This is a genomic window from Pseudomonas sp. GXZC, assembly GCF_026967615.1.
GTDB lineage: Bacteria > Pseudomonadota > Gammaproteobacteria > Pseudomonadales > Pseudomonadaceae > Aquipseudomonas > Aquipseudomonas azotoformans_A.
In genome coordinates this window covers 1150310-1262210 of the sequence record NZ_CP114115.1, presented here as the reverse complement: position 1 = coordinate 1262210, position 111901 = coordinate 1150310, and the positions used below count along the sequence as shown (strand labels likewise).

General features: G+C 59.9%; 113 protein-coding genes, 1 pseudogene and 1 riboswitch (2 of these 115 cut by a window edge). Of the genes and pseudogenes, 50 read left to right on the top strand and 64 right to left on the bottom strand.

Annotation, left to right across the window (positions count from 1 at the left end):
• Window positions 1–659, bottom strand: partial view of a fatty acid--CoA ligase gene (locus tag OZ428_RS05940; RefSeq protein WP_269132872.1) — the beginning only. Its footprint begins 1024 nt before the window's first position; only the first 659 of its 1683 coding nucleotides appear in the window; the start codon lies at window positions 657–659; its stop codon lies off the left edge, out of view.
• Between the two features lie 131 nt (window positions 660–790).
• The gene (locus tag OZ428_RS05935; protein ID WP_016978297.1) at window positions 791–1423 is read right to left on the bottom strand and encodes a LysE family translocator; all 633 of its coding nucleotides are present in this window, start codon (window positions 1421–1423) and stop codon (window positions 791–793) included.
• Between the two features lie 85 nt (window positions 1424–1508).
• Between OZ428_RS05935 and OZ428_RS05930 the strand changes: the two genes are divergently transcribed.
• The 3 genes from OZ428_RS05930 to OZ428_RS05920 all read left to right on the top strand — a co-directional run bounded on the left by OZ428_RS05930 (window position 1509) and on the right by OZ428_RS05920 (window position 4348).
• A complete protein-coding gene (locus OZ428_RS05930; RefSeq protein WP_133074638.1) occupies window positions 1509–2474 on the top strand; it encodes a 2-hydroxyacid dehydrogenase in 966 nt (321 codons plus the stop codon).
• A gap of 30 nt (window positions 2475–2504) precedes the next feature.
• A complete protein-coding gene (locus OZ428_RS05925; RefSeq protein ID WP_133074639.1) occupies window positions 2505–3503 on the top strand; it encodes a class I SAM-dependent methyltransferase in 999 nt (332 codons plus the stop codon).
• 50 nt (window positions 3504–3553) lie between these two features.
• A riboswitch (yybP-ykoY riboswitch) is annotated at window positions 3554–3675 on the top strand.
• Between the two features lie 88 nt (window positions 3676–3763).
• The gene (locus OZ428_RS05920) at window positions 3764–4348 is read left to right on the top strand and encodes a TMEM165/GDT1 family protein (RefSeq protein WP_016978300.1); all 585 of its coding nucleotides are present in this window, start codon (window positions 3764–3766) and stop codon (window positions 4346–4348) included.
• A 121-nt stretch (window positions 4349–4469) separates the two neighbouring features.
• Here the strand turns inward: OZ428_RS05920 and OZ428_RS05915 are convergent, their stop codons facing one another.
• On the bottom strand, window positions 4470–5288 hold the full coding sequence (locus tag OZ428_RS05915; protein WP_038849881.1) for a M48 family metallopeptidase: 819 nt from the start codon (window positions 5286–5288) through the stop codon (window positions 4470–4472).
• A 178-nt stretch (window positions 5289–5466) separates the two neighbouring features.
• Between OZ428_RS05915 and OZ428_RS34600 the strand changes: the two are divergent.
• Window positions 5467–6810, top strand: a pseudogene (locus OZ428_RS34600) (HAMP domain-containing protein); the annotation flags it as partial.
• A 15-nt stretch (window positions 6811–6825) separates the two neighbouring features.
• Entirely contained in the window at window positions 6826–7668 is an 843-nt protein-coding gene (locus OZ428_RS34595; RefSeq protein ID WP_371317952.1) for a methyl-accepting chemotaxis protein, read from the top strand.
• On the opposite strand, the gene OZ428_RS05905 is transcribed toward OZ428_RS34595, so the two are convergent.
• From OZ428_RS05905 to OZ428_RS05895, 3 genes are read right to left on the bottom strand one after another with little or no spacing between them, the layout of a single operon-like run.
• Window positions 7665–8285 carry an SOS response-associated peptidase gene (locus tag OZ428_RS05905; protein ID WP_133074641.1) on the bottom strand — a complete coding sequence of 207 codons (621 nt, stop codon included), beginning with the start codon at window positions 8283–8285 and terminating at the stop codon, window positions 7665–7667. The two genes, OZ428_RS34595 and OZ428_RS05905, sit on opposite strands and share 4 nt — an antisense overlap.
• Window positions 8286–8321: 36 nt before the next feature.
• Window positions 8322–8582 carry a putative signal transducing protein gene (locus OZ428_RS05900; protein ID WP_003171843.1) on the bottom strand — a complete coding sequence of 87 codons (261 nt, stop codon included), beginning with the start codon at window positions 8580–8582 and terminating at the stop codon, window positions 8322–8324.
• Between the two features lie 11 nt (window positions 8583–8593).
• Window positions 8594–8776, bottom strand: a complete 183-nt coding sequence (locus tag OZ428_RS05895; RefSeq protein ID WP_177112875.1) for a CPXCG motif-containing cysteine-rich protein — start codon at window positions 8774–8776, stop codon at window positions 8594–8596.
• Between the two features lie 132 nt (window positions 8777–8908).
• Between OZ428_RS05895 and OZ428_RS05890 the strand changes: the two genes are divergently transcribed.
• Entirely contained in the window at window positions 8909–10072 is a 1164-nt protein-coding gene (locus OZ428_RS05890; RefSeq protein WP_269132870.1) for a 1-acyl-sn-glycerol-3-phosphate acyltransferase, read from the top strand.
• A 3-nt stretch (window positions 10073–10075) separates the two neighbouring features.
• Here OZ428_RS05890 and OZ428_RS05885 read toward each other — a convergent pair whose 3' ends face one another.
• Complete coding sequence (locus OZ428_RS05885; protein ID WP_061435340.1) at window positions 10076–10333, bottom strand: hypothetical protein; 258 nt, start codon at window positions 10331–10333, stop codon at window positions 10076–10078.
• 182 nt (window positions 10334–10515) lie between these two features.
• On the opposite strand from OZ428_RS05885, the gene OZ428_RS05880 reads away from it, so the two are divergent.
• Window positions 10516–10725, top strand: coding sequence for a hypothetical protein (locus OZ428_RS05880; RefSeq protein WP_033899405.1), 210 nt, complete (start codon window positions 10516–10518; stop codon window positions 10723–10725).
• Window positions 10726–10782: 57 nt separating this feature from the next.
• Here the strand turns inward: OZ428_RS05880 and OZ428_RS05875 are convergent, their stop codons facing one another.
• The gene (locus tag OZ428_RS05875; protein ID WP_038849873.1) at window positions 10783–11370 is read right to left on the bottom strand and encodes a YajG family lipoprotein; all 588 of its coding nucleotides are present in this window, start codon (window positions 11368–11370) and stop codon (window positions 10783–10785) included.
• A 194-nt stretch (window positions 11371–11564) separates the two neighbouring features.
• Here OZ428_RS05875 and OZ428_RS05870 point away from each other — a divergent pair, with 194 nt between their 5' ends.
• A complete protein-coding gene (locus OZ428_RS05870) occupies window positions 11565–11798 on the top strand; it encodes a hypothetical protein (protein ID WP_133074643.1) in 234 nt (77 codons plus the stop codon).
• 718 nt (window positions 11799–12516) lie between these two features.
• On the top strand, window positions 12517–14025 hold the full coding sequence (gene mqo / locus OZ428_RS05865) for a malate dehydrogenase (quinone) (RefSeq protein ID WP_133074644.1): 1509 nt from the start codon (window positions 12517–12519) through the stop codon (window positions 14023–14025).
• A 63-nt stretch (window positions 14026–14088) separates the two neighbouring features.
• Here mqo and OZ428_RS05860 read toward each other — a convergent pair whose 3' ends face one another.
• The 4 genes from OZ428_RS05860 to OZ428_RS05845 form a co-directional block, all read right to left on the bottom strand.
• Window positions 14089–14376 (bottom strand): PA4642 family protein, encoded by a 288-nt coding sequence (locus tag OZ428_RS05860; protein ID WP_016976601.1) that lies wholly within the window; start codon window positions 14374–14376, stop codon window positions 14089–14091.
• A 74-nt stretch (window positions 14377–14450) separates the two neighbouring features.
• Entirely contained in the window at window positions 14451–14936 is a 486-nt protein-coding gene (locus tag OZ428_RS05855; RefSeq protein WP_133074645.1) for a hypothetical protein, read from the bottom strand.
• 35 nt (window positions 14937–14971) lie between these two features.
• Window positions 14972–15439, bottom strand: coding sequence for a WbuC family cupin fold metalloprotein (locus OZ428_RS05850; RefSeq protein WP_016976599.1), 468 nt, complete (start codon window positions 15437–15439; stop codon window positions 14972–14974).
• Window positions 15440–15442: 3 nt separating this feature from the next.
• A complete protein-coding gene (locus OZ428_RS05845; RefSeq protein WP_038849867.1) occupies window positions 15443–16000 on the bottom strand; it encodes a hypoxanthine-guanine phosphoribosyltransferase in 558 nt (185 codons plus the stop codon).
• Between the two features lie 164 nt (window positions 16001–16164).
• On the opposite strand from OZ428_RS05845, the gene upp reads away from it, so the two are divergent.
• Both upp and OZ428_RS05835 read left to right on the top strand, forming a co-directional pair.
• The gene (gene upp / locus OZ428_RS05840; RefSeq protein ID WP_010213094.1) at window positions 16165–16803 is read left to right on the top strand and encodes a uracil phosphoribosyltransferase; all 639 of its coding nucleotides are present in this window, start codon (window positions 16165–16167) and stop codon (window positions 16801–16803) included.
• Window positions 16804–16805: 2 nt separating this feature from the next.
• Window positions 16806–18080 (top strand): uracil-xanthine permease family protein, encoded by a 1275-nt coding sequence (locus OZ428_RS05835; RefSeq protein ID WP_177112885.1) that lies wholly within the window; start codon window positions 16806–16808, stop codon window positions 18078–18080.
• 59 nt (window positions 18081–18139) lie between these two features.
• On the opposite strand, the gene hisC is transcribed toward OZ428_RS05835, so the two are convergent.
• The 10 genes from hisC to OZ428_RS05785 all read right to left on the bottom strand — a co-directional run bounded on the left by hisC (window position 18140) and on the right by OZ428_RS05785 (window position 26177).
• Window positions 18140–19192, bottom strand: a complete 1053-nt coding sequence (gene hisC, locus OZ428_RS05830; RefSeq protein ID WP_016976595.1) for a histidinol-phosphate transaminase — start codon at window positions 19190–19192, stop codon at window positions 18140–18142.
• 3 nt (window positions 19193–19195) lie between these two features.
• Window positions 19196–20518 carry a histidinol dehydrogenase gene (gene hisD, locus OZ428_RS05825; protein WP_033899389.1) on the bottom strand — a complete coding sequence of 441 codons (1323 nt, stop codon included), beginning with the start codon at window positions 20516–20518 and terminating at the stop codon, window positions 19196–19198.
• A gap of 128 nt (window positions 20519–20646) precedes the next feature.
• Window positions 20647–21282 (bottom strand): ATP phosphoribosyltransferase, encoded by a 636-nt coding sequence (gene hisG, locus OZ428_RS05820; RefSeq protein WP_003188599.1) that lies wholly within the window; start codon window positions 21280–21282, stop codon window positions 20647–20649.
• Between the two features lie 214 nt (window positions 21283–21496).
• Entirely contained in the window at window positions 21497–22762 is a 1266-nt protein-coding gene (murA, locus tag OZ428_RS05815; RefSeq protein WP_010213103.1) for a UDP-N-acetylglucosamine 1-carboxyvinyltransferase, read from the bottom strand.
• Between the two features lie 23 nt (window positions 22763–22785).
• Window positions 22786–23025: a BolA family protein gene (locus OZ428_RS05810; protein WP_003188597.1), complete on the bottom strand. Its 240-nt coding sequence runs from the start codon at window positions 23023–23025 to the stop codon at window positions 22786–22788.
• A gap of 114 nt (window positions 23026–23139) precedes the next feature.
• Window positions 23140–23445 (bottom strand): STAS domain-containing protein, encoded by a 306-nt coding sequence (locus tag OZ428_RS05805; protein WP_016976200.1) that lies wholly within the window; start codon window positions 23443–23445, stop codon window positions 23140–23142.
• On the bottom strand, window positions 23442–24092 hold the full coding sequence (locus tag OZ428_RS05800) for an MlaC/ttg2D family ABC transporter substrate-binding protein (RefSeq protein ID WP_033899382.1): 651 nt from the start codon (window positions 24090–24092) through the stop codon (window positions 23442–23444). Before OZ428_RS05800 ends, OZ428_RS05805 begins: the two co-directional genes overlap by 4 nt.
• A gap of 11 nt (window positions 24093–24103) precedes the next feature.
• Window positions 24104–24571: an outer membrane lipid asymmetry maintenance protein MlaD gene (mlaD, locus tag OZ428_RS05795; protein WP_003171814.1), complete on the bottom strand. Its 468-nt coding sequence runs from the start codon at window positions 24569–24571 to the stop codon at window positions 24104–24106.
• Complete coding sequence (gene mlaE / locus OZ428_RS05790) at window positions 24571–25368, bottom strand: lipid asymmetry maintenance ABC transporter permease subunit MlaE (protein ID WP_010213107.1); 798 nt, start codon at window positions 25366–25368, stop codon at window positions 24571–24573. Before mlaE ends, mlaD begins: the two co-directional genes overlap by 1 nt.
• On the bottom strand, window positions 25368–26177 hold the full coding sequence (locus OZ428_RS05785; protein WP_003171811.1) for an ATP-binding cassette domain-containing protein: 810 nt from the start codon (window positions 26175–26177) through the stop codon (window positions 25368–25370). The genes mlaE and OZ428_RS05785 overlap by 1 nt, the downstream gene beginning before the upstream one ends.
• 297 nt (window positions 26178–26474) lie before the next feature.
• Here OZ428_RS05785 and OZ428_RS05780 point away from each other — a divergent pair, with 297 nt between their 5' ends.
• From OZ428_RS05780 to OZ428_RS05735, 10 genes are all read left to right on the top strand, one after another.
• On the top strand, window positions 26475–27449 hold the full coding sequence (locus OZ428_RS05780) for a KpsF/GutQ family sugar-phosphate isomerase (protein ID WP_269132869.1): 975 nt from the start codon (window positions 26475–26477) through the stop codon (window positions 27447–27449).
• Window positions 27450–27974 carry a KdsC family phosphatase gene (locus OZ428_RS05775; RefSeq protein WP_010213109.1) on the top strand — a complete coding sequence of 175 codons (525 nt, stop codon included), beginning with the start codon at window positions 27450–27452 and terminating at the stop codon, window positions 27972–27974.
• Window positions 27975–27982: 8 nt separating this feature from the next.
• A complete protein-coding gene (lptC, locus tag OZ428_RS05770) occupies window positions 27983–28555 on the top strand; it encodes an LPS export ABC transporter periplasmic protein LptC (protein ID WP_133074646.1) in 573 nt (190 codons plus the stop codon).
• Entirely contained in the window at window positions 28542–29075 is a 534-nt protein-coding gene (gene lptA, locus OZ428_RS05765) for a lipopolysaccharide transport periplasmic protein LptA (protein ID WP_033899372.1), read from the top strand. Before lptC ends, lptA begins: the two co-directional genes overlap by 14 nt.
• Window positions 29075–29800, top strand: a complete 726-nt coding sequence (lptB, locus tag OZ428_RS05760; RefSeq protein ID WP_003171806.1) for an LPS export ABC transporter ATP-binding protein — start codon at window positions 29075–29077, stop codon at window positions 29798–29800. The genes lptA and lptB overlap by 1 nt, the downstream gene beginning before the upstream one ends.
• A 185-nt stretch (window positions 29801–29985) precedes the next feature.
• Window positions 29986–31479 carry an RNA polymerase factor sigma-54 gene (locus OZ428_RS05755; protein WP_016974289.1) on the top strand — a complete coding sequence of 498 codons (1494 nt, stop codon included), beginning with the start codon at window positions 29986–29988 and terminating at the stop codon, window positions 31477–31479.
• A gap of 75 nt (window positions 31480–31554) precedes the next feature.
• Window positions 31555–31860, top strand: coding sequence for a ribosome hibernation-promoting factor, HPF/YfiA family (hpf, locus tag OZ428_RS05750; protein ID WP_003171804.1), 306 nt, complete (start codon window positions 31555–31557; stop codon window positions 31858–31860).
• 10 nt (window positions 31861–31870) lie between these two features.
• Window positions 31871–32335 (top strand): PTS IIA-like nitrogen regulatory protein PtsN, encoded by a 465-nt coding sequence (gene ptsN / locus OZ428_RS05745; RefSeq protein WP_061435337.1) that lies wholly within the window; start codon window positions 31871–31873, stop codon window positions 32333–32335.
• A gap of 2 nt (window positions 32336–32337) precedes the next feature.
• Window positions 32338–33195, top strand: coding sequence for an RNase adapter RapZ (rapZ, locus tag OZ428_RS05740; RefSeq protein ID WP_028618857.1), 858 nt, complete (start codon window positions 32338–32340; stop codon window positions 33193–33195).
• 16 nt (window positions 33196–33211) lie between these two features.
• The gene (locus OZ428_RS05735) at window positions 33212–33484 is read left to right on the top strand and encodes an HPr family phosphocarrier protein (RefSeq protein WP_016974292.1); all 273 of its coding nucleotides are present in this window, start codon (window positions 33212–33214) and stop codon (window positions 33482–33484) included.
• Between the two features lie 37 nt (window positions 33485–33521).
• On the opposite strand, the gene OZ428_RS05730 is transcribed toward OZ428_RS05735, so the two are convergent.
• The 6 genes from OZ428_RS05730 to pmbA form a co-directional block, all read right to left on the bottom strand.
• Complete coding sequence (locus tag OZ428_RS05730; protein ID WP_016976208.1) at window positions 33522–34415, bottom strand: ZIP family metal transporter; 894 nt, start codon at window positions 34413–34415, stop codon at window positions 33522–33524.
• A gap of 33 nt (window positions 34416–34448) precedes the next feature.
• Window positions 34449–35060, bottom strand: a complete 612-nt coding sequence (locus OZ428_RS05725; protein WP_269132868.1) for a superoxide dismutase — start codon at window positions 35058–35060, stop codon at window positions 34449–34451.
• A 1-nt stretch (window position 35061) separates the two neighbouring features.
• Window positions 35062–35490 (bottom strand): hypothetical protein, encoded by a 429-nt coding sequence (locus OZ428_RS05720; RefSeq protein ID WP_133074648.1) that lies wholly within the window; start codon window positions 35488–35490, stop codon window positions 35062–35064.
• A 27-nt stretch (window positions 35491–35517) separates the two neighbouring features.
• Window positions 35518–36894: a class II fumarate hydratase gene (locus OZ428_RS05715; protein WP_269132867.1), complete on the bottom strand. Its 1377-nt coding sequence runs from the start codon at window positions 36892–36894 to the stop codon at window positions 35518–35520.
• Window positions 36887–37282, bottom strand: coding sequence for a hypothetical protein (locus OZ428_RS05710; protein WP_033899355.1), 396 nt, complete (start codon window positions 37280–37282; stop codon window positions 36887–36889). The genes OZ428_RS05715 and OZ428_RS05710 overlap by 8 nt, the downstream gene beginning before the upstream one ends.
• Window positions 37283–37432: 150 nt before the next feature.
• The gene (gene pmbA / locus OZ428_RS05705) at window positions 37433–38779 is read right to left on the bottom strand and encodes a metalloprotease PmbA (RefSeq protein ID WP_033899352.1); all 1347 of its coding nucleotides are present in this window, start codon (window positions 38777–38779) and stop codon (window positions 37433–37435) included.
• 108 nt (window positions 38780–38887) lie between these two features.
• On the opposite strand from pmbA, the gene yjgA reads away from it, so the two are divergent.
• The gene (gene yjgA / locus OZ428_RS05700; RefSeq protein WP_033899348.1) at window positions 38888–39409 is read left to right on the top strand and encodes a ribosome biogenesis factor YjgA; all 522 of its coding nucleotides are present in this window, start codon (window positions 38888–38890) and stop codon (window positions 39407–39409) included.
• 47 nt (window positions 39410–39456) lie between these two features.
• On the opposite strand, the gene tldD is transcribed toward yjgA, so the two are convergent.
• The 8 genes from tldD to mreB all read right to left on the bottom strand — a co-directional run bounded on the left by tldD (window position 39457) and on the right by mreB (window position 50647).
• A complete protein-coding gene (tldD, locus tag OZ428_RS05695) occupies window positions 39457–40899 on the bottom strand; it encodes a metalloprotease TldD (RefSeq protein WP_269132866.1) in 1443 nt (480 codons plus the stop codon).
• 16 nt (window positions 40900–40915) lie between these two features.
• A complete protein-coding gene (locus OZ428_RS05690) occupies window positions 40916–41764 on the bottom strand; it encodes a carbon-nitrogen hydrolase family protein (RefSeq protein ID WP_269132865.1) in 849 nt (282 codons plus the stop codon).
• Between the two features lie 48 nt (window positions 41765–41812).
• Window positions 41813–45628: a YhdP family protein gene (locus OZ428_RS05685; protein WP_269132864.1), complete on the bottom strand. Its 3816-nt coding sequence runs from the start codon at window positions 45626–45628 to the stop codon at window positions 41813–41815.
• Window positions 45629–45704: 76 nt separating this feature from the next.
• Window positions 45705–47162, bottom strand: coding sequence for a ribonuclease G (gene rng / locus OZ428_RS05680; protein ID WP_010213134.1), 1458 nt, complete (start codon window positions 47160–47162; stop codon window positions 45705–45707).
• A 70-nt stretch (window positions 47163–47232) separates the two neighbouring features.
• Window positions 47233–47829, bottom strand: a complete 597-nt coding sequence (locus OZ428_RS05675) for a Maf family protein (RefSeq protein WP_269132863.1) — start codon at window positions 47827–47829, stop codon at window positions 47233–47235.
• Between the two features lie 51 nt (window positions 47830–47880).
• Window positions 47881–48369 (bottom strand): rod shape-determining protein MreD, encoded by a 489-nt coding sequence (gene mreD, locus OZ428_RS05670; RefSeq protein WP_016976217.1) that lies wholly within the window; start codon window positions 48367–48369, stop codon window positions 47881–47883.
• A complete protein-coding gene (gene mreC, locus OZ428_RS05665) occupies window positions 48369–49469 on the bottom strand; it encodes a rod shape-determining protein MreC (RefSeq protein ID WP_095014712.1) in 1101 nt (366 codons plus the stop codon). The genes mreD and mreC overlap by 1 nt, the downstream gene beginning before the upstream one ends.
• Window positions 49470–49609: 140 nt before the next feature.
• A complete protein-coding gene (mreB, locus tag OZ428_RS05660) occupies window positions 49610–50647 on the bottom strand; it encodes a rod shape-determining protein MreB (protein ID WP_002555108.1) in 1038 nt (345 codons plus the stop codon).
• Window positions 50648–50857: 210 nt separating this feature from the next.
• On the opposite strand from mreB, the gene gatC reads away from it, so the two are divergent.
• Genes gatC through OZ428_RS05630 form a run of 6 tightly spaced genes read left to right on the top strand, consistent with a single transcriptional unit; the run spans window position 50858 to window position 55970 of the window.
• Window positions 50858–51145, top strand: a complete 288-nt coding sequence (gatC, locus tag OZ428_RS05655; RefSeq protein WP_010213142.1) for an Asp-tRNA(Asn)/Glu-tRNA(Gln) amidotransferase subunit GatC — start codon at window positions 50858–50860, stop codon at window positions 51143–51145.
• Between the two features lie 16 nt (window positions 51146–51161).
• Entirely contained in the window at window positions 51162–52613 is a 1452-nt protein-coding gene (gene gatA, locus OZ428_RS05650; RefSeq protein WP_061435326.1) for an Asp-tRNA(Asn)/Glu-tRNA(Gln) amidotransferase subunit GatA, read from the top strand.
• Between the two features lie 10 nt (window positions 52614–52623).
• On the top strand, window positions 52624–54069 hold the full coding sequence (gatB, locus tag OZ428_RS05645) for an Asp-tRNA(Asn)/Glu-tRNA(Gln) amidotransferase subunit GatB (protein ID WP_133074655.1): 1446 nt from the start codon (window positions 52624–52626) through the stop codon (window positions 54067–54069).
• A gap of 49 nt (window positions 54070–54118) precedes the next feature.
• Window positions 54119–54490 (top strand): septal ring lytic transglycosylase RlpA family protein, encoded by a 372-nt coding sequence (locus tag OZ428_RS05640; RefSeq protein WP_016976221.1) that lies wholly within the window; start codon window positions 54119–54121, stop codon window positions 54488–54490.
• Between the two features lie 47 nt (window positions 54491–54537).
• The gene (locus OZ428_RS05635) at window positions 54538–55593 is read left to right on the top strand and encodes a calcium/sodium antiporter (protein ID WP_269134161.1); all 1056 of its coding nucleotides are present in this window, start codon (window positions 54538–54540) and stop codon (window positions 55591–55593) included.
• A complete protein-coding gene (locus OZ428_RS05630) occupies window positions 55590–55970 on the top strand; it encodes a carboxymuconolactone decarboxylase family protein (protein ID WP_017530104.1) in 381 nt (126 codons plus the stop codon). Before OZ428_RS05635 ends, OZ428_RS05630 begins: the two co-directional genes overlap by 4 nt.
• Here OZ428_RS05630 and OZ428_RS05625 read toward each other — a convergent pair.
• The 5 genes from OZ428_RS05625 to kdgD form a co-directional block, all read right to left on the bottom strand.
• Window positions 55967–56908, bottom strand: coding sequence for an AEC family transporter (locus OZ428_RS05625; protein ID WP_033899317.1), 942 nt, complete (start codon window positions 56906–56908; stop codon window positions 55967–55969). The genes OZ428_RS05630 and OZ428_RS05625 overlap by 4 nt on opposite strands.
• Before the next feature lie 230 nt (window positions 56909–57138).
• On the bottom strand, window positions 57139–58692 hold the full coding sequence (gene garD, locus OZ428_RS05620; RefSeq protein ID WP_133074657.1) for a galactarate dehydratase: 1554 nt from the start codon (window positions 58690–58692) through the stop codon (window positions 57139–57141).
• A gap of 11 nt (window positions 58693–58703) precedes the next feature.
• Window positions 58704–60068: an MFS transporter gene (locus OZ428_RS05615; protein ID WP_033899310.1), complete on the bottom strand. Its 1365-nt coding sequence runs from the start codon at window positions 60066–60068 to the stop codon at window positions 58704–58706.
• A gap of 97 nt (window positions 60069–60165) precedes the next feature.
• On the bottom strand, window positions 60166–61611 hold the full coding sequence (locus tag OZ428_RS05610; protein WP_133074658.1) for an aldehyde dehydrogenase family protein: 1446 nt from the start codon (window positions 61609–61611) through the stop codon (window positions 60166–60168).
• Between the two features lie 54 nt (window positions 61612–61665).
• Window positions 61666–62577 carry a 5-dehydro-4-deoxyglucarate dehydratase gene (gene kdgD, locus OZ428_RS05605; protein WP_016976228.1) on the bottom strand — a complete coding sequence of 304 codons (912 nt, stop codon included), beginning with the start codon at window positions 62575–62577 and terminating at the stop codon, window positions 61666–61668.
• A gap of 234 nt (window positions 62578–62811) precedes the next feature.
• Between kdgD and OZ428_RS05600 the strand changes: the two genes are divergently transcribed.
• The gene (locus OZ428_RS05600) at window positions 62812–63969 is read left to right on the top strand and encodes a phospholipase (protein ID WP_269132862.1); all 1158 of its coding nucleotides are present in this window, start codon (window positions 62812–62814) and stop codon (window positions 63967–63969) included.
• 185 nt (window positions 63970–64154) lie between these two features.
• A complete protein-coding gene (locus tag OZ428_RS05595) occupies window positions 64155–64355 on the top strand; it encodes a hypothetical protein (RefSeq protein WP_269132861.1) in 201 nt (66 codons plus the stop codon).
• 22 nt (window positions 64356–64377) lie between these two features.
• Here the strand turns inward: OZ428_RS05595 and OZ428_RS05590 are convergent, their stop codons facing one another.
• The 8 genes from OZ428_RS05590 to rplM form a co-directional block, all read right to left on the bottom strand.
• Window positions 64378–65127, bottom strand: coding sequence for a FadR/GntR family transcriptional regulator (locus tag OZ428_RS05590; RefSeq protein WP_038844908.1), 750 nt, complete (start codon window positions 65125–65127; stop codon window positions 64378–64380).
• 158 nt (window positions 65128–65285) lie between these two features.
• Window positions 65286–65705 (bottom strand): ClpXP protease specificity-enhancing factor, encoded by a 420-nt coding sequence (locus tag OZ428_RS05585; RefSeq protein ID WP_033899300.1) that lies wholly within the window; start codon window positions 65703–65705, stop codon window positions 65286–65288.
• Window positions 65706–65722: 17 nt separating this feature from the next.
• Complete coding sequence (locus tag OZ428_RS05580) at window positions 65723–66340, bottom strand: glutathione S-transferase N-terminal domain-containing protein (RefSeq protein WP_033899297.1); 618 nt, start codon at window positions 66338–66340, stop codon at window positions 65723–65725.
• 149 nt (window positions 66341–66489) lie between these two features.
• On the bottom strand, window positions 66490–67269 hold the full coding sequence (locus OZ428_RS05575; protein WP_269132860.1) for a cytochrome c1: 780 nt from the start codon (window positions 67267–67269) through the stop codon (window positions 66490–66492).
• Window positions 67269–68480 (bottom strand): cytochrome b, encoded by a 1212-nt coding sequence (locus OZ428_RS05570; RefSeq protein ID WP_003188526.1) that lies wholly within the window; start codon window positions 68478–68480, stop codon window positions 67269–67271. The genes OZ428_RS05575 and OZ428_RS05570 overlap by 1 nt, the downstream gene beginning before the upstream one ends.
• Window positions 68480–69073, bottom strand: a complete 594-nt coding sequence (petA, locus tag OZ428_RS05565) for a ubiquinol-cytochrome c reductase iron-sulfur subunit (protein ID WP_016976232.1) — start codon at window positions 69071–69073, stop codon at window positions 68480–68482. The genes OZ428_RS05570 and petA overlap by 1 nt, the downstream gene beginning before the upstream one ends.
• Before the next feature lie 266 nt (window positions 69074–69339).
• Complete coding sequence (gene rpsI, locus OZ428_RS05560; RefSeq protein ID WP_002555064.1) at window positions 69340–69732, bottom strand: 30S ribosomal protein S9; 393 nt, start codon at window positions 69730–69732, stop codon at window positions 69340–69342.
• A 14-nt stretch (window positions 69733–69746) separates the two neighbouring features.
• Window positions 69747–70175, bottom strand: a complete 429-nt coding sequence (gene rplM / locus OZ428_RS05555) for a 50S ribosomal protein L13 (RefSeq protein ID WP_003188508.1) — start codon at window positions 70173–70175, stop codon at window positions 69747–69749.
• A gap of 248 nt (window positions 70176–70423) precedes the next feature.
• Between rplM and OZ428_RS05550 the strand changes: the two genes are divergently transcribed.
• Window positions 70424–71464 (top strand): NADP(H)-dependent aldo-keto reductase, encoded by a 1041-nt coding sequence (locus OZ428_RS05550; protein ID WP_133074661.1) that lies wholly within the window; start codon window positions 70424–70426, stop codon window positions 71462–71464.
• 57 nt (window positions 71465–71521) lie between these two features.
• Here the strand turns inward: OZ428_RS05550 and OZ428_RS05545 are convergent, their stop codons facing one another.
• On the bottom strand, window positions 71522–72658 hold the full coding sequence (locus tag OZ428_RS05545) for an acyl-CoA dehydrogenase family protein (protein WP_269132859.1): 1137 nt from the start codon (window positions 72656–72658) through the stop codon (window positions 71522–71524).
• Window positions 72659–72878: 220 nt separating this feature from the next.
• Here OZ428_RS05545 and OZ428_RS05540 point away from each other — a divergent pair, with 220 nt between their 5' ends.
• On the top strand, window positions 72879–73799 hold the full coding sequence (locus OZ428_RS05540; RefSeq protein WP_174890977.1) for a GlxA family transcriptional regulator: 921 nt from the start codon (window positions 72879–72881) through the stop codon (window positions 73797–73799).
• A 79-nt stretch (window positions 73800–73878) separates the two neighbouring features.
• On the opposite strand, the gene zapE is transcribed toward OZ428_RS05540, so the two are convergent.
• From zapE to OZ428_RS05525, 3 genes are all read right to left on the bottom strand, one after another.
• Complete coding sequence (gene zapE / locus OZ428_RS05535) at window positions 73879–74973, bottom strand: cell division protein ZapE (RefSeq protein WP_016976236.1); 1095 nt, start codon at window positions 74971–74973, stop codon at window positions 73879–73881.
• Between the two features lie 79 nt (window positions 74974–75052).
• Window positions 75053–76408: a tryptophan--tRNA ligase gene (locus OZ428_RS05530; protein ID WP_269132858.1), complete on the bottom strand. Its 1356-nt coding sequence runs from the start codon at window positions 76406–76408 to the stop codon at window positions 75053–75055.
• A gap of 24 nt (window positions 76409–76432) precedes the next feature.
• Window positions 76433–77062 carry an alpha/beta hydrolase gene (locus OZ428_RS05525; RefSeq protein ID WP_033899280.1) on the bottom strand — a complete coding sequence of 210 codons (630 nt, stop codon included), beginning with the start codon at window positions 77060–77062 and terminating at the stop codon, window positions 76433–76435.
• 147 nt (window positions 77063–77209) lie between these two features.
• Here OZ428_RS05525 and OZ428_RS05520 point away from each other — a divergent pair, with 147 nt between their 5' ends.
• The gene (locus tag OZ428_RS05520) at window positions 77210–77647 is read left to right on the top strand and encodes a YhcB family protein (protein WP_003171734.1); all 438 of its coding nucleotides are present in this window, start codon (window positions 77210–77212) and stop codon (window positions 77645–77647) included.
• A 66-nt stretch (window positions 77648–77713) separates the two neighbouring features.
• Here the strand turns inward: OZ428_RS05520 and OZ428_RS05515 are convergent, their stop codons facing one another.
• From OZ428_RS05515 to OZ428_RS05505, 3 genes are all read right to left on the bottom strand, one after another.
• Window positions 77714–79435 carry an ABC transporter ATP-binding protein/permease gene (locus OZ428_RS05515; RefSeq protein ID WP_269132857.1) on the bottom strand — a complete coding sequence of 574 codons (1722 nt, stop codon included), beginning with the start codon at window positions 79433–79435 and terminating at the stop codon, window positions 77714–77716.
• 111 nt (window positions 79436–79546) lie between these two features.
• Complete coding sequence (locus tag OZ428_RS05510) at window positions 79547–80107, bottom strand: response regulator transcription factor (protein ID WP_003171731.1); 561 nt, start codon at window positions 80105–80107, stop codon at window positions 79547–79549.
• Window positions 80100–81362 carry an ATP-binding protein gene (locus OZ428_RS05505; RefSeq protein WP_016976240.1) on the bottom strand — a complete coding sequence of 421 codons (1263 nt, stop codon included), beginning with the start codon at window positions 81360–81362 and terminating at the stop codon, window positions 80100–80102. The genes OZ428_RS05510 and OZ428_RS05505 overlap by 8 nt, the downstream gene beginning before the upstream one ends.
• A gap of 205 nt (window positions 81363–81567) precedes the next feature.
• Here OZ428_RS05505 and OZ428_RS05500 point away from each other — a divergent pair, with 205 nt between their 5' ends.
• From OZ428_RS05500 to OZ428_RS05455, 10 genes are all read left to right on the top strand, one after another.
• Window positions 81568–82281 (top strand): SIMPL domain-containing protein, encoded by a 714-nt coding sequence (locus tag OZ428_RS05500; RefSeq protein WP_033903376.1) that lies wholly within the window; start codon window positions 81568–81570, stop codon window positions 82279–82281.
• Between the two features lie 90 nt (window positions 82282–82371).
• Window positions 82372–83973 carry an ABC transporter substrate-binding protein gene (locus tag OZ428_RS05495; RefSeq protein WP_269132856.1) on the top strand — a complete coding sequence of 534 codons (1602 nt, stop codon included), beginning with the start codon at window positions 82372–82374 and terminating at the stop codon, window positions 83971–83973.
• A 258-nt stretch (window positions 83974–84231) separates the two neighbouring features.
• The gene (locus tag OZ428_RS05490) at window positions 84232–85860 is read left to right on the top strand and encodes an ABC transporter substrate-binding protein (RefSeq protein WP_269132855.1); all 1629 of its coding nucleotides are present in this window, start codon (window positions 84232–84234) and stop codon (window positions 85858–85860) included.
• 331 nt (window positions 85861–86191) lie between these two features.
• The gene (locus tag OZ428_RS05485; RefSeq protein ID WP_420492063.1) at window positions 86192–87769 is read left to right on the top strand and encodes an ABC transporter substrate-binding protein; all 1578 of its coding nucleotides are present in this window, start codon (window positions 86192–86194) and stop codon (window positions 87767–87769) included.
• Window positions 87770–87939: 170 nt separating this feature from the next.
• Window positions 87940–89334 (top strand): OprD family outer membrane porin, encoded by a 1395-nt coding sequence (locus tag OZ428_RS05480; RefSeq protein ID WP_133074668.1) that lies wholly within the window; start codon window positions 87940–87942, stop codon window positions 89332–89334.
• Between the two features lie 80 nt (window positions 89335–89414).
• On the top strand, window positions 89415–91013 hold the full coding sequence (locus tag OZ428_RS05475; RefSeq protein ID WP_038850886.1) for an ABC transporter substrate-binding protein: 1599 nt from the start codon (window positions 89415–89417) through the stop codon (window positions 91011–91013).
• Window positions 91014–91089: 76 nt separating this feature from the next.
• Complete coding sequence (locus tag OZ428_RS05470; protein WP_017739471.1) at window positions 91090–92100, top strand: ABC transporter permease subunit; 1011 nt, start codon at window positions 91090–91092, stop codon at window positions 92098–92100.
• 10 nt (window positions 92101–92110) lie between these two features.
• A complete protein-coding gene (locus tag OZ428_RS05465) occupies window positions 92111–93022 on the top strand; it encodes an ABC transporter permease subunit (RefSeq protein ID WP_269132854.1) in 912 nt (303 codons plus the stop codon).
• Window positions 93023–93032: 10 nt separating this feature from the next.
• The gene (locus tag OZ428_RS05460; protein ID WP_028618822.1) at window positions 93033–94001 is read left to right on the top strand and encodes an ABC transporter ATP-binding protein; all 969 of its coding nucleotides are present in this window, start codon (window positions 93033–93035) and stop codon (window positions 93999–94001) included.
• Entirely contained in the window at window positions 94001–94972 is a 972-nt protein-coding gene (locus OZ428_RS05455; protein ID WP_025856265.1) for a peptide ABC transporter ATP-binding protein, read from the top strand. Before OZ428_RS05460 ends, OZ428_RS05455 begins: the two co-directional genes overlap by 1 nt.
• Before the next feature lie 114 nt (window positions 94973–95086).
• Here the strand turns inward: OZ428_RS05455 and OZ428_RS05450 are convergent, their stop codons facing one another.
• From OZ428_RS05450 to OZ428_RS05425, 6 genes are all read right to left on the bottom strand, one after another.
• Entirely contained in the window at window positions 95087–95341 is a 255-nt protein-coding gene (locus OZ428_RS05450; RefSeq protein ID WP_269132853.1) for a hypothetical protein, read from the bottom strand.
• A gap of 96 nt (window positions 95342–95437) precedes the next feature.
• A complete protein-coding gene (locus OZ428_RS05445) occupies window positions 95438–95683 on the bottom strand; it encodes a hypothetical protein (protein WP_269132852.1) in 246 nt (81 codons plus the stop codon).
• Window positions 95684–95788: 105 nt separating this feature from the next.
• Window positions 95789–97036 (bottom strand): MFS transporter, encoded by a 1248-nt coding sequence (locus tag OZ428_RS05440; RefSeq protein ID WP_269132851.1) that lies wholly within the window; start codon window positions 97034–97036, stop codon window positions 95789–95791.
• Window positions 97029–98069, bottom strand: coding sequence for a hypothetical protein (locus OZ428_RS05435; RefSeq protein ID WP_269132850.1), 1041 nt, complete (start codon window positions 98067–98069; stop codon window positions 97029–97031). Before OZ428_RS05435 ends, OZ428_RS05440 begins: the two co-directional genes overlap by 8 nt.
• Before the next feature lie 18 nt (window positions 98070–98087).
• Window positions 98088–99467, bottom strand: coding sequence for a DUF6002 family protein (locus OZ428_RS05430; RefSeq protein WP_269132849.1), 1380 nt, complete (start codon window positions 99465–99467; stop codon window positions 98088–98090).
• A gap of 246 nt (window positions 99468–99713) precedes the next feature.
• On the bottom strand, window positions 99714–101297 hold the full coding sequence (locus tag OZ428_RS05425; RefSeq protein ID WP_033903366.1) for a peptide chain release factor 3: 1584 nt from the start codon (window positions 101295–101297) through the stop codon (window positions 99714–99716).
• Window positions 101298–101628: 331 nt separating this feature from the next.
• On the opposite strand from OZ428_RS05425, the gene OZ428_RS05420 reads away from it, so the two are divergent.
• From OZ428_RS05420 to OZ428_RS05400, 5 genes are all read left to right on the top strand, one after another.
• Window positions 101629–102345: an ABC transporter permease gene (locus OZ428_RS05420; protein WP_033903365.1), complete on the top strand. Its 717-nt coding sequence runs from the start codon at window positions 101629–101631 to the stop codon at window positions 102343–102345.
• 9 nt (window positions 102346–102354) lie between these two features.
• Window positions 102355–103251 (top strand): glycine betaine ABC transporter substrate-binding protein, encoded by an 897-nt coding sequence (locus tag OZ428_RS05415; RefSeq protein WP_269132848.1) that lies wholly within the window; start codon window positions 102355–102357, stop codon window positions 103249–103251.
• A gap of 11 nt (window positions 103252–103262) precedes the next feature.
• The gene (locus OZ428_RS05410; RefSeq protein ID WP_010213201.1) at window positions 103263–103916 is read left to right on the top strand and encodes an ABC transporter permease; all 654 of its coding nucleotides are present in this window, start codon (window positions 103263–103265) and stop codon (window positions 103914–103916) included.
• Complete coding sequence (locus OZ428_RS05405; RefSeq protein ID WP_003171711.1) at window positions 103913–105070, top strand: osmoprotectant ABC transporter ATP-binding protein OsmV; 1158 nt, start codon at window positions 103913–103915, stop codon at window positions 105068–105070. The genes OZ428_RS05410 and OZ428_RS05405 overlap by 4 nt, the downstream gene beginning before the upstream one ends.
• 447 nt (window positions 105071–105517) lie before the next feature.
• On the top strand, window positions 105518–106681 hold the full coding sequence (locus tag OZ428_RS05400; RefSeq protein WP_010213203.1) for a type III PLP-dependent enzyme: 1164 nt from the start codon (window positions 105518–105520) through the stop codon (window positions 106679–106681).
• A gap of 49 nt (window positions 106682–106730) precedes the next feature.
• Here OZ428_RS05400 and OZ428_RS05395 read toward each other — a convergent pair whose 3' ends face one another.
• Window positions 106731–107480 (bottom strand): tetratricopeptide repeat protein, encoded by a 750-nt coding sequence (locus OZ428_RS05395; RefSeq protein WP_269132847.1) that lies wholly within the window; start codon window positions 107478–107480, stop codon window positions 106731–106733.
• Between the two features lies 1 nt (window position 107481).
• Window positions 107482–108162, bottom strand: a complete 681-nt coding sequence (locus OZ428_RS05390; protein WP_016976258.1) for a Fe2+-dependent dioxygenase — start codon at window positions 108160–108162, stop codon at window positions 107482–107484.
• A 204-nt stretch (window positions 108163–108366) separates the two neighbouring features.
• On the opposite strand from OZ428_RS05390, the gene OZ428_RS05385 reads away from it, so the two are divergent.
• Entirely contained in the window at window positions 108367–110676 is a 2310-nt protein-coding gene (locus tag OZ428_RS05385) for a TonB-dependent receptor (protein WP_269132846.1), read from the top strand.
• 136 nt (window positions 110677–110812) lie between these two features.
• On the top strand, window positions 110813–111901 hold the beginning of the coding sequence (locus OZ428_RS05380) for a sulfite reductase flavoprotein subunit alpha (RefSeq protein ID WP_269132845.1). 1437 nt of this gene lie beyond the right edge of the window; only the first 1089 of its 2526 coding nucleotides appear in the window; the start codon lies at window positions 110813–110815; its stop codon lies beyond the right edge, outside the window.

Genomic DNA, 111901 nt, shown 5'->3' with positions numbered 1-111901 from the left:
ACACTGCCCATGATGGTCGCCACGCCCATGGTGTGCAGCACCAACTGGCGGTGGGTGAAATACACGCCCTTGGGGTTGCCGGTGGTGCCGGTGGTGTAGAAGGTGGTGGCGACGGAGTGTTCGTCGAAGTCCTGGAAGTCGTACTTCGGGCTGGCGGCGGCCAGCAGGGTTTCGTACTCGCCCACCAGGTTGGGCAGTTCGGCGGTCTTGGACTCGCCGTCGGTAAGCAGCAGGGTCTTGTCGACCGTGGTCAACTGCCCGGCAATGGCCTGGTAAAGCCCCACGAACTCACTGTTGACCAGCACAAAGCGGTCCTCGGCGTGGTTCATGGTGTAGAGGATCTGCTCCGGCGACAGGCGCACGTTGATGGTGTGGATTACCGCGCCAATCATCGGGATGGCGAACATGCATTCCAGGTAACGGTGGCTGTCCCAGTCCATCACGGCCACGGTATCACCGGCCTTCACGCCCGCGTCAGTCAGCACATTGGCCAGGCGCGCAACACGCTCGATCAAGGTGGGGTAGGTGTAGCGCAGTTTGTCGCGGTAGACGATTTCCCGGGTCTTTTCATAGCGGGTGCCGGACATCAACAGGCGTTTGATCAACAGCGGGTATTGGTACGCACCTTCGGCGGGCGGAATGACGCGGGTCTGCAACATACGAATCCCTTTTATGACTGCACGGTCTTGGCTGAAAGAACTGCACTGTAGAGCGCATATGTTTCAGCCAAATCAGCCAAAGGAATGATTTGTAGAAGCCAATGGATGCTAGCTTTGCGCCAGCATCCAGCCTATTTCATGCTGGTGAATGCCAGCTTCACGCCGATGGCAATCAACACCGCGCCCATGGTCCGATCAAACCAGTGCCCCATCCGCGCAAACCCGGCGCGCACGCGCTGTTGGCTGAACAGCATGGCCACCAGGCAGAACCACAGCGCCGTCGCCACCGCCAGGTACACGCCGTAACCGGCCTGGATCGCCAGCGGTGTGTGGGGGTTGATCACCACGGTGAACAATGACAGGAAAAACAGCGTGGCCTTGGGGTTCAAGCCATTGGTCACGAAACCGGCAGTAAACGCGCCACGCGGGGTGCGCTCGCCGGCTTCGCGGTGCAACTCGCCTTCAGCGACAGGCTTGGCCGGCTGCGCGCGCAGGGCCTTGAAGCCGATGTACAGCAGGTAGGCGGCGGCCGCCCATTTCAGGGCGTTGAACAGCACGATGGACTGGGACACGATCAAGCCGATACCGAGCAACGAATAACCCACGTGCAGGAAAATCGCCGAACCGACGCCCAGCGCAGTCCAAGTGCCAGCGCGACGGCCGTGGGTCACGCTTTCACGCACCACCACCGCGAAATCCGGGCCGGGGCTGGCCACCGCCAACAAGTGAATCAGGGCTACGGTCAAGAACTCGGCGGCGTACATGCTCACTCCAATTAAGTAACTGATTATTTCATCTGATAGGCTCGGGAGATTACGCCTTCGAACCCTGTCGCAAAAGGTACAGTTGATGACGAACAATCGCCGCGCCGTCTTCCTTGATCACCCGTCCCTGGACCTGGGGGACCTCGACCTCAGCGAGCTGCGAGACAGCTTCAGCGAGTTGCAGTTGTTTACCGGCACCACGCCGCAGAACGTGATTGAACGCGTGCAAGGCGCCCACGTGGTCATCAGCAATAAGATCGCGCTCAGTACCGAAACCCTGGCGGCTTGCCCGGAACTCAAGCTGATCCTGGTGTCGGCCACCGGCACCAATAACGTCGACCTCGACGCCGCACGTGCCCACGGCATCACCGTGAGCAACTGCCAGGGCTACGGCACGCCGTCGGTGGCGCAGCACACGATCATGCTGTTGCTCAACCTGGCGACGCGCTTGAAGGATTATCAACGGGACGTCAGCGCCGGCAAGTGGCAGGAAGCCAAGCAGTTCTGCCTGCTGGACCACCCGATTGTCGAGCTGGAAGGCAAGACCCTCGGCCTGCTCGGTCATGGCGAATTGGGCGGCGCCGTCGCGCGACTGGCTGAAGCGTTCGGCATGCGTGTTGTGCTCGGCGCTATTCCAGGCCGACCAGCCCGTGCGGACCGCGTGCCGCTGGATGAACTGCTGGCGCAGGTGGACGCACTCACCCTGCACTGCCCACTCAACGAACACACCCGCGACTTTATCGGCGCCCGTGAACTGGCGCTGCTCAAGCCTGGCGCGTTTGTGGTCAATACGGCGCGTGGTGGCTTGATCAACGAGCAGGCCCTGGCGGACGCCTTGCGCAGCGGCCATCTGGGCGGCGCGGCCACCGATGTGCTGAGCGTGGAGCCGCCGGCGAATGGCAACCCACTGTTGGCCGGTGATATCCCTCGGCTGATCGTCACCCCGCACAACGCCTGGGGCAGTCGCGAAGCGCGCCAGCGCATCGTCGGCCAACTGGCGGAAAACGCCCGGGGCTTTTTCAACGGGGCCCCGCTGCGCGTCGTCAGTTGATAAACTGCGCCCCTTTTCAAGGAGCAGACCATGGATCCGCGCAGTGAAGTACTGCTTCGTCAGGCCGAACTTTTTCAAGGCAACCTGCTGCTGGTGGGGTTGCCTGCCGACGACCTGCTGGGTCGCCTGCCCAATGCCCACGGCTGGTGCTGGCATGCCGGCGATCAGGCGGCACTCGACGCACGTTTCCCCGAGCGCAGCCAGTTTGGCGTGAACGTGCCGGAGCGGGCGTTTGATGTGGCGGTGATCTTCCTGCCCAAGTCCAAGGACCTCACCGACTACCTGCTCAACGCCGTGGCCTCGCGCTTGCCCGGCGCCGAGGTGTTTTTGGTCGGCGAGAAGAAAGCCGGAATCGAAAGCGCCGCCAAGCAGCTGATCCCCTTCGGCAAACCGCGCAAGCTCGACAGTGCGCGGCATTGCCAGCTGTGGCAGATCACCGTGGCCAACGCCCCGCAGGCGGTCGAGCTGGAGAGCCTCGCCCAGGTCTTCGACGTGCCGCTGGCCGAGGGCCCGCTCAAAGTGGTGAGCCTGCCAGGCGTGTTCAGCCACGGGCGCCTGGATCGTGGTACCGAGTTGTTGCTGGAGCATCTGGACAAACTGCCAAGCGGCCATTTGCTGGACTTCGGTTGTGGCGCGGGCGTGCTGGGGGCTGCGGTCAAACGTCGCTACCCGCACAACACGGTGACGATGCTCGACGTGGACGCCTTCGCCGCCGCCAGCAGTCGCTTGACCCTGGCCGCCAATGGTCTGGAAGCCGAGGTGTTGACCGGTGATGGCATCGACGCAGCACCGATGGGTTTGAACGCGATTTTGAGCAACCCGCCGTTCCATGTTGGCGTACACACCGATTATTTCGCCACTGAAAACCTGCTGCGAAAAGCGGCGAAACACCTGGCAAAAGGTGGCGAACTTCGCCTTGTCGCCAACAGCTTCCTTAAGTACCAGCCGCTGATCGAAGAGCACCTGGGCGTGTGCGCAATCAAGGCCGAGGGCAATGGTTTTCGCATCTACCGCGCCAAGCGCGGCTGACGGGCGTTTGAAAAAGAAGGCTTGCCGAATGGGTTTTGCCTAGGCAGAATCCGCTCCGTCCTAGGGGAGTAGTCTCCCACGAGCGCCACGCTCGTCCGGCATACGTCAACATACTTGGTCAGCAGACCATGGCGTATGCGACCCAGGAGTCCGCACAGACGGACCGGGGTTTGACAAGACCTATGACACGCACACCTTACCCGGGGCGGGAAGGCTGTACGTGTCATAGCCGTGTCGACCCGCCCCTGGAAACCTACCTGATGCTGGATTCACTACTCGTTCCTACCGCAATCGTTGCCTTGGCCGAAATCGGCGACAAGACGCAACTGCTCGCGCTCATCCTGGCCGCACGCTTTCGCAAACCCTGGCCGATCATCGCCGGCATCGTCGCCGCGACCCTGGCCAACCATGCGGCCGCCGGTGCCGTGGGGGCCTGGTTCGGCAGTTTCTTCTCGGATGCGGTGTTGCACTGGATCCTCGCGGCGAGCTTCTGCGCCACGGCCTTGTGGACCCTGGTGCCCGACAAACTCGACGATGACGAAGCCAGTACCACGCGCAAATTCGGTCCGTTCCTGACCACGCTGATCGCGTTCTTCCTCGCGGAAATCGGTGACAAGACGCAGATCGCCACGGTGATGCTGGCGGCGCAGTACCCGGAGTTGTGGCTGGTGATTATCGGGACGACCCTGGGCATGCTGATTGCCAACGTACCGGTGGTCCTGGCGGGAAATTTTGCGGCGGAGAAACTGCCGTTGACGCTGATTCGTCGACTGGCGGCGTCGGCGTTCTTCATCCTGGCGATTGTGGCGGTTTACAAGGCCATGCAGAGCAGCGGTTGGATCTAAATCTGTAAACCCGATCCCTGTGGGAGCTGGCTTGCCTGCGATGGCAGCAACCCGGTGCAACTGAAAGACCGAGCCGCCTGCATCGCGGGCAAGCCCGGCTCCCACATTGATCTGCGTTAACTCAGGACTTTTTGGCCTGCTGGTACAGCGGCATCACCTTCGGAATCGCCGCCTGCAACGAGGCGATTCGGCTGTCGGACGCTGGGTGAGTACTCATGAACTCCGGCGGCGCACCTTCCGAGGCTTTAGCCATTTTGTTCCACAAGGTGATGGCAGCGTTCGGGTTGTAACCGGCACGGGCCGACAGCTCCAGGCCGATCAGGTCCGCTTCGTTTTCATTGCTGCGGCTGTTGGGCAAGGTCATGCCGTAGTTGGCCACGGTATCGGCCAATGCCAGGCTGTCCTGGCCGAGGCCGAACAAGGCACCGGCGCCCTGCTTGGCCATCTCGATGCCGTAGGCCTTGGACATGGCTTCACGGCCGTGTTCACGCAAGGCGTGGGCGATTTCATGGCCCATCACAGCGGCCAGTTCGTCATCGGTGAGCTTGAGGTTGTCGATCAAGGCGCTGTACACGAAGATTTTGCCGCCAGGCCCGCAGTTGGCGTTCATCTCGTCGCTCTTGATCAGGTTCACTTCCCACTTCCACTGCGCAGCATCCGCTCGGAAGGTCGGCGCCTGGGCGATCAAGCGGTTGGCGATGGCCTGCACGCGCTTGGCGTTGGCACTGGTCTTGTCCACCTGGCCTTTGCTATTGGCTTCGCCCAACGTCTGCTGGTAGGACTGGGCATACATCTGGTCGACTTCCTGACTCGACAGCATGCTGAACATGTACTGCTTGCGCTCAACCCCAACGGCGCCGCCGCTGGTGGTGTTGACCGACTGACACCCGGCCAGCAGCATCGCTGCAACCAGGCCGCTAACTGCCAATGACTTCTTCATGAACCTCTCCCTGAAAACACGCCCTTAAAACATGGCGCGTATCGTAGGCGCTCGTTTGTATCGACGCCAGATACACCAGACGTGTAACCGCTGATTTTCGGATACATCCCACCGCCCCCACAACGGCGGCGGGCATTCCATTTGCGACGCTCCAAACATTTTTGTAGGACAAGCCCTAATGCCCTGCGCGCCCGTGGCCGATACAAAAAGGCGGATTCTCTCCCCTGTGCCCGGAGCCTTCATGAAATTCAAGTCGATCCAATTTTCTGTCGCGGCACTGGCCGGGGCGATTGTCCTGAGCGTGGTCGCGGTGCTGGTGCTGTACGCCTTGTTTGCCGGAGCGCGGACCCAAGAGATGGTGCAGGATCGCACCCAGGTGCAGTTTGAACAGATCATCGAGCAACGCCTGACCGCCCTGGCCCAGACCCAGGCCACCCTGATCCAGCGCGAACTCGAAGCACCGCTGGTGACCGCCAAGAGCCTGGCTACCGCCAACGCCCTGCTCGGCATGAAAGACGCCAAGGGCGAGCCGGCCCTGCAAGTCGGCCGAGAGCAATTGATCAACCTGCTGCATGAAACCGTGGTGCGCAACCCGAAGATCCTCGGCGCCTACATTGGCTGGGAGCCCAACGCGATCGATCGTAACGACGCGGCCTATGTGAACAGCCCCATTGTCGGCATGGCCGCCGACGGCCGCTTCCTGCCGTGGTGGTATCGCAACGCCGATGGCAGCCTGGGCCTGGACAAGCTTGCCGACGTCAACGACCAGAACATCCTCTCCACCGGCGTACGCGCCAGTGAGTACTACCTGTGCTCCAAGGAAAACAAAAAGGCCTGCGCCATCGACCCCGCCCCATATAAGGTGGGCAATGCGATGGTGATGCTGGCTTCGTTCATCGAGCCGATCATGATCGACGGCGCGTTCCAAGGCATCGTCGGTGCCGACCTGTCGGTGAACTTCATCCAGGACATGCTCACCAGCGCCGATCAAAAACTCTACAACGGCGCGGGTGAACTGGCGCTGATCTCCAGCAACGGCCGCCTGGTGGCCTACACCAAGGACGCCAGCAAGCTCGGCGAAAAGGCCACCGACCTGCTCGACAGCAACGAACTGGCGAACCTCGGCCAACTGAAAGTCGGCGAAGTGCGCTACGACATCGACAAGGAACACGGGCACATCGAGCTGTTCCTGCCGTTCAATATCGGCCAGGCCGACGCGCGCTGGACGCTGATGTTGCAACTACCACTCAGCGCCGTGATGGCTGATTCGCAGAAGCTGCAAAGCGACCTGGAAGCCCAGCGCAAGACCGACATTTTCGGCATGACCATCGCCGGTCTGCTGATCGCGGGTATTGGTTTGCTGGTGATCTGGCTGGTCGGCCACGGCATTGCCCGTCCGCTCAAGCAAATGGTGGCCATGCTCAATGATATCGCCCAGGGCGAAGGTGACCTGACGCGGCGCCTGACCAGTGACCGTGCCGATGAACTCGGTGCGATTGCCAGCGGTTTCAACACCTTCCTGATCAAGCTGCAGGGCATGATTACCCAGGTGGTGAGTTCGGTGCAGAAAGTCAGCGACTCCTCGGAACACACCGCCGACATCGCGATCCGTACCAATCAGGGCGTGCATAAGCAGATGGTGGAAATCGATCAGGTCGCCACCGCTGTGCATGAAATGACCGCCACTGCGCAAGATGTTGCGCGCAACGCCACCCAGGCCGCCCAAGCTGCCAGCCATGCCGACCAGGCCGCCAGCCAAGGCATGCGCATCGTGCGCGACACCTCCACCTCTATCGGCGCATTGGCCGAGGAAATCGGCAAAGCGGTGAGCGTGGTGCAAACCCTGGCCAAGGACAGCGAGAACATCAACGCCATCCTCACCGCGATTCGCGGGATTGCCGAACAGACCAACCTGCTGGCGCTCAACGCCGCCATCGAAGCAGCACGGGCCGGTGAGCAAGGTCGTGGATTTGCGGTGGTCGCCGACGAAGTGCGCAACCTGGCGCAGAAGACCCAAAAGGCCACTGAAGAAATCCAGACCATGATCCAGCAGTTGCAACAAGGCACGCGGGACGTGGTGCGGGTGATGGAGGACAGCCAGAACCGCACCGATGAAAGCGTGCAACACGCCGCCAAGGCGGCCGAAGCGCTGGAGACGATCACCCAGGCCGTCTCGGTGATCAACGACATGAACACCCAGATCGCCAGTGCCGCCGAGGAACAGAGCGCGGTGGCCGAGGACATTAACCGTAACGTGATCAATATCGGCCAGGTGGCCAATGAAGTGGCGGGCGGCGCGGATGAATCCAGCGCGGCCAGTGCAGACTTGACCAAGCTGGCGGAGCAGCAGCGCCGGCTGATCAATCAGTTCAAGGTCTAAGCCGGGGTCAGGCACTCCGGCCCATTGAGCTTGGGATCGTTGACCATGTTGGCCAGCACCCGTTCGCGCAACGCGACGGGTTCACTGGCCAGCAGGCCTTGCAATACATGCAACGGCGTCTCGGGATCGAGCCAGGCTGCCTGCCCGGCCTCATCCAGAATCAGCGGGCGACGCTGGGCCTGCGCGGCCTGGGTCACCACCGCCGTACTCAGCCACACCTGCTCCTGCACCGGATACGCTTCCCAGATCGCGGCGAAAAACAGCGTGGAGCCCTCCCCCGGCGTCAGCCAGTACGGGCGTTTGCGCTGGGTGCCGCGCCATTCGTAGAACCCATTGGCGGGCAGCAGGCAACGCCGCAGACGGAATGCTTCGCGGAACATCGGTTGTTCGGCCAGGGTTTCGGCGCGGGCATGGGCGGGCGTGCGGGAAAGATCGGTCAACCACGGCGGCGTGAGGCCCCAGCGGGCGCGGGCCAGGGTGCGCTGACCGTCGGTGACACGCTGGATCAGCACCGAATCATTCGGGGAAATATTCCACTGGGCCTGCTGGTCGGCCGGGAAGCCCGGCAAGGCAGCAAAGGCGGGGTTCCAGCGAAACAGGGCATAACGTCCACACATGGGGCAACACGACTCTTGGGTAAACCGACCGACAGCCTAACAGACCAGCACATCGGGGAAGCTGTCGGGTTCGTCACCGGGTAGCGGCTGTGCGCCGATATAGGCAGTAATCAGCTCACGGGCGTCCACGGCGCGGTCGTTGTCCACCTCCAGGCCCAGCAGGCCGAAAATAGGCAATTCGCCGGTGCCGCCGAGCAAATGACGGCCCACCAGATGCGCCTCGATGCCCTCGCTGGCGAGCATCTGTTGCAGCAACTCGCCTTCCATCAGGTTTTCCGGTTCGTAGATTCGCTGCATGGGTGTATCCGTTATTCGTTTTCGCTTCGGGTTTCGAGCATCCACTCTTCCCCATGTACCTGCAGATCGAAAATGATCGGCCGGCAACAGACCTGGCAGTCTTCGATATAGCGCTGGTCACCGCCAGATAAATCCACAGTTGTCTCGACCACTTCACCGCAATAAGGACAATCGTACGTCGCGTTTTCCAGCATCGCAGCCTCCAAGGTGACTTGTGCGTATAATCGCCGGTCTATTGACAGGGCTATTTTCGGCTGAGGCCATTCCTCAGTCCGCCCCCTGGTATTTCCTTTACTTACCCTAGCCGTTTCTAACAAGAGAGCATGATGGGCGAATTCGATACCATCCGACCTTACAACGACAGCGAAGTCCCGGCAGTGCTGGCACGTCTGTTCAGTGACAAGGCCTTTCTGGACATCCTGACCCACTTCCGCTTCCCGCGCTTTGCCGGCGCCCTGGGCTGGCTGCTCAAGCCGATGATCGCCCGCAAACTGCGCCGCGAGTTCGCTGGCGTCACCACCGTGGCCACGCTGCAGGACAAAGTCGAGTACTACGTCGACCACACCATTGATCGGGCGACCGACGGTGTAACCTACACGGGTGTCGAGCAGCTCAAGTCCGGCACGGCATACCTGTTCCTGGCCAACCACCGCGATATCGTGATGGACCCGGCCTTCGTCAACTACGCCGTGTACCACGCCGGCCTGCCGACACCGCGTATCGCTATCGGCGACAACCTGTTGCAAAAGCCGTTTGTCAGCGACCTGATGCGCCTGAACAAGAGCTTCATCGTGCACCGCTCGATCACCGGGCGCAAAGAGAAGATGGCGGCCTATCAGCTGCTGTCGGCGTACATCAACCATTCAATCCGCAACGACGGTGCGTCGATCTGGATCGCCCAGGCCGAAGGGCGCGCCAAGGATGGGGACGATCGCACCGAGTCGGCGATCCTCAAGATGTTCCACGTCAGCCGCAAGGATGAGCCGTTTGCCGAGGTGATCCAGTCGCTGAACCTGACGCCAGTGTCCATCAGCTACGAATACGACCCGTGCGATTCAGCCAAGGCCCGCGAACTGTACATCCGCGCCACCACCGGCACCTACAGCAAGGCGCCGGGCGAGGATGACGTGAGCATTGCCCTGGGCATCACCGGCTACAAAGGCCGCGTGCATGTGAACTTCGCGCCGCCGATCACTGAGCGCTTCGAAGACACCAAGCTGCTGGCCGCAGAGATGGACCGGCAGATTCTCGGCGGTTATCGCCTGTTCCCGGTGCATTACCTGGCCTACGCCCAGTGGAGCGATGCCGACCCGCAATTGCAGGTGCCGACCGCCGCCGAAGTGTTCCCGGCGGACGAACTGGCCAAGGCCAAGGCAGAGTGGGAGCGGCGCTTGAACGAATGCCCGGCCGAGCACCGCCCCTTCCTGGTGGTGCAATATGCAACGCCGGTGCGTAATCAGTATCGGGTCAAGGCCGGGATTGCCCTTTAAGGCTTAGAGGCGGGTGCTGAGCCAGGAGATGGCCAGCGCCAGCCCCAGGCAGGCGAACCCGATGCGGTAAGCCAGACGATGCGCCCGTTCGGTGCGCACATCCAGAAACAACATCGGTTGGTCGATCGCACGGTCTTCACCTTGCGCGGTCAGGTCGGCCAGTGCGCGCTGTTCGCGCAGGCGAGTAAGGAACAGCAGCGCAGCGCCCGGACAGGCCACTGCTAACGCAACAACATTGGTCAATAATGCGGGCAGCGCCATCGCAAACCTCGGTAAAACAGTGTTTTGGTATCGGTTCAGATACAAACCTGAACGATAGTGGCCTCCGGCGCCGTAAATGCTCCCTCCCCCATTGACGGGTAATGTATCCAGTAATTTACGCCGTCACCTGAACGTCACCTTAACAAGCCACTCTGTTGCCCTTCGACGCTTAGGAGCTTGTCATGCTGCACGCGCAAAACCAGGATCGGCTGTATCTGATCGCCCAAAGTGATGAGCAAGAAGCACTGGTCGGCGGCCTCGCCTTCAACGTCCAGGACCGCCACTGGCTGGTGTATTGCGCCCTCGGCGGACACCAGCATGCGGACTTGCCGGAGACCGATCTGCTGACAGGGGTGAGCCTGCTGGATTTCTGTATCGACAGCGCCGCATGAAACTGGAGACGAAAAAAAGCCGGGCTCATCAATGAGCCCGGCTTTTTGTGGGATCGCTTATTGCGAGCTGAGCAACGAACCGATGCTTGGATCCTTGAACAGGCGGGTCAAGGCATCACTGAGGACGTCGCTGACCAGCTTGGTGTTGGTTTCCTGGTTCGGCGACATGCCGAAGCGCTGGTTCAGGGACGCACCGTAGCGACCGCTGTAGCGACGGGTGCCGGCGCTGACGTCGGACTTGAAGGTCGCGCCGATGGACGCTTCGGTCACGTACAGGCCGTCTTTAGGCGACTGGTATTTCAGTTCAGCCAGGGTGATGGTCAGCTGCGGCGCACCCGGTGCGTTGGCGCTCGGGGTGAAACCCAGCAGGCGCACGGCGGCTTCAGCCTGGGCCTGCAGCTTGGGCAGCACGTCCTGGGCATTCACCGAGACCAGGGCGGTTTCCGGGTACAGGCCACCGCGCGAGCCGAGGGTCGGCGACGGACGGCCATCCACCACACGCACCGACACCGGCTGGCCGTGGCCCACTGGGGCCAGCTGCGTGGTGATTTTCGGCTCAGGGGTCAGTTGTTGCGGGCTGTTGGCGCAGCCAACCAGGGTCAAACTGGTCACAGTGATCAAACCGAACAACAGGCGTTGCAACATGCGCTTCTCTCCAGAAATCAGGATCCGACAGGCCGGCAGTATAGCGGGGCGCCACTGCGGGGAACTAGCATCAGTTACAACCTGAGACCGGTTGGCTGGGCGGCGGTTCGATGTCACCGATATGTCACACCCGTTACATGGGCTCGTCATCCCGGCCAGGCATGCTGGGTCCCAATCTCAGGAGGTTGATCGCCATGCATTTTCTCTGGTCATTGTTTACGCGCAAGCCCGCCCTTCGTCAGTTCGCCCTGCTCGATGTGCAAGGTCGTTGCCAGGCCTTCAAAGAGTGCAGCCAGCCGCCTGTTGGCGACGGTTGGGTAGAAATCGATGAAATCCGCCTGAGCTGGATGCACCACCCGCTGCCGGCCCGTGCCCGCGTCAACCCACGTCCTGCGCGGTCGCCCCGGCATCAGCCGTTGGCCGCCTGACCGAACGCCTAATAAAAGTCATAAAACACGCCCATTTCCCTGGCGTTCTTCGCTACAATCTCCCCCCGATTATAAGGACGTCTCCTGATCGGGCCTCGCAGCATCGTTAATGCCTCGGCACTAACCCCACAATCGCCCACAGAGAGCCGCCCACACAGATCGAGTGAAGCTGGCGCGCTTGCTGTTTTCTTTGCAAACCACCCGCCTTTACCGAATCTGCCAGAGCTGCCATTGCGCTCGGCCACTTGAGTTGTTTGCCCGTATTGCCGCGTGTCGGCTAGGGGCCAGGTGCCAGGCTGGGGCAGCCCTTTTTTGAGGTTCACGTCTTCAAAAGAGCGTGAAAAAACGGGTTTTCACAACTTCACAAGAGTGTGGCGAGCAAATGAATAGTTTGGCGTTTGTACAAGCACCATCAGCGTCTGGAACAGCCCAACCACACAGGACCGAGCACGCCTTAAAAACCGGAGCTTGAGCCTGTCCGCTACGGATTGGTTGCACGAATCGCACGCTTTGACCATAAGTCGAATTGCCACAGGCGCCCATGAATGCGTTCATAGGCAGATTAGCCCGGCAGGAAGCGTGCGCTGAACATGCAAAGAATTGCGAATCGGACATGGCGATCCTGGCCATGGGTAACCTGGGGCAACACGTGAACCGCCCCGTCACTCCTGGCAGCCATGCCGTCAATTTGGTGCTGCAGATTTTGGAGACGCGTTAAATGGCGCATAACGAAGCAGTCGACGTAGTACTGGTAGGGGCCGGCATCATGAGTGCCACCCTGGCCGTACTGCTCAAAGAGCTCGACCCCGGCCTCAAGCTGGAAGTCGTTGAGCTGATGGATTCGGGTGCCGCGGAAAGTTCCAACCCGTGGAACAACGCCGGGACCGGCCACGCCGGGCTGTGTGAGCTGAACTACACGCCGCAGGCCGCCGATGGCTCCATCGACATCAAGAAAGCCGTGCACATCAACACCCAGTTCGAGGTGTCGAAGCAGTTCTGGGCGTACCTGACCAAAAAGGGAACCTTTGGCTCGTCCAAGTCCTTTATCAGCCCGGTGCCGCACCTGAGCTTCGTGCAGGGCGAAAAAGGCGTGGACTTCCTCAAGAAGCGCTTTGAATCCCTCAGCCAGCACCACGCGTTTTCGGACATGCACTACACCGAAGACCGTAGCGAAATGGCCGAGTGGATGCCGCTGATGATGCCGGGCCGCCCGCTCGACGAAAAAATCGCGGCCACCCGCGTGATGAACGGCACCGACGTCAACTTCGGCGCGCTGACCAACCAACTGCTCAGCCACTTGACCAGCTCGCCCGACGCCCAGGTCAAGTACTGCAAGCGCGTCACCGGCCTCAAGCGCAACGGCGCGGGCTGGACCGTGAGCATCAAGGACGTCAACAGCGGCAACAGCCGTGAAGTGGACGCCAAGTTCGTGTTCCTCGGCGCCGGCGGCGCGGCCCTGCCGCTGCTGCAAGCCTCGGGCATCGAAGAAAGCAAAGGTTTTGGCGGCTTCCCGGTCAGCGGCCAGTGGCTGCGTTGCGACAACCCGGACGTGGTCAAGCACCACCAGGCCAAGGTCTACAGCCAGGCCGCCGTGGGTTCGCCGCCGATGTCCGTGCCGCACCTGGACACTCGCGTGGTGGATGGCAAGAAATCCCTGCTGTTCGGGCCATACGCCGGCTTCACCACCAAGTTCCTCAAGCACGGCTCGTTCCTCGACCTGCCGATGTCGATTCGCGCCGGCAACATCGGCCCGATGCTCGCCGTGGCCCGCGACAACATGGACCTGACCAAGTACCTGGTCAGCGAAGTACGCCAGTCCATGGAACAGCGCCTGGAATCCCTGCGTCGCTTCTACCCGGAGGCAAAAGCCGAAGACTGGCGCCTGGAAGTGGCCGGCCAACGGGTGCAGATCATCAAGAAAGACCCGAAAAAAGGCGGCGTGCTGCAATTCGGCACTGAGCTGGTCGCGGCCAAAGACGGCTCGCTGGCTGCGCTGCTGGGCGCGTCCCCAGGTGCTTCGGTGACCGTTTCGATCATGCTGGAATTGATCGAGAAGTGCTTCCCAGGCAAAGCGTCGGGTGAATGGGCCGCCAAGTTGCAGGAAATTTTCCCGGCACGGGAAAAGGTCCTGGAGACGGACGCCGAGCTGTATCGCAAGATCAACGCGCAGAACAACATCAGCCTGGAGCTGGTTGAACCTGCCGCCGAGACCGAAAGCTACGCTTGAGGCGCCATAAAAAACGCCCCGCTCTCAACCTGAGGACGGGGCGTTTTTTTATGTCTCGGATAATCAGCCGCGAGCGTTTTCGATCAGTTCGATGTACTCGTCCGCGTTGCGCTGGTCCTTGATCAGGTCGACGAAGGTCTGGCCATGCTCATCCTTGCCGTCGAGGTCCAGGCCTGCTTCCTTGAAAAAGCCCAGGAACCGCTCGAAATCGTCGATACGCAGGCCACGGTAGGCCTTGATCAGTTTGTGCAGGGACGGGGAAGTCGCGTCGACCGGCTCGAAGTCCAGGAACAACTTGATCTGATCGTCGCCGATCTCGTCACCAATCACCTGTTTCTTATCTTTACGCATTACCGACTCCAGCCTGCAGACATTTACACGGGGCTTGAAGTCTACCTGCGGGGCGCGGGCTTGTGTAGGCGGGGCTACCTGGCCTTTACAGCGCCGGTGTGCAGATCCGCCCAGATGTGGCCATTGGCGTAGCTGAGAAACTGCACATACACCGTGTCATTGCGCAGCAGGTCGACAATCACGCGGTATTGAGCCACCGGGTAGGACAGTGTCAGGGTTTTGCTCTTGTCATCGTAGGCCGGTTTTTTCAGGCTTTTGCTTTCGGCGTCGAAATTGAGTACCACTTGGGCGATAGACGCGCCTTTGTTCAGGGACTTGCCCTTGAGGCGGATTATCAGCGGCGAAGTCACCGGGATCGGCTGCTGGCTGGACTGGCGCTGGTTGCCGACCACCACCGTGTACTCGGTAACTTGCAGCAATTGCTGCTGGTCCGGCGCTTCGGCGCGCAGGTTCAGGTCGTCCGAGGGCAGGAATTGGCTGTGCATCGGTGCCGGCGCCGCGGCCAGCGGCAGGCTGAGGGTCAGCGCCAGGGCGGCGCAGGTGCGAATCAACAGGCTCATGGGCCGCTCCGGCAAGATGGGCCCAGCACTGTAGCTCAATCGAACTGGGCAAGCATCCAGCGTTGATACTCGGCTACGCCGGCATCGCCTTCGCGGGGGGCCCAGTCGGCCAGTTCGCCTTCGCCCACCGGGCGATACGGGCCAGCCTTGCACTCGAACATCACCGTGTCGGGCGCAAGCACCACCAGGCCGTGGAACACGCCAGGTGGAAGATCGACCCCAGCGCATTCACCACCAGCCTGCATCACGCGCTTGGTGAGCACTTCGCCGGACTCACTGAACACCAGCAAACCCAGGCTGCCCTGCAGCACAAGCAAGGTTTCCGCCTTGTCCGCACTCAGGTGACGATGCGGCGGCACATAAGTGCTGGGTTGCAGCCCTACGGCCAGACGGTGGCAAGGTTCTTCCATCTGGTGGAAGTTGTGATGGTGCCGGCCACGAGGGCTGGCGCCCGCTTTCTCGGCCAGTTCGGCAAACAGCGTCTGATCCAGAAAGCGGGCCATGGCTTACATCCCTTTGACGGCGTAGATACCGTTGGCGTTGCGCCAGTAGCCCTTGTAATCCATGCCGTAACCGAAGATGTAGCGGTCGATGCACGGCAGGCCGACGTAATCGGCCTTGAGGTCTGGGCGGGCCTTGCGGTCGTGGTCCTTGTCGATCAGCACGGCGGTGTGCACGTTGCGCGCGCCGGCGTGTTTGCAGAAGTCGATGATCGCGCCCAGGGTGTGGCCTTCATCGAGAATGTCGTCGATGATCAGCACGTCGCGGTCGATAAACGAAACTTCCGGCTTGGCTTTCCAGAACAGGTCGCCGCCGCTGGTTTCGTTGCGATAGCGAGTGGCGTGCAGGTAGGAGGCTTCCAGCGGGAATTGCAGGTGAGTCAGCAATTTGCCGGCGAAGATCAGGCCACCGTTCATCACGCAGAAGACCACCGGATTGGTGTCGGCCATTTCGCGGGTGATGTGCGCGCCGACCTTGGCGATCGCCTCTTCGACTTGCGCTTCGGTGTACAGGCAGTCAGCCTCGCGCATGATTTGACGGATATGCTCGAGATCAGCGGACATGGCGCTCTCCAAGGGGGTGCTGTGGCAAGAAAAGCGGGCGAAGGTACGCTTCTCGTGCGCTCCGAGCAAGCCTTAATGGACTAACGTACTAGATGTCTATAGGACAACACCCTCGGATAGATTAATCTAGGCCGGTTTTTTTGCCCGCCGCCGGAGCCTTTCCCATGCCCACTCGCGAGATCCGCCACCCGCTGATCCGACACAAGCTCGGCCTTATGCGCCGCGCCGACATTAGCACGAAGAACTTCCGTGAGCTTGCTCAGGAAGTCGGAGCGTTGCTCACTTACGAAGCCACCAAGGATTTGCCCCTGGAAACCTACGAGATCCCCGGTTGGGCCGGTCCCGTCCAGGTGGAGAAAATCGCTGGTAAGAAAATCACCGTGGTCCCGATCCTGCGCGCCGGTATCGGCATGCTCGAAGGCGTGCTCAGCCTGATCCCGGGCGCCAAGGTCAGCGCCGTGGGCGTAGCCCGCAATGAAGAGACGCTGGAGGCCCACACCTACCTGGAAAAACTCGTTCCGGAAATCAACGAGCGCCTGGCGATGATCATCGACCCGATGCTGGCCACCGGCAGTTCCATGGTTGCCACCATCGACCTGCTGAAAAAAGCCGGTTGCCGGGACATCCGCGCCATGGTTCTCGTCGCTGCGCCTGAAGGCATTGCGGCCGTCGAGAAGGCCCACCCGGACGTGCAGATCTACACCGCGTCCATCGACGAGCGCCTGAACGAACACGGCTACATCATCCCAGGCCTGGGCGATGCCGGTGACAAGATCTTCGGCACCAAGCAGAAGGACGCGTGAGCATGCAGGATGAATTCAACGACCCGCTTTGGCGCCAGATCCTGTCTGGCGCACAAATGCTCTTCGTGGCATTTGGCGCGCTGGTGTTGATGCCGCTGATCACAGGTCTTGATCCAAACGTCGCACTGTTCACCGCGGGCCTGGGCACGTTGCTGTTCCAGGTGGTGACAGGGCGGCAGGTGCCGGTATTCCTGGCGTCGAGCTTTGCGTTTATCACACCGATCATTCTCGCCAAGGGCCAATTCGGCCTCGCGGCGACCATGGGCGGCGTGATGGCGGCCGGTTTCGTTTATACCTTCCTGGGTCTGGCGGTGAAGGTCAAAGGCACCGGTTTTATCGACCGGCTGCTGCCGCCCGTGGTGATCGGGCCGGTGATTATTTCCATCGGCCTGGCCATGGCGCCAATCGCCGCCAATATGGCGATGGGTAAATCCGGCGACGGTGCCGAGCTGATCCATTACCAGACGGCGATGATGATCTCGATGCCAGCGCTGCTGACCACGTTGATCGTGGCGGTGTTCGGCAAGGGCATTTTCCGCCTGGTGCCGATCATCTCCGGCGTGCTGGTGGGTTTTGCCATGTCGTTCTACTTTGGCGTGGTCGACACGGCGAAGATCGCCGCCGCGCCATGGTTCGCCCTGCCCCACTTCACCGCGCCGGAATTCAACTGGCAGGCGATCCTGTTCATCGTCCCGGTGGCCCTGGCCCCGGCAATCGAGCATATCGGTGGTGTGATTGCGGTCGGCAGCGTGACCGGTCGCGACTACCTGAAGAAGCCCGGCCTGCATCGCACCCTGCTGGGCGACGGTATTGCCACCACGGCCGCCGGCCTGTTTGGTGGCCCGCCTAACACGACCTACGCGGAAGTGACTGGCGCGGTCATGCTGACCAAGAACTACAACCCGAAGATCATGACCTGGGCGGCAGTGTTTGCCATCAGCCTGGCATTCATCGGCAAGTTCGGCGCACTGCTGCAGAGCATCCCCGTGCCGGTGATGGGCGGGATCCTGTGCCTGCTGTTCGGTTCGATTGCGGCGGTGGGCATGAACACGCTGATCCGCCACAAGATCGACCTGGGCGAAGCGCGCAACCTGGTGATCGTGTCGGTGACATTGGTGTTCGGGATTGGCGGTGTGCTGGTCGGCACCGGCACCGGCCCGGATGATTTCGGCCTCAAGGGCATCGCCCTGTGTGCGGTGGTAGCGATTGGCTTGAACCTGCTGCTGCCGGGCAATGATGGTTGGAAGAACAAGAAGCCGGATGAGCCGTTGATCTGACGGTTGAGCCAATAAAAATGGGAGCCCACAGGCTCCCATTTTTGTTTCAAGCGTCGGTGTTACAGCTCACCAAGGCCATCGATCAACGCCTGGTTCTGCTCCGGCGTACCAATGCTGATCCGCAGGAACTGCGCAATCCGCGCCTGCTTGAAGTGCCGCACGATCACACCTTGCTCACGCAACTTGGCCGCCAGGCCGGCAGCGTCGTGCTTGGGGTGACGAGCAAAGATAAAGTTCGCTGCCGACGGCAACACTTCAAAGCCCTTCGCCTCCAACTGCCCGACCACCTTGTTGCGGCTGTCGATCACCAACTGACACGTCTTGTCGAAATACTCACGGTCCTCGAACGCCGCCGCCGCACCGACAATCGCCAGGCGATCCAGCGGATAGGAGTTGAAGCTGTTCTTGACCCGCTCCAGCGCCTCGATCAGGTCCGGATGGCCCACGGCCAGGCCCACGCGCAAACCGGCCAGTGAGCGCGATTTGGACAGGGTCTGGGTCACCAGCAGGTTCGGGTAACGGTCCACCAGGCTGATCGCGGTTTCGCCGCCGAAGTCGATATAGGCTTCATCAACCACCACCACCGAATCCGGGCTGGCCTTGAGGATCTGCTCCACCGCATCCAACGCCAGCACGGTGCCGGTCGGCGCGTTCGGGTTGGGGAAAATGATCCCACCGTTGGGCTTGGCGTAGTCCGCCACACGAATCTGGAACTGCTCGTCCAGCGGCACCGGGTCGGATTGAATGCCATAAAGGCCGCAATACACCGGGTAGAAGCTGTAGCTGATGTCCGGGAACAGCAGCGGCAGGTCGTGCTGGAACAGGCCGTGGAAGATGTGGGCCAGGACCTCGTCGGAGCCGTTGCCGAGGAACACCTTGCCGGCATCGATCCCGTAATACTTGGCGACTGCCTGCTTGAGCAGGTCGCTGTTGGGGTCCGGGTACAGGCGCAGGTTGTCGTTCAACTCGGCCTGCATCGCCGCCAACGCCTTGGGCGATGGGCCGTAGGGGTTTTCATTGGTGTTGAGCTTGACCAGTTTGGTCAGCTTGGGTTGCTCGCCGGGCACGTAAGGCACGAGGTCCTTGACGAAGGGGCTCCAGAATTTGCTCATGTCTCAGTTCCCCTTTTCTTCAAGGATGCGGTATTCGGCGCTACGGGCGTGGGCGCTCAAGGATTCACCACGGGCCAGCACCGAGGCGGTCTTGCCCAGCTCGGAGGCGCCCTGCGGCGAGCAGAAGATGATCGACGAACGCTTCTGGAAGTCATACACCCCCAGCGGCGACGAGAAACGCGCAGTGCCGGACGTCGGCAGCACGTGGTTCGGGCCCGCGCAGTAGTCGCCCAGGGCTTCGCTGGTGTGGCGGCCCATGAAGATCGCACCGGCATGGCGGATCGACGGCAGCCAGGCTTGTGGATCGGCGACGGACAGCTCCAAGTGCTCCGGCGCGATGCGGTTGGCCACTTCGATGGCCTGCTCCATGTCACGCACCAGGATCAACGCGCCACGGCCATTGATCGACTTCTCGATGATCTCGGCGCGGTCCATGGTCGGCAGCAACTTGTTGATGCTGGCGGCGACCTGGTCGAGGAACGCGGCGTCCGGGCTGACCAGGATCGCCTGGGCGTCTTCGTCGTGCTCGGCCTGGGAGAACAGGTCCATGGCGATCCAGTCCGGATCGGTCTGGCCGTCGCACACCACGAGGATTTCCGACGGGCCGGCGATCATGTCGATACCGACCTGGCCAAACACGTGACGCTTGGCGGTGGCGACGTAGATATTGCCAGGGCCGACCACCTTGTCGACCTTCGGCACGCTTTCGGTGCCATAAGCCAAGGCGGCGACGGCCTGGGCGCCACCGATGGTGAACACGCGGTCGACACCGGCGATGCAGGCAGCTGCCAGCACCAATTCGTTGATTTCACCGCGCGGAGTCGGCACCACCATGACCACTTCGGTCACGCCTGCCACTTTGGCCGGGATGGCGTTCATCAATACCGACGACGGGTAGGAAGCTTTACCGCCTGGCACGTACAAGCCGGCACGGTCCAGCGGCGTGACCTTCTGGCCCAGCACGGTGCCGTCGGCCTCGGTGTAGCTCCAGGAGTCTTGTTTCTGCTTTTCGTGGTAGCTGCGCACGCGCGCCGCCGCGACTTCCAAGGCTTCGCGCTGAGGTGCAGTAATGCGCGTCAGGGCCAGTTCCAGGCGTTCACGGGGCAGGATCAGGTCGGACATCGACGCGACGTCCAAGCCATCGAACTGGCGGGTGAAGTCCACCAGCGCCGCATCACCGCGCTCGCGCACGGCCTTGATGATGTCGAGCACTCGCCCGTTGACCGACTCGTCGGACACGCTTTCCCAGCTCAGCAGATGATCCAGATGATGGGCGAAATCCGGGTCGGCAGCGTTGAGTCGGGCAATTGCAGTGGACGTGGTCATAGCGAGGGCCTCAATAGAATTGGCAAAAACTCAGGCGCCCTAAACTAGCAGTCGTTTCCGCTTGGGCACCTGAGAATTCTGGCTATGAGGCGGATAGACGGGCGCAGCCTTCCGGCTACGCGGGTAAGTCAACCGCGGTGTCGCGACTCCACTGCCTTGCGCAGGGTGTCGATCAACGCTTGGATACGGGCGTGCTGCATCTTCATCGAGGCTTTGTTGACGATCAGGCGGGAGCTGATGTCGGCAATGAAGTCTTGCGGCTCGAGGCCGTTGGCACGCAGGGTGTTGCCGGTGTCGACCACGTCGATGATCTTGTCGGCCAGGCCGATCAGCGGCGCCAGCTCCATCGAACCGTAGAGTTTGATGATGTCGACCTGACGACCCTGTTCGGCGTAGTAACGCTTGGCAACGTTGACGAACTTGGTCGCGACGCGCAGGCGGCCTTTAGGCTCGACGTCGCCAACACGGCCGGCGGTCATCAGCTTGCACAGGGCGATACGCAGGTCCAACGGCTCGTACAGGCCCTGGCCGCCGTATTCCATCAGCACGTCCTTACCGGCGACACCGAGGTCGGCCGCGCCATGTTCAACGTAGGTCGGCACGTCGGTAGCCCGTACGATCAACAGGCGAACGTCGTCCTGGGTCGTGGGGATGATCAGCTTGCGGCTCTTGTCCGGATTCTCGGTCGGCACGATGCCCGCTTCAGCCAGAAGCGGCAAAGTGTCGTCAAGGATGCGGCCCTTGGACAGTGCGATGGTCAACATGGGAAACGTCAGTCCTTCATCAGGCTATTGCTGCCCGGTCGCAAACGGCGCCGGACACAGATCGAGGCCATTACAGCCTCGATTTTGAACAAATTCAGCATACTGCTTCTTTAATTTGTAGTGAGCGGGCTTGTCCCGCGCCGCAGTGTGTCAGGCGCCTTAACCATACCTGATACACCGCGGCGCGGGGCAAGCCCGCTCACTACAACGGCAACTAGCCCGGTACGCGGCGGATTTTTGCGCCGAGCATCTGCAGTTTTTCTTCGATGCACTCGTAGCCACGGTCTATGTGGTAGATGCGGTCGATCAAGGTGTCGCCTTCGGCGATCAGCGCCGAGATCACCAGGCTGGCCGAAGCCCGCAGGTCGGTGGCCATCACTGGCGCGCCCTTGAGTTTCTCGGTGCCGGTGACGATGGCGGTGTTGCCTTCGACCTGGATCTTCGCGCCCATGCGGTGCAGCTCGTACACGTGCATGAAGCGGTTTTCGAAGATGGTCTCGATCACGGCACCGGTGCCTTCGGCAATGGCGTTCAAGGAGATGAACTGCGCCTGCATGTCGGTCGGGAACGCCGGGTACGGAGCGGTTCGCACGTTGACGGCTTTAGGACGCTTGCCGTGCATGTTCAGCTCGATCCAGTCTTCGCCAGTAGTGATTTCGGCACCGGCTTCGCGCAGTTTTTCCAGGACTGCTTCCAGGATGGTCGGATCGGTGTCCTTGACCTTGACGCGACCACCGGTCACGGCGGCGGCAACCAGGTAGGTGCCGGTCTCGATACGGTCTGGCATCACCTTATAGGTAGCGGTGTGCAGGCGCTCTACACCATCGATGGTGATGGTGTCGGTGCCAGCACCGGAAACCTTGGCACCCATGGCGTTCAGGAAGTTGGCCAGGTCGACCACTTCCGGCTCGCGCGCAGCGTTCTGCAGCACGCTGCGGCCTTTGGCCAGGGCAGCGGCCATCATGATGTTCTCGGTACCGGTCACGCTGACGGTATCAAAGAAGAAGTTCGCGCCACGCAGGCCGCCTTCCGGCGCCTTGGCCTTGATGTAGCCGCCTTCGACGTCGATGACCGCGCCCATGGCTTCGAGGCCACGGATGTGCAGGTCCACCGGACGCGAGCCGATGGCGCAACCGCCAGGCAAAGCGACTTCGGCTTCACCGAAACGGGCAACCATAGGGCCCAGCACCAGGATCGACGCACGCATGGTTTTCACCAGTTCGTACGGGGCGATCAGGGTCTTGATGGTGCGCGGGTCGATTTCGACGGCCAACTTCTCGTCGATTACCGGCTCAATGCCCATGCGACCGAAGAGCTCGATCATGGTGGTGATGTCGTGCAGGTGCGGCAGGTTGGCCACGGTGACCGGGCCATCGCACAGCAGGGTCGCTGCCAGGATCGGCAAGGCGGAGTTTTTTGCACCGGAGATGCGAATCTCGCCATCAAGGCGGGCACCGCCGGTAATAATCAATTTATCCATAAGAATCTCGACGCCTTGGGGGCTCAGGTGCGCTCGGCCCAGGCCGCGCGGCTGAAAAATTTCATAGTGACCGCATGGATGCTGCCATCGGTGATCCACGGGTTCAAATGGGCATAGATCTGCTGTTGACGCTTGACCGGGCTCAATGCCGCCAGTTCATCGCTAATCACGTTCAGCTGGAAGTTGCAGCCTTCGCCTTCAACTTCAACGGTCGTTTCCGGCAGCTTTCCTTCAAGAAAGCTCTTAACTTCTAGGGCCTGCATGCTCAACCTCTATCGGCGCCCAGTGCGCGCGGGTCGCACATCATACAAAAAAGCCCCGCGCCTGCGAACCCCGCATAGCAGGACTCTGACGGGGGGCCTCTCTAATAATGTGTATTAAGGATGCGCCAGCAGCTCGGTCAAGCCGGAAACTTCGGCGATTTCACGCATGTCTTCGGGCATTGCACGAATGCTGACCGGCTTTTTGGCCGCCTCAGCATCGCGTAAGAAGCACAGCAGCAACGACAAACCCACGCTGCTGGACTTGGTCACCGCCGAACAATCCAGCACCAACGCGGGCGCGGAGCTGGTCTTGATCAGTGCCTGACCCTGCTTGCGCAGGTCAGGCCCCGTGCGGTAATCCAGCACGCCGCTGATGAACAGCTCGCCGGCATTGCCTAGACGAACAGCCGCCTCGGTCATTGCGCAGGCTTCCCGGCAGCTTGTTTGTCGGTTTCTTCCTTGGCCTTGGCGACTTCACCGGCCCAACCATTGATGGTCTTGTCCAGGTCGTTGCCATTGCGCTGCATGGCGTCGGCGAACTGATCACGGAACAGCTTGCCGATGTTGATACCGTTGATGATCACGTTACGCAGCTTCCACTCGCCGTTGACCTTCTCCAGGGTGTACTGCACCGGGTAGACGGCGCCGTTGTTGCCCTTGACGCTCATGTTGACGCTGGTGCGATCACCGGATTCATCACCGGCGGGAGCGACGGTAATGCCCTGGTTGTTGTACTCAAGCAGCGCATTGCCATAGAACTGGAACAGGCCACGCTTGAAGTTTTCCTGGAAGGTCTGCATCTGCGCCGGGGTCGCCTTGCGCGAATACTTGACGGTCATGATGCTGCGGGAAATGCCCTCGGCATCGACGACCGGGCCGACAATGGTGTTGAGCGCGTCGTAGAACTTACTCGGATCTTGCTTGTACTGCTCTTTATTGGCAGTCAGGTCAGCCAGCATTTTGCTGGTCGTGTCCTGCACCAGGTCGTGGGCAGAGCCTGCAGCGTTAGCCATCAGCGGCAGCGCTGCCAACAACACCAGCAGGCCACGTCGCAAGGTAGAGATCATGAACAGATTCCTCATTTGGCGTCTTTATTGACCGTATTAAGCAGGAATTTACCGATCAGGTCTTCAAGCACCAGCGACGACTGTGTGTCGTGGATTGTCGAGCCATCCTTGAGCAAGGCTGTTTCCCCACCCACGCTGACACCGATGTATTTTTCGCCCAGCAGACCCGCAGTGAGGATAGATGCAGTGGAGTCAGTCGGCAGATTATCTACCTTCTTGTCCAGTTGCATGGTCACTCGCCCGGTGAAGCTGTCGCGGTCCAGATCGATTGCCGTGACCTTGCCGATGGTCACACCGGCCATGGTCACTTTAGCTCTGACAGTCAAACCGGCGATATTGTCGAAGTAAGCGTAAAGTTTATAAGTATCGGCGGTGGGGCTCGCCGACAGGCCACTGACGCGCAGGGCCAACAACAATAAAGCCAGGATGCCAGCCAGCAAGAAAAGGCCGACACCGATTTCCACAGTGCGGTTTTGCATCAGAAATCTCCAAACATCAAGGCGGTCAAAATGAAGTCAAGGCCCAGTACCGCCAGCGAGGCGTACACAACGGTCTTGGTGGTGGCGCGACTGATCCCTTCTGAAGTGGGCTCACAGTCGTAGCCTTGGAATACGGCGATCCAGGTGACGACGAAGGCGAAGACGATGCTCTTTATGATGCCGTTGAGCACGTCACCGCTGAAGGTCACGCTGTTTTGCATGTTGGCCCAGTAGGAGCCGTCGTAGACGCCCAGCCAGTCCACCGCCACCCACGAACCGCCCCAGATACCCACCACACTGAAGATCATCGCCAGCAGTGGCAGGGAAATGAAGCCGGCCCACAGGCGTGGGGCAACAATGTACTTGAGCGGGTCCACGCCGATCATTTCCAGGCTGGACAACTGTTCAGTCGATTTCATGTTGCCGATTTCGGCAGTCAGCGCCGAACCCGCACGCCCGGCGAACAGCAAGGCGGTCACCACCGGCCCCAGTTCACGCAACAGCGTCAGGGCGACCATCTGCCCGACCGCTTGCTCCGAACCGTAGCTGGAAAGAATATTGAAGCCCTGCAACGCCAGCACCATGCCGATGAACACCCCGGAGACCACAATGATCACCAGGGACATCACGCCGACCGAATGCAGCTGCTTGATCAGCAGGCCAAAGCCGCCACCAATGCCGCCGCGACCGAGCAGGGCGTGGAACAGGAAAATCGTCGAACGGCCGAGCACTTCGACAATGTCGATACCCGAGCGACCGAAAAGGCGAACCTTCTCGATAAGAGATGTCTTGCGCATCAGCGCTTCCCCAGAAGATCTGAGCGGTAATCCGCTGCCGGAAAGTGAAAAGGCACCGGGCCATCGGGATCGCCGGTCATGAATTGGCGAATGCGCGGGTTGTCGGCGTTCATCAGCTCTTCAGGCGTGCCCTGCCCCAGCACCTGGCCATCGCCGACGACATAGAGGTAATCGGCAATGCTCGCGGTTTCTGCCAGGTCGTGGGAGACCACGATGCTGGTGATACCCAGCGCATCATTGAGCAGGCGGATCAAGCGCACCAGCACGCCCATGGCGATGGGGTCCTGGCCGACAAAGGGCTCGTCATACATCAGGATTTGCGGGTCGAGGGCGATGGCGCGCGCCAGGGCCACACGGCGCTTCATGCCGCCGGACAGTTCGTCAGGCATCAGGTCGATGGCACCGCGAAGCCCTACGGCCTGCAGTTTAAGCAACACAATGTCACGAATCATTTCATCGGACAGCTGGGTATGCACCCGCAGCGGAAAGGCCACGTTCTCGAACACGTCGAGGTCGGTAAACAGCGCACCGCTCTGGAACAGCACGCCCATATGCTTGCGCGCATCGAACAGATCGCTGCGCGACAGAGTCGGCAGGTTCTGGCCATTGACCCACACTTCGCCGGCACTGGGCCGCAATTGCATGCCCATCAGGCGCAACAGGGTGGTCTTGCCGCAACCGGAAGGCCCCATGATGCCCGTGACCTTGCCGCGCGGAATGCGGATATCGACGTTATTGAAGATGCTGCGCGTCCCGCGCTTGAAGGTCAGTCCCTTCAGCTCGACCGCGTAGGCGTTATCGGCACTCATCTAAACTCCTTGGGATGCAGCCTCTCACTCAGACACCACGCTTGCGACAAACGTTTGCAACCGTTGTGCAATAGTTGGCACGTGGGCTGGGCGGACCGAACTGGCGGCGAACTATATCACTGCTGGTACAAGGCGCCCAAGGCCGGAACAGCGCTTGTTCAGATTGGGGACAGGGAAAAATCGTTGCTTAGGATGAATCTCAGGCGCATTGCGAACAAACCCTGACGAACTAGCGTGAGGGAATTGATCATTACCGCTATAATCGCCGACTTTTCGTCAGGCTATACGATTTCAGACATGAGCCAATCCAGCGACCTTATTCAATCCGCACAACGCACCATCCGCCTCGAGCTTGAAGCCGTAGAAGGCTTGCTGGCGCATATCGACGCAGATTTCGTACGCGCCTGCGAGATGATTCTGGCCAGCAAAGGCCGCGTTGTCGTGGTCGGCATGGGCAAGTCGGGCCACGTCGGCAACAAGATCGCCGCCACCTTGGCCAGCACCGGAACCACCGCTTTTTTCGTGCACCCGGCCGAAGCCAGCCACGGCGACATGGGCATGATCACCAAGGATGACATCATCCTGGCGCTGTCCAACTCCGGCACCACCAACGAAATCGTGACCCTGCTGCCGCTGATCAAGCGCCTGGGCATCCAGATGATCAGCCTCACCGGCAATCCGGATTCGACGCTGGCCAAGGCCGCCGAAGTGAACCTGAATGTTCACGTGGCCCACGAAGCCTGCCCGCTGAACCTGGCACCCACCTCCTCCACCACTGCCGCACTGGTGATGGGCGACGCCCTGGCCGTGGCGCTGCTGGAAGCCCGCGGGTTTACCGCGGAAGACTTCGCGTTTTCCCATCCGGGTGGCGCCCTGGGCCGTCGCCTGCTGTTGAAAGTGGAAAACGTCATGCATTCCGGTGATGAATTGCCCCACGTCCAGCGCGGCACCTTGCTGAAGGACGCGCTGATGGAAATGACCCGCAAGGGCTTGGGCATGACCGTGATCCTGGAAGCCGACGGCCGCCTGGCCGGGGTCTTCACCGACGGCGACCTGCGCCGCACCCTAGATCGCACCATTGATATCCACACCGCCACCATCGACGCGGTGATGACCCCCCACGGCAAGACCGCCCGTCCCGAGATGCTGGCAGCCGAAGCCTTGAAAATCATGGAAGACCACAAGATTGGCGCACTGGTGGTGGTCGATGGCAGTGACCACCCGATCGGCGCCCTGAACATGCACGACTTGCTGCGTGCGGGAGTGATGTAAATGACCAGCGACCTGTTGCAACGCGGCAAGAACATCAAACTGGCGATTTTCGACGTTGATGGCGTGCTGACCGATGGCCGCCTGTACTTCCTCGAAGACGGCAGCGAATTCAAGACGTTCAACACCCTCGACGGCCAAGGCATCAAGATGCTGATGGCGTCGGGCGTGCAAACGGCGATTATCAGCGGCCGGAAAACCCCGGTTGTGGAACGCCGCGCACAAAACCTGGGGATTCCTCACCTGTATCAGGGCCGCGAGGATAAACTGGTGGTTCTGGACGAGCTTCTTGGCCAACTCAACCTAAGCTATGAGCAGGTCGCCTACTTGGGCGATGACCTGCCAGACCTGCCGGTGATCCGTCGAGTGGGCTTGGGCATGGCCGTCGCCAATGCGGCGGCGTTTGTTCGCGAGCACGCCCATGGCATCACCACCGCCCGTGGCGGCGAAGGTGCCGCCCGCGAGTTCTGCGAGCTGATCCTGCGTGCCCAGGGCAGCCTTGAAGCGGCCCACGCCGCCTACCTATAGAGCGTTTTATGCTGAGCAAAAAGATTCGCAACTTCCTGCTATTCGGGGTCATCGCCGCGCTGTTCCTGGCGGTGGGCTACTGGAATATCAGCCCGGAGCGCTTTCTCGACCAGCCTGCTGCGCAGGTTGACGAGGGGGCTATCGACTATTACGCCACCAATGCCAAGAGCGTGCAGTTCCTGCCCGACGGCAAGGTGCAGTACGAGATGACCTCGGACAAGGTCGAGCACGTCAAGGCCAGCGAAATCACCCTGCTGACCAACCCGGACATGAATATTTACCGCGGCACCGAATTTCCGTGGCACGTCACCAGCAAGCGTGGCGAGGTCAACCCGGACGGTACCGAGGTGGAACTGATCGACTCGGTGCGCGTTGCGCGCACTGACGATAAAAAACGTGAGACCGTGATTACCAGCAGTCGCATGACCGTATTCCCGCAGAAGCAATATGCGCAGACCGAGCAAGACGTTAGAATCGACGGCGCTGGCGGTGTATCGACTGGCAAGGGAATGAAAGCGTATTTGAAAGAAAGCAGGATACACCTGCTATCGAACGTAAGAGGACAGTATGAGGCTCGTTAAAACTCTCCCTATTTTGCTCGGCCTGGGCGCAGCACTGGGAAGCGTGAGCGCCTGGGCTCTGCCGAACGATAGCCAGCAGCCGATCCACATCTCGGCCGACGATGCGCAGCTGGATGACAAGCAAGGCGTTGCCACCTACACCGGCGGCGTGATCATCACCCAGGGTTCGATGAAAATCACCGGCAATACCGTGACGCTTACGCGCACCAAGACCGGCGATATCGATGTCGTGACCTCGGTAGGCAACCTGGCTTACTTCGAACAGAAGCAGTCGCCCACCGACACTGGCCCGATGAAAGGCTATGGCAAGACCATCCAGTACCACGCCCAGCAAAACCGCATCGTACTGATCGACCAGGCCAAGGTGCTCAGCCCCGATGGCAACTCCACGGAAGGTGAGAAAATTACCTATGACACCGTGAAACAGATCGCTAACGCCGGTCGTGCCAATGGCAACAAGGTCACCGCGCCTCGTCCACGCATCGACATGGTTATCCAGCCGAAGAAGAAGGCCGAGTAATGGCAACCCTGAAAGCCCAGCATCTGGCCAAGGCCTATAAAAGCCGTCAGGTCGTGCGCGACGTCAGCCTGTCGATCGACAGCGGCCAGATCGTCGGCTTGCTCGGCCCCAACGGCGCCGGCAAGACCACTTGCTTCTACATGATCGTCGGCCTGGTCCAGGCGGATCAGGGTCGCGTCCTGATCGACGACCTCGACGTGAGCCACCAGCCGATGCACGGCCGTGCGCGCGCCGGTATCGGCTATCTTCCGCAGGAGGCGTCGATCTTCCGCAAACTGTCGGTCGCCGATAACATCATGGCGATCCTCGAGACCCGCAAGGAGCTTGACCGTGATGGCCGTCGCAAGGAGCTGGAAAGCCTGCTGCAGGAATTCCACATCAACCACATCCGCGACAACCTCGGTATGAGCTTGTCTGGTGGTGAGCGTCGCCGTGTGGAAATCGCCCGCGCCCTGGCCACGGCACCCAAGTTCATCCTGCTGGACGAACCGTTTGCCGGCGTTGACCCGATCTCGGTCGGCGACATCAAGCAGATCATCCATCACCTCAAGGCCAAGGGCATTGGCGTGTTGATCACTGACCACAACGTCCGTGAGACCCTCGATATCTGCGAAACCGCGTATATCGTCAACGATGGTCAACTGATCGCCGAAGGTGATTCCGCCACCATCCTGGCCAACGAACTGGTCAAGGAAGTGTACCTGGGTCACGAGTTCCGCCTGTAAACACCGTGGTGTCACGGCCGTTTGCCGAGGTGCGCGGGAGTCAATAAAAACCTCCGGATTTTTATTGTTACCGCGCTCTAGGCAAAGCCCCCGACATCAGGCATATAATTTGCTTATGTTTGGCGCTCACGCGCCCTGTCGTGGATGGCGCATTGCGCCGGCGAATAAGGTGTTAAGCCCCTGCCATGAAACCATCGCTAGTCCTGAGAATGGGCCAGCAGCTGACGATGACACCGCAGCTGCAACAGGCCATCCGCCTGCTCCAATTGTCGACCCTGGACCTGCAACAGGAAATCCAGGAGGCCCTGGAGTCCAATCCGATGCTCGAACGCCAGGAAGAAGGCGACGACTTCGATAACGCAGACCCGCTGGCCGATAACATCGAGCAAAAACCCAATTCCGACGTGCAGGAACCCTCCTATCAGGAAACCGCCCCTACGGTGGATAACCTTGAGGAAGGCGAATGGAACGAACGCATCCCCAACGAGCTTCCCGTCGACACGGCCTGGGAAGACGTCTACCAGACCAGCGCCAGCAGCCTGCCCAGCAATGACGATGACGAGTGGGACTTCACCACCCGCACCTCCGCCGGCGAAAGCCTGCAGAGCCATCTGCTGTGGCAACTGAACCTGGCGCCGATGTCGGACACTGATCGCCTGATCGCCGTGACCCTGATCGATTGCATCAACAACCAGGGTTATCTAGACGAGACGCTTGAAGAGATTCTTGAAGCCTTCGACCCGGAACTGGATATCGAGCTGGACGAGATTGAAGCCGTCCTGCACCGCATCCAGCAGTTCGAGCCTGCTGGAATCGGCGCGCGTACCCTCAGCGAATGCCTGCTGCTGCAATTGCGCCAACTGCCAGCCAAGACACCTTGGCTCGCCGAGGCCCAGCGTCTGGTCACCGATTACATCGACCTGCTGGGCAGCCGCGACTACAGCCAGTTGATGCGCCGCATGAAGCTCAAGGAAGACGACCTGCGCCAGGTCATCGAGCTGGTACAGAGCCTCAACCCGCGCCCAGGCTCGCAAATCGAGTCCAGCGAAGCCGAGTACGTGGTGCCTGACGTGATCGTGCGCAAGGACAACGAGCGCTGGCTCGTGGAGCTGAACCAGGAGTCGGTGCCACGCCTGCGGGTCAACCCGCAATACGCCGGTTTCGTGCGTCGCGCCGACACCAGCGCCGACAACACCTTCATGCGCAACCAGTTGCAGGAAGCGCGCTGGTTCATCAAGAGCCTGCAAAGCCGCAACGAAACCCTGATGAAAGTGGCCACCCAGATCGTCGAGCACCAGCGCGGCTTCCTGGAGTACGGCGACGAAGCCATGAAACCGCTGGTGCTGCATGACATCGCCGAAGCGGTGGGCATGCATGAATCGACGATTTCCCGGGTCACCACGCAGAAATTCATGCATACCCCACGGGGTATTTATGAACTGAAATACTTTTTCTCAAGCCACGTCAGCACCTCCGAAGGCGGTGAATGCTCGTCCACGGCGATCCGCGCGATCATCAAAAAACTGGTTGCCGCGGAAAATCAGAAAAAGCCATTGAGTGACAGTAAGATCGCTGGTTTACTGGAGGCACAAGGCATTCAGGTCGCCCGTCGAACCGTCGCCAAGTACCGCGAGTCCCTCGGGATCGCGCCTTCCAGCGAGCGTAAGCGTTTGATGTGACGGGCGGGCCACAGCGTTCCAGTGGTGGGTATTCCTGCCCACCGCTTTATGCACTGGCAACGAAGGAGAAGCTGTATGCAAGTCAACATCAGTGGACACCAGCTGGAAGTCACCAAACCCCTGCGTGAATACACCGAAAGCAAGCTGAACAAGCTGGCGGGGCATTTTGACAAGATCACCAACGTGCAGGTCATCATGGAGGTCGATAAGCTCAAGCAGAAAATCGAGGCCACCCTGCACGTACCGAATGCAAAGCTGGTCGCCAATGCGGAGCATGAAGACATGTACGCGGCGATCGACTCGCTCTACGACAAGCTTGACCGCCAACTCATAAAGCATAAGGAAAAGAATCTGCACCTAATGCAAGGTACAGGTCGTTAACCCTCCCCCCATGATCCGACTTGAAACCATCCTGACCCCCGGCCGTTCCCTCGTGAACGTGCCGGGCGGCAGCAAGAAGAAAGCCCTCGAACAAATTGCCAACCTGATCGCGCGCGAAGTGCCGGATCTGGAGATGCAAGATGTCTTCGACGCGCTGATTGCCCGTGAAAAACTCGGTTCCACCGGTTTTGGCAACGGCATCGCCATTCCTCACTGCCGTCTCAAGGGCTGCGAAACCCCCGTCAGCGCCCTGCTGCACCTGGAAGCCCCCATCGATTTCGATGCGATCGACGGCGCCCCGGTTGACCTGCTGTTCGTTCTGCTGGTCCCGCAAGCCGCCACCGATGCGCACCTGGAACTGCTCCGGCAGATCGCCAGCATGCTCGACCGCAAGGAAGTACGTGACAAACTGCGCAGCGCCAGCAGCAACGAGGCGCTGTACCAGGTTGTCCTGGATGAACAGAACGGGCAGTAATCATGCGTTTGATCATCGTCAGCGGCCGCTCCGGCTCGGGTAAAAGTACCGCCCTCAATGTGCTTGAGGACAACGGTTTCTATTGCATCGACAACCTGCCCGCCGGCCTGCTGCCGGAACTGGCGGAACGCGCGTTGATTCACACCGAACTGGCGCAACCCCTGGTCGCCGTTTCGATTGATGCCCGCAACCTGCCCAGCCACCTTGAGCGGTTCCCGCAATTGCTCGAGGAAGTGCGGGCCAAGCACATTCATTGCGACGTGCTGTATCTGGACGCCGATGAAGAGACCCTGCTCAAGCGGTTCTCCGAAACCCGCCGGCGTCACCCCCTCAGCAGCCCTCACCGCTCCCTGGCGGAAGCCATTGAAGACGAAACCAAGCTGCTGGGGCCGATCATTGACCTCGCCGACCTCAAGATCAACACTACCAGCCTCAACCTGTACCAGTTGCGGGATGCCATCAAGCTGCGCCTGCTGAACCAGCCGGAGCCGGGTACCGCGTTTCTGGTGGAGTCGTTTGGGTTCAAGCGCGGTATGCCTGTGGACGCCGACCTTGTGTTCGACGTACGTTGCCTGCCCAACCCTTACTGGAAGCCGGAACTGCGTGAACAGTCCGGGCTGGACCAGCCCGTGGCCGATTACCTGGCCGCGCAACCGGATGTGGAGGAGATGTTCCAGGACATCTCCAGCTACCTGCTCAAATGGCTACCGCGTTTTGCCGCAAGCAATCGCGCCTATGTCACCATTGCCATCGGCTGCACCGGCGGGCACCACCGCTCCGTCTACCTGACCGAACGCCTGGGCCAGGTGTTGCAACAAACCCTCAAGAACGTCCAGGTCCGCCACCGCGACCTTAGCTGAAAGGAACACCTTCGCGATGCCCGCTCTGGAAATTGAAATCATCAACAAACTGGGCCTGCACGCCCGTGCCTCGGCCAAATTCGTGGGCGTGGCCGGGCAGTTTCCCTGCCAGATCCGTGCAGGTCGAACGCCGGAATCCATGGTCGATGGCAAAAGCATCATGGCCATGATGATGTTGGCAGCCGGCAAAGGCACCAAGATTCATTTGAAGACAGAAGGCGAGCAGGAAGACGAAGCGATGGCCGCACTGGTAGCGCTGATCAATAACTTCTTTGATGAGGGTGAGTAAGCTCACCCTTTGAGACATGCGTGAAGCCGCAACGGCTTCACCCCAACGCAGTATCCATCACCATCATCAAGCAGAACCCGATGCACAGCCCCAGGCTGGCGAGTTTTTCGTGGCCATTGCGTCGCGACTCGGGGATCACTTCGTGAGTCACCACCAACAGCATCGCGCCAGCTGCCAGGGCCAGTCCCAGCGGTAAGAGCACCTCGGCCAGGCTCACCAACCAGGCGCAGAGCACAGCAAATACCGGCTCCACCAGACCTGATGCCGCGCCAATCAGGAACGCCTTGACCCGCGACATCCCCGCCCCGGCCAACACCAACGCAATCACCAACCCTTCGGGCACATCCTGCAAGGCAATGCCCATGGCCAGGCTGTCGGCATCCGGCATGCCACCGCCCGCCGAGACGCCGACCGCCATACCCTCCGGGATGTTGTGGGCGATGATGGCAAACACGAACAGCCAGATACGCGGTGGAATCACCGGCTTTTCCGGCGTGCCCACCAGCATTTCCGGGCTGGCGCCGGAGACCTTGCGGTCCACCAGATACAGCCCGAAAGCACCCAGCATGATGCCAAAACTGATCAAACCACTGGCACCCCAGGGCGAAAGGCCCAGGCCTTCAGCCGCGGCAATGCCCGGCACGATCAGCGAAAACGCTGTCGCCGCCAGCATGACTCCAGCCCCAAACCCCAGCAGCGTATCGCTCAACGCCACCGGCATCCGCCGAATGACCAGCACCGGCACCGCACCGAGCGCCGTGCCGAGTGCGCAGATGGATCCGCCCTGCAGGGCACGCAGAATGCGCGGTTCCAGGTTCAGCCAGGCCAGCCCATGGGCCACCAGCAATGCAGTACCTGCCAACAGCAACAGCGAGCCAAACGCATAACGAAACATTCGCCCGCTGCTGATTGCCAGTGTTTCAGTGCCCATAGTCGGCCTTAGATCTTGTTATGAAGGTGAATATCAGGCCACGGCGGCCTGATAGCGTGCGGCGACTTCTGGCCAGTTAATAACACTGTAGAAGGCATTGATGTATTCCGGGCGACGGTTCTGGTACAGCAGGTAGTAGGCGTGCTCCCACACGTCCAGACCGAGTATCGGCGTGTTGCCGTTCATCAACGGGCTGTCCTGGTTACCGCTGCTTTCCACCACCAGGGTCTTTTGTGGGGTGACGCTCAGCCAGGCCCAGCCGCTGCCGAAACGGGTCAGTGCAGCTTTGGTAAACGCCTCTTTGAAGCTATCAAAACCGCCCAATTGCTCCTCGATGGCTTTGCCCAGTGCGCCTTCGGGCTTGCCACCGCCTTTAGGCGACATCACCGCCCAGAACAGCGAGTGGTTGGCATGCCCACCGCCCTGATTGATCACCGCTGCGCGCAGTTTTTCTGGCAGTTGCTGCACGCTGGAGACCAGCTTCTCGACCGGCCAACCGGCGAACTCGGTGCCCTCGACGGCAGCGTTGAGGTTGTTGATGTAGGTTTGGTGGTGCTTGGTGTAGTGGATTTCCATGGTTTGCGCATCGATATGCGGTTCCAGGGCGTCATAGGCGTAAGGCAATGCAGGCAGGGTGTAAGTCATATCAATGTGCTCCGTAATGAGGAGTGGCGGGTTGCGCCGCAGCGCCACCCAACAAGCGATGGGTACGCGGGTACTCGCCGTGATCGCTGATGAAATTCAATAGCTCAACGTAGGTCTTGCTGCTCTGGCGCAGCGCCGCTTCGCGCAATTGCGGGCTCAGACGCGGGTCCTGCATGGTCTGCAGCAGGCGCTGATGGATAGCGCACAGGTATTCCGCGCTTTCCTCCGGCTGGTTCAGGCGCAGGTGCAGGTCCGCCAGGTTGTGATGGGAAATGACGCAAGCCGCCACTGCTTCGTCGGCATCCGCCCAGCGTTCGAACAACACTTGGGCCAGGGCCAGGGCTTGCAAATAGGCCTCGCGAGCGTCAACCAACTCGCCCGCCATAAAGCAGCGATTGGCCCGTTCGATCGTGCGTTTCCAGTGCTCCATGGTGAGCCTCCAAAGCAGGGTCGGTGATTACACGCCGCCAGCGGTGAGCTTTTCCGGGTCCAGCAGGATCTCCAGTTGGCTGCGCGGCAAGTCCGTGTGTTCAAGGGCGACGTCAATCACCGGACGGCCTTGTTGATAGGCCTTCTTGGCGATTTCAGCAGCCTTTTGGTAACCGATGATCGGGTTGAGTGCGGTCACCAGGATCGGGTTGCGCGACAGCGCTTCCTTGAGCTTGGCTTCGTTGACCTTGAAGCTGGCGATGGCCTTGTCGGCTAGCAAACGGCTGGAATTGGCCAGCAATTCCAGACTGCTGAGCAGGTTCTGCGCGATGATCGGCAGCATCACGTTCAGCTCGAAGTTGCCCGACTGACCGGCGACGGTGATCACTGTGTCATTGCCGATGACCTGTGCGGCAACCATCGCAGTTGCTTCGGGGATCACCGGATTGACCTTGCCGGGCATGATCGAAGAGCCCGGCTGCAAGCCTTCCAGCTCGATTTCACCCAGGCCGGCGAGTGGGCCGGAGTTCATCCAGCGCAGGTCGTTGGCGATTTTCATCAGCGACACGGCGGTGGCTTTCAACTGGCCAGAGACTGCAACGGCCGTGTCCTGGGAGCCGATCAGGGCAAACAGGTTCTTGCCGGGTGTGAATTTCACGCCGGTCAGGCTACTCAACTGCTGGCTGAACCGTGCAGCGAATTCAGGGTGTGCGTTGATTCCGGTGCCGACCGCCGTACCGCCTTGGGCCAGTGCTTGCAGGCTCGGCAGAAGGTCCTGCAGATGACCGATATTGGCCTTGAGCTGCTGAGCCCAACCGTTAAGCACCTGGCTCATGCGCACGGGCATGGCGTCCATCAGGTGCGTGCGGCCGGTCTTGATGAACGGGTGAACCTCTTCGGCTTTCCGCTCGATGACCTGTACCAGGTGCAGCAGGGCCGGGAGAGTTTGCTCATGCAGGACCAGCGCGGCACTGACGTGGATCGTGGTCGGGATGATGTCGTTGCTGCTCTGGCCGCAGTTCACGTGGTCGTTGGGGTTGACCGACTCGCCGAGCAAGCGCGTGGCCAGGGTGGCAATCACTTCGTTGGCGTTCATGTTGGAGCTGGTGCCGGAGCCGGTCTGGAAGATATCCACCGGAAAATGCGGCATGAAGTCGCCTTCCAGCAAACCTTGGGCGGCGTCGATGATGGCCTTGCCCTGCCCTTCACTGATTTGCTTGAGGTCGACGTTGACCTTGGCGGCAGCCGCCTTGGCCAGGATCAGGGCGCGAATGAATTGCGCCGGCATGCGTTGATGACTGATCGGGAAATTGTTCACCGCGCGCTGGGTTTGCGCACCGTACAAGGCCTCGGCAGGTACTTGCAGTTCGCCCATGCTGTCGCGTTCGATACGGGTGTTACTCATCGTTAGATCCTTGCACCAGGTCAGAAACAGAAAGGGAGGGCAGCAATTCGCAGGTCGCCAATCGCCACGCAAAGGACTGCCAGCGCTTGAGGCGGCAGGCGCAGTGGGAGAGTTTTTCCAGGTCGCGCAGCGGGCGCCAAGCCTGGTCCAGGCACAGGGAGCGCCAATGCCAGGGCAGCGCGATGTCGCTGGCGGTATCGAGCAGCAGGCGGAATGAGGTTTCTGCGATCGTCCACGGATGGGTCGCCGTGCAGCACGCCAGGTATCGACCCTCATTGAGGTAATGTTCGATCAGGCGCGGCTCGTTGGGGTCGAGGCCGCAGCGAATCTGGCGACTCATCCAGCGCCAGCTCTCCAAGTAAGGATCCTCATGCAGGACAGAACTCATGATCCACGCTCATCCGGTAATGATATTTATTATTAAATGATATTGAGAATCAAAACAATAGCGGCAGATTGATCCGCTTGCAAAACGCTCACAAAAAAAGGCGCGCCACCTGATGGATGGCGCGCCTTTTTGGCTTACGCGTTAGCGGGATCAGCTGCCGGCGACAGTCATCCGCTCGATCAACACCGAACCTGTGCGAATGTTGCTGCGCAATTCCAGATCATTACCCACGGCGACGATCTGCTTGAACATGTCGCGCATATTGCCGGCGATGGTCACTTCCTGGACGGCAAACTGGATCTCACCATTTTCCACCCAGAAACCCGCCGCGCCGCGGGAGTAATCACCGGTGACCATGTTCAGGCCATGGCCCATCAGCTCAGTCACCAGCAAGCCGCGCCCCATGCGCCGCAGCAGCGCCGCCTGGTCTTCATCGCCGTGGGTGACGAACAGGTTGTGTACACCACCTGAGTTTGCGGTGCTTGGCAGGCCCAGCTTGCGACCGGCGTAGGTGCCCAACACGTAAGACACCAACTCGCCCTTCTCGACGAACGGCTTGGCATAGGTCGCCAAACCATCACCGTCGAACGACGTACTGCCCATGGCGCGCATCAAGTGCGGGCGCTCATCGATAGTCAGCCATTCCGGGAACAGCTTCTGGCCAATCGCCCCCTCCAGGAACGAAGACTTGCGGTACAAGTTGCCACCGGAAATCGCCCCCAGGAAACTGCCAAACAGCCCACCGGCCAGTTCTGCCGAAAACAGCACCGGCACTTCACAGGTCGGTACCGGGCGCGCACCCAGACGGCTCGCCGCACGCTGCGCGGCGCGCTGGCCAATGCTGACCGGGTCCGCCAGCAACTCGCCCTGGCGGTTCACGTCATACCAGTAATCGCGCTGCATCTGGCCATCAGCCTCGGCGATCATCACGCAGCTCAAGCTATGGCGGGTGGACGCATAGCCACCGATAAAGCCATGGCTGTTGCCATACACACGGCAACCTTGATGCGTACTCAACGTGGTGCCATCCGCGTTCTTGATGCGGGCATCGGCGTCGAACGCGGCGGCTTCGCAGATCAGCGCCTTTTCAATGGCCTGTTCGGGGGTGATGTCCCAGGCGTGAAACAGATCGAAGTCCTTCAGGTCTTTGGCCATCAGCGCCTTGTCGGCCAGGCCCGAGCTTTCGTCCTCGGAGGTGTGCTTGGCGATTGCCAACGCAGCCGCCACCGTCTCGCGAATCGCCTCCGGACCGCTGGCCGAGGTACTGGCCGAACCTTTGCGTTGCCCGACATACAAGGTGATACCAAAACCCTGGTCGCGGTTGAACTCAACGGTTTCCACTTCCCGCTGGCGCACCGACGTCGACAGCCCTTGCTCCAGCGACACCGCCACTTCACAGGCACTGGCCCCCTGGCGCTTGGCCTCGGCAAGGATCTGCTCGACTTGTTCCTGCAGTGCCGGTAACGCTTGCGGACCGACGCTTTGGGCTGCACTCATGGTTTTCTCCACTCAAATTCTGCTTTCGGTTAAGGCCATCGAGCGACCGGGCCGGACAAGCGGCCCCCGACTGGTTATCATGGCGGCGTTTCTTTGCGGACTGCCACCATGGTTGATTCTTACGACGACTCCCTCGATGGGGAGAAAAGCAAAACCCAGGTCAAACGTGAGCTGCATGCTCTGGTTGACCTCGGCGAGCGCCTTACAACGCTCAAAAAAGACTTGATTGCAAAACTGCCACTGACCGACGAAATGCGTCGTGCCCTGGCCGATGCGCCCAAGCACACCGCGAATATCGCGCGTAAACGGCACATCTCGTTTATCGGCAAACTCATGCGCGATCAGGACATCGACGCCATTCTGACCTTGCTCGATCAAACCGATGCCTCGACTCGCCAGTACAACGAACGCTTCCATAACCTGGAACGTTGGCGTGACCGCCTGATCTCGGGCGATGACGCGGTGCTGGAGAAATTCGTGGTGGACTATCCGGACGCGGACCGCCAGCAACTGCGCTCCCTGATCCGTCAGGCCCAGCACGAACTGGCGCATAACAAGGCGCCGGCCACCAGCCGTAAAATCTTCAAGTACATCCGTGAGCTGGACGAGACTCAACGCGGCCTGCGTTGACCCTCTTCCCCGGGTGGCGGTTTTCGCCACCCGAAGCTCCACCTTTCTTACGACCCCGTACCACCCACGGTGATCGCATCAATCTTCAGCGTTGGCTGGCCGACACCCACCGGTACCGACTGCCCGTCTTTCCCACAGGTGCCCACGCCGCTGTCCAGCGACAGGTCGTTACCGACCATCGACACCTTGCTCATGGCTTCCGGACCGTTACCGATCAACGTTGCACCTTTGACCGGCGCGGTGATCTTGCCGTCTTCGATCAGGTACGCCTCGCTGGTGGAGAACACGAACTTGCCGCTGGTGATATCCACCTGGCCACCACCGAGGTTGGCACAGTAGATACCGCGCTTCACCGAAGCGATGATCTCGGCCGGGTCGCTTTCGCCACCGAGCATGTAGGTGTTGGTCATGCGCGGCATCGGCAGGTGCGCATAGGATTCACGGCGGCCGTTACCGGTGCGCGCCACGCCCATCAGGCGAGCGTTGAGCTTGTCTTGCATGTAGCCCTTGAGCACGCCGTTTTCAATCAAGGTGGTGCACTCGGTCGGGGTGCCTTCGTCATCGACGCTCAGCGAGCCCCGGCGACCGGCCAGAGTGCCGTCATCAACGATGGTGCAGAGTTTGGACGCAACCATTTCACCCATGCGCCCGCTGTAGGCCGAACTGCCCTTACGGTTGAAGTCACCTTCCAGGCCATGGCCGACCGCTTCGTGCAGCAGCACGCCGGACCAGCCCGAACCCAACACCACCGGTAAAGTGCCGGCCGGCGCTGGAATGGCTTCCAGATTGACCAGCGCCTGGCGCAACGCTTCACGGGCGTAACCCATGGCACGGTCGTCGGCGAGGAAATAACGGTAGTCGGTACGCCCGCCGCCGCCATGACCACCGCGCTCGCGGCGACCGTTCTGTTCGACGATCACGCTGACGTTGAAGCGCACCAGCGGCCGCACATCCGCCGCCAGGCCGCCATCGGTGGACGCCACCAAAATGCGCTCCCACACACCGGCCATGCTCACTGTGACCTGCTGGATACGCGGGTCCAGCGCACGGGTGGCGGCGTCGATGCGCTTGAGCAGCTCGACCTTTTCGGCCCGGCTGATCACTTCCAGAGGGTTATTCGGCGCGTACAACTGCGCCACGTCCTGGGTGCTGAACGCCTGCACCGTGCCATTTTGCCCGGCCCGGGAGATCGAGCGCGCGGCACGCGCCGCCAGGCCCAAGGCCTCCAGGGTGATCGCGTTGCTGTAGGCAAAACCGGTTTTTTCACCGGACTGTGCACGCACGCCCACTCCCTGGTCGAGGTTGAAACTGCCTTCCTTGACGATGCCGTCTTCCAGGGCCCAGGACTCGGAAATCTGCCCCTGGAAATACAGGTCGGCCGCGTCAATGCCCGGCCCGGCCAGATCGCCAAGTACGGTTTGCAAACTTTCGATGGTCACGCCACCGGGTGCCAGGAGGTGTTCACTGACTGAGGACAACAACTCGCTCATAGGTATGGCCTTAAATTCATCGTTCCGAAGCAGGTCGCTGTGCGCCCTGCGAGAAAAAGCGCCGATGGTTGACCACCGGCATGCGCGTCCGTATCGACGCTTGTTCAGTGCTATCGCGTGCGGCCAGCAACACCGCTTCGCCTTGATCCTGTTGTGCCAGCACCCGCCCCCAGGGGTCGACAATCGCCGCATGACCATAGGTTTCCCGTGGTCCCGGATGCACACCGCCTTGAGCGGCCGCCAGCAGGTAGCACTGGGTCTCGATGGCGCGTGCGCGAATCAGCACATCCCAGTGCGCCGCGCCGGTCACCGCCGTATAGGCCGACGGCGCGGTAATCAATTCAGCCCCTGCCGCGCGCAACTCGCTGTACAGCTCAGGGAAGCGCAAGTCGTAACACACCGTCAGGCCCAAGCGGCCGACGGGCGTGTCCGCCACCACCACATTGCCTCCGAAAGCATAGTCGTCGGATTCGCGATAACGACCACGGGCATCGGCGACATCCACATCGAACAGGTGCAACTTGTCGTAACGGGCCACGATTTCACCCTGATCATCGACCAGCAACGAGCAGGCATTGGACTTGGCGTTTGGCTGGTCCTTTGGCGGCAGCGGCAAAGTGCCTGCCACTATCCATAAGGTGAGGTCGCGGGCGGTCTGTTTCAACCACGGCAGGATCGGGCCTTCGCCCAGTGCTTCGGCGCGACCGATGTCGGCCACGTCGCGGCGGCCCATGGCGGCGAAGTTTTCCGGCAATACCGCCAGCTTCGCACCACCCGCCGCCGCTTGCTCCAGCAGGCGCCGGGCCTGGGCCAGGTTGGCCAGCACATCGCTCTGGCTGACCATTTGAATTACCGCAAAGGACATGGGCCGTCTCTCCGTCAAGGGCATGCGGCCATGCTACTCCACAGGCCCTCAGTTTGGCTTTTCAAATGGCTTGTCGAAGGTGATTTTCGGGTCCTTCCACGGGCCTTCCACCTTGTATTGCACACTGGCGAAGCGCGCAACACGGTCACCAATCAGCTTGTCGATCAGGAACAATGCGCCGCCAATGGCGGGCGCCCCCACGATCAGCGCAGCGATCGGCAGGTTATTGGTCACCGGTAAGGTGACCAACAGCTTGGCGTCGACACGGTCTGCGACCAGGTCCAGGGTGCCGTTGAGTTCCAGGTTCGTCGAAGGCCCGGTCATGGTGATCGGCTCACGGGTCACGAACACGCCGTTGCTCGCCGCCAGCAACCCTTTGACCCGGTCATAGCTCAAGCCCTTGCCGAGCAAGTCCGAAAAGTCCAGGCGCAGACGGCGCCCAATGGAGTTGAAGTTCAGCAGGCCAAACACCCGCAGCGCCTGGGCGCCACCTTCCACTTCGACGAACTGGCCATTGCGGAACGCTGCATCCAGGCTGCCGGAAAAACGCTTGGGCCCGACATAGGCCGGCGAACCGGGCCAGCGACCATCGACATCCAGGTGAAAATCCTGGCTGGTGACAGTGGGCGCATAACCCCAACCCTTGAGTACATCACCGATATTCTTGCCATCCAGGCGACCCTTGTACCAACTACTGCTGTCGACTGCCGTACCTTCCCAACCGCCCGCGCCCTTGAGCTGCATGCCCTTGAGGCCGAGGTCCAGGTTATTGAAGGCCAGGCCTTTGGCTGTCGGGCGGATTTTCAGCGACCAGGCGCCTATCAGATCCGGTCCTTGGAACAATTGATCAATGGCGATATCCAGCGCCGGAATGTCCTTGGGGTCGATGCCCGCCAAGGGGTCCGGCGCGTTTTCGTCAGCCTGCACCGTAGGATCCACCGCCGGCAGCTTCACATATTGCAGGTTGACCGCAATCGGTGCGCCCTTGGCGTCCGGCAGGTTGACCGTGCCCTTGGCCTGCTGACTGCCGAGTTGCAGGCCCCACGCCGCAGGCTTGCGGTCCAGCTGTAGATTGACCTGATCAAACTGGGTGCCAAAACCGGTCAGCTTGCCCACTTTGAAGTCAGCGCCGCTGAGCAACTGCTTGGCGCTGCCGCCCGGATCGTTGCCCGCGTAGCGGTCTACCAGCTTCTTCCACGGATCGATATCGAGTTCAGACAGCACGCCGCGAATGCGCAAGCCCTTCGCCCCAGGCAACACGGCATCGCCATCACCCAGGAAAAGCTCACCGCGCCCTTCATTGAATTTGTCCGGCGGCGCCGCAAAGGTGAAGTTGGCCAACTCGCCATAGTCGAACCAATAACGACGCTCGGCGCCCTGCAAGGTCATGCGGAACACACTGTCACGCCCCTGGCTGGCGGGCATGCCGAACGGTGCCGGCAGGTCCACGGCAACGCCTTTCAGGTTGGAGTTGACCATCAGTTGGCTATCGGCGCCGTCGAGGGTCAGTTGCAACTGGTAGGGAATATCGCCGGACACCGGCAACGGCTGGCTGATTTTCAACCAGTCCGTCAGCCGCTTGACCGTCACCTGGCCCTTGGCAGTCAGACGCGTGCTGATATTGCCCGGCTTGCCATCGGCAACGATCTGCGCCGTGATCGGCCGGTCAAACGCCTGGGCCGTGATGTTCTGGCCACTGAGGCCTTTGGCGCTGTCGAAGCGGAAATCGCCTTTGAGCTGGGTCAGGTCCAGGGTCGGCTCGGCCAATTGCAGGCGTGCCTTGTCCGTCTTGAAGTCCACCACAATCTTCGGCTCGGTGCCCTTGGCCAATGGAACATCCAGATCAAGACTGCCCTGCAGGTCGCCCTCGCCCTTCCAGCCGGCAAAGGTCGATGCGGTGCCGATCGGCGCTTCCTGGAGGATTTTCAAACCATCGCCCAAACCACCGGCAAACCCGCCGGTCAGTAACAGATGACTGTCCTTGCCCTCCGGCGCGTGGGGGATATTGACGTAGACGTCCTTGACCTTGGTGTCGAGCAACTGGCCCTTGCTGGCCAGGATGCGCACACCGCTCTCCTCGACAAACACTTCGCCATTGACCTTGCTCACATGCGGCCAGCCCGGCTGGAACGCCAGTTCGGCGTCATGCACCTTGAAGAACAGACTGATATTGCGCGAGGCCGGCAGTGCGTCGTGGTTCAGCGAACCCTGGTACTGGAAGAAGCCCTGGTCCACCGCGCCCTTGAGAATCGCCGTGCGCAGCCACTCATCCAACGCCGGGCTTAACACCGCCGGCAGGTATTTGGGGGTGAATCGCCCATCGCCATCGACCATGCCGACCCGTAGGTCCATATAGTCTTCCTGGTTGTGGTCAAAGTGCAGGCGAATCAAGAAATCCGCAGCGACTTTGCCCTCCTCACCCAACACCTTGATGTAGGGCGCGATCAGGGTGAAGCCTTCCTTGTCGAGCTTCCATGTCAGGCGTGCGTTGGCCTGGATGTACTGCCACGGCTTGGCAAAGATGGGGTCGAGGTGCAGGGAAAAGTCCTTGCTGTCCATGCGCAACTCGCCGTGCCCCAGGTCACCACTGATGCTGCCGGACACGTTGCGCGCGGCCGGTGCGCCAAAGTAGGCATCAAAACCGATGCGCTCGAGGTTGGCGGCGAAGCTGACTTTTTGATCGGTGGTGTCTTGAGGGCGAAAATCCACCAGCACATTACGCAGCAGGCCCGTGGCCTTGAGGTGCTGAATGGTCTTGGCGAAACCCTCCGGCAGTGGCGCCAGGGCATTGAGCAGCGGCGTGATCGGCGTGAGGTCCAGGCGGTCGGCCTGGAGCTTCCAGACTTCCTGATCCTTGTCGGTGGCCAGGGTTTGCTGAAGTTGCAGGCGCGACTCCCAGCGCGTTTCCCCCAGGTTCATCGCCAGCGAATCGAACAGCACCTTGAGACCGGTTTCGCTGCGTTGCAGGTAAGCAGTGAGCGCCAGGTTCTCGATATGCACAGGTTTGCGATCGGCGTAGCTGCCTTTTACCTGCGGCGAGTTGAGGCGCACTACTGCGCTCTGCACAGTACCTTTGGCCCAGGTCAGCCAGAATTCACCGCCAGCCTTGAATTGGCTGAGCTTCCATTGCTGAGTCAGCTTGGCCGGAATCCACTTGGCCCAGTCGCTTTGCGGCAGGCTCAGGTAAGCCTGGACCTCGCCGTCCTTCCACTGGCTGGCGCGGATACGCGTGCGCAGGCTCACCGCCAAGGGCTGGCCGTCGGGCAGGGTCAGGCGCGCATCCAGGCGTTGGCGGGTGACGCCGGTGTGCAGGCTCAGGCCGACATACGTCAGGGTCACAGGCGCCTGGTCAAACGGCTGCAAGGTCACTTGGCTGTCGAGCAGCGACACGCGCTTGACCTTTTGCATGTTCTTGAGCAATTGCTCAGGGTCGACGGGTTGGTCGTCCTGCACCGGCAGGCCTTGCAACGCCCATTTGCCGTCCTTGTCTTCCTTGACGCTGAGCTGCAAGCCACTGACCTGCAGATGAGCAATACGCACTTCGCGGGCCATCAGGCTGGCCCACATGTCCGGCACCACTTCGACCTGGTCCAGGCGCAAGGCACTGCTGCCCTCGCCTACCATCACATCATGGGCCCGCACTACCGGCGCGAAGCCGCTCCAGCGGCCCTCAAGACTGCCAATGTGCAACGGCATGTCCACCGCAGCCTGTGCCTTGGCTTCAATCTCCGCACGGTACTCGGCCACCAGTGGCGTCAACTCTCGACCCAGGCTCACATACACTGCTGCTAATACCAGCAGCAAGGCACAGAGGCCCAGGCCCCAACGGGTCAAAGCGGCAAAAAAGCGTATCAGACGCTCCATGTCAGGCGACCCTCAAGGCAGTAGTCGGACGGCAGATCAGGGCCTGCCTGTCTCATAAAAGGTAAGCGAATGGGGATCAGAGCAGCACCACGTCGTATTGTTCCTGGGAATACATGGTTTCGACCTGGAAGCGTATCGTGCGTCCGATAAACCCCTCCAGTTCGGCAACGTTACCGGATTCTTCGTCCAGCAGCCGGTCGACCACTTTCTGGTTGGCGAGCACTCTGTAACCCTCGGCCTGGTAGGCTCGCGCCTCCCGCAGGATTTCGCGGAAAATCTCGTAGCAAACGGTTTCCGGGGTCTTCAATTTACCGCGGCCCTGGCAACTGCTGCACGGCTCGCACAGCACCTGTTCCAGGCTTTCGCGGGTGCGCTTGCGGGTCATCTGCACCAGGCCCAACTCGGTGATGCCAATGATGTTGGTCTTGGCGTGGTCGCGCTCCAGCTGTTTCTCCAGGGTACGCAGCACCTGGCGCTGGTGTTCTTCATCTTCCATGTCGATGAAGTCGATGATGATGATGCCGCCCAGGTTACGCAGGCGCAGTTGGCGCGCGATCGCGGTGGCCGCTTCGAGGTTGGTCTTGAAGATGGTTTCTTCGAGGTTGCGATGGCCGACGAACGCGCCGGTGTTGACGTCGATGGTGGTCATGGCTTCCGCCGGGTCCACTACCAGGTACCCGCCGGATTTGAGCGGCACTTTGCGTTCCAGGGCTTTCTGGATTTCGTCTTCAACGCCATACAGGTCGAAGATCGGTCGCTCGCCGGGATAGTGCTCCAGACGGTCGGCAATTTCCGGCATCAGCTCGGCAACAAACTGCGTGGTGCGCTGGAAGGTTTCCCGCGAGTCGATGCGAATTTTCTCAATTTTCGGGCTGACCAGGTCGCGCAGGGTACGCAGGGCGAGGCCGAGGTCTTCATAGATCACGCTGGGCGCGCCAATGGTCTTGATCTGGGCGCCGATCTGGTCCCACAGGCGCCGTAGGTAGCGGATGTCCATGAGGATCTCATCGGCGCCGGCGCCTTCAGCGGCAGTGCGCAGGATAAAACCGCCCGCCTCCTTGATACCTTCGGCCGCCACGCAGTCGCTGACCACCTTTTTCAGGCGCTCGCGCTCGGCTTCGTCTTCGATCTTCAGGGAAATGCCAACATGGGCAGTGCGTGGCATGTACACCAGGTAACGCGACGGAATCGACAGTTGCGTGGTCAGGCGCGCGCCTTTGGAGCCGATGGGGTCCTTGGTGACTTGCACCACCAGGCTCTGCCCTTCGTGTACCAGGGCGCTGATGCTTTCTACCGCTGGCCCTTCGCGCAGGGAAATTTCCGAAGCATGGATAAACGCGGCACGGTCCAGGCCGATGTCGACGAAGGCCGCCTGCATGCCTGGCAAAACCCGCACCACCTTGCCTTTGTAGATATTGCCGACGATCCCGCGCTTCTGGGTGCGCTCCACGTGCACTTCTTGCAGAACACCGTTCTCTACCACCGCCACGCGCGATTCCATCGGCGTGATATTGATCAGAATCTCTTCACTCATGGCTGGGTCTCGTTCAGGCGTTTTCACAATAGTGACCGATCGCTTAAGGCTGGGCGCTGGAGTACGGCGTTCAGCGCACGGTAAGGTTTTGCCAACAGGGTATGCCGAATTGGCCGAGCAGTTGCGCGGTTTCGCACACCGGCAGGCCTACCACGGCGGAATAACTGCCATTGAGCCCTGCGACGAACACCGAGCCCAACCCTTGGATAGCATAGCCGCCCGCTTTGTCCTGGGGCTCGCCACTGTGCCAGTAGGTGGTTGCTTCCTCGACGGAAATCTCGCGAAACCGTACACGACTGCTTACACAAACAGTCTCGCAGCGCTGGCCATCGGTGAGGGCAATGGCGGTGAGCACTTCATGCTCACGCCCCGCCAGCGCCATCAACATGGCCAGGGCATCGGCCTGATCGACGGGCTTACCGAGGATTTTTCCATCGACGATTACGGCGGTATCGGCACCCAACACACAGGCGTCGGAGGTGTTTTCGAGCACAGCCAAACCCGCCGTCGCCTTGCCACGCGCAAGGCGCTCGACGTAGGAAATGGCGGATTCGTTTGTAAGAGGAGTTTCATCGATAGCGGCACTGACCACGGTGAAAGGCACACCGATCTGGGTCAGCAGTTCACGCCGCCTCGGGGAGCCCGAGGCCAGGTAAAGCGAATTCATTGCAGACTCTCCCTGTAGGGTTCGATAACCAGGCAGAGCCTCGCAATCCATTCAATTGATTTTATAGCGACGACGCAATCCACGCAGACCGAAGCTGATCCATGGCCACAGCAAGGCACTGACCAGCGCCGGCAATACCAGCGCCAGGGTTGGCTGGCGGTTACCGGTCAACGCACTCAGCCATAGCTGAACCAACTGCGCCAGGCCGAAGATCACCAGGATCACCAGGCATTGCTGCCACATCGGGAACATGCGCAGGCGTTGTTGCAACGACAGCACCAGGAAGGTGATCAGCGTCAGGATCAACGCGTTCTGACCCAGCAAGGTGCCATAGAGCACATCTTCCGCCAAGCCCAGGAACATCGCCGTGACCATGCCGACTTTGTGCGGCAGGTTCAACGACCAGAACGCCAGCAACAGTGCCAGCCAGAGCGGGCGCAGGATTTCCATGAACTGCGGCAAGGGCGAAACGCTCAGCAGCATACCGATAGCAAAGGTGAGCCAGACGATCCAGCCGTTGCGCGAATGAGTACTGGCCATTATTCCTCCCTCTGCCGCGTGGTTGCCGGGGCAGTTGCCGGAGGCTTGGCAGCCGGGGTCGCGGCCGGTGGTTTAGTCACGGTTGGCTTGGCGGGGCGCGTGTTGTGAGCGGCCGGCTTGACCGGGGTGGCGACGGGCGCTGCCGGAGCCGCCGTCGGTGCAGGCGGCCCGACGAATGCCGGCTTGGGCACAGTCGCCGGAACAATCGGCGCTGTACCGTTTTGCTTGTCTTCCGCTTCCTGGGCCTGCGCGGCGTCGTTGGCGCGCTCTTCCGGCGTACGGTTGTCGCTGAACACCAGCAGCAGGTAGCGGCTGCGGTTCAACGCAGCCGTCGGCACGGCACGCACAATGGCGAACGGCTGACCGGAATCGTGGATCACTTCCTTCACCGTCGCCACCGGGTAACCCGCCGGAAAACGCTGACCCAGGCCGGAGCTGACCAGCAGGTCGCCTTCCTTGATGTCAGCGGTGTCCGCCACGTGGCGCAATTCCAGGCGCTCCGGGTTACCGGTACCGCTGGCAATCGCACGCAGGCCGTTACGGTTCACCTGCACCGGAATGCTGTGGGTGGTGTCCGTCAGCAACAACACCCGCGAGGTGTAGGGCATCAGCTCAACCACCTGGCCCATCAGGCCACGGGCGTCGAGCACCGGCTGGCCCAGGACCACACCGTCGCGCTCACCCTTGTTGATGATGATGCGATGGGTGAAGGGGTTGGGGTCCATGCCGATCAACTCGGCCACTTCGACCTTTTCATTGACCAGCGCGGAAGAATTGAGCAACTCGCGCAGCCGAACGTTCTGCTCGGTGAGGGCCGCGAGCTTTTGCATGCGCCCCTGCAACAGCAGGTTTTCGGTCTTGAGTTTTTCGTTTTCGGCGACCAGTTCGGTGCGGCTGCCAAATTGGCTGGCCACGCCCTGGTACAGACGTTGCGGCAGGTCGGTGATCCAGTATGTCTGCATCAACACCAGCGACATCTGGCTGCGCACGGGCTTGAGCAGTGCAAAGCGGGCATCGACCACCATCAGCGCGACCGAAAGCACGACCAGCACCAACAGGCGCACGCCCAATGAGGGGCCTTTGGCGAAAAGCGGTTTAATAAGCCGCTCCTCCCAGGCAAATGTTCTCTTTATTCATACGGCATCTAACCGGCCTGGATGCAGATTGAAGAAGATAAACGCCAACAGGCAGCACTGCAAAGTGCTGCCTGCGGGCGAAACATGGGCTAACCAGCAATGACTTATTCGCTGGAAAGCAGGTCCATGGTGTGTTTATCCATCATTTCCAGTGCACGACCACCGCCACGGGCAACGCAGGTCAGCGGGTCTTCGGCGACGATCACCGGCAGGCCAGTCTCTTGGGCCAGCAGCTTGTCGAGGTCGCGCAGCAAGGCGCCACCACCGGTCAGCACCAGGCCACGCTCGGCGATGTCGGAAGCCAGTTCCGGCGGCGATTGCTCCAGGGCGCTTTTCACCGCCTGAACGATGGTTGCCAGGGACTCTTGCAGAGCTTCCAGCACTTCATTGGAGTTCAGCGTGAAGGCACGTGGAACGCCTTCGGCCAGGTTGCGACCGCGCACGTCAACTTCGCGCACTTCGCCGCCTGGGTAGGCGGTGCCGATTTCCTGCTTGATGCGCTCAGCGGTGGATTCACCGATCAGGCTGCCGTAGTTACGACGCACATAGGTGATGATCGCTTCGTCGAAGCGGTCGCCGCCGACGCGGACGGATTCGGCATACACCACGCCGTTCAGGGAGATCAGGGCGATTTCAGTGGTACCACCACCGATATCCACCACCATCGAGCCGCGTGCTTCTTCAACCGGCAGGCCGGCACCGATCGCAGCCGCCATTGGCTCTTCGATCAGGAACACTTCACGGGCACCGGCACCAAGGGCCGATTCACGGATGGCACGACGCTCAACCTGGGTGGACTTGCACGGAACGCAGATCAGCACACGAGGGCTGGGCTGCAGGAAACTGTTTTCGTGAACCTTGTTGATGAAGTACTGCAGCATCTTCTCGCAGACGCTGAAGTCGGCGATCACGCCGTCTTTCATCGGACGGATAGCGGCAATATTGCCCGGTGTACGGCCGAGCATGCGCTTGGCCTCGGTGCCGACGGCAACGACACTTTTCTGGTTACCGTGCGTCCGAATAGCCACAACCGATGGCTCATTCAGGACGATACCGCGCTCGCGCACGTAAATAAGGGTGTTGGCAGTGCCCAGGTCAATGGAAAGATCGCTGGAAAACATGCCACGCAGTTTCTTGAACATGGGAAAGGGACCCTAGGCAACGCGTGGGTAAAAAAGTGCGGCAAACTCTAACAACGACAGGGATTTTGGGCAAGGCGCCAATGTGCTAAATTGGCCGACTTTCTGTGCACCTAACCCCACAATCGCGGCCGTAAGACCGTAGAAATGCGGTAGTGTTCCGACAATCTAACACACGGACAGCCTCCGTTCTGTTTTCCACTGGAGATTCCCATGACGCTTGAACGCTCCGACGTGGAAAAAATCGCGCACCTGGCCTCGCTGGGCCTTAATGATGCCGATCTTCCACAGACCACCGCAGCCCTGAACAGCATTCTCGGGCTGGTCGACCAAATGCAGGCCGTGAATACCGACGGTATCGAGCCCCTGGCTCACCCGCTGGAAGCCAGCCAGCGCCTGCGCGCAGACGTCGTGACCGAGAGTAATAATCGCGAGGCCTACCAGTCCATCGCGCCAGCGGTCGAAAACGGCCTGTACCTGGTTCCGAAAGTCATCGACTAAAGGGAAAGAGCCTGCAATGCATCACATGACTCTGGCCGAGATCGCCCGCGGTCTCGCCGACAAAAAGTTTTCTTCCGAAGAGCTGACCAAGACCCTGCTGGCGCGCATCGCCGAGCTGGATCCTGCGGTCAACAGCTTCATCAGCCTCACCGAAGAACTGGCCCTGAGCCAGGCCAAGGCTGCCGACGCACGTCGCGCCAACGGTGAAAATGGCGCGCTGCTGGGCGCTCCAATCGCCCACAAAGACCTGTTCTGCACCCAGGGCATTCGCACCAGTTGCGGCTCGAAGATGCTCGACAACTTTAAAGCACCCTACGACGCCACCGTGGTGTCCAAGCTGGCTGCCGCCGGGGCCGTGACCCTGGGCAAGACCAACATGGACGAATTCGCCATGGGTTCGGCCAACGAGTCGAGCTACTACGGCGCGGTGAAAAACCCGTGGAACCTGGAGCACGTGCCCGGCGGCTCGTCGGGTGGTTCGGCGGCCGCGGTTGCCGCGCGCTTCCTGCCGGCGGCTACGGCCACCGACACGGGCGGTTCGATCCGCCAGCCTGCGGCCTTCACTAACCTCACCGGTTTGAAGCCGACCTACGGTCGCGTTTCCCGTTGGGGCATGATCGCCTACGCCTCCAGCCTCGATCAGGGTGGCCCTTTGGCGCGCACAGCCGAAGACTGCGCAATTTTGTTACAAGGCATGGCAGGCTTCGATAAACAGGACTCCACCAGCATCGATGAGCCAGTGCCGGACTACAGTGCCAGCCTGAACACCTCGCTCAAGGGCCTGCGCATCGGCGTGCCGAAGGAATACTTCAGCGCCGGTCTCGACCCGCGCATTGCTGAGCTGGTGCACAACAGCGTCAAGACGCTGGAAAGCCTGGGTGCCGTGATCAAGGAAATCAGCCTGCCGAACAACCAGCACGCGATTCCTGCGTACTACGTGATCGCACCGGCAGAAGCCTCCTCGAACCTGTCGCGTTTCGACGGCGTGCGTTTCGGCTACCGCTGCGAAAACCCGAAAGACCTCACCGACCTTTATAAGCGCTCCCGTGGCGAAGGCTTCGGTGCCGAAGTCCAACGCCGCATCATGGTCGGTGCCTACGCCCTGTCGGCCGGCTACTACGACGCGTACTACCTCAAGGCGCAAAAAATCCGTCGCCTGGTGAAGAACGACTTCATGGCCGCTTTTGAGCAAGTCGACGTGATCCTCGGCCCAACCACGCCGAACCCGGCCTGGAAGCTCGGCGCCAAGAACGGCGACCCGGTGGCTGCGTACCTCGAAGACCTGTACACCATCACCGCCAACCTCGCGGGCCTGCCTGGCTTGTCCATGCCAGCCGGTTTCGTCGATGGCCTGCCGGTCGGCGTGCAATTGCTCGCCCCGTATTTCCAGGAAGGCCGCCTGCTCAATGTGGCGCACCAGTACCAGTTGAACACCGACTGGCACACTCGCACCCCTACCGGCTTCTGAGGAGAACACTATGCAATGGGAAGTTGTGATCGGGCTGGAGATTCATACCCAGCTTGCCACCCAATCGAAGATTTTCTCCGGTAGCGCCACCACGTTTGGCTCCGAGCCGAACACCCAGGCCAGCCTGGTCGACCTGGGCATGCCCGGCGTTTTGCCAGTGCTGAACCAGGAAGCGGTACGCATGGCGGTGATGTTCGGCCTGGCGATTGACGCCGAGATCGGCCAGCACAACGTGTTCGCGCGCAAGAACTACTTCTACCCGGACCTGCCCAAGGGCTACCAGATCAGCCAGATGGAACTGCCGATCGTCGGCAAGGGCCACCTGGACATCCCCCTGGAAGACGGCACCATCAAGCGCGTCGGCGTAACCCGTGCGCATTTGGAAGAAGACGCCGGCAAGAGCCTGCACGAAGAATTCCCAGGTGCCACCGGTATCGACCTGAACCGTGCCGGTACTCCGCTGCTGGAAATCGTCTCCGAGCCGGACATGCGCAGCGCCAAGGAAGCCGTGGCCTACGTCAAGACCATCCACGCCTTGGTGCGCTACCTGGGCATCTGCGACGGCAACATGGCCGAAGGCTCGCTGCGTTGCGACTGCAACGTGTCGATCCGTCCAAAGGGCCAAGCCGAGTACGGCACTCGCTGCGAGATCAAGAACGTCAACTCGTTCCGCTTCATCGAGAAGGCGATCAACAGCGAAGTGCGCCGCCAGATCGAGCTGATCGAAGACGGCGGCAAGGTCATCCAGCAAACGCGCCTGTACGACCCGAACAAAGACGAAACCCGCGCCATGCGCAGCAAAGAGGAAGCCAACGACTACCGTTACTTCCCCGACCCGGACCTGTTGCCGGTGGTCATCGAGGACTCGTTCCTCAATGACGTGCGCGCCACCCTGCCGGAACTGCCGCAGCAGAAACGCGAGCGCTTCCAGGCGCAGTTCGGCCTGTCGGTCTACGATGCCAGCGTCTTGGCCTCCAGCCGTGAACAAGCCAACTACTTCGAAAAAGTCGTGAGCATTGCCGGCGACGCCAAACTGGCGGCCAACTGGGTGATGGTTGAGTTGGGCAGCCTGTTGAACAAACAGGGCCTGGAAATCGACGAAGCCCCGGTCACCGCCGAGCAACTGGGCGGCATGCTGCTGCGCATCAAGGACAACACCATCTCCGGCAAGATCGCCAAGACCGTGTTCGAAGCCATGGCCGCAGGCGAAGGCAGCGCGGACGAGATCATCGAGAAGCGTGGCCTCAAGCAAGTCACCGACAGCGGCGCGATCTCGGCCGTATTGGATGAAATGCTCGCGGCCAACGCCGAGCAGGTCGAGCAATACCGTGCGGCAGACGAAGCCAAGCGCGGCAAGATGTTCGGCTTCTTTGTGGGCCAGGCGATGAAAGCCTCCAAGGGCAAGGCCAACCCGCAGCAGGTGAACGAATTGCTGAAAAGCAAGCTCGAAGGCTGACCAGCGACACGCGCCCCTTCGGGGGCGCACTTTTTCGGGGACACCTTGCATGAAGCGTCTACTCGGCCTCCTGGCCTTGTTCTCCCTGTTGGCCGGCTGCGCCAGCGGCGTCATCAACCCCAACGGCTACGACGAAACCGGCACCGCCTCCTATTACGGCGCCCGGCACCATGGCAAAAAGACCGCCAGCGGTGAACCCTTCAACCAGAACGCCCTGACCGCCGCCCACCGGCAATTGCCGTTCGGCACCCAGGTCAAGGTCACCAATCTCGACAACGACAAATCCGTGGTTGTCCGCATCAATGATCGCGGCCCGCATACCCGTGGGCGCCTGATCGATCTTTCACGCAAGGCAGCCGAACAGCTGGGTATGATCAGCAGCGGTACGGCGCGAGTGCGCGTACAAGCGCTAAGCAACTAAACGGAGCCCAGGCCATTTTCGGATTAACCGCCCTCTCGCCCTGGAGCCTGCTGGAATTGGTCAGCGGCCTGGTGCTGCTGATCATCGGCGCCGAAATCCTGGTACGCGCCGCCGTGCGCCTGGCCGCGAGCCTCAAGGTGCGACCGCTGATCATCGGCCTGACAATGGTCGCCTTCGGCAGCAGCGCGCCGCAGATGACCGTCAGCCTGCAAGCCACCCTGGCCGGCAACACCGATATCGCCGTGGGCAGTGTGATCGGCAGCAGCATCTTCAATATCCTGGTGACCCTGGGCCTGTCGGCGCTGATCATTCCGCTGCGGGTCTCACGCCAACTGGTGCGCCTGGATATTCCGGTGATGATCCTGGCCGGGCTGCTGGTGTTCACCCTCGCCGCCAACGAAGAACTCACGCCGCTTGATGGCTTGCTGTTGCTGGTTGCCCTGGTCGCCTACCTTGGCGTACTGCATTACCAGACCCGTCACTCCCGCCGCCCACGCACACTCGACACCGTAGCCAGCGCGCCCTGGCTGAGCAGCGTGTTGCTGATGCTCGGCGGGCTGCTGATCCTGGTGCTGGCCGGCCATTTGTTGTTGGGCGCGGCGGTGGATGTGGCGAGCGACCTGGGCCTGTCGGAACGTGTGATCGGCCTGACCTTGATCGGCGTCGGCACCTCGCTGCCATGCCTGGCGACCTCGCTGATTGCCGCCCTGCGCGGCGAGCGGGACATCGCCGTGGGCAACGTGATTGGCAGCAACCTGTTTAACCTGCTGGGCGTATTGGGCCTGACTGCCCTGCTCGCGCCCTCGCCGCTGTCGGTATCGCCCAATGCCCTGGACTTCGACCTGCCGGTGATGCTCGGCGTGGTGGTGCTGTGCCTGCCGGTGTTCTACACCGGCTACCGGGTGACCCGCGCCGAAGGCCTGGTGCTGCTGGGCCTGTACCTGGCGTACGGGCTGCATGTAATGGCGTTCACCACGGGCATGCCCCTGGCCACCAAGCTTGAACACCTGATGCTGTATTACGTCCTGCCAGTGCTGGTGGCTTTTCTGTTGTTCAGCACGCTGCGAGCCTGGCGCCGTCAACACAAGAGGGAATCGCAATGACCGATCAGAAAAAGCCCGGGGTTGAGATGCGTCGCCAGGTCATGGGCGATGTGTTCGTCGACCGCGCCCTGGGCAATGCCACCGAGTTCACCCAGCCGCTGCAGGATTTCGTCAACGAGCACGCCTGGGGCAGTGTATGGAACCGCGAAGGGTTACCGCTGAAAACCCGCAGCCTGATCACCCTCGCCGCCCTGACCGCGCTCAAGTGCCCGCAGGAGCTCAAAGGCCATGTGCGCGGCGCGCTGAACAATGGCTGTACCGTGGAGGAGATCCGCGAGGCGTTGCTGCATTGCGCGGTGTATGCCGGTGTGCCGGCGGCGATTGATGCGTTCCGCGCCGCCCAGGAAGTGATCGACACCTACCAGAAAGAAGGCTAGATCCAGCCGCCGGCCTGCAACACGAAGATCCCGATATTCGTGGTCACCGCCGCCATCAAGGTGGTGATCACGATAATCGCCGCCGCCAGCTCATGATTACCCTCGGCCGCCCTGGCCATCACAAAACTGGCGGCTGCGGTCGGCGCACCAAAGTACAGGAACAGAATTCCCAGCTCCGGCCCGCGAAAGCCCAGCAACCACGCGCCCAAGGTCGCCGCCACCGGCAGCCAGACCATCTTCATCAAACTCGCGCTCAGCGCCCTATTGCCGCTCTTGCGCAACGCTGCGAGCGACAAGGTGCCGCCAATGCAGATCAAGGCCAACGGCAAGGTGGTATCGGCCAGATACTGCATGGATTTTTCCAACCAGCCCGGCAGGCCAATCTGAAAATAAGCGAACGGCGCCGCCACGATCACGCTGATGATCAGCGGGTTGGCCACCACACTTTTGCAGATGCTCCACGGATCGGACTTGATCACCGGGCTGTAGACCGCCAACACGATGGTCGACAGGGTGTTGTAGAACAGGATCACCAGCGCCGCGAGAATCGCACCAAGGGAAATCCCGTAATCGCCATACATGCTGGCCGCCAACGCCAAGCCAATCACACCGTTATTGCCGCGAAACGCGCCCTGGGTGTAGATGCCCCGGTCTTCACGCGGGCAACGAAAGATCGCCCAACCCCAGGCCAGGGCGAAGCTGAGCAAGGTCGCAACCGCAAAGTAGATCAGCAGCCCCGGCTTGAGCGCCGAGTGCAGGTCGGCATGCAGGATGCCGAGGAACAGCAGCGCCGGCATGGTGACGTTGAACACCAGGGACGAGGCCGTGTGGATGAAATTGTCGTTGATCCAGTTGATGCGCTTGAGCAACACCCCCAGGAACAGCATGGCAAACACCGGCGCGGTGATGGTCAGGGTCGTGAGGAAAATTGCCAGCATGCCGGGGAGAACCTTGGTGAGCGTCGTTAGGTGGCTAATGATAAGCCATGCTGCCCTCTGCCGTCTGGCCTTGATCCTGTGGTGAGCGGGCTTGCCCCGCGCTGGGTGGCGAAGCCGCCCCAAACAAGGACGCCGCGGTGTTTCAATAAAACCGAGGTGCCAGGTTTTGGGGCGGCTTCGCCACCCAGCGCGGGGCAAGCCCGCTCACTACAAAGGCAGGCGACTCGGTCTCAGGTAATCGGCGCAGGGTTGAACAGGGTGATGTCGTTATGCAGCTTGTGATGCTCCGCCCACGTCTGCTTCCTGCCACTGGCTACATCCAGGTAGAAGTGAAACAACTCCCAACCCAGTTCCTCTATGCTCGCCCGTCCCGTGGCAATACGCCCCGCGTCGATATCGATCAGGTCCGGCCAACGCTGCGCCAGCTCCGTACGCGTCGACACCTTCACCACCGGCGCCATCGCCAGCCCATACGGCGTACCACGCCCGGTGGTGAACACATGCAGGTTCATCCCCGCCGCCAGTTGCAAGGTGCCGCATACAAAGTCACTGGCCGGCGTGGCGCAAAAGATCAGGCCCTTGCCCTTGAAACGCTCGCCAGGGCCAAGCACGCCATTGATCGCGCTGCTGCCAGACTTGACGATGGAGCCCAGGGACTTCTCGACAATGTTCGACAACCCACCCTTCTTGTTGCCGGGCGTGGTATTGGCGCTGCGATCCGCTTCGCCCTTGGCCAGGTAACGGTCGTACCAGTCCATTTCGCGGACCAGCTCCTGGGCAACTTCCTTGCTTTGCGCGCGAGACGTCAGCAGGTAGATGGCATCGCGCACTTCGGTCACTTCGGAAAACATCACCGTCGCGCCGGCCCGCAACAGCAAATCCGAGGCATAGCCCAGCGCCGGGTTGGCGGTGATGCCGGAAAACGCATCACTGCCGCCACACTGCATGCCCAGGATCAGCTCGGACGCCGGCACGGTTTCCCGGCGGCGCTGGTCGAGTTTCTTCAAGCGCGTCTCGGCCAGTTCCATGATCTGCTCGATCATCTCGGTAAAGCCGTGGCTGGAATCCTGCAGCCGGTAGAGCCAGGGCTCACTCAGGTCAACCGAGCTGTCGTTGTCGTGCATCACCTGCCCGGCCTGCAATTTCTCGCAACCCAGACTGATCACCAGGGCTTCGCCGCCCAGGTTCGGGTTGCGCGCCAGGTTGCGCACCGTGCGGATCGGAATGTAGGCATCGGTGGCGGTGATCGCCACGCCGCAGCCGTAGCTGTGGGTCAGCGCCACCACGTCATCGACGTGTGGGTACTTGGGCAGCAATTCGTCCTTGATGCGCTTGACCGCATGGTCCAGCACCCCAGTCACGCATTGCACTGTGGTAGTGATGCCCAGGATATTGCGCGTGCCCACCGTGCCATCCGCGTTGCGGTAACCCTCAAAGGTAAACCCTTCCAACGGTGCCTGGGCCTCAGGCACTTCGGTGGACAGCGGCAAGCTGTCCAACGGCGGCGCAGTGGGCATACGCAGTTGATCTTCCTGCACCCAACTGCCGCGCGGGATCGGTGCCAGGGCGTAACCGATGGTCTGGCCGTAGCGAATAATCTGGCCGCCTTCGGGGATATCTTCCAGGGTCACCTTGTGGCTCTGGGGGATGAAATCCACGGTCACCAGGCCGTCCGGGAATTCGGTCCCGGCCGGTACGCCCTGGTCATTGACCACGATCACCACGTTGTCGCGTTCGTGCAAACGAATCGAGCGCGGCGAGTCGGCATGTTCAATCAACTGCATCACACGGCCCCTCAGGAATGCGCTTCGGTTAGGTTGGTCAACTCAGGCCCTTTGGTAGGCGGCTCTTTGAGGACTACACGTTTGATCGGGCCGACGATGACCAGGTAGCTGAACACCGCCACCAGCGCATTGGCGCCGACGAACACCAAGGCCCATTTGAACGAACCGGTGGTGCTGATGATGTAGCCAATCACAATAGGGGTAGTGATCGAAGCCAGGTTACCGAAGGTGTTGAACAGGCCACCACTGAGGCCGGCGATTTGTTTCGGCGAGGTGTCAGACACCACCGCCCAACCCAGTGCGCCAACGCCTTTACCGAAGAAGGCCAAGGCCATGAAGCCCACCACCATCCATTCGATATCCACGTAGTTACAGGCCACGATGCTGCTGGAGATCAGCAGGCCACCAATGATCGGCGCTTTACGGGCGAAGGTCAGGGAATGGCCCTTGCGCAGCAGGTAATCGGAAATCACCCCGCCGAGCACGCCGCCGATAAACCCGCAGATCGCCGGCAACGAGGCGATGAAACCGGCCTTGAGGATGGTCATGCCACGGTCCTGCACCAGGTACACCGGGAACCAGGTCAGGAAGAAGTAGGTGATACCGTTGATGCAATACTGGCCCAGGTACACGCCGAGCATCATGCGGTTGGTCAGCAACTGGCGAATGTAATCCCACTTCGGCCCGTCGGTTTTCTTACCCTTACCTTTGTCCTGATCCATATCGACCATCGCGCCATTGGCGGCGATGTGATTGAACTCAGCTTCGTTGATCAGCGGGTGCTGGCGCGGGCTGTGGATAACTTTCAGCCAGATCAGCGAGAACACGATGCCGATCACACCCATCACGATAAACACGTGCTGCCAGCCGAAGCGGTAGACGATCCAGCCCATCAGCGGTGCAAACAACACCGTGGCGAAGTATTGGGCCGAGTTGAAGATCGCCGAAGCCGTACCGCGCTCAGCCGTAGGAAACCACGCCGCCACAATACGGGCATTTCCGGGAAACGATGGCGCTTCTGCCAGGCCGACCATAAAGCGCAGCATAAACAGCGCAACCACGGCGGTGGAGACACCAAACTCACCGACATAGCCTTGCAGCACGGTGAACAGGGACCAGGTGAAGATGCTCAGGGCATAGACTTTTTTCGAGCCGAACCGGTCCAGCAGCCAGCCACCGGGAATTTGCCCGGCCACGTAGGCCCAACCGAATGCAGAGAAGATATAACCGAGGGTGACCGCGTCGATACCGAGGTCTTTTTGCAGGCTGGAGCCCGCGATGGCGATGGTGGCCCGGTCGGCGTAGTTGATCGTGGTCACCAGGAACAGCATGAGCAATATCAAATAGCGGACGTGGGTCGGCTTGGTCGCTTGCATGTAGAAGTACTCCCACTAATTATTTTTTTTGCGGGTAATGGTTTTCTGTTTTCAGTGTGGGGACCGGCAGGCATCCGGCCCCACAAGGTGTTGCGCGTTACGAACCGATGTAGCTGGTCTTCACCACGGTATAAAACTCTTGCGCATAGCGACCTTGCTCACGCGAACCATAGGATGAGCCCTTACGGCCACCGAACGGAACGTGGTAATCCACACCGGCGGTCGGCAGGTTGACCATCACCATCCCGGCCTGGGAGTGGCGCTTGAAGTGGTTGGCGTACTTGAGTGAGGTGGTGGCAATGCCCGCCGACAAACCGAACTCGGTGTCGTTGGCCATGGCCAGCGCCGCTTCGTAATCCGCCACGCGCACCACGTTGGCCACCGGCCCGAAGATCTCTTCACGGCTGATGCGCATGGCCGCTTCGCTGTCGGCAAACAGCGTTGGGGCCAGGTAGTAGCCTTCGGTGTCACACGTCACCAGGCCGCCACCGCTGACCAACCGCGCACCTTCGCTTTGGCCGATGTCGATGTACTTGAGGTCCTGGTCCAATTGCGCCTGGGAAACCACCGGGCCAATGTCGGTGCCGCTTTTCAGGGCGTGGCCGACTTTGATCGACTTCATGCGTTCGGCCATGGCCGTGACGAACTGGTCATGGATACCAGCGGTGACAATCAAGCGGCTGGAAGCGGTGCAACGCTGGCCGGTGGAGTAGAACGCGCTCTGGACCGACAGCTCGACGGCCTGCTTGAGGTCGGCGTCGTCGAGGATGATCTGTGGATTCTTGCCGCCCATTTCCAACTGCACTTTGGCCTGACGCGACACGCAGCTGACAGCGATCTGACGACCGACACCCACAGAACCGGTGAAGCTGATGCCATCGACTTTCGGGCTATTGACCAGCACGTCGCCGACCACGCGGCCGCTGCCCATCACCAGGTTGAACACACCCGCCGGGAAACCGGCACGGGAGATGATTTCGGCCAGGGCCCAGGCACAGCCAGGCACCAGCTCGGCGGGCTTGATCACCACGCAGTTGCCGTAGGCCAGGGCCGGGGCGATTTTCCAGGCGGGGATGGCGATCGGGAAGTTCCACGGCGTGATCAGGCCGACCACACCCAAAGCTTCACGGGTGACTTCGACGTTCACGCCCGGTCGAACCGACGGCACGTAGTCGCCAGACAGGCGCAGGCATTCACCCGCAAAGAACTTGAAGATGTTACCGGCGCGGGTCACTTCACCGATGGCTTCGGGCAGGGTCTTGCCCTCTTCACGGGCCAGCAGGGTGCCGAGTTCTTCGCGGCGGGCGAGGATTTCGCTGCCGACTTTATCCAAAGAATCATGGCGAGCCTGGATCCCGGAAGTGGACCAGGCCGGGAATGCCGCGCGGGCTGCATCGATGGCGGCGTTGACCTGGGCAACATCCGCCTTGGCGTATTCGCCAATGACATCGGACAACTCCGAGGGGTTGAGGTTGACGCAATAGTCGGCACCGGCCACCCATTGGCCATTGATGTAGTTGTCAAAACGTTGGGCTTGGGACACGAATCTTCTCCTGACGCAAAAGGCCGCTGATCTCTCAGCGGCCTTGTAGATGGGTTATTGCGCGCCTTGCTTGTCGATCAGCGCGGCCAGGGCTTCATATTCTTCCGGCAACAGGTCGGTCAGCGGCGTGCGCACCGGGCCTGCGTCGTAGCCGGCGATTTTTGCACCGGCCTTGACGATGCTCACGGCATACCCGGCCTTGCGGTTACGGATGTCCAGGTAAGGCAGGAAGAAGTCGTCGATGATCTTGGAAACGGTGGCGTGATCGTCCTTGGCAATCGCGTGGTAGAAGTCCATCGCGGTTTTCGGGATGAAGTTGAACACCGCCGAGGAGTACACCGGAACCCCCAGGGCCTTGTAGGCAGCGGCATAAACCTCTGCAGTCGGCAGGCCGCCGAGGTAGCTGAAACGATCACCGAGGCGGCGACGGATCGACACCATCAACTCGATATCGCCCAGGCCATCCTTGTAGCCGATCAGGTTCGGGCAGCGCTCGGCCAGGCGTTCCAGCAGCGGCGCGGTCAGGCGGCAGACGTTGCGGTTGTAGACCACCACACCGATCTTGACCGATTTGCACACGGCTTCAACGTGGGCGGCAACGCCGTCCTGGCTGGCTTCGGTGAGGTAGTGCGGCAGCAGCAGCAGGCCTTTGGCGCCGAGGCGCTCGGCTTCCTGGGCGTATTCGATGGCTTGGCGGGTCGAACCGCCGACACCGGCCAGGATCGGCACGCTGGTGGCGCAGGTATCAACGGCGGTTTTCACCACTTGGGAATATTCGCTGGCGGCGAGGGAGAAAAACTCACCGGTGCCGCCGGCCGCGAACAAGGCGGTGGCGCCGTACGGGGCCAGCCATTCCAGGCGCTTGATATAACCCGCCTGGTGGAAGTCACCCTGGGCGTTGAAATCGGTCACCGGGAAAGACAGCAGACCGTGGGAAAGGATGGACTTCAGTTCTTGTGGATTCATTATTCGAACACCCTGGGCGAAGACTTTCTGTCGAAAGGTTGTTGTTGGTTTTGGTGATGTCGTACGTCATCGTACAACTATAAAAAGATTCGTCAACTGCAATTCATCAGACTTCATGGTGGGCGCTGTGGATGCGCGCCTTCTTGACGTAGGAAATTTTTCCTCTATGCTCGGCTTAACTGTATATACATACAGTTATTACGGAAGATTCCTACGGCATAGCAAGGAGCTAACATGTCAGGTCTTGAACTCGCGGCACCCGAAAAAAACCCTCCGACTCTGCGCTTCGAAGGCGGTGAACACACTGCTATCGGCGATGAAACCCTGTTGCGCTTCGCCAAGGACGCCCCGGCGATTCCCGCACACCAAGTCGAGCTGCACCTGCCCAACGGGCTGGCGCTGACCTATGGCCAGGTGATCGCCCTGGGCGGCGACTTCTATGGCATCCCCGGCCAACCAATCAGCGATGGCGCCTCCCCTGCCGACCGCGTGCAACGCTTTACCGCCGCCTTCAACAGCCTGGCAGTACTGCCCACCTCACGGGAGGAAGCGCACAAGATCCTCGCGGTGATGCAAAAGGAGATCACTGCGGTCAAGCAGGCGATCAAGGACGGAAAACAGGCCCATGAAGCCTACGACGCCTTGGGTGATACGTTGTCCGAGGAATGGAACCGCATCACTGGCGGCGGCAGCGCAGTCTCGGCGCTGATTCCATTGGGACGTTATCTGAAACTGGCGGCTGACAATGCCGACCATTTCGGTGAATGGGCACTGTCAGCCTACCTGGCGGGGCACACGGCAGCACTGCAACAAGCCGTCGTGGCGCACCAGACCGGCACCGACCAGGCGCTGGAACTGGCGTATGCGATGAACAGTTTTGCTGATCACTTTTTGACCGACCTGTTCTCCGCCGGCCATCTGCGCGTGCCGCGCAAACAACTCGCCGCCGTGGTGACACCGGGTGAGCTTGGCTCGCTGATCAGCCGCTTCATGCACGACGAAGACAGTAAGTTCGGGCTCAAGGTGCGCAATGCCATGGGCGATCAATGGCACGCGTATGGAGACAAACGCTACTTCGACGTCATCGATGCGGACAATCGGGCGCAGGTCAAACGTGCCGTGCAGGCTTCGGCGGATGAAATTTTCGAAACCTTCATCAGCGGTGTCGCGCCCTCCCCGGCCAATTTCAAGGCGCCGTTGCATGTGCCGGACCTGAATGCGGCGCAGAACCCGGCGAATAATTTTTCGCCACTGTTCAAGACGGAGGGAGACAAAGTGCTACGTCGCAAGGATGTGAATGACCTGAACGACAAGCACTGGACGAATGATTGGTGGGGGTGGAGTACGTATTTGTTGTTGAAGGACTACAAGCCGAATAGCCCGCAACTTTGAGGTGACCATAACCCCATGTGTGCAATCGCACACATGGGCGCCGTTCGTCGCTACTGTTAATTCTGACAGTATCAACACTGCACTCGCTCACAGTAGCTTGGACATGGTTGGGGCATAGCCCTGCAGCACCCAAAGGTGCAATCCACGTTTGCTACTCACTCATTCAAAAGTCAACGAGGTACATCATGGCTAGCAAAAAAAAGATCAGCGTCAAAGCTCACCCCAAAAAAAACCATGGGGAGAACGCATGCGTTGCCGTTGAAGAGATAATCATGGTGGGGGATCACGCTCAATTCGATGGCGGGCCGGAATTCACGCTAACAAAAAAGGTATTCCAGTACGACGCAAATGACGCAGTCCAGGGCATTGATTTGGATTTTGATTAAACCGTTTCACAGTCGAACGCTACTACCCCCGCTGCGCCTGCGCCTCTTCATGGGCATGGCGCAGCCGCTCCCGGCTATTGGTCAAATGCAACCGCATCGCCGCCCGCGCCGCGTCCGAGTCCTGACGCGCAATCGCCTCATAAATCTCTTCATGCTCACGACTCAAGCGCCCCATGTAGTGCTGCTGGTCATCATGGGCCAGGCGCGCCGAATTCAGGCGGGTGCGCGGAATGATGCTGGTGCCCAGGTGCGTCATGATATCGGTGAAGTAGCGGTTGCCGGTGGACAGCGCAATTTCCAGGTGGAATGCAAAGTCGGACGCCACCGCATCGCCGGCGTGTGCCGCGCTTTCATTCAGGGCATCGAGCGCCGCGCGCATGGCGGCCAGTTGCTCGTCGCTGCGGCGCAATGCGGCCAGACCTGCGGACTCCACTTCCAGGCTGATCCGCAACTCCAGGATCGCCAGCACATCACGCAGGGTCACCACGGTGGCCGGGTCGATGCGGAAACCGCTCGGGCTTGGCGTATCCAGCACAAAGGTGCCGATACCATGCCGGGTCTCGACCTGCCCTGCCGCCTGCAAGCGTGAAATGGCTTCACGCACCACCGTGCGGCTGACCCCATGGGCTTCCATGATCGCCGACTCGGTGGGCAATTTGTCGCCCCGCTTGAGCTGGCCATCGCGGATCTGCTCGGACAACACCGTGACCAATTCCTGGGCAAGGCTGCGGCGCTTGCGGGGAAGACGAGGGGCGGTGTTGGCGTTTTCCATGATGGATCATCTTTCTCGGTGAGCTTGAGCACGCATCATAGCCCATGGTGGTTGTACGATCACCGTCCAGGCACGACTTTCATCCTTATCCTTCGCGCAAAAAAATGCCCCGACACAGGTCGAGGCATTTTCTCAGCGCATCCCGAGAGGGACGCGCGTTATTTCACCACTTTCAGGCTCGGCCGGCCGCTGGGGCGCGGTGGCTCGGAATCCGGTGGCGGCAGGTCATCGCCATCTTCGTTTTCGATCGTTTCGTCATCCTCGAAAGGCGACTCCAGATCGAACACCATGCCTTGGCCGTTCTCCCTTGCATAGATGCCGAGGATGGCGCCAATCGGCACGAACAGCGTATGCGGCACGCCGCCAAAACGCCCTTCGAAGCTCACGGCTTCGTTGTCCATGTGCAGATGGCGCACAGCACTCGGCGATACGTTCAACACAATCTGCCCATCACTGGCAAAACCATCCGGCACCTGAACCGCAGGAAATTCGGAATTGACCAGCATGTGCGGGGTGCAATCGTTGTCCACAATCCACTCATAGAGCGCGCGGACCAAGTAGGGTCGACTGGAGTTCATCAGCGGCTCCTTAAGCCTTAGCGCATATCGCGTTCGACACCAGACAGACTCGCCTGGAAAGCCTCACGCGCAAACTGGCGCTCCATGTAATCAAGCAGCGGCTTGGCAGGCCGCGGCAGTTCAATACCGAGAATCGGCAAACGCCAGAGTATCGGTAATAGGCAGCAATCCACCAAGCTTTGTTCCTCACTGAGGAAAAAAGGCTTATCAGCGAACAACGGCGAAACGCCGGTCAGGCTCTCGCGCAATTCCTTACGCGCCTGTACCCGAACGGCTTCTTTTGTACGCGAATCCAGAATCACATCCACCAGCCCGCACCAGTCACGCTGGATCCGATGGATCAGCAGGCGGCTGTTGGCACGCGCCACCGGGTACACCGGCAGCAAAGGCGGATGCGGGTAACGCTCATCCAGGTATTCCATCACCACGGTCGACTCCCACAACGCCAGGTCACGATCGACCAGGGTGGGCAAGCTGCCGTAAGGGTTCACTTCGATCAGTTTCGGTGGGTGGCGACCCGCCTCCACACTGATGATCTCGGCGCTGACACCCTTCTCTGCGAGCACGATGCGCACTCGGTGGGAATAGTGGTCGGCGGGGTCGGAGTAACAGGCCAACCGATTGGTCACGCCCATGGCGGTCCTCCTCGCTTGTTGAAATTATCGAAAGCTCAAAAACGAGCGCGCCCAGAGAACATCCCTGTAACAACCGGTTAAACCAGGTCGCTACGTATTCAGAGATGCCGCTGGGCGCGCAAGATTAACAGCAATTGCTTACGGTTGGATCAATGCACATCCTTCCAGTATTCGCGTTTGAGCAGGTAGGCGAATACGAAGAAGAACGCCAGGTACAGCAGCACATAGGTACCAATGCGCTGATGCTCCAGTTTGACCGGGTTGGCCGAGTAGGCCAGGAAGGTCACGAGGTTCTTGACCTTCTCGTCGAACTGCTCGTCTGTCAACGAACCTGGGGTTTCTATCTTCAGTTGATCGCACGCTTCATGAGTCAACGGCGTGCCGGTCAACGGATCGTATTGCTTCTTGCCGTCTTCAACGACCTGGATCTGCTTGCATCCTACCACTTGCTTGCCTTGCAGGCCGACCAGAACGTTAGGCATGCCGACGTTCGGGAACACACGGTTGTTCACGCCATACGGACGCGCCGGGTCCTCGTAGAAGGATTTCAGGTAACCATAGAGCCAGTCGGTGCCACGTACACGGGCGACCAAGGTCAAGTCTGGCGGTGCGGCGCCGAACCAGGTCTTGGCGTCTGCAGGCTTCATGCCGATGGTCATGTGGTCGCCGATCTTGGCGCCGGTGAACACCAGTTTTTCCAGCATCATTTCATGGGGGATACCGAGGTCATCGGCCACCCGCTCGTAACGCTGGAACTTGGCGCTGTGACAGCCCATGCAGTAGTTGGCGAACGTGCGTGCGCCGTCTTGCATGGCAGCCTTGTCCGACACGTCGATATCGACTTTTTCCAGTTCCGGTCCGCCATGCTCGGCAGCGAAGGACAGGAGCGGCAGGGCCGCAAACATCAATGCAACGAATAACTTTTTCATCAGCCAGTCACCCTTTCCGGAACCGGTTTGGTCTTCTCGAGCCGGGTGTAGAACGGCATCAGAATGAAGTAGGCGAAGTACAGGAAGGTGCAGACCTGCGACAGCAACGTACGCTCAGGAGTCGGCGCCAATACGCCCAGCACACCCAGGATCACGAAGGAGATGCAGAACACCCACAGCCAGATCTTGCTCAACCAGCCCTTGTAGCGCATGGACTTGACCGGGCTTCGGTCGAGCCAAGGCAACACGAATAGCACTGCGATGGCCGCGCCCATGGCGATTACGCCCATGAGCTTGTCGGGGATCGCCCGCAAGATCGCGTAGAACGGCGTGAAGTACCAGACCGGGGCAATGTGCTCAGGGGTCTTGAAGGCGTTGGCCTGTTCGAAGTTGGGTTTCTCCAGGAAATAACCGCCCATCTCCGGGAAAAAGAACACGATCGAACAGAACACGAACAGGAACACCACCACGCCGACAATGTCTTTCACGGTGTAGTAAGGGTGGAACGGAATGCCATCCAGCGGGATGCCGTTTTCGTCCTTGTGCTTCTTGATGTCCACGCCATCCGGGTTGTTGGAACCCACTTCGTGCAGCGCCAGGATGTGCAGCACCACCAGACCCAGGATCACGATCGGCAAGGCCACCACGTGCAGGGCGAAGAAGCGGTTCAGGGTGATGCCCGAGATCAGGTAGTCACCCCGGATCCACTGGGTCAGGTCGTTGCCGATCACCGGAATGGCACCGAACAGCGAGATGATCACCTGGGCGCCCCAGTACGACATCTGGCCCCACGGCAGCAGGTAACCCATGAAGGCTTCGGCCATCAGCGCCAGGTAGATCAGCATGCCGAAGACCCAAACCAGCTCGCGGGGCTTCTGGTACGAGCCGTAGAGCAGGCCACGGAACATGTGCAGGTAGACGACGATAAAGAACGCTGACGCGCCGGTAGAGTGCAGCAGGCGCAGGATCGAGCCGTACTCGACGTCACGCATGATGTACTCGACGGAGGCGAATGCCTCTTCCGCCGACGGGGTGTAGCTCATCGTCAGCCAAACGCCGGTGACGATCTGGTTGACCAGCACCAGCAATGCCAGGGAGCCAAAGAAGTAGAAGAAGTTGAAGTTTTTCGGCGCGTAATATTTGCTGAGATGGTCTTCCCACATTTTAGTGGCGGGGAAGCGCGCATCCACCCAATCCATGAACTTGCTCATCACGCGTTCTCCTTATCGAGGCCAATGACAATGAGGTCGTCAGTTTCGTAGGTATGCGGAGGAACCGGCAGGTTCAAAGGAGCAGGCTGGGACTTGTAGACGCGGCCAGCAAGGTCGTAGTGGGAGCCGTGACAGGGGCAGAAATAGCCGCCGACCCAATCCTTGCCCAGATCGACAGGCGCCACTTCCGGGCGGAAGGTAGGCGAGCAACCCAAGTGGGTACACAGACCGACCAGCAGCAGGATCTCTGGCTTGATCGAACGCACTTCGTTCTTGGCGTAGGCGGGTTGGTCAGACTTCTCGGATTTAGGGTCAGACAACTGGCCTTCGATCTTTTTGAGATTCCCCAGGATTTCCTCGGTACGACGAACAATGAAGACCGGCTGGCCGCGCCATTCAGCAATCATCTGCTGCCCTGGCTCGATCTTGCTGATATTCACCTTCACCGGTGCACCTGCGGCTTTCGCCTTGGCACTGGGAAACCATGACCCCACGAACGGGACCGCAGCCCCCACCGCTCCTGCAGCACCCACCACGGATGTGGCTGCTACCAAGAAGCGACGCCGGCCTGCATTCACGCCGTCATTGCTCATTCAGTCCTCTCCCATCAGCTTTTTGGCCTGTTAAATCAGGCGTCTACTAAGTGTTGAATCTTTACTTATAAAAATTTTGCCGAATGGTAATGAAAAGCCCCACGTCTGACAAGGGAATTGCCGGGAGCTCAGCCTCCAGGCCTTGTAGTATAGGGGGTCTACGGATGTGGCAAGTTGTCACGGCGATTTTTATGCATAAATCGCAGGCAATAAAAAACGCCCAGCTCCGTGAGGAGGCTGGGCGTTTTTGTGGAACGTAAAGCGAATTAACGCTTCGAGTACTGCGGACGCTTACGCGCTTTACGCAGACCGACTTTCTTACGTTCAACTTCACGAGCATCGCGAGTCACGAAGCCAGCTTTGCGCAGAGCGCCACGCAGGGTTTCGTCGTACTGCATCAGAGCGCGAGTGATACCGTGGCGGATTGCGCCAGCTTGACCACTTACACCGCCACCGATAACGGTGACGTAGATGTCGAACTTTTCAACGGTCTCGGTCAGTTCCAGCGGCTGACGAACTACCATGCGGGCAGTTTCGCGGCCGAAGAAGTTGTCCAGGGAGCGGTTGTTGATCGAGATGTTACCAGTACCCGGACGCAGGAAAACGCGAGCGGTTGCGGTTTTGCGACGGCCAGTGCCGTAATTTTGAGTCGCCGACATAATGAACTATTCCGTTAAAACTTCAGTTCTTGGGGCTGCTGAGCAGCATGAGGGTGTACAGCGCCCGCATAGACTTTCAGCTTGCGAAACATATCGCGACCCAGTGGGCCCTTAGGCAGCATGCCTTTGACCGCGATTTCGATCGGGGCTTCAGGCTTCTTGGCAATCAGGCCTTCGAAGTTGGAAGACTTGATACCGCCTGGGAAACCGGAGTGACGGTAGTACATTTTGTCGCTTGCTTTGTTGCCGGTTACACGAACCTGCTCAGCGTTGATGATGACAATGTAGTCACCAGTGTCAACGTGAGGGGTGTACTCAGGCTTGTGCTTGCCACGCAGACGGCTGGCGACTTCAGTGGCCAGACGACCCAGGGTCTGACCAGCGGCGTCGACGACAAACCAGTCGCGCTGAACTGTTTCCGGTTTTGCAGTAAAAGTTGTCATTCTTTAATAGCCTCAGGGGCCGCCCTGTAAATTAGACGGCGGATCTTACTGAATAGTGCGTACTTTGACAAGTCAAAGGCAGCCGGATACAGACGCTATCGGGGGCTCGGGTCGGCGCGTCCGTTCAACGGCAAGATTCTTCGGCAGGCGGCGCATCACTTCCACTGCAGAAAGAGGTGGGCAATTATGCAGATTGCGAAAAAAAATTCAACCTGCTTTTATGATTGTTTTCCCTGAAGGAGTACCCGATGGATTATCGACAGCTGGGCCGTACGGATCTGAACGTGAGCGCGATAGCCTTGGGCACCATGACCTGGGGCGAGCAGAACAGCGAGGCAGAGGCCTTCGCGCAGATCGAGCGGGCCAAGGGCGCGGGGATCAACTTCCTCGACACGGCCGAAATGTACCCGGTGCCGCCCAAGGCCGACACCTATGCCACCACCGAACGCTACATCGGCAATTACTTCAAAAGCCGTGGCGACCGTGCCGACTGGATCCTGGCCAGCAAGATCGCCGGCCCCGGCAACACCATCGACTACATCCGCGATGGCCACCTGCGCCACAACCGCAAGCACATCGTCGACGCCCTGGATGCCAGCCTCAAACGCCTGCAGACCGACTGGATCGACCTCTACCAGTTGCACTGGCCGGAACGCAGCACCAACTTCTTCGGCCAACTGAGCTACAAGCACAAGGACGAAGAGGACCTCACCCCACTGGAAGAAACCCTCGAAGCGCTGGACGAGCAAGTGAAGGCCGGCAAGATCCGCCACATCGGCCTGTCCAACGAAACCCCGTGGGGCACCATGAAATTCCTGGCCCTGGCCGAAGCCCGTGGCTGGACCCGCGCGGTGTCGATCCAGAACCCCTACAACCTGCTCAACCGCAGCTTTGAGGTGGGCCTGGCGGAAGTTGCGATTCGCGAGCAATGCGGCCTGCTGGCCTACTCGCCACTGGCGTTTGGCATGCTCAGTGGCAAGTACGAGAACGGCGCACGCCCGGCCAAGGCACGCCTGACGGAGTACAGCCGTTTCAGCCGCTACTTCAACCCGCAGTCTGAAGCGGCGTGCAGCCGTTATGTGGCGCTGGCGCGCGAGCACGGCTTGGACCCGGCGCAGATGGCATTGGCGTTTGTGACGCAGCAGCCGTTTGTGACCAGCAATATTATCGGGGCGACAAGCCTGGAGCAGTTGGACAGCAACATTGCCAGTGCCGATCTGACGTTATCGAAGGAAGTGCTGGAAGGGATCGAGGCGATTCAGAAGGATCATCCGAATCCAGCGCCTTGATTGACCTGTAGGCCTCATCGGGGGCAGGCCCCCGATGAGACCCTCAGCAGCACACCATCACAGCGCCCGCGCAATAATCTCCTTCATGATCTCATTGGTTCCCGCATAAATCCGCTGCACCCGCGCATCCGCCCACGCCCGTGCAATCGGGTATTCCCACATGAAGCCGTAACCGCCGTGCAACTGCACGCACTCATCGAGTACCTTGCATTGCAGGTCCGTGGCCCAGTACTTGGCCATCGCCGCCGTGGGCACATCCAGCTTGCCTTCCAGGTGCAACGTCATGCATTTGTCGACAAATACCCGACCGATCTGAATCTCGGTGGCCATCTCCGCCAGCTTGAACCGGGTGTTCTGGAAGTCGGCAATCGCCTTGCCGAACGCCTTGCGTTCGCGGGTGTATTCCAGGGTCCATTCCAGCGCCGCCTCGGCGGATGACAGCGCGCCAATGGCTACTGTCAGTCGCTCCTGAGGCAACTCCTGCATCAGATAGGCGAAGCCCATGCCCGCCTGGCCCAGCAGGTTTTCCTTGGGCACCCGCACATCCTGGAAGAACAGCTCCGACGTGTCCTGGGCCTTCATACCGACCTTCTCCAGGCGCTTGCCCTTGTCAAAGCCAGGCGTGTCGGCCTCCACCAGAAACAGGCTGGTGCCCTTCGCACCTGCCTTGGGATCGGTCTTGGCGACGACAATCACCAACTCGGCCAGATAACCGTTGGTGATAAAAGTCTTGGAGCCGTTGATCACGTACTCATCACCGTCCAGCACGGCGGTGGTCTTGACCCCTTGCAGGTCGGAACCGGCGCCCGGCTCGGTCATGGCAATGGCCGTGACCATCTCCCCAGAGATCAACTTGGGCAGGTATTTGTGCTTCAGCGTCTCACTGCCGTAATGCAGGATATATGGCGCAACAATATCCGAATGCAGGGAAAAACCGATGCCGGTCAGCCCCAGCCGGCTGATCTCTTCGATCACCACCGCGCTGTACAAAAAGTCCGCGCCCAGCCCGCCATATTCTTCCGGCAGGTGGGAACACAGCATCCCCGCCTCCCCCGCCTTGCTCCACAAGCCACGGTCGATATAGCCCTGTTTTTCCCATTGCCCATGGAACGGCGCGGCGTCTTTTTCGAGGAAGGTGCGCACGCTCTCGCGGAAGAGTTCGTGCTCCGGGCTGAACAAGGTTCTGGGAATCATGGGTCACCTGCGTGGATTGTCGGACAAGGACGAGCCCACAGAGCCTATGCCGCGAAGGCAGCACGGGACACTGGACACATGCGACAAAAAATAAGACGATCCAGCCGTCTGGTGACCACTTTCCCCTATAAGAATAAATGAAATTATGTCTAACCAAATCTCCACGCCGTTGCGGCGCGTCAGCATTTTGGCCATTGATCGGGTATTCGCTTCAACCCTCATGCAAGCCAAGGATTTCTTCCACCTCGCCAGCCTGCGTTACGGCAAACAGCAAGGCCTGGGCCTGACGCCCGCCTTCGAATCGCGCCTGGTCAGCCCCGACGGGCAATCGGTACGCAGCTTCAGTGATGTGATCATGCCGGTGGACGGCGGCCTGGAAGACGCCGACATCATCGTGCTACCGGCCTTCTGGGATGACTTCGACGCCCTGTGCACCCGCTACCCGCAAGTGCTGCCCTGGTTGCGTGAGCAACATGCACGCGGCGCCGTGCTGTGCGGCGAAGCCACCGGGGTGTTCTGGCTGGCCGAAGCCGGCTTGCTCGATGGCAAGGAAGCGACCACCTACTGGCGTTTCTTCAATGCCTTCAGCGAACGCTTCCCCAAGGTTCAGCTCAACCAGGACAAACACCTTACCGACGCCGACAACCTGTATTGCGCCGGCGGCACCACTTCGGCGTGCGACCTCTATATCTACCTGATCGAACGCTTCTGCGGCGCCAACATCGCCCAGGCCGTGGCCCGCGATATCCTCTACGAGGTGCAGCGCAGCTATTCACCGGGTCGCATCGGGTTTGGCGGACAGAAGCTGCACCAGGATGTGATCATCCTGCAGATCCAGCATTGGCTGGAGGAACACTTCGCTGACAAATTCCGCTTCGAAGACGTGGCCCGGGAACACGGCATGAGCATCCGCAACTTCATGCGCCGCTTCCAGACCGCTACCGGTGACAAACCGCTGCATTACTTGCAACGGCTGCGTATCGAGACGGCCAAGGGACTGCTCTCGGGCAGCCGCAAGAGCATCAAGACCATCAGTTATGAGGTGGGGTATGACGATGCGAGTTTCTTTGCCAGGCTGTTCAGGCAGCACACGGAGCTATCGCCGAACCAGTATCGGCAGCAGTTTCAGCAGGCTGCCTGACCCGAGACAAACACAAATCTAATGTGGGAGCTGGCTTGCCTGCTCCCACATTTTGATCTCCACTTTTCTGGAGATTTGCTTACGGTTTGTGCCCGCGTGACAGGAACTCATGCGACTGCATTTCCAGCAAGCGGCTCAGCGTGCGCTGGAACTCAAAGTTCAAGCGCCCGCCGGTGTACAGGTCCTTCAACTCAACCTCAGCCGAGATGATCAGCTTCACGTTACGGTCGTAGAACTCGTCGACCATGTTGATGAAACGTCGCGCGATGTCGTCGGTGGTGACGCTCATCTGCTCCACACCGCTCAAGATTACCGCGTGGAAGATCTTGCCCAGTTCGATGTAGTCGTTCTGGCTACGCGGGCCGTCGCACAGCTGGCGGAACTCGAACCAGGCCACGTCATCGCAGGTACGCAGCGCGATGATTTCGCGGTTCTCGATCATCAGCTTGTCGTTTTCCACCGCCTGGGTGCATTCCGGCGTGAGGGCGCGGAAGCTCTTTTTCAGGCTTTCGTGGGCAGCTTCGTTCAGCGGGAAGTGGAACAGCTCCGCTTGCTCCAGGTGACGCAGGCGGTAGTCGACGCCGCTGTCGACGTTGACGATTTCGGTGTTCTGCTTGATCAGCGCAATGGCCGGCAGGAAGCGCGCACGTTGCAGGCCGTCCTTGTACAAGCCGTCGGGCACGATGTTCGAGGTGGCCACCAGGGTCACGCCGTTCTTGAACAGTTCTTCCATCAGGGTGCCGAGGATCATGGCGTCGGTGATGTCGGAGACGAAGAACTCATCGAAGCAGATCACCCGCGCTTCTTCGGAGAAACGCTTGGCGATGATGGTCAGTGGGTTTTTCTCGCCTGGCAGGGTCTTCATCTCTTCGTGCACGCGCTTCATGAAGCGGTGGAAGTGCGTGCGCACCTTTTCCTTGAACGGCAGCGCTTCGAAGAAGGTGTCGACCAGGTAAGTCTTGCCCCGCCCCACGCCGCCCCAGAAGTACAGGCCTTTGACCGGCGTGTGGTCTTTCTTGCCAAACAGCTTGCTGAACATCCCCGGCTTGCTTTGCGAGGCCGCGAGCAGGTCGTCGTACAGGCGCTGCAAGTGACGCACCGCATTTTCCTGGGCCGCGTCATGGAAGAATTCAGGGCGTTTCAGATCAGCTTGATATCGTTCTAGGGGCGTCATAATTTCGTTAGCAAGGCAACAAAAACGGGCCGTCACTGTAACGACGGCCCCGGATAATGGCAATCAACCCTTGGTCGGGTTAATCCTCGAGGGGGGTCAACGCAACGCGCAAGGCTTCGATGGCCGCGTCGCGCGACGCTTCGTCGGCGAACTCGGCACTGTCGGCCACCACGGCACCGTCCAGCCATACGCTGAAGGCCAAGGCTTCGGTGCGTACGTCCAGCGCGTCGCCGCTTTGCAGTTGCTTGGTCACCGCGCCCGCCGCCTTGCCGTCGGCAAAATTGCGCGACAACAGCAGTTGCTCGCCATCAGCCGCCAACAGGCGGAAGCGGAAGCTGCCGTCGTCCTCGCGAAAGCTCACGAAGCGCGCGGCTTTGGCGGTTTTCTTCTTGGCGGCGACCGGCGCCGCAGCCTGGTTGACGAACGAACGCAGGCCCACGGCTTCACGCAGCTCAGCCAGGAACGGTGCAGCCACGGCGCGCGCTTTCTTGGCGCCGATCAGCAGCAAGTCTTCCATGTCCGAAGGGCGCGACATCAACTGGTGATAGCGTTCGCGGGCTTCGCCCAGTTGGCCATCCAGCAGTTGGAACAGACGGTTCTTCGCCTCGCCCCAGCCCAGCCCTTGCAACAGGTCGGCGCGGAACTCTTCTTCCTGGGCCTTGCTGGCAAATGCCTGGTACAGGGTAAACAGGTGCGAGTTGTCCGGGTCCTTGGCTTCGCCCGGCGCGCGGGAGTCGGTGACGATCCGCGAGATCGCGTCCTTCATGTCCTTGGCGCTGGTGAACAATGGGATGGTGTTGTCGTAGCTCTTGGACATCTTGCGGCCATCCAGGCCCGGCAAGGTGGCGACGCTTTCTTCGATCAGCGCCTCGGGCATGGTGAAGAATTCTTTACCGTTGCCAAACAGGTGGTTGAAACGCTGGCCGATATCACGGGCCATTTCCACGTGCTGGATCTGGTCGCGACCGACCGGCACCTTGTGCGCGTTGAACATCAGGATGTCCGCCGCCATCAGCACCGGGTAGCTGTAGAGGCCCATGCTGATGCCCGCATCCGGGTCTTCGCCGGCTTCCACGTTCTTGTCCACCGAGGCCTTGTACGCATGGGCACGGTTGAGCAGGCCCTTGGCGGCCACGCAGGTGAGCAGCCAGGTCAGCTCGGGGATTTCCGGGATGTCGGACTGGCGGTAGAAGGTCACCCGGTTCACATCCAGGCCACCGGCCAGCCAGGTCGCGGCGATTTCCATGCGCGAGCGCTGGATGCGCTGCGGGTCATCGCATTTGATCAGGGCGTGGTAGTCGGCCAGGAAGTAGAAGGAGTCGGCATTGGCGTCCTGGCTTGCGAGGATCGCCGGGCGGATCGCACCGGCGTAGTTGCCCAGGTGCGGCGTGCCGGTGGTGGTGATGCCGGTGAGGATACGGGTACGAGTCGTCATGGGTAATCGCTTATCAGACTGCTATCAATTCGAGAGTCGCGGCAGCACCAGATCCTTCAGATCGGTGAGCTTGCCGTGAAAAAAGTGTCCGCATTCTGCCACTTTCAGCAGCTCATGGGGGCGATTCAGGGCGGCAGACCAGTCGTAGACGGTCTGTGGGTCGACCACTTCGTCGGTTTCCGGCTGGATCAGGGTCAATGGGCAACCCAGTGGCAGCGCATCGGTATCGCGCAGACGCATCACCGCTGCGGCAACCATGAACAAATGTGACAGTTTTTCACCCTTGGCTTCCAGGCGTCCGCCGAGGCTGGCAGCCACGTAGCCACCGAAGGAAAAGCCGAGCAAGGTGATCGGCAGGTCCGGGTGTTTTTCCCGCAGCCAGGTGGCGGCCGCTTCGGCGTCATCCACTTCACCGGTGCTCATGTCGTGGGTGCCGGCACTGGCGCCGACGCCACGGTAATTGAAACGCAAGGTAATCAAACCGGCATCGCGGGCGGTGCGTTGCAGGGTCGATACCACTTTATTGAGCATGGTCCCACCCTGCACCGGGTTGGGGTGGCAGATCAGCGCCAGGCCACGTGGCTCGGGGTGATCCAGGTACAGGGCTTCCAATTGGCCTACCGGGCCATCGATCAAAACGGGGGTTTCACGCATGAGCAAGAGATGAACTCCGTGACCTCTCAATGGGTCGACTCGTCTAGCTAAAAGTCTGTGCTTGGCATCATTGCGAGCTTAATCGCGGTATACAGCGCAGGTTTGAGCCGTTAACGTAAAGCAAAGCCGTTTATAGAGGAAGGACTCGTGGAACACTCGCTCTTAGTTTGGTTGTTGCCGACTCTTGCCCTGGTTGCCGGTGTCGCCATTGGTTTCCTGGTTGCTCGCTTGCTGCCGAATGCCGCGCCTAACCGCACGCAGCGTCAGTTGGATGACATTCAGGAACGTTTTGACAGTTATCAGAACGAGGTTGTTACCCACTTCAACAGCACCGCGACCCTGGTCAAGAAGCTCACCCAGAGCTACCAGGAAGTACAGGATCATCTCGCCGATGGCGCAAACCGCCTGGCCCTCGACGACATCACCCGCCAGCGCCTGCTAGCCGCGTTGCATTCCGATGCACCGCAAACCCCACGGGAGCGCCTGACCCCACCACGGGAAAACCAGGAGCCACCACGGGACTACGCGCCAAAAACGCCGAACGCCCCAGGCATGCTGGATGAGCATTACGGTTTGAAGAAGTAACTTAATCTTCAAGCACTAAAAAGCCCGGTTGATCGATGATCAGCCGGGCTTTTTGTTGGCTAGCGTTTACACCGGCTGTTCCTGCAACATCCCACCCTCGATGCGCACATGCCGACCATGGAAGCGCTTGAGGCTGCTGCGATGGCCGACGCTGACGATGCTCAGCCCCGGCAGCTCATCGATCAGCGCCTGATACAGCGTGGCCTCGTCCTCTTCATCCATGGCCGACGTGGCTTCGTCCATGTACAGCCATTGCGGCGCGAACAACAAGGCGCGGGCAAACGCCAGGCGTTGCTGCTCGCCCGGCGAGAGCATGCGCTGCCAGTGGTTGGCTTCCTCCAGCCGCCCAACCAGATGCGGCAGGCGGCAGGTTTCCAGGACCTGTGCATAACGTTCGGCCGGGTAGACGCTGTCGTCCTGTGGATAACTCAACACCGCCTTCAGCGTGCCAATCGGCAGGTAAGGTTTTTGCGGCAGGAACAAATAACGTTCGGCCGGCAGGCGAATAGTGCCGTGGCCGTTGGGCCACAGGTTGCCCATGGCGCGTAGCAAGGTCGACTTGCCGCTGCCGGAACGACCACTGAGCATCAGCCGCTCGCCTTCAGCCACCGTCAGGTCGGCGCCTTGCAGCAAATGCCGGCCGTCCGCCAGGTCCAGGCTCAGGTCCTTGACCTGCAAGTCGCCACCTTGTTGTTGCAAGCCAATGCCCATCGTGCGGCTTTCGTTTTCCTGCATGGCCTGGCCGAAACTCAACAGACGATCACAGGTCGCGCGCCAACTGGCCAACAGCGTGTAGGCGTCGACGAACCAACTCAGGCTGCCCTGCACACTGCCGAACGCCTGGGCCACCTGCATCAGCACGCCCAGTTCGATCTTGCCGGAAAAGTAACGCGGCGCCGCGACCACAAAGGGAAAGATGATCGCGATCTGGGAGTAACCGCTGGTAAAGAAATTCAGGCGCTTCTTGAGCTGCATGATGTTCCAGAAGTTGCTCCACACCCGACCGAAGCGTGCGCTCAATTGCTGATGTTCGTTGGGCTCGCCATTGAACAGCGCGATGCTTTCCGCGTTCTCCCGCACCCGCACCAGGCTGAAACGCAAGTCAGCTTCAAAGCGCTGTTGGCGGTTGCTCAAGCCGATCAGCTTGCGACCGATCAAGTGGGTCAACCAACTGCCGATCACCGCGTAGATCAATGCCGCCCAGAACATGTAGCCGGGAATGGTAATGCCCCAGATTTCGATGCTGCCGGACACGCCCCACAGGATCACCGAGAACGACACCAGGCTCACCAAATTGGCGATAAAGCCCAGCCCCAGCGTGAGGGTGCTGCTGGTAAACGCGTTGAGGTCTTCGGAGATACGCTGGTCGGGGTTGTCGGTGTAGCCGCCGTATTCCAGGTGGTAGTAATTCTTGTGGCCCAGCCACTGGGCGAAATAGGTTTCCGTCAGCCAGCGGCGCCAGCGGATGGTGAGCATCTGTTGCAGGTAGGAGGTGAACACGCCGGTCACGATCGACACCACCGCAATCACGCTGAAGTACATCAGCAGATGGGTAAAGGCGTCGTAGTCCTTGTTTTCCAGCGCGTTGTAGAAATCGCGGTTCCAGCTGTTGAACCACACCGACACGGCGACGCTGAACAGCGACAACCCCAGCACCACCAACAGCAGCAGCCAGGCCTTGGCCTTTTCTTCGCTGCGCCAGTAAGGCGTGATCAACCCCCACACCCGCCGTAGAAATTGCCCACGCACCGCGTCGTTGACCGCGGAGTACTCAGCGTTCTGATTCATCGTTCAGGCTCGGTAGGGAAAAGATGACAGGCGTTCGAACCGATCATAGTTGATCGGTTCGGGGCTCCGTGCGGCCTGAAGCAGATTGTTCAGCTGTTGTTCAGATCGGGCTCAGCGGCGTACCGGGCGCTTCTGCAGCTTGCGCTGCAAGGTACGGCGGTGCATGCCCAGGGCACGGGCAGTGGCAGAGATATTGCCTTCGTGCTCGGTCAGCACGCGCTGGATGTGTTCCCACTGCAGGCGGTCTACCGACATCGGGTTTTCCGGCACCAGGGTATCCAGGTCGGCGTGCTCGGAGAGCAAGGCGGCCAGCACGTCGTCGGCGTCCGCCGGTTTGCACAGGTAGTTGCAGGCACCGCGCTTGATCGCCTCAACGGCCGTGGCAATGCTGGAGTATCCGGTGAGGATCACCACGCGCATTTCCGGGTCGAGTTCCAGCAGCTTGGGCAGCAGCACCAGGCCGGAGTCGCCGTCCATTTTCAGGTCCAGCGCGGCGTAGTCCGGCAAGTCGGCCTGGGCGATGGTCAGGCCTTCCTCGGCCGAGCCTGCGGTGCTGACGCGGAAACCGCGACGGCTCATGGCGCGCGCCATCACGCGGGTAAAGGTGGCGTCATCATCTACCAGCAACAGGTGCGGCAGTTCTTCGCCTTCGACTTGGATCTCGTCACTCATCGATATCTCCTCGTGCGACACGGGGCAGGCGCAGCTCGGTGAGCGTGCCACCTTCCTCATGACTATAGAGCTTCACTGAGCCGCCCGCGCGGGTCACGCTGGCCTTGCTCAAAAACAGGCCAAGGCCGAAGCCTTTGCCCTTGGTGGTAAAGAAAGGTTTGCCGATCTGCTCGGCAATGGCCAGCGGCACACCCGCGCCGTGGTCACGAATGCTGATGGTCACGTCTTCGGCGTCCCAGTCCAACTGTACGCCCAACCCCTCGGGACAAGCGTCGGCGGCGTTGTTCAGCAGGTTGAGCAGCGCCTGGGTCAGGTCCGGTGGCGGCGCCATGCGCGGCACGCTGCCCTGGCCCAGCAGATGGAAACGGTAACTGGCTTCGGGGCGCATCAGGTGCCAGCGGTTCAGGGCTTCGTCGAGCCACTGGGTCACGTCCTGCATTTCCACCGCCAGGCGGCGATTGGCTTCGGCGGCGCGCACCAGTTGCTGCAGGGTCTGCTTGCACTGCTTGACCTGTTCGCGCAGTACGCCGAGGTCTTCTTGCAGCGCCGGGTCGTGATGGTCCTGGGTCATTTCGTTGAGCAGCACGCTCATGGTCGCCAAGGGTGTGCCCAGCTCATGGGCGGCGCCGGCAGCCTGGGTGGCGACGGCCAACAGTTGCTGGTCGCGCAGGCCCTCTTCACGGCGAATGGCGCGCAGTTCTTCCTGGCGACGCAGTTCTTCGGCCATCCGTGCGGCGAAGAAGGTGATCACCGCAGCGGACAGCGCGAAACTCAGCCACATCCCGTAGATCTGCAGGTTTTCCCGGGCGATCGGGAAGGTTTGCAACGGGTAGAACCGCGCCAGCAGCAAGGTGTAAAGCGTCAGGGCAATACCCGACAGCACCACCGAATAGCGCCACGGCAGAGTCACGGCAGCGATAGTCAGTGGCACCAGGTAATACGAAACGAACGGGTTGGTGGAACCGCCGGAGAAATACAGCAACACACTGTGGATAAACAGGTCGCAGGCCAATTGCAGGGCGTATTCCAGCTCGGTTACCGGCCACGTGGTACGCAACCGGATCGCGGTAAACACACAGAGCACGGTGGAGAAACCGAGGGTCACGCCCAGTTGCAGCCACGGCAGCGGCAGCAGGTCGAACCAATAGGCGAGCCCGACGGAGCCGGCCTGTGCGGCCAGTACCAGGGTACGGATGAACGTCAGGCGCCAGAGGTTCTGGCGGGTGGCGGAAGTCAGTTTTACGGCGGCGAGCATGTGCTCTCCCGGTGAGCGCTGCAGGCGGATCGGCAGGAGTATAAACGAAGCAGGCGGGCTGGCACGGCGCGTGTGGCTCTTTGCCGCAGGCCGGGCCAATGACCGTTCGTCGGCATCACCACAACTTGTAGCTAATGTGTAAACCCGAAGAACCCGATGCCACCGTCTACAGTCATACCCAACACGACTATCTCAAGGAGCTTCCATGTCTCGTTTCACTCGCAGTGCAGCCGCCCTCACCCTCAGCGTCGGCACCCTGGTCAGCCTGCCAGCACTGGCCGCTGACGCACTGAACTACAACCAGATTTCCCTGCGCGCCGAGGTCAGCCAGGAGGTGGCCCGCGACAAGATGATCGTGACGCTGTACACCGAATCCCAGAACAGCGACCCCGCCAAGCTCGCCGCTGAAATCACCACCACCATGAACAAGGCCTTGGGTCAGGCGCGCGAAGTCAAAGCAGTGACCCTGCGCCAGGGCAGCCGCAACAGCTACCCGATCTACGACAGCAAGAACCAGAAGATCACCGGCTGGCGTGAGCGCGCTGAACTGCGCCTGGAAAGCGCGGACTTCCCAGCATTGTCCAAACTCACCGGCGAACTGCAGAGCACCCTGAAGATGGACAACATGGAGTTCTCCATCGCCGACGCCACGCGCAAGTCCAGCGAAGATGCCTTGCTCAAAGATGCAGTCGCCGCGTTTAAAGCACGCGCGCAACTGGCCACCGATGCGCTGGGTGGCAAGGGCTACAAGATCGTCAACCTGAACTTCAACACCAACGGCTACCCGATGCCGTATGCCCGTGGCGGCATGATGATGAAAGCGGCCATGGCCGATTCGGCACCCACGCCTGAAGTGGAAGCCGGCACCAGCCAGGTCAACATGAGCGCCGATGGCGTGATTGAAGTGCAGATGCCGTGACCCCTACCTGATAAACCTGAACGGCGTTACCCTCGGTAGCGCCGTTTTCGTTTGGGCAGCTTATATATGCCTGCCACTTCAGGGGTCTCCATGGAAAGAATTGCCTTAAAACCGCTCCTCCTCGCTGCCGGCCTGCTGGCGTTTATGCCACTGGCCCAGGCGGCCAGTACCCTGGTCTACTGCTCCGAAGCCAGCCCCGCCGGTTTCGACCCCAGCCAGTACACCAGCGGCACCGATTTTGATGCGTCTGCCGAAACCGTGTTCAACCGCCTGACCCAGTTCAAGCGTGGCGGCACCGAAGTCGAGCCTGGCCTGGCGACGAGCTGGGACGTGTCCAAGGACGGCCTGACGTATACCTTCCACCTGCGCGATGGCGTCAAGTTCCACACCACCGATTTCTTCACCCCTACCCGCGACTTCAACGCGGATGATGTGCTGTTTACCTTCAACCGCCTGCTGGATGCGCAAAGCCCGTTTCGCCAGGCTTACCCTTCCGAATCGCCGTACTTCACCGACATGGGCTTGAACACCACGATCAAGAACGTCGACAAACTCGACGAGCACACCGTGCGCTTCAACCTGAACAACGTCGATGCGTCGTTCGTGCAGAACCTGGCCATGAGCTTCGCCTCGGTGCAATCCGCCGAATACGCCGCGCAACTGCTCAAGCAAGGCAAGGCCGACGAGATCAACCAGAAACCGGTAGGCACCGGGCCGTTTGTATTCAAGCGCTACCAGAAGGATTCGCAGATCCGCTACGTGGCCAACAAACAGTATTGGAAACCCGAGGATGTGAAGCTCGACAACCTGGTGTTCGCCATCACGCCAGATGCGGCGTCGCGCCTGCAAAAGCTCAAGGCCGGTGAATGCCAGGTCAGCGGATACCCGCGCCCTGCGGATATCGAGGTGATGAAACAGGACCCGAACCTGCGTGTCCTGCAACAAGCCGGTTTCAACCTGGGCTTCCTGGCCTACAACGTGACCCACCCGCCGCTGGACCAGCTCAAGGTGCGCCAGGCGCTCGACATGGCGATCGACAAGCCGGCAATCATCAAGGCCGTGTACCAGAGCGCCGGACAATTGGCGCAGAACGCACTGCCGCCTGCGCAGTGGTCTTATGACGCCGGTATCAAGGACGCGCCTCACGATCCGGCGAAGGCCAAGGCGCTACTAAAAGAAGCAGGGGTTGCACCCGGTACCACCATCAACCTGTGGGCCATGACCGTACAACGCGCCTCCAACCCCAACGCGCGCATGTCCGCACAGATGATTCAGCAAGATTGGGAAAAAATCGGCATCAAGGCCAATATCATCAGTTATGAATGGGGCGAATACATCAAACGCGCCAAGAATGGCGAGCATGACGCCATGATTTATGGCTGGACCGGTGACAATGGCGACCCGGATAACTGGTTGGGCGTGCTCTACAGTTGTGCCGCGGTCAAGGGCAGTAACTACGCCAAATGGTGTAACCCGGCCTACGACAAACTCGTCCAGCAAGCCAAGGTCAGCAGCGACCGCGAGCAGCGCATCAAGTGGTATCAACAGGCACAAAAAATCCTTAAGGAACAAGTACCTATAACGCCTATTGCGAACTCGACGGTTTTCCAACCGCTGCGTAAGGAAGTCAAGGACTTCAAGATAAGCCCCTTCGGCTTGACGCCGTTCTACGGCGTGAGTCTAGAGAAGTAACAGCGACGCCCCAACCGAGTGCGCTAGACGCCTCGGTTGGTCATTTTTGGTGCGCCGCCTGCACCGAAAAAACCCTCGAAATAGACGCAAATATGTACAAACTTTCATAATTGCGACATTCCTGTACGTTCGTACCACTGTTTTACCTTCGTAACGGTTCAGCATCTTGCAATGGGTATGGCGCCTGCATAAGTATCCGCAGGCCGACTCACGAGGTCGCCCTCACCACCAAAAATGACAACAAATCATGAGGCCAACATGCTTAAACACGCAGTCATTCCGTTAATTGTTAGCGCTGGCCTTATGGCCGCAGCTCCTTTCGCCCAAGCGGCGACTAACCTGGTGTTCTGCTCCGAAGGGAGCCCGGCCGGTTTTGATCCAGGCCAGTACACCACCGGAACAGACTTCGATGCCTCGGCCGAAACCATGTTCAACCGCCTGACCCAGTTCGAGCGCGGCGGCACCGCTGTGATTCCTGGGCTCGCCACCAGCTGGGACGTGTCCCCGGATGGCTTGACCTACACCTTCCACCTGCGTGATGGCGTCAAGTTCCACACCACCTCGTACTTCAAGCCGACCCGTACCTTCAATGCCGATGACGTGCTGTTCACGTTCAACCGCATGATCAACAAGGACGATCCGTTCCGTAAGGCCTACCCCACCGAGTTCCCGTACTTCACGGACATGGGGATGGACACCAATATCAAGAACATCGAGAAAGTCGATGACCATACCGTCAAGTTCACCCTTGGCACCGTGGACGCCGCTTTCATCCAGAACCTGGCAATGAGCTTCGCTTCGATCCAGTCGGCTGAATACGCCGCCCAACTGTTGAAAGAAGGCAAGGCCGCGGACATCAACCAGAAGCCGGTCGGCACTGGCCCGTTCGTGTTCAAGAGCTACCAGAAAGACTCGAACATCCGTTACACCGGCAACAAGGACTACTGGAAACCTGAAGACGTGAAGATCGACAACCTGATCTTCGCCATCACTACCGACCCGTCGGTGCGTATCCAGAAGCTCAAGAAAAACGAATGCCAGATCACCCTGTTCCCTCGTCCGGCCGACCTCAAGGCGCTTGGCGATGACAAGGATCTGAAACTGCCGCACCAAGCCGGTTTCAACCTGGGCTACATCGCCTACAACGTCATGGACAAGGTCAAGGGCAGCGACCAGCCCAACCCGCTGGCAGACCTGCGCGTACGCCAGGCGCTGGACATGTCGGTGAACAAGCAGCAGATCATCGACTCCGTGTACCAGGGCGCCGGCCAACTGGCCGTCAACGCCATGCCACCCACCCAATGGTCGTATGACACCACCATCAAGGACGCCAAGTACGACCCTGAGAAAGCCAAGTCGCTGCTCAAGGAAGCGGGCGTCAAGGAAGGTACCGAAATCGTCCTGTGGGCCATGCCGGTTCAGCGTCCGTACAACCCGAACGCCAAGCTGATGGCAGAAATGCTGCAGAACGACTGGAAGAAGATCGGTCTCAACGTGAAGATCACCAGCTACGAGTGGGGCGAGTACATCAAGCGCTCCAAAGGTGGCGAGAACCAGGCCATGATCATTGGCTGGAGTGGTGACAATGGTGACCCGGACAACTGGCTGAACGTGCTGTTCGGCTGCGACTCGCTGCAAGGCAACAACTTCTCCAAATGGTGCGACAAGAAATTCGACGGCATCGTAAAAGAAGCCAAGGCTACGTCGGACGTCGCCAAACGCACCGAGCTGTATAAGCAGGCGCAACATATCCTCAAAGATGCTGTCCCGATGACACCTATCGCGCACTCGACGGTGTATCAACCCATGCGTTCCACCGTGCAGGACTTCAAGATCAGCCCGTTTGGCTTGAACTCCTTCTACGGCGTGAGCGTCAGCGGCAAGTAAGGATCATTGGCGGCGACGTTTCATAACGTCGCCGTTATTGCATCCGCCTAGACCGTAGGAAACAGACCACACTCGCAACCGTTGCGTCCTACAGCAATGAACTGCGATGCGTGACTCCGTTGCCTACAAGGTCAATCCGATTTGGTGCATTTACTGCCAGGTCCGCGACCCATAACGTCGTGGGACAGCAGAGGCAACCAGTTCGGAATGGCACTTGCTGCGTGTGGGATCAGTGATGTCACCCCGGTCAAACGCCAGGGTGATTGCTCGCTGATGACAACTACAATCAAGGATCGGGATCGTCATGCGCCATACCACCGTTCTATCCGCAATGTTTGCCACCAGCCTGCTGGCTGTGGCCACGATGGGCCACGCCGCCGACAAGCAGAGCCTGGTGTTCTGCTCGGAAGGCAGCCCGGCCGGTTTTGATACCGCGCAATACACCACCGCCACCGATAACGATGCAGCGGAGCCGCTGTATAACCGCCTGGTTGAGTTTGAAAAGGGCGAGACCGGTGTCGTACCTGCGCTGGCAACCAAGTGGGATATTTCGCCAGATGGCCTGACCTACACCTTCCATTTGCGTGAGGGGGTGAAATTCCACAGCAACAAGGAATTCAAGCCAACGCGGGACTTCAACGCCGACGACGTGCTGTTCACCTTCAACCGCATGCTTGACCCCGACCATCCATTTCGCAAGGCCTACCCCACCGAGTTTCCGTACTTCAACGGGATGAGCCTGAACAAGAACATTGCCAAGGTCGCCAAAACCGACCCGCACACCGTGGTGATAACCCTGAACACGGTCGACGCCGCGTTTATCCAGAACATCGCCATGAGCTTCGCCGCGATCCTCTCGGCCGAGTACGCCGACCAGTTGCTCAAGGATGGCAAGCCGAGCGATATCAACCAGAAGCCGATCGGCACTGGCCCTTTCGTGTTCCAGCGTTATCAGAAAGATTCGCAGATCCGTTATGTGGCCAACAAACAGTACTGGGACCCGAGCAAGGTCAAGCTGGACCAGTTGATCTTCGCCATCAACACCGACGCCTCGGTGCGGGTGCAAAAGCTCAAGGCCGGCGAATGCCAGGTGACCCTGCATCCGCGCCCGGCTGACGTCGATGCCCTCAAGGCTGACCCGAACCTGCAACTGCTGACCAAGCCAGGTTTCAACCTTGGCTATATCGCCTACAACGTGCGTCACAAGCCCTTCGACCAGCTCGAAGTGCGCCAGGCGCTGGACATGGCGGTGAACAAGCAAAGCATCCTGAACGCCGTGTACCAGGGCGCCGGGCAATTGGCCGTCAATGCCATGCCACCGACGCAGTGGTCCTACGACGACAGCATCAAGGACGCCGCCTACAACCCGGAAAAAGCCAAGGAACTGCTCAAGGCCGCCGGCGTGAAAGAAGGCACCGAAATCACCCTGTGGGCGATGCCGGTCCAACGTCCGTACAACCCCAACGCCAAGCTGATGGCCGAGATGCTGCAAAGCGACTGGGCCAAGATCGGCCTCAAGGTCAAGATCGTCAGCTACGAGTGGGGCGAGTACATCAAGCGCACCAAGAACGGTGAGCACGATGTGAGCTTGATCGGTTGGACCGGTGACAACGGTGACCCGGACAACTGGCTGGGCACCCTCTACAGCTGCGACGCCATCGGCGGGAACAACTACTCCATGTGGTGTGACCCGGCGTACGACAAGCTGATCAAGCAAGCCAAGGTCGTGACCGACCGCGAACAAAGGACTGTTCTGTACAAACAGGCGCAGCAACTGCTCAAGCAGCAGGTGCCGATCACGCCCGTCGCCCACTCGACGGTCAACCAGCCGTTAAGCGCCAAAGTCGAAGGTTTCAAAGTGAGCCCCTTCGGCCGCAACGTGTTTTCGGGCGTCAGTATCACCCCATAAGAAAATAACCGGATTGCGCAGGGCGGATAACGCCTTGCTGCAAACGCGCGGCCTTTTGTTGGGAATTTTCCTACGCCAAACGTTTGCAATGGCTTGAACGAGTTACACACCCAATAGCCGGATCACCAAAAAAGACCGGCATTAAAAAGAGAACCAAAGGAGCTTCATCAATGAAACTGAGCAGCAAAGCGCTTCTGGCCTTGGCCATCAGCAGCATCACGGCCACCGCCTACGCTGAATCCGCCAGCCAGGACTTCGTTCCTACCACACTGGCCGGCACCAGCGCCCAAAGCGAGGCCAAGGGCTTTATCGAAGATTTCAGCCTGGGCGGCACCACGCGTAACTGGTACTCCCACGAAAGCAAATACCGCGGGGGTACCTTTGAGTACCAGAAGCACGGCCAAACCCGTACCGACCGCAACCGTACCAACTGGGTACAGGGCACCATCATCAACGCCAGCTCGGGTTTCACCCAGGGCACCGTGGGCGTGAAGACTGAATTGGCGGTCTACAACGCCGTGGCCCTGGACCGTAGCAAGCGCGACATCAAGGGCGGTTCCAACCGTACCCTGGCTGACTCCGATGGCGATGCAGTCGGCCAGTGGAGCAAACTGGGCCTGGCCAACGTGCAGTTCCGTGTGTCGAACACCACGTTGACCGCCGGTCGTCAGAACTTCAGCAGCGGCATCGTCGACACCATCGGCAACCGTGCCCTGCCTTCGAGTTTTGAAGGTGTGAGCTTCAACAGCGAAGAATTCAGCAACCTGTCGTTCCAGGGCGGCATCTTCGATCGCGTTTCGCCACGTTCCGAGCAGAGCCTGTCGAAATTCCGTACCGAATACGGCAATGGCGCTGAAACCGACAAGGTGTCCACCCTGGGCCTGAACTACCAGCCACTGAAAAGCCTGAAAGTCAGCGTCTTCGGCGCCAACGTGAAGGACTTCTGGAACCAGTACTACTTCGGCGCAACCCACGAGTTGGGCGACGCTCAGCAACTGGCGCTGACCACCGGTTTCAACTACTACAAGACGGTCGATGAAGGCAAAAAAGAGATGGGGGAAATCGACAACGATACCTACTCCCTGTCCCTGGGCCTGGCCCACCAGGCACACAGCCTGACCTTCTCGTACCAGGCGGTGAACGGTAACGAATACTTCGACTACCTGCACGAAACCAACGGCATCTACCTGGCCAACTCCCTGACCTCCGACTTCAACGGCCCGAACGAGAAATCCTTCCAGGTTGCCTACGGCATCAACATGGCCGAATACGGCGTGCCAGGCCTGAAGTTCAACATCTACTCGGCACGCGGCTGGGGCATCGACGGTACCCACTACACCGGTAACAACGGTCGGGCCAAGTTCGCCTACGACGGCATCCAGAAGCAAGACGGCGAAAAACACCAGGAATACGGTATCGGTGGCTCTTACGCCATCCAGAGCGGCCCGCTCAAGGCCACCACCGTGCGCGCAACCTATGTTGAGCACCGTGGCAGTGAGTTCCAGGCTGACGGCAGCATCAAAGAGTTCCGTCTGGTGACCACTGTTCCGTTCAACATCCTTTAATTAGCGCCAGGTAGACGGCGGGCTCAGGACGAGCCCGCCGTCTACGCTTGTCTGGTCCCATCGATTGCAGAGGGCTCCGAATGAAATTGCTCCCACTACAAGCCGCCATGGCTGCCGCGCTGTTGAGCGTGGCGATCGGCGTTTCGGCCAAACCACTGGTGGTCTGCACCGAAGCCAGCCCGGAAGGTTTCGACCCGGTCCTGTACACCACGGCCGTGACCGCTGACGCCGCCGCCGAAACCATGTTCAACCGTCTGGTGGACTTCAAGCCCGGCACCACCGAAGTGGTCCCGGCACTGGCCAAGGACCTGCCCGAGATCAGCGCCGATGGCCTGACCTACACCTTTCACCTGCGTGACGACATCAAGTTCCACACCACCGACTATTTCAAACCCACGCGCAACCTGAATGCCGACGACGTGCTTTGGAGCTTCCAGCGCCAGCTGGACCCGAACCATCCGTGGCATAAAAAGTCCCTCGTGGGCTACCCGTACTTCGAAAGCATGGGCTTCAAGGAACTGCTCAAGAGCGTAGAGAAGACCGACGACCACACCGTCGTCTTTACCCTGACCCGTCCTGAAGCACCGTTTTTGGCCGACCTGGGCATGGCATTCTCTTCCATCCATTCGAAGGAATACGCCGACCAGTTGCTCGCATCCGGCAAGACCGAAGACCTCAACGCCAAGCCCATCGGCACCGGCCCGTTCGTCTTCACCCGTTATCAGAAAGACGCCCAGGCGCGGTTCAAGGCCAACCCCGACTACTTCCGTGGCAAACCGCAGGTAGATCCGCTGATCCTGGCGATCTCTACCGATAACAACGTGCGCCTGCAGAAGCTCAAGGCCAACGAATGTCAGATCGCGTTGTTCCCCAAGCCGGATGACATTCCCAGCATCAAGAAAGACCCTAACCTGAAAGTCGATGAACTGGCGGCGATGACCACCAGTTACACCGCGCTGAACACCACCCACAAATACATGAGCGATGCGCGGGTGCGTCACGCGATCAACATCGCGTTCGACAAGGCTGGCTACACCGAAGCCCTGTTCGGCAAAGGCAATGCTGTCGTGGGCACCGGCCCTTATCCGCCGACCTTGCTGGGCTTCAGCGACAAGCTGAAGAACCCACCCCGTGACCTCGACAAGGCCCGCGCCCTGCTCAAGGAAGCTGGTGTACCGGAAGGCACTGAGTTCACCTTGTTCACCCGTAACGGTGGCGGCCCGACCAACCCTAACCCGATGCTCGGCGCCCAGCGCATGCAGGCGGATCTGGCGCAGATCGGCCTGAAGGTAAATATCAAAGTCATGGAATGGGGCGAAATGCTCAAGCGTGCTAAAAACGGCGAGCACGACATGGTTTCCGCTGGCTGGGTCGGTGACAACGGCGACCCGGATAATTTCCTGACGCCAAACCTGAGTTGCGATGCAGCGAAAAACGGCGAAAACTACGCCCGCTGGTGTAACAAAGAGTTTCAAGACTTGATCGACAAGGCGCGCGCCATCGCTGAACCCGCCCAACGCGCTGCACTCTATGAACAAGCACAGGACGTTTTCGATAAGGACCAACCATGGCTTCCCATGGCTTATCCGAAACTGTTCACCGCCATGCGCAAGAACGTAGAAGGCTTCACTCAAAGCCCTCTGGGTACAAATAACTTCGCCACCACCCAGGTGAAGTAAATAAGAGAAACGCTCGGCACCGTCGACATTGGCGGTGCCGAACCTGCCTAACCGGCTGATTGAGGTACACGACAAGATGTTTAGTTTTATTGCCCGCCGACTGGGGTTACTGATCCCCACGTTTTTCGGCATCACGTTGCTCACGTTTGCGTTGATTCGCATGATCCCTGGCGACCCCGTCGAAGTCATGATGGGCGAGCGGCGCGTCGACCCCGAGATGCACGCACAGGCAATGGAACGCCTTGGCCTTAACAAGCCGCTGTATGCGCAATACCTGGATTACGTCGGCAAACTGGCCCAGGGTGACCTTGGTGAATCGCTGCGTACCCGCACCAGCGTGTGGACTGAATTCACCGCCCTTTTCCCGGCGACCCTGGAACTGTCCATGGCCGCCCTGTTGTTCGCCGGTATCCTGGGCCTGTTGGCCGGGGTGATCGCGGCACTCAAGCGAGGATCCCTGTTCGACCATGGGGTGATGGGCATCTCCCTGGCGGGGTATTCGATGCCGATCTTCTGGTGGGGCCTGATCCTGATCATGTTCTTCTCGGTCAGCCTGGGCTGGACCCCGGTTTCCGGGCGGATCGACCTGCTCTACGACATCGAGCCGCGCACCGGCTTCATGCTGATCGACACCCTGCTGGCTGACGAGCCGGACGCTTTCTTCGACGCCCTGCACCACCTGATCCTGCCGGCCATCGTGCTCGGCACCATTCCGTTGGCCGTGATCGCGCGGATGACCCGTTCGTCGATGCTCGAAGTCTTGCGTGAAGACTACATCCGCACCGCCAAGGCCAAAGGCCTGTCGCCGGCGCGCGTGGTGTTCGTGCACGGCCTGCGTAACGCGCTGATCCCGGTACTCACTGTGGTCGGCCTGCAAGTCGGCACGCTGCTGGCCGGTGCGGTTTTGACCGAGACCATCTTCTCCTGGCCCGGCATCGGCAAATGGCTGATCGAAGCCATTGGCGCGCGGGACTACCCGGTGGTGCAAAACGGCATCCTGCTGATCGCCTGCCTGGTGATCCTGGTGAACTTCGTGGTGGATATCCTCTACGGCTTCGCCAACCCACGCATCCGTCACCAGCGCTGAGATCATGACCATGACCACACCTACTCCAGTGTCAGCAGTCGATCAAAGCCTGCTGTACCCGTCGCCGTACAAAGAATTCTGGCAAGCCTTTTCCAAGAACAAAGGCGCGGTTGCCGGCCTGTTGTTCATGGTGCTGATCGTGTTCTGCGCGATCTTCGCCCCCTGGGTTGCACCGCATAACCCGAGCGAGCAATACCGCGATTTCCTGCTGACCCCGCCGTCGTGGCTGGAAGGCGGGCAGATGCAATTCCTGCTCGGCACCGACGAACTGGGCCGTGACTTGCTCTCGCGCTTGATCCAGGGTTCGCGTTTGTCGTTGCTGATCGGCTTGTCGTCGGTGGTGATGTCGCTGATTCCGGGCATCCTGCTGGGTCTGTTCGCCGGGTTCTTCCCGCGGTTGCTCGGCCCGACCATCATGCGTTTGATGGACATCATGCTGGCCCTGCCTTCGCTGCTGCTGGCCGTGGCCATTGTCGCGATCCTCGGCCCTGGCCTGATTAACACGGTGATCGCCATCGCGATCGTGTCGCTGCCGTCCTATGTCCGTCTGACCCGCGCTGCGGTGATGGGCGAGCTGAACCGTGACTACGTGACCGCCGCCCGCCTCGCCGGTGCCGGCCTGCCACGCCTGATGTTCATCACCGTGTTGCCCAACTGCATGGCGCCGCTGATCGTACAGGCCACCCTGAGCTTCTCCTCGGCGATCCTCGATGCCGCAGCCCTGGGCTTCCTCGGCCTTGGCGTACAACCGCCAACCCCGGAGTGGGGCACCATGCTGGCTTCGGCCCGTGACTACATCGAACGCGCCTGGTGGGTGGTGAGCCTGCCTGGTTTGACCATTTTGCTCAGCGTGCTGGCAATCAACTTGATGGGCGACGGCCTGCGCGATGCGCTGGACCCGAAACTCAAGAACGCCGCCTGAGGAGATTCCCATGTCACTGTTAGAAATCAAGAATCTCAACGTGCGCTTCGGCGACAAGACCGCCGTTCCGGTGGTCGATGGCCTCGACATTTCGGTCGACAAAGGCGAAGTCCTGGCAATCGTTGGCGAGTCGGGCTCGGGTAAATCCGTGACCATGATGGCGCTGATGGGCCTGATCGAGCACCCCGGCATCGTCACCGCCGACGCGCTGAACTTCGACGGCAAGGACATGCTCAAGCTGAGCAACCGCCAGCGCCGCCAGATCGTCGGCAAAGACCTGGCGATGGTGTTCCAGGACCCGATGACCGCGCTGAACCCCAGCTACACCGTGGGTTTCCAGATCGAAGAAGTGCTGCGCCTGCACCTGAAGATGTCCGGCAAACAAGCGCGCAAGCGGGCCATCGAGCTGTTGGAAAAGGTTGAAATCCCCGGCGCCGCCAGCCGTATGGATGCCTACCCGCACCAACTGTCCGGCGGCATGAGCCAGCGCGTGGCAATTGCCATGGCGATTGCCGGCGAGCCGAAACTGCTGATCGCGGATGAGCCGACCACTGCACTGGACGTGACCATCCAGGCGCAGATCATGGAACTGCTGCTGGCCCTGCAGAAAGAACAGAACATGGGCCTGGTGCTGATCACTCACGACCTCGCAGTCGTGGCGGAAACCGCCCAGCGCGTCTGCGTGATGTACGCCGGCCAAGCGGTTGAAGTCGGCCAGGTGCCGCAGTTGTTCGACATTCCGGCGCATCCGTACAGCGAAGCACTGCTCAAGGCGATTCCGGAACACAGCCTGGGCGCCACGCGCCTGGCCACGCTGCCGGGTATCGTGCCGGGCCGTTATGACCGTCCACAGGGTTGCCTGCTGTCGCCACGTTGCCCGTACGTGCAGGACTCCTGCCGTGCCCAGCGTCCGGGGCTTGATCCAAAAACCAACAGCCTCGCGCGCTGCTTCTACCCCTTGAACCAGGAGGTGGCGTAATGGCCGTCGTTCTTACCGCCCGCGACCTGACCCGTCACTACGAAGTGTCCCGTGGCCTGTTCAAGGGCCACGCCACCGTGCGTGCTCTCAATGGCGTGTCCTTCGAGCTGGAAGCCGGCAAGACCCTCGCCGTCGTGGGCGAGTCGGGCTGCGGCAAATCCACCTTGGCCCGTGCCCTCACGCTGATTGAAGAGCCGTCTTCGGGTTCCTTGAAAATCGCCGGCCAGGAAGTCGCCGGCGCGGACAAGGCCCAGCGCAAGCAACTGCGCAAAGACGTGCAGATGGTGTTCCAGAGCCCGTACGCCTCGCTGAACCCACGCCAGAAAGTCGGTGATCAACTCGGCGAGCCGCTGCTGATCAACACCAACCTGTCCGCTGCCGAACGCCGCGAAAAAGTGCAGGCAATGATGAAGCAAGTGGGCCTGCGCCCCGAGCATTATCAGCGCTACCCGCACATGTTCTCCGGTGGTCAGCGTCAGCGGATCGCCCTGGCCCGCGCCATGATGCTGCAACCCAAAGTGCTGGTGGCGGATGAACCCACCTCCGCACTCGACGTGTCGATCCAGGCCCAGGTGCTCAACCTGTTCATGGACCTGCAGCAGGAATTCAACACGGCTTACGTGTTCATCTCCCACAACCTGGCGGTGGTGCAACACGTCGCCGATGACGTGATGGTGATGTACCTCGGCCGTCCAGTGGAAGTCGGTCCCAAGGAAGACATCTACGCCCGTCCGCTGCACCCCTACACCCAGGCGCTGCTGTCGGCCACCCCGACCATCCACCCGGACCCGAACAAGCCGAAGATCAAGATCGTCGGCGAACTGCCCAACCCGCTGAACCCGCCGCCTGGCTGCGCCTTCCACAAGCGCTGCCCGTACGCGACCGCACGGTGCAGCACCGAGGAGCCGCAACTGCGCGCCTTGGACAACCGCCAGGTGGCCTGCCACTACGCGGAGCAGTTCGTGGCGTGACATCGCAACAAAAATGCCCTGGGTGATCAAGCCCAGGGCATTGCCTGTGTTCTACAGCCCTTCCCATCAGGTTGCGCATCAGCCTGGCGGGAGGGGCTTTCTTTTGGGCGAAGCCTACGTCTGGCTGTCGCCTTCGGCGTCCGGATCATCGCTGTCCGGCTCGTCGGTGGTGGAGTCATCATCACCCTCGCTGCCACCCTGGTCCTTATCGCCAGGTTCCGCCTCGGACTTCGCCAATTGCAGATCCTGGCTATGCCCCGATGACACAACACCGCCCTGCACCGGGTTATGCGCCCAGGCCGACGACATTCCCAACGACAACAACACCATCACTTTTATCAACAGCACAACTCGTTGAAAAATACTCATGGTTGATTCCGTCCCGTCAGTAGGTAGATCCCACGCGACAGCCGTTCACCGCCGCCAGCCTTGACGCTAGCCCCGATGCCGGGTTTACGCCAGGCGTCAGGTTTCGCCGTCGTCGTAGGTTTCACTGTCCTCGCCATCGTTGTAGGGGTTTTCCTGGTCTTCCTTCGGGGCGGGCTGGGCTTGCGGTTTCCAGCTGCCGGAGTTGACCTCTTGCTGTTTTTTCTTGGTGACCGGGCCGGTGTCTTTCCATTGCGGCGCTCCAGCGCCCCCCAGTGCCGGGACCGTGGTCAGCCCCAGACTGGCTAACAGCATCCAGCAGATGACGCGTTTGACACTAGGCACAGCGTCTTCCTCTTTCTCAATCAATGGGCAGTTCCTACACCCGCAACGCTAGACCCGATGTGCCACTCTCGCCACAAAAAAAACTGCATCCTTCTCCTGTAATGCTCAACGCTTAGTGGATCCTTTTGGGCCCACGGAATGCGGCACAACAAGGCCCTGTGCACCTCGAGGTTCGAAACGGACGGCCAGATAGACAAAGGGTATTGAAAACAGAGCCAGTAAGGATGTGATCACCCAAATACTGTGCCCACCGAACATACCGTAAATCTGCCCTCCCAACGTGGGCGATACCAGAACACTACCGCTCCAGCACATCGAAAAAATGCCAAAGTACTGTCCGCTTTTACCTGATTGCGCGAATTGCATAACAAGAATATTGAGCGCTGGTAAAAATAAAATCTCTCCCAGTGTCCAAAGTATTGTTGAGAGCGATACAAAAAAAAGACCGGATCCAAATGGCAACATACCGAACCCGCATGCCAGAAGCACGCAGCCTGTTAAAATCTGCTGACGCACTCCCCAATGTTCAGTCCAGTGAGAAATCGGTACTTGCAGCGCTACGATCAATAATGCATTCAATGCAAATTGCCATCCAATGACGTTTGTACCAAACTGATAGTAGTCTGCAAGGTAGTTTCCGAGCATGCTATAAACAGGTTCGAAGGCAAGCCCGAGAAAAATAGTAGCAACCAGCAACCAACGAAACTCTCGTTTTTTGTAAGGGCTCTGCTGGCCGTTACTTGATGGAGTGCTTGCATATACCTGTACGGCGCGATGCAGAATTGTACGTGCAAACCATACAAGTCCTACAACCATAAATATGGCGCTAATGAAGAACAACCAACGAAAGTCAATCTGCGCCAGCATACCGCCCATCAAACCGGCGACTGCCATACCCAAATTTGCTGCAACGCGGTTCAACGCCTGCGTCCGTTGCCTATCCGAGACTTCGCAATACTCCATGATCAAACGTTGGTGCAGTGTTCGAACAGCACCGTCAAAAATCCCCCCCATCACCAACAGTCCAGCGAGTAGATATACGTCGATCACGAACCCTAATGAAGCCAGCGCAATACTACAGGCTGATAACAACAGAACAGTAAGACGTGCAGTTGGAAAAAAGTCACTCAATATCCCACCCGCTAGTGACCCCAACAAAAGACCTGCGCCGTACCCAGACAACATCCAACCGACCCACTCAATAGGCAAATCCAGCACCTGACGGAGGTACAGCGCCATGAACAGTTTGACCATGGCACTCAGTCGATTGATGAAAATAATTGACGCGAGCACCCAAGCGACTGGACTGAAATACCTTACCCACTGCATCACTATGAATTTTAATCTAGTCATATAGACTATCCAAATTGAGATATACCGCGCCATTTATTCCCTCTGAGGCATACGGAATATCTTTACGCGGACCGTTAGTTGCATCAAAGCAGTACTGCGCGTTCAACCCTCCCCGTTCATCTTCCACCAAGAGAGGATTATTTATTAAAAAATGTCGAGCCGATAGGCTTAGCGATGCAACACGGATAAGCAAACGCCAATCACCAAATTTATTTTTAGGAATAACTGCGCGCGCGCCAAAACGCTTTTTGTATTGAAATGTCCCCTTGGTCAAAAATGGCTCGCAGCCTTGAAAGTCAACACAGTCAATACTTGAGTTATGGGCCGCCCACTCTATGATTGAGTGATAGACAAAGCCTTGAGAACCATCAGTGCGATATATATCACACCCCTCTTTAACGCCTATCAGCCGAGCATTAAGTATTCGACTAGATTCATCAATTTGCGAAACACTCCCCGCGACCCACCCCTGAGTTCTGTACACGCGAAACAACACACCTTTTTTGAACAAGTCGGTATATGCCTCTGTTTCTTTCACACTTCGTGCAAGATCTCCATAACGATTCCTCATTGTTGGCAAATGCATCGAATGATAAAACTCGTAAAAATCACGATCCTCAACTGAGACGTTGTAATAAAATCCCTGCGCAATACATTGAGTTCTACGTTTTTCCTCTCTTCTGGATATCTGGCTCTTTATATGATCATACCCTCGCGAGACATCGACCTCCTGATGAATACGACATACACCAACAACATCAGTTTTACACACAAACTGGCTTATGGTCGGCACAGGCGCCATCATAACCACCAACTCGCTTTTGGTGCTCCTCAAAAAACGCTCAAGATCTTTCCACTCGAAGGTGCCCTGACTTACGATCGACGAGAGATCAAAGTAACATCCTTCTATAAAAGGCTCGATATAAACTAAACCCTCACTGACACCCACGTAGGTAATCTCAACATCTTCCCCTACTTTGGAAAGACCTCTCACGACTCGAAAATGGCATAATTTATCTATCGATATACTCATAGTCAAACTTTCCCATCACTAGCGAAAATACGCTAGCATTTCCTCGACCGTATTTACATAAATCAGTCCCTCATCAGGCACGCGCTTGTAATCTTGGCTCGAGTAGGTTCCCGAAGCATGTATGGTATATCCATCAACTCCCATTAACAGCCCCCGATCAATTGCGTTCAAGCATCCACTAATCGCCATAACTAATGACCACTCCTTAAGATCCCTTGGATCAGAGGGTAATCTCACCGGCGTCTTGGCTAATAGGTGGACGCACTCGCTATAGCGTTGCAAACATTCGTGAAGAGATACAACAATGCCTGAACCACCGCTTTGTTTTATCGCTGCACTCATCTCATCAGCAGTGGCAGGATGATGCGTGTAAAAAGTCGGCTCAAGAACCTCATTAGGGCTCCAGGTGGTCGCAGGGAAATGCGGGGACTCTGATTGCACCCACAGTCCGCCCGAGACGAGCGAATAGTTAGGCGTGGACATGCCAGAAAAATCACCGTCCAACACGTGCAGCACCATGTCACTTGTAGCCAAATGTTGAACTAACAAAAATAATGGGGATGCCACGGAATGATTGCTCTTCCTTAAGGCTTTTATTCCTGACAAATACCCTAATAGACCATATGCACTAGAGACAGCATGCACATGGACTGTCTTACGATCTACATCCCATGCGTCTCCGTATTCGAAGTCAAAAAAAGCTCGCGACTGATCGGAGAACCGGTAATTTTCAAGGCGTAGCGAATGCCATAATCTTAGTCCCGTACGCTCAACACCAGAAAATCCTTCCTTAAATTCCTGACCAACAGTCTTTACCCGCTCTGGTGAATCCGTATGAAGCACGAAGATTGGATTTAACTCCCGAAGCCTCGGATTTTCATATAGCTCGTTACGGCGAAGCTTTTCTACTGTCTGGACCGGAGTTAGCGTGACAATTCGCAACTGTTCTTCATGAACCAGCTTTGCTTGTAGTGCGCGCAACACCGCATCACGCAATGCAATAGCTTTATTCCCTGATGACGGTGAAAACAGTAAAATACTTTCTCCTGTCTTCTGAATATGCCGGACCGCACGGGCCACAATTAAAGTCGACGCCAGTGTTTTCGTCGTTTGAGTGTTTGGGTTACCCCTCAGGTCAAGCAACCGCAGGGGCACGCCGCCATACGTTCCAAGTTCAAAAAACTGTGCCGTTGCCACTGAAAGAAACTGACGCATACGCTCATCTAATATAGGAAGCTCCATTAAAGGCTCGAATTCGCCATTTAGACAAGACAATTCAAAGTCAGCAGCACTTTTCACAAGGAGATCATAATAGCGATCGAGAATGGCGACCCTTTTATTCTTATTGCCGTGCTCTTCTATTTTTTTTAACGCACCTAACTCATTAGCCTGACCCATCTTTAGCCTCCACAAAGTTTAAACACACTATGAAAGCTAGACGTAGCAATAGACCTTGTCGCCATAAAAATGAAAGCCAACGTCAAAAAGGAATCTGACCACTTACATTGAGTGCTTTTGCCTACGCTTATTTGGGAAAATAACTACAAGCAATATTCTATATATCTACTACACGCATTCATCAGGACGCGCCACAAAAAAGGGCGAAGCCATCACAGCTTCGCCCTTTTCTTTACCGCTCAGACCTTAATGGTGCTCGCGGGTCGCACGGAATTTCACATCCGGCCAGCGCTCTTCCATCAGCGCCAGGTTAACCCGGGTCGGCGCCAGGTAGGTCAAGTGACCACCGCCGTCGACCGCGAGGTTTTCCACAGCCTTGTTGGAGAACTCTTCCAACTTCTTCTTATCGCTGCAATCGATCCAGCGCGCGGAGTACACGGTGATCGGCTCGTAGGAGCACTCAACCTTGTATTCCTCTTTCAAGCGGCTGGCGACCACATCGAACTGCAGCACACCGACGGCGCCGAGGATGATGTCGTTGCTGCGCTCGGGGAAGAACACCTGGGTGGCGCCCTCTTCCGCGAGTTGCTGCAAGCCTTGGCGCAGTTGCTTGGATTTGAGCGGATCACGCAGGCGGACGCGGCGGAACAGTTCCGGGGCGAAGTGCGGGATACCGGTGAAGCCCAGGGCTTCGCCTTCGGTGAAGGTGTCGCCGATCTGGATAGTGCCGTGGTTGTGCAGGCCGATGATATCGCCGGCGTAGGCTTCTTCGAGCTGTTCACGCTCGGAGGAGAAGAACGTCAGGGCATCGCCGATGCGGACGTCCTTGCCGGTGCGCACGTGGCGCATCTTCATGCCTTTTTCGTATTTGCCGGAGCAGATGCGCATGAAGGCGATGCGGTCGCGGTGTTTTGGGTCCATGTTCGCCTGGATCTTGAACACGAAGCCGGTGAATTTTTCTTCAACCGGTTCCACGGTGCGCTCGTTGGCAACACGGGCCAGTGGGCGTGGGGCCCAATCCACCACGGCGTCGAGCACATGGTCGACACCAAAGTTGCCCAGGGCGGTACCGAAGAACACCGGGGTCAGCTGACCGTCGAGGAATTCCTGCTGGTTGAACTCATGGCAGGCGCCCTGCACCAGTTCCAGCTGGTCGACGAAACGGTCGTACTCGTCACCCAGGTGGGCGCGGGCTTCGTCGGAGTCGAGTTTCTCGATGATCTTGGTTTCGGTGCGCTCATGACCGTGGCCGGCGGTGTAGACAATGATGTAGTCCTCCGCCAGGTGGTACACGCCCTTGAAGTCGCGGTAGCAACCGATCGGCCAGGTGATCGGCGCGGCCTTGATCTTCAGCACGGCTTCGATTTCGTCCAACAGCTCGATCGGGTCGCGGATGTCGCGGTCGAGTTTGTTGATGAAGCTGACGATCGGCGTGTCACGCAGACGGCACACGTCCATCAGGGCGATGGTACGTGGCTCGACGCCTTTACCGCCGTCGAGGACCATCAGCGCCGAGTCCACCGCAGTCAGGGTGCGGTAGGTGTCTTCGGAGAAGTCTTCGTGGCCCGGAGTGTCGAGCAGGTTGACCATGTGGTCGCGATACGGGAACTGCATGACCGACGTGGTAATGGAAATACCCCGTTGTTTTTCCATTTCCATCCAGTCGGAGGTGGCATGGCGGTCGGATTTGCGGGATTTCACCGTGCCGGCCACCGCGATTGCCTTGCCCATCAGCAGGAGCTTCTCGGTGATGGTGGTTTTACCGGCATCGGGGTGGGAAATAATGGCGAAAGTGCGGCGTTTCGCGACTTCGGCGGCCTGGTGGGTCATGGGAAATCGCCTGGCAGGTGAGTCAAAAAAGGGCGGCGAGTATAGCGCAAACCCCGGCTGCCGGACCACCGTTCACCCGATTAGGGGTGGCTAAATGCTGCCAAGTATGGAACCTTTTAAAAGGTCGAGACGTCCACTCCCCTGCTACCGCACTCGGAACAGGGGCTGATAAATCAGCAAGTTAGCCTGACGAGGCTGCGCTCATGGCTCGATCGCATACCGCGTTGCCGGTATCGGCGAGCTGCTTTTCGCGAACTCATTCGCCGACAGCCAGGAATGGCATTGCCGCTCGGAAATGTGTTCGCCGACAAAAGAAAAAAGGAGTCCGCCTGTGGCTATTCGCTATGGCAAAGGGCTGATAGGAGGAGCGGTTGTCGTCGCCCTCCTGGCCCTGCTGGTCCACTGGATCGGCATCAACACGATCGAACTGTACCGCGACGATTTGTTGTTTTACCTGCAAGCTCACCTGATCCTCGTTCTTGTCTCCATGCTGGCGGCCCTCGTTGTGGGCATCCCCGCCGGTATCCTGCTCAGCCGACCGCACATGGTCGGGCGCGCAGAACGCTTCATGCAGATCTTCAACATCGGCAACACCGTCCCTCCCCTGGCCGTACTGGCCATCGCCCTCGGCGTCCTCGGCATCGGCAGCGGCCCGGCGATCTTCGCGCTGTTCCTCGCCTCCCTCCTGCCTATCGTGCGCAATACCTACGAAGGCCTGAAAAACGTTCAAGGCTCGCTGAAAGAAGCGGCCACCGGCATTGGCATGACGCCACGCCAGGTGCTGTTTCGCGTGGAATTGCCCAACGCCGTGCCGATCATCATCGGTGGCGTGCGCGTGGCCCTGGCGATCAACGTCGGTACCGCGCCGCTGGCGTTCCTGATCGGCGCCAACAGCCTGGGCAGCCTGATCTTCCCTGGTATCGCCCTGAACAATCAGCCGCAATTGCTGCTCGGCGCCGCGTGTACCGCGTTGCTGGCCTTGCTGCTCGACGGCTTGGTGACACTGGCCAGCCGCCTCTGGCTGGAACGCGGGTTGCGTGCGTCTTAAGGAGCCGACATGAAAAAGCTGACACTGATACTGAGCTGCGTCCTGCTGTGCGCAGGTTTTGCGCAAGCCGCTGAAAAACCCGTCATCCGCATCGGCGCCCGGGTGTTCACCGAACAGACCCTGCTGGCCGAAATCACCTCCCAGTACCTGCGCACCAAGGGCTATGACACCCGCGTGACCGGCGGCCTGGGCAGCAACCTGGCGCGCAGTGCCCAGGAAAGCGGGCAACTGGACCTGATCTGGGAATACACCGGCGTGTCGTTGGTGGCCTACAACCACGTCGACGAGAAGCTCGACAGCGAACAGTCCTACGCTCGGGTGAAAGAACTCGACGCGAAAAAAGGCCTGGTCTGGCTCTCCCCGTCGCGCTTCAGCAACACCTACGCCCTGGCGCTGCCGGAGAAGGTTGCCGCTGAGCATCCCGAGATCAACAGCATCAGCGACCTGACCCTGGCCGTCGAGCAAGATGCCAAGAGCAACCGCCTGGTGGCCCTGGACACCGAGTTCGCCAACCGTTCCGACGGCCTGGCCGGCATGGTCAAGCTGTACGACATGAACCTGACCCGCAAAAACACCCGGCAGATGGACGCCGGCCTGGTCTACACCGCGCTGCGTAATGGCCAGGTGTTTGCCGGTTTGGTCTACACCACCGACGGTCGCCTGAACGCCTTCAAACTGAAGCTGCTGGCAGACGACAAGCACTACTTCCCGGACTACACCGCCGCGCCCGTGGTGCGTCAGGTGTATCTCGACGCGCACCCGGAACTGGCCGCTGACCTCAAGCCATTGGCCGAGCTGTTCGACGACGAAACCATGCGCCAGTTGAACGCGCGGGTCGACGTCGACCATGAAAGCCCCTCCGCGGTTGCCGCCGACTTCCTGCGCCAACATCCGATCAATCAATAAGAGGAGAAGACATGGAATTCCTGAACGCCTTTTCCCATCTTGATTGGGCCCAAGTCCTACAACTGACCGGACAACACATCACCCTGGTCGGCATCGCCGTGATCCTCGCGATCCTGATCGGCGTGCCCCTGGGCATCCTGATGACGCGCTTCCCGACGCTTGCCGGCCCGCTGCAAGCCAGCGCCACGGTGCTGCTGACCGTGCCGTCCATCGCCCTGTTCGGCCTGCTGCTGCCGTTCTACTCCAAGTTCGGCCAGGGCCTGGGGCCGATGCCGGCGATCACCGCCGTGTTCCTCTACTCCCTGCTGCCGATCATGCGTAACACCTACCTCGCCCTCACGGGTGTGGAGCCGGGTATCCGCGAAGCCGCACGCGGCATCGGCATGACCTTCGGCCAGCGCTTGCGCATGGTCGAACTGCCCATCGCCGTGCCGGTGATCCTCGCCGGTGTACGCACCGCCGTGGTGATGAATATCGGTGTGATGACCATCGCCGCCACCATCGGTGCCGGTGGCCTGGGTGTACTTATTCTGGCTTCCATCAGCCGCAGCGACATGTCGATGCTGATCGTCGGCGCCGTGCTGGTCAGTCTCCTGGCCATTTTTGCCGACCTGCTCTTGCAATGGCTGCAACGCTCGCTGACTCCAAAAGGATTGCTCAAATGATCGAACTTCAAAACCTGTCCAAGACCTTCCAAAGCAACGGCAAGACTGTCACCGCCGTGAACGATGTAAGCCTGACCGTCAATGAAGGCGAGATTTGCGTGTTCCTCGGCCCGTCGGGCTGCGGCAAAAGCACCACGCTGAAGATGATCAACCGCCTGATCAAGCCCACCTCGGGCAAGATCCTGATCAACGGCGAAGACACCACCGACCTCGACGAAGTCACCCTGCGTCGCAACATCGGTTATGTGATCCAGCAGATCGGCCTGTTCCCGAACATGACCATCGAGGAAAACATCGTGGTGGTGCCGAAATTGCTCGGCTGGGACAAGCAAAAATGCCACGACCGCGCCCGCGAGTTGATGAGCATGATCAAGCTGGAACCCAAGCAGTATTTGCACCGCTACCCACGTGAATTGTCGGGCGGCCAACAACAGCGGATCGGCGTGATCCGAGCCCTGGCGGCCGACGCGCCGTTGCTGTTGATGGATGAACCGTTCGGCGCGGTCGACCCGATCAACCGCGAAATGATCCAGAACGAATTCTTCGAGATGCAGCGTGCGCTGAACAAGACCGTGATCATGGTCAGCCACGACATCGACGAAGCGATCAAGCTGGGCGACAAGATCGCGATCTTCCGTGCCGGCAAGCTGCTGCAGATCGATCATCCGGACACCCTGCTGGCGCACCCGGCCGACGAGTTTGTCAGCAACTTCGTGGGCCAGGACAGCACCCTCAAGCGCCTGTTGCTGGTGAAGGCCGAAGACGCGGCGGACAATGCCCCTTCGGTGAGCCCGGAAACGCCAGTGGCAGACGCGCTGGAGCTGATGGACGAGCATGACCGTCGCTACGTGGTGGTCACCTGTGCCGAGAACAAGGCGCTGGGTTATGTACGACGTCGCGACCTGCACCGTCAGACCGGCACCTGCGGCCAGTACCTGCGCGAGTTCAACGCCACGGCGGCGTATGACGAGCATCTGCGCATCCTGCTGTCGCGCATGTACGAGTTCAACCGTTCGTGGTTGCCGGTGATGGATGCGGAGCGGGTGTTCCTGGGTGAGGTGACGCAGGAGTCGATTGCTGAGTATCTGAGCTCGGGTAAGTCGCGTGGGGGTAAGACCAGCATCGTCTCGCCTGCCGAGACTGCACTCGCCTGATAGACCGCTATCGCGGGCAAGCCCGGCTCCCACAATGGACTGCATTCATCTGTTGGAATGCAGTCCCTGTGGGAGCCGGGCTTGCCCGCGATGAAGGCACCACAAATCCCTCTGATTTGCCCCCTCCGGGGAACATCATTCCGTCACACCTGTCGGTTACATAAGTAGCTGCACGGGTTCGCGCGACGAACGCGTGCAAAAACGCGACATTTTTAGTTGATCTCAAGCCCCTCACGCCCTAAAGTTCGCGCCGAACGTCCATGCTGGAAACGATCCATCCGGCTCAAGTACTGACGACGAGACAGCAAGGCCAAGGGAAGCGGTTATTCCCATGGCCTTTTTGCTTTCGGCGACATGCCTTGGGAAGTAGGCGAACCAAAGTGGGGATACGGAGGACGTTCATTTGCACCCATTGATCAATTTAGTTTGCCCTTAGGAGTTCCCAGCATGTCGATCAACGTCGAAGATTATTTCGCGCGCGCCACTTTTGACAAAATGAAGGCGTTCGCCGACAAGCAAGAAACCCCGTTCGTGGTGATCGACACCGCGATGATCAGCCAGGCCTACGATGACCTGCGCGCCGGTTTCGAATTCGCCAAGGTGTATTACGCGGTCAAAGCCAACCCGGCTGTCGAGATCATCGACCTGCTCAAAGAAAAGGGTTCGAGCTTCGACATCGCCTCGATCTACGAGCTGGATAAAGTGATGGACCGTGGCGTCAGCGCCGACCGCATCAGCTACGGCAACACCATCAAGAAGTCCAAGGACATCCGCTACTTCTACGAGAAAGGCGTGCGCCTGTTCTCCACCGACTCCGAAGCCGACCTGCGCAACATCGCCAAGGCCGCGCCGGGTTCGAAAGTGTATGTACGTATCCTCACCGAAGGTTCGACCACGGCTGACTGGCCTTTGTCGCGCAAATTCGGCTGCCAGACCGACATGGCCATGGACCTGCTGATCCTGGCCCGTGACCTTGGCCTGGTGCCTTACGGCATCTCGTTCCACGTGGGTTCACAACAGCGCGACATCAGCGTGTGGGACGCGGCGATCGCCAAGGTCAAAGTGATCTTCGAGCGCCTGAAGGAAGAAGACGGCATCCATCTCAAGCTGATCAACATGGGTGGCGGCTTCCCGGCCAACTACATCACCCGCACCAACAGCCTGGAAACCTACGCTGAAGAAATCATCCGTTTCCTCAAGGAAGACTTCGGCGACGACCTACCGGAAATCATCCTGGAGCCGGGCCGTTCGTTGATTGCCAACGCCGGTATCCTGGTCAGCGAAGTGGTGTTGGTGGCGCGTAAATCCCGTACCGCCGTCGAGCGTTGGGTGTACACGGATGTGGGCAAGTTCTCCGGCCTGATCGAAACCATGGACGAAGCTATCAAGTTCCCGATCTGGACCGAGAAGAAAGGCGAGATGGAAGAAGTGGTCATTGCCGGCCCAACCTGCGACAGCGCCGACATCATGTACGAGAACTACAAGTACGGCCTGCCGCTGAACCTGGCGATTGGTGATCGTCTGTACTGGTTGTCGACCGGTGCGTACACCACCAGCTACAGCGCGGTTGAGTTCAATGGCTTTCCGCCACTGAAATCCTTCTACGTGTAAAACGGCTGCAGCTAAAAAACCCATGACAATTCATGGGTTTTTTTACGCCTTAAGAAAGGCTGCCTGCGCGCTCACGGTAGGCCTCTGCCATTGCTCTGATTTGCGGGTCGCTCGCCGCTGAGAGCGCCTGGTGCGCCGTGCGCAAAAACTTCAGATTCCCCCCCGCCAACGCTTTGCGCAACCACTCCAGCGCCGCGTCGATTTGCCCCCTGTCGGCCAACACCGCCGCATAGCTGAACTGCCCGCGAAAATCGCCGCCTTCGGCCGAGCGCCGATACCAGTCCACCGCCGCCTCCAGATCCTGCCCACAGAAGCGACCGTCTTCCAGATAACGCCCCAGCAGGTTCATCGACTTGGCATGGCCTTGTTCCGCTGCCTGGCGGTACAGGCTCAGCGCTTGTTGCTGGTCTTCGGCAATACCGCGTCCGGTCGCCAACAGGTTGGCGTAGTTGTATTGCGCCCAATCCAAACCGGCCTCGGCGGCCAAACGGTACTCTCGCGCCGCTGCCGTTTCATCCGCCGCACCACCCCAGCCATGTTCCAAACAACGCCCGGCCATATTGCGCGCCATCAAGTGCCCACCCTGGGCCGCGATCTGGAACCAGCGCAACGCCAGCGCTTCATCCCGCGTAATGCCACGGCCATCCAAGAGGATCTGCCCGAGCAACGCCTGGGCGTCTACTACACCCTCCTTTGCCGCCACCAGGATCGCCTGGGCGGCGCGCACGGGGGAATCATCGAGCATGCTTTGCAGTTGCTCGACGTTGAGCACTTCTTCACGGCGCAACAAGAAGCCCATGTCAGACCTCGACCCAGCGGCGCAACAGGTTGTGGTAGGTGCCGGTGAGCTGGATCAGTGCCGGGTGGTCTGGCACATCGGCGCTCAGTTGCTGGATCGCCCCGTCCATCTCGAACAGCAGGGTGCGCTGGCTGTCTTCGCGCACCAGGCTTTGGGTCCAGAAGAATGAGGCGTAGCGCGCGCCGCGCGTCACGGCGTTGACTTTGTGCAGGCTGGAACCGGGGTACAGCACCATGTCGCCGGCCGGCAACTTCACACGCTGCAGGCCAAAGGTGTCCTGGATCTCCAGCTCGCCGCCGTCGTATTCATCGGGGTCGCTGAAAAACAAGGTGGATGACAAATCGGTGCGCACGCGCTCGTGGCTGCCTTTGGGCTGGCGTACGGCGTTGTCGATGTGAAAGTCGAAACTGCCGCCGGCGGTGTAGCAATTGAGCAACGGCGGGAAGACCTTGTGCGGTAACGCCGCCGACATAAACAACGGGTTCTGCCACAAACGTTCCAGCATCGCCGCGCCGATTTCCTTGGCCAATGGGTGGCCTTCAGGCAATTGCAGGTTGTGCTTGGCCTTGGCGGACTGGTGTCCAGCAGTGATTTTACCGTCGGCCCAATCGGCGGTTTCCAGGGCCTGGCGAATGCGCTGCACTTCCTCACGAGAGAACAGGCCGGGGATGTGCAGCAGCATGGGCAATACCTGAATTCAGAGAGGCGCCAATGGTATTGATTCTTATCCGCCCTGTAAAACGTCGGGACGGATGAGTTCGTAAAAACCGTAAGCAAAAAGTGTAAAGAATGTAAATTCAGTGCAATTAGCAATGTATCGCAATTGATAGAAATACTTGTTAACACTATATTCCGCGGCCTCACATCCTTGGGGAAAGGACACGTCATGTCGCGCACCACTACAAAAATACCTGCCAGTTCACCACGCATGCTGGCTTCGGCCATCGGCGTTGCCCTCAGCGCCAGCTCTGTCGCCCATCTGGCGCAAGCGGCCGAAGACACTGAACAAAAAGGCCAGCGCAACAGCATCTCCCTGGGCGCCACCAGCATTACCGGCGAAGAACAGGACAACACCTCCTACCAGGTCGAAAAAGCCTCGTCGCAGAAATACACCGCGCCGCTGGTGGATACACCGCGTTCCGTCACCGTGGTGCCGCAACAAGTGCTCAAGGACACCGCCGCCACCTCGCTGCAGGACGCCTTGCGCACCGTACCGGGCATCACGTTCGGCGCCGGTGAAGGCGGCAATCCCCAGGGCGACCGCCCGTTCATCCGTGGTTTTGACGCCCAGGGCGACACCTACCTGGACGGCGTGCGCGACACGGGCGGCCAGAGCCGTGAGATCTTCGACATCGAATCGATCGAAGTCAGCAAGGGCCCGAACTCGTCGTTCGGCGGCCGTGGCTCGGCTGGCGGCAGCCTCAACCTGGTGAGCAAGACCCCACAAGCGCGGGACTTCACCAACGGCGGCTTCACCTATGGTTCCGACCAGACCCGCCGCTATGTGCTCGACGTGAACCGTCAGTTCCTCGACGACAGCGCCGCGTTCCGCCTGAACCTGATGAGCCACGAACAGAACGTCGCCGGTCGCGACGCGATCAATTACGACCGCTGGGGTGTCGCCCCGTCGCTGACGTTTGGCCTAGGCACCCCGACCCGCGTCAACCTCAGCTACTACCACATGGAAAGCAACGACCTGCCGGACTCGGGCATTCCCTACGGCTACAGCTCGTCGACCGCCACCGCCCACGTGCATGACAAACCCAATGACGGCGGCGACAGCAACAACTTCTACGGTCTCAAGAGCCGCGACTTCCGCAAGACCCGCGCCGACATCAGCACGATCTCCGTCGAGCACGACCTGAACGACAACATGACCCTGAAAAACACCCTGCGCCACGGCAGCACCGGCCAGGATTACGTGCTGACCCAGCCGGATGACAGCCAGCGCAACGTCAATCGCTTCGGCACGGTATGGCGTCGGGCCAACACCCGCGTGTCCACCACCACGACCACCACCAACCAGACCGACCTGTTCGGCAGCTTCCAGGCCCTGGGCTTCAAGCACAGCTACTCCACCGGCCTGGAATTCACCGGTGAAGAAACCCGTGTCAGCGGCTACACCGTCACCCCGAACAGCAACCCAACCGGCGGCTGCACCGTGGCTGCCGGCAGCCTTGGCGGCCAGTGCACTTCGCTGGGCAACCCGAACCCGGATGACGCCTGGAACGGCTCCATCGCCCGTAACTACATGGGCACCAACACCAAGGCCACCAGCCGCGCCGCGTATGTGTTCGACACCATCGAACTCGACCCGAAATGGCTGCTGAACGTAGGCCTGCGCTACGACACCTTCGACACCGAAGCCAATACCAATGCCGTGCCGACGTCCACCGTTAAGGCGCGCAGCAAGGTCAAGGACGACAGCCAGTTCTTCAACTGGCAGGCCGGCCTGGTCTGGAAACCACTGGATAACGGCAGCATCTACACCTCCTACGCCACCTCGGCCTCGCCGGCCGGCGGCCTGGTGGGTGAAGGCGTGGACAACAACGCGATTCCGACCGGCATCAACACCAGCGACCTCAAGCCAGAAGAAACCGTCAACTACGAACTGGGCACCAAGTGGGACCTGTTCCACAACCGCCTGTCGCTGTCGGCTGCGGTGTTCCGTACCGAGAAGAAAAACACCCGCATCCTGGTGGATTCCAACACCTACCAAACCGCAGGCGAATCCCGCGTAGACGGCCTGGAGTTGTCCGCCAGCGGCAAGATCACGGACAAATGGCAAGTGTTCGCCGGCTACAGCTACCTGAAAGCCGAGCTGGTTGACCCTGGCAAGAACGGCAACCGCCAGGGTGTCGTGCAGGCGGGTTCCAACAAAGGCAATCAGATGCCCAACACTCCAGAGAACTCGTTCAGCCTGTGGACCACCTATGACGTCACCCCGAAGCTGACCATCGGTGGCGGCGCGTTCTACGTCGACCAGGTTTACGGCGATGCGGCCAACACCGTGTACGTGCCGTCCTACACCCGCTACGACGCCATGGCCAGCTACAAGCTGACCAAGAACGTCGACCTGCAACTGAACGTGCAGAACCTGACCGACAAGACCTATTACGACAAGGCCTACGCGTCGCACTTCGCCAACCAGGCGGCCGGCCGTACGGCCCTGTTGTCCACCAGCTTCCACTTCTAAACAGCCACACCACGCAGCAAAAAGCCCCACGCATCGGATGCGTGGGGCTTTTGCGTGTAAAACAGAATGTTTCTCGACAAGCCACGGCATAATGCGCGCCGTGCCCTACATATCCGGATAGACGAGGCGGTCAGACGTGTTGAAGAAAACCCTGTTCCAGTTGCACTGGTTCTTCGGCATTACCGCCGGGCTGGTGCTGGCCTTGATGGGGATCACCGGGGCTGCGGTCTCGTTTCAGGATGAAATCCTACGGGCGCTCAACCCGAGCGTACTGACCGTGGAAAAACGCGAAGCCGGTGTATTGCCGCCCGCCGAGCTGGTGCGCAAGTTGGAAGCCACCGAAGGCCAGACCGTGGCCATGCTGTTCGTGGAGAGCGAAAGCGGCAACGCCGCCCGCGTGTTCTTCACCCCGCCGCCCGGCGAACGCCGTGGCCAGTTGCGCTATTTCGATCCCTACACCGGCGACTACATGGGCGACGTGGTCGGCCAGGAGGTTTTCGGCTTCCTGCTGCAATTCCACCGTTTCCTGGTGATGGGCGATACCGGGCGCAACATCACCGGCGCGTGCACGCTGATCCTGGTGTTCTTCTGCCTGTCCGGGTTGTACCTGCGCTGGCCGCGCCAGGTGGCAAGCTGGCGTGCTTGGCTGACCTTGGACTGGCGTAAAAAAGGCCGTGCCTTCAACTGGGACCTGCACTCGGTGTTCGGTACCTGGTGCCTGTTGGCGTATCTGCTGTCGGCACTGACCGGGTTGTATTGGTCCTACGACTGGTACAGCCAGGGCCTGACTAAACTGTTGTCCGACGCCCCACAAAATGAACGGGTGCGCAAACGCGGCCCGGCGCCTGAAGGCCCGGCGCCCGTGGCCAATTACGATGCGATCTGGAGCAGCATCTACAGCAACGCCGGCCCCGGCTTGAGTGCCTACAACATCCGTATGCCAGCTGTCGCCGGGCAACCGGCCACCGTGTACTACCTGCTAAACAATTCGCCTCATGACCGCGCGTTGAACCAGATCAACCTGGACCCGGCGACCGGCGAGGTGAAATCCCACGACCGCTACGCCAGCAAGACCCTCGGCTCACAACTGCTGACCAGCGTCTACGCGCTGCACACCGGCAGCTACTTCGGCCTGGCAGGAAGGATCATTCTCACAGTCAGCTCGGTGCTGATGCCGTTGTTCTTTATCACCGGTTGGCTGTTGTACCTGGACCGTCGTCGCAAG

Excerpts from the sequence above, each read along its gene's own strand:
- mreB (WP_002555108.1), bottom strand. The coding sequence starts at position 50,647 with ATGTTCAAGAAACTGCGTGGCATGTTTTCCAGCGATCTTTCCATTGAC.
- garD (WP_133074657.1), bottom strand. The coding sequence starts at position 58,692 with ATGCAGTTGATTGAACATGCCGACTCGCCGCGCTCGATTCGTTTGCAC.
- OZ428_RS05390 (WP_016976258.1), bottom strand. The coding sequence starts at position 108,162 with ATGCTGCTGCACATCCCCGGCCTGTTCTCTCGTGAGGAAGTGCAGCGC.
- OZ428_RS05545 (WP_269132859.1), bottom strand. The coding sequence starts at position 72,658 with ATGATTCCCAGAACCTTGTTCAGCCCGGAGCACGAACTCTTCCGCGAG.
- OZ428_RS05550 (WP_133074661.1), top strand. The coding sequence starts at position 70,424 with ATGGATTATCGACAGCTGGGCCGTACGGATCTGAACGTGAGCGCGATA.
- lptB (WP_003171806.1), top strand. The coding sequence starts at position 29,075 with ATGGCAACCCTGAAAGCCCAGCATCTGGCCAAGGCCTATAAAAGCCGT.
- OZ428_RS05885 (WP_061435340.1), bottom strand. The coding sequence starts at position 10,333 with ATGGCGCTGCCCGCATTATTGACCAATGTTGTTGCGTTAGCAGTGGCC.
- OZ428_RS05490 (WP_269132855.1), top strand. The coding sequence starts at position 84,232 with ATGCTTAAACACGCAGTCATTCCGTTAATTGTTAGCGCTGGCCTTATG.
- OZ428_RS05570 (WP_003188526.1), bottom strand. The coding sequence starts at position 68,480 with ATGAGCAAGTTCATGGATTGGGTGGATGCGCGCTTCCCCGCCACTAAA.
- OZ428_RS05530 (WP_269132858.1), bottom strand. The coding sequence starts at position 76,408 with ATGACGACTCGTACCCGTATCCTCACCGGCATCACCACCACCGGCACG.
- OZ428_RS05395 (WP_269132847.1), bottom strand. The coding sequence starts at position 107,480 with ATGGGCTTCTTGTTGCGCCGTGAAGAAGTGCTCAACGTCGAGCAACTG.
- murA (WP_010213103.1), bottom strand. The coding sequence starts at position 22,762 with ATGGATAAATTGATTATTACCGGCGGTGCCCGCCTTGATGGCGAGATT.
- OZ428_RS05800 (WP_033899382.1), bottom strand. The coding sequence starts at position 24,092 with ATGATCTCTACCTTGCGACGTGGCCTGCTGGTGTTGTTGGCAGCGCTG.
- OZ428_RS05930 (WP_133074638.1), top strand. The coding sequence starts at position 1,509 with ATGACGAACAATCGCCGCGCCGTCTTCCTTGATCACCCGTCCCTGGAC.
- hisG (WP_003188599.1), bottom strand. The coding sequence starts at position 21,282 with ATGTTGACCATCGCACTGTCCAAGGGCCGCATCCTTGACGACACTTTG.
- OZ428_RS05900 (WP_003171843.1), bottom strand. The coding sequence starts at position 8,582 with ATGCAGCGAATCTACGAACCGGAAAACCTGATGGAAGGCGAGTTGCTG.
- OZ428_RS05405 (WP_003171711.1), top strand. The coding sequence starts at position 103,913 with ATGATCGAACTTCAAAACCTGTCCAAGACCTTCCAAAGCAACGGCAAG.
- gatB (WP_133074655.1), top strand. The coding sequence starts at position 52,624 with ATGCAATGGGAAGTTGTGATCGGGCTGGAGATTCATACCCAGCTTGCC.
- OZ428_RS05600 (WP_269132862.1), top strand. The coding sequence starts at position 62,812 with ATGTCAGGTCTTGAACTCGCGGCACCCGAAAAAAACCCTCCGACTCTG.
- OZ428_RS05845 (WP_038849867.1), bottom strand. The coding sequence starts at position 16,000 with ATGTCCGCTGATCTCGAGCATATCCGTCAAATCATGCGCGAGGCTGAC.
- OZ428_RS05640 (WP_016976221.1), top strand. The coding sequence starts at position 54,119 with ATGAAGCGTCTACTCGGCCTCCTGGCCTTGTTCTCCCTGTTGGCCGGC.
- mlaE (WP_010213107.1), bottom strand. The coding sequence starts at position 25,368 with ATGCGCAAGACATCTCTTATCGAGAAGGTTCGCCTTTTCGGTCGCTCG.
- OZ428_RS05855 (WP_133074645.1), bottom strand. The coding sequence starts at position 14,936 with ATGAGCCTGTTGATTCGCACCTGCGCCGCCCTGGCGCTGACCCTCAGC.
- petA (WP_016976232.1), bottom strand. The coding sequence starts at position 69,073 with ATGAGCAATGACGGCGTGAATGCAGGCCGGCGTCGCTTCTTGGTAGCA.
- mreD (WP_016976217.1), bottom strand. The coding sequence starts at position 48,369 with ATGGCCAGTACTCATTCGCGCAACGGCTGGATCGTCTGGCTCACCTTT.
- pmbA (WP_033899352.1), bottom strand. The coding sequence starts at position 38,779 with ATGAGTGCAGCCCAAAGCGTCGGTCCGCAAGCGTTACCGGCACTGCAG.
- OZ428_RS05615 (WP_033899310.1), bottom strand. The coding sequence starts at position 60,068 with ATGCAAGCGACCAAGCCGACCCACGTCCGCTATTTGATATTGCTCATG.
- gatA (WP_061435326.1), top strand. The coding sequence starts at position 51,162 with ATGCATCACATGACTCTGGCCGAGATCGCCCGCGGTCTCGCCGACAAA.
- OZ428_RS05400 (WP_010213203.1), top strand. The coding sequence starts at position 105,518 with ATGTCGATCAACGTCGAAGATTATTTCGCGCGCGCCACTTTTGACAAA.
- OZ428_RS05480 (WP_133074668.1), top strand. The coding sequence starts at position 87,940 with ATGAAACTGAGCAGCAAAGCGCTTCTGGCCTTGGCCATCAGCAGCATC.
- OZ428_RS05585 (WP_033899300.1), bottom strand. The coding sequence starts at position 65,705 with ATGAACTCCAGTCGACCCTACTTGGTCCGCGCGCTCTATGAGTGGATT.
- OZ428_RS05575 (WP_269132860.1), bottom strand. The coding sequence starts at position 67,269 with ATGAAAAAGTTATTCGTTGCATTGATGTTTGCGGCCCTGCCGCTCCTG.
- kdgD (WP_016976228.1), bottom strand. The coding sequence starts at position 62,577 with ATGAATCCACAAGAACTGAAGTCCATCCTTTCCCACGGTCTGCTGTCT.
- rplM (WP_003188508.1), bottom strand. The coding sequence starts at position 70,175 with ATGACAACTTTTACTGCAAAACCGGAAACAGTTCAGCGCGACTGGTTT.
- OZ428_RS05385 (WP_269132846.1), top strand. The coding sequence starts at position 108,367 with ATGTCGCGCACCACTACAAAAATACCTGCCAGTTCACCACGCATGCTG.
- OZ428_RS05870 (WP_133074643.1), top strand. The coding sequence starts at position 11,565 with ATGCATTTTCTCTGGTCATTGTTTACGCGCAAGCCCGCCCTTCGTCAG.
- OZ428_RS05875 (WP_038849873.1), bottom strand. The coding sequence starts at position 11,370 with ATGTTGCAACGCCTGTTGTTCGGTTTGATCACTGTGACCAGTTTGACC.
- OZ428_RS05860 (WP_016976601.1), bottom strand. The coding sequence starts at position 14,376 with ATGCGTAAAGATAAGAAACAGGTGATTGGTGACGAGATCGGCGACGAT.
- OZ428_RS05810 (WP_003188597.1), bottom strand. The coding sequence starts at position 23,025 with ATGCAGGCCCTAGAAGTTAAGAGCTTTCTTGAAGGAAAGCTGCCGGAA.
- OZ428_RS05730 (WP_016976208.1), bottom strand. The coding sequence starts at position 34,415 with ATGGGCACTGAAACACTGGCAATCAGCAGCGGGCGAATGTTTCGTTAT.
- OZ428_RS05470 (WP_017739471.1), top strand. The coding sequence starts at position 91,090 with ATGTTTAGTTTTATTGCCCGCCGACTGGGGTTACTGATCCCCACGTTT.
- OZ428_RS05505 (WP_016976240.1), bottom strand. The coding sequence starts at position 81,362 with ATGCTCGCCGCCGTAAAACTGACTTCCGCCACCCGCCAGAACCTCTGG.
- OZ428_RS05775 (WP_010213109.1), top strand. The coding sequence starts at position 27,450 with ATGACCAGCGACCTGTTGCAACGCGGCAAGAACATCAAACTGGCGATT.
- rng (WP_010213134.1), bottom strand. The coding sequence starts at position 47,162 with ATGAGTGAAGAGATTCTGATCAATATCACGCCGATGGAATCGCGCGTG.
- OZ428_RS05920 (WP_016978300.1), top strand. The coding sequence starts at position 3,764 with ATGCTGGATTCACTACTCGTTCCTACCGCAATCGTTGCCTTGGCCGAA.
- zapE (WP_016976236.1), bottom strand. The coding sequence starts at position 74,973 with ATGACGCCCCTAGAACGATATCAAGCTGATCTGAAACGCCCTGAATTC.
- rapZ (WP_028618857.1), top strand. The coding sequence starts at position 32,338 with ATGCGTTTGATCATCGTCAGCGGCCGCTCCGGCTCGGGTAAAAGTACC.
- OZ428_RS05890 (WP_269132870.1), top strand. The coding sequence starts at position 8,909 with ATGGGCGAATTCGATACCATCCGACCTTACAACGACAGCGAAGTCCCG.
- ptsN (WP_061435337.1), top strand. The coding sequence starts at position 31,871 with ATGATCCGACTTGAAACCATCCTGACCCCCGGCCGTTCCCTCGTGAAC.
- rpsI (WP_002555064.1), bottom strand. The coding sequence starts at position 69,732 with ATGTCGGCGACTCAAAATTACGGCACTGGCCGTCGCAAAACCGCAACC.
- OZ428_RS05485 (WP_420492063.1), top strand. The coding sequence starts at position 86,192 with ATGTTTGCCACCAGCCTGCTGGCTGTGGCCACGATGGGCCACGCCGCC.
- OZ428_RS05720 (WP_133074648.1), bottom strand. The coding sequence starts at position 35,490 with ATGGAGCACTGGAAACGCACGATCGAACGGGCCAATCGCTGCTTTATG.
- OZ428_RS05780 (WP_269132869.1), top strand. The coding sequence starts at position 26,475 with ATGAGCCAATCCAGCGACCTTATTCAATCCGCACAACGCACCATCCGC.
- OZ428_RS05525 (WP_033899280.1), bottom strand. The coding sequence starts at position 77,062 with ATGCGTGAAACCCCCGTTTTGATCGATGGCCCGGTAGGCCAATTGGAA.
- OZ428_RS05880 (WP_033899405.1), top strand. The coding sequence starts at position 10,516 with ATGCTGCACGCGCAAAACCAGGATCGGCTGTATCTGATCGCCCAAAGT.
- OZ428_RS05685 (WP_269132864.1), bottom strand. The coding sequence starts at position 45,628 with ATGGAGCGTCTGATACGCTTTTTTGCCGCTTTGACCCGTTGGGGCCTG.
- OZ428_RS34595 (WP_371317952.1), top strand. The coding sequence starts at position 6,826 with ATGATTACCCAGGTGGTGAGTTCGGTGCAGAAAGTCAGCGACTCCTCG.
- OZ428_RS05710 (WP_033899355.1), bottom strand. The coding sequence starts at position 37,282 with ATGAGTTCTGTCCTGCATGAGGATCCTTACTTGGAGAGCTGGCGCTGG.
- OZ428_RS05595 (WP_269132861.1), top strand. The coding sequence starts at position 64,155 with ATGGCTAGCAAAAAAAAGATCAGCGTCAAAGCTCACCCCAAAAAAAAC.
- OZ428_RS05475 (WP_038850886.1), top strand. The coding sequence starts at position 89,415 with ATGAAATTGCTCCCACTACAAGCCGCCATGGCTGCCGCGCTGTTGAGC.
- OZ428_RS05625 (WP_033899317.1), bottom strand. The coding sequence starts at position 56,908 with ATGCTGGCAATTTTCCTCACGACCCTGACCATCACCGCGCCGGTGTTT.
- OZ428_RS05755 (WP_016974289.1), top strand. The coding sequence starts at position 29,986 with ATGAAACCATCGCTAGTCCTGAGAATGGGCCAGCAGCTGACGATGACA.
- OZ428_RS05675 (WP_269132863.1), bottom strand. The coding sequence starts at position 47,829 with ATGAATTCGCTTTACCTGGCCTCGGGCTCCCCGAGGCGGCGTGAACTG.
- OZ428_RS05895 (WP_177112875.1), bottom strand. The coding sequence starts at position 8,776 with ATGCTGGAAAACGCGACGTACGATTGTCCTTATTGCGGTGAAGTGGTC.
- lptA (WP_033899372.1), top strand. The coding sequence starts at position 28,542 with ATGAGGCTCGTTAAAACTCTCCCTATTTTGCTCGGCCTGGGCGCAGCA.
- OZ428_RS05510 (WP_003171731.1), bottom strand. The coding sequence starts at position 80,107 with ATGAGTGACGAGATCCAAGTCGAAGGCGAAGAACTGCCGCACCTGTTG.
- mlaD (WP_003171814.1), bottom strand. The coding sequence starts at position 24,571 with ATGCAAAACCGCACTGTGGAAATCGGTGTCGGCCTTTTCTTGCTGGCT.
- gatC (WP_010213142.1), top strand. The coding sequence starts at position 50,858 with ATGACGCTTGAACGCTCCGACGTGGAAAAAATCGCGCACCTGGCCTCG.
- OZ428_RS05735 (WP_016974292.1), top strand. The coding sequence starts at position 33,212 with ATGCCCGCTCTGGAAATTGAAATCATCAACAAACTGGGCCTGCACGCC.
- OZ428_RS05715 (WP_269132867.1), bottom strand. The coding sequence starts at position 36,894 with ATGAGTAACACCCGTATCGAACGCGACAGCATGGGCGAACTGCAAGTA.
- OZ428_RS05465 (WP_269132854.1), top strand. The coding sequence starts at position 92,111 with ATGACCACACCTACTCCAGTGTCAGCAGTCGATCAAAGCCTGCTGTAC.
- OZ428_RS05515 (WP_269132857.1), bottom strand. The coding sequence starts at position 79,435 with ATGAATCAGAACGCTGAGTACTCCGCGGTCAACGACGCGGTGCGTGGG.
- upp (WP_010213094.1), top strand. The coding sequence starts at position 16,165 with ATGCCCACTCGCGAGATCCGCCACCCGCTGATCCGACACAAGCTCGGC.
- tldD (WP_269132866.1), bottom strand. The coding sequence starts at position 40,899 with ATGAGCGAGTTGTTGTCCTCAGTCAGTGAACACCTCCTGGCACCCGGT.
- OZ428_RS05725 (WP_269132868.1), bottom strand. The coding sequence starts at position 35,060 with ATGACTTACACCCTGCCTGCATTGCCTTACGCCTATGACGCCCTGGAA.
- OZ428_RS05495 (WP_269132856.1), top strand. The coding sequence starts at position 82,372 with ATGGAAAGAATTGCCTTAAAACCGCTCCTCCTCGCTGCCGGCCTGCTG.
- OZ428_RS05540 (WP_174890977.1), top strand. The coding sequence starts at position 72,879 with ATGCAAGCCAAGGATTTCTTCCACCTCGCCAGCCTGCGTTACGGCAAA.
- OZ428_RS05415 (WP_269132848.1), top strand. The coding sequence starts at position 102,355 with ATGAAAAAGCTGACACTGATACTGAGCTGCGTCCTGCTGTGCGCAGGT.
- OZ428_RS05690 (WP_269132865.1), bottom strand. The coding sequence starts at position 41,764 with ATGTCCTTTGCGGTAATTCAAATGGTCAGCCAGAGCGATGTGCTGGCC.
- OZ428_RS05925 (WP_133074639.1), top strand. The coding sequence starts at position 2,505 with ATGGATCCGCGCAGTGAAGTACTGCTTCGTCAGGCCGAACTTTTTCAA.
- OZ428_RS05835 (WP_177112885.1), top strand. The coding sequence starts at position 16,806 with ATGCAGGATGAATTCAACGACCCGCTTTGGCGCCAGATCCTGTCTGGC.
- OZ428_RS05590 (WP_038844908.1), bottom strand. The coding sequence starts at position 65,127 with ATGGAAAACGCCAACACCGCCCCTCGTCTTCCCCGCAAGCGCCGCAGC.
- OZ428_RS05905 (WP_133074641.1), bottom strand. The coding sequence starts at position 8,285 with ATGTGTGGACGTTATGCCCTGTTTCGCTGGAACCCCGCCTTTGCTGCC.
- OZ428_RS05460 (WP_028618822.1), top strand. The coding sequence starts at position 93,033 with ATGTCACTGTTAGAAATCAAGAATCTCAACGTGCGCTTCGGCGACAAG.
- OZ428_RS05785 (WP_003171811.1), bottom strand. The coding sequence starts at position 26,177 with ATGAGTGCCGATAACGCCTACGCGGTCGAGCTGAAGGGACTGACCTTC.
- OZ428_RS05935 (WP_016978297.1), bottom strand. The coding sequence starts at position 1,423 with ATGTACGCCGCCGAGTTCTTGACCGTAGCCCTGATTCACTTGTTGGCG.
- OZ428_RS05440 (WP_269132851.1), bottom strand. The coding sequence starts at position 97,036 with ATGACTAGATTAAAATTCATAGTGATGCAGTGGGTAAGGTATTTCAGT.
- OZ428_RS05425 (WP_033903366.1), bottom strand. The coding sequence starts at position 101,297 with ATGACCCACCAGGCCGCCGAAGTCGCGAAACGCCGCACTTTCGCCATT.
- OZ428_RS05455 (WP_025856265.1), top strand. The coding sequence starts at position 94,001 with ATGGCCGTCGTTCTTACCGCCCGCGACCTGACCCGTCACTACGAAGTG.
- OZ428_RS05915 (WP_038849881.1), bottom strand. The coding sequence starts at position 5,288 with ATGAAGAAGTCATTGGCAGTTAGCGGCCTGGTTGCAGCGATGCTGCTG.
- lptC (WP_133074646.1), top strand. The coding sequence starts at position 27,983 with ATGCTGAGCAAAAAGATTCGCAACTTCCTGCTATTCGGGGTCATCGCC.
- hpf (WP_003171804.1), top strand. The coding sequence starts at position 31,555 with ATGCAAGTCAACATCAGTGGACACCAGCTGGAAGTCACCAAACCCCTG.
- OZ428_RS05410 (WP_010213201.1), top strand. The coding sequence starts at position 103,263 with ATGGAATTCCTGAACGCCTTTTCCCATCTTGATTGGGCCCAAGTCCTA.
- OZ428_RS05580 (WP_033899297.1), bottom strand. The coding sequence starts at position 66,340 with ATGGGCGTGACCAATCGGTTGGCCTGTTACTCCGACCCCGCCGACCAC.
- OZ428_RS05435 (WP_269132850.1), bottom strand. The coding sequence starts at position 98,069 with ATGAGTATATCGATAGATAAATTATGCCATTTTCGAGTCGTGAGAGGT.
- OZ428_RS05630 (WP_017530104.1), top strand. The coding sequence starts at position 55,590 with ATGACCGATCAGAAAAAGCCCGGGGTTGAGATGCGTCGCCAGGTCATG.
- yjgA (WP_033899348.1), top strand. The coding sequence starts at position 38,888 with ATGGTTGATTCTTACGACGACTCCCTCGATGGGGAGAAAAGCAAAACC.
- OZ428_RS05450 (WP_269132853.1), bottom strand. The coding sequence starts at position 95,341 with ATGAGTATTTTTCAACGAGTTGTGCTGTTGATAAAAGTGATGGTGTTG.
- hisC (WP_016976595.1), bottom strand. The coding sequence starts at position 19,192 with ATGAGCAAATTCTGGAGCCCCTTCGTCAAGGACCTCGTGCCTTACGTG.
- mqo (WP_133074644.1), top strand. The coding sequence starts at position 12,517 with ATGGCGCATAACGAAGCAGTCGACGTAGTACTGGTAGGGGCCGGCATC.
- OZ428_RS05500 (WP_033903376.1), top strand. The coding sequence starts at position 81,568 with ATGTCTCGTTTCACTCGCAGTGCAGCCGCCCTCACCCTCAGCGTCGGC.
- OZ428_RS05805 (WP_016976200.1), bottom strand. The coding sequence starts at position 23,445 with ATGACCGAGGCGGCTGTTCGTCTAGGCAATGCCGGCGAGCTGTTCATC.
- hisD (WP_033899389.1), bottom strand. The coding sequence starts at position 20,518 with ATGACCACGTCCACTGCAATTGCCCGACTCAACGCTGCCGACCCGGAT.
- OZ428_RS05850 (WP_016976599.1), bottom strand. The coding sequence starts at position 15,439 with ATGGCCCGCTTTCTGGATCAGACGCTGTTTGCCGAACTGGCCGAGAAA.
- OZ428_RS05430 (WP_269132849.1), bottom strand. The coding sequence starts at position 99,467 with ATGGGTCAGGCTAATGAGTTAGGTGCGTTAAAAAAAATAGAAGAGCAC.